Below are 111930 nucleotides of genomic sequence, written 5' to 3'. Positions count from 1 at the left end.
GCAGCTGCTCGTTGCTCTGCTGCACGAACTCCATCTGCTTGGCCAGCTCCGCCCGCGCCGCCCGCTGCCCGGCCTCGGTGTCGCGAAGCTGCGACTCGACCCGCGCGAGCGCGTCCTTCAGCGGCTCGACCAGGTGCTCGACGGCCTGTCTGCGCTGGTCGAGATCGCCGGCGGCCTCCGCGCGGCTGGCCGACAGCCGGGTCTCGGCCAGTTCGAGGAAACGCACGTTGTTGACGTCGAGGGCGCGCGTGGACAGGGCCTGGAACCGTTCGGCGAGCTGCTCCTCGACGTAGACCAGTTTCTCGGCGGCCGACCTGGCCCGCGCGTCGGCCTCGGCCACCCGCACCGCCGCGCGGGTCCTGGCGACCAGGAAGCCGACGAGGAGTCCGAGGGCGAGTCCGATGAGCAGCGAGACGACATCCACTCCAACGATGATTGCAGCACATCGCGTCTGGATCTTCCCGACACGCTTGCGGAATCCGCTTGTGCGCCGACTGATCCGTCACGCACAGTATTGGGATGGCTACCGGTACGAGGCTCGCCGTCGCCGTGTCCGCGGTGTCGGTCGCACTGATCGCCCTGGCCGGAGCCGTGATCACCGGTCCAGGGGCCGAGGAGCCGGCGGCCACCCGCCCGACCCTGCGCTGGACGCCCGGCGCCTGCGTCACCGACCGCTACGCGCTGATCCCCTGCAACGGCGGCGACTTCGAGGTGCTGGCCATCGCCCACGACCCGCCGCGGCCCGCCGACTGCCCCGACGACACCGACGACGTGCTGCGCATCGGCCTGGGCCGCACGGCCTGCGTGCGGTCCTTCCTGGCCCCGCACGCCGGCGCGCCCGGCGGTGGCGGCGGCGTGCTCAGGCCCGGCGACTGCGTGGCCCTCGACGGCCGCGAACGCCCGTGCGCGGGCACCGGCTGGTACGGCAGGTCCGTCGCGATCGCCTCGACCGCCGACGAATGCCCCTCGACCACCCTCGACACGCTCGAAAGCGGAGCGAACGTCGTCTGCCTGGGCCCCGGCGGTCAGGTGCTCGCCGAGGGCGCGTGCGTGGCCAGACCGGCCGCCGACGTCGTCGCCAGGTCGGCCGTGACCAGGGCCGCCTGCGACTCGTCCGCGGCCTGGGCCCGCGTCGTCTCCCTCGAGACCACGCCCGCGGCCTGCCCGGCCGGAGTGCAGCGCTACCTGCGCGCGGCGCCCGGGACCTACCGTCCGGTGACCTGCCTGCACCTGCTCAGCAAGTAAACTCGCTGTCCGTGAGCCTTTCCATCGGCATCGTCGGCCTGCCCAACGTCGGTAAGTCCACGCTCTTCAACGCGCTGACCAAGACCGGCAACGCACTCGCCGCGAACTACCCGTTCGCCACCATCGAGCCCAACGTGGGGATCGTGGGCGTGCCCGACGACCGCCTGCCCAAGCTGGCCGAGATCTTCGGCTCGGCCCGCATCCTGCCCGCCAAGGTGGAGTTCGTCGACATCGCGGGCCTGGTCAAGGGCGCCTCGGAGGGGCAGGGCAGGGGCAACCAGTTCCTCGCCAACATCCGCGACACCGACGCGATCTGCCAGGTCATCCGCGTCTTCGGCGACCCCGACGTCACGCACGTCGACGGCGAGATCTCCCCCAAGCGGGACATCGAGACCATCAACACCGAGCTGATCATGGCCGACCTGCAGACGGTCGAGAAGGCCGTGCCGCGCCTGCAGAAGGAGGCGCGCAACAACAAGGACAAGAAGGCGGCGCTGGAGGCCGCCGAGGCCGCGCTGGCCGTCCTGGAGACCGGCAGGACCATCTTCGAGAGCGGCCTCGACCGGGAGGAGCTGCGCGAGCTCCACCTGCTCACCGCCAAGCCCTTCCTCTACGTCTTCAACCTCGACGCCGACGAGCTGACCGACACCGCGCTCAAGGAGCAGCTGTCGGCCATCGTCGCGCCCGCCGAGGCCGTCTTCCTCGACGCCAAGATCGAGTCCGAGCTGGTCGAGCTCGACGAGGAGGAGGCCCTGGAGCTGCTCCAGTCGGTCGGCCAGGAGGAGTCGGGCCTGCGCCAGCTCGCCCGGGTCGGCTTCGAGACGCTGGGCCTGCAGACCTACCTGACCGCCGGCCCGAAGGAGACCAGGGCCTGGACGATCCGCAAGGGCGCCACGGCGCCCGAGGCGGCCGGCGTGATCCACACCGACTTCCAGCGCGGCTTCATCAAGGCCGAGGTGGTCTCCTTCGACGACCTGGTCGAAGTGGGCTCCATCGCCAGCGCCCGGTCCGCGGGCAAGGCCCGCATCGAGGGCAAGGACTACGTCATGCGCGACGGCGACGTGGTGGAGTTCCGCTTCAACGTCTGATCCGCCGGCCCGAGCTATCCGAGCAGCCCGCCGAGCAGGGCCGCGGGGCCGCCGCTGAGCGGGCCGCCGGCCCCGCTGAGCGGCCCCCCGCCGCCGTTGCCGGCGGGCTTCTTGTCGAAGTGGATCATCTCGTTCGCGTACGTGCCGCCCTGGCACACGGCCTTGCCGCGGCCGACGGGGGAGACCTTGCCGCCCGCCTCGGTGCACTCGCTGTCGGTGACCCAGGAGGGCGCGGCGGCGGCGGGGGAGGGCGCGCAGAGGGCGAACGCGGCGAGCGCGGCGGCGGGCAGGAGGGCGGCGGCGAGGCGACGCATCACATCAGTCCAATCACGGTGGGCTAACTTTCGCTACGCTAGGTTACCGGCGGATCGCCGTCGAAAGCCCATCGTCCGGATGACGAACGCGCAGGCCCCTCCGGGATTATGTGATTCCGGGACAACTGACGCGTCAACCACTTTGGGTCCCTACGCGTCGAATCGTCACGGCGTTCACGCTGACTCGGGAGGCCCTCATGATCCGACGCATCATCCGGAAACGACGTCCGGCGCCCACCCTCGCGGGCATCAGCCTGGAGGAGGAGCTGGCCCTGATCAGGGTCGAGCTCATGTACGGGCTGCGCGTCAACCGTGAGGCGTACCTGCGCAGGAAGGTCGACGAGCGCAACGAGCTGGCCAGCCGCATGCGGGAGCGGGACGCCGCCTCGATGCTCGCCGACCTGCGGGGGTCGCTGGAGCGCGCGGTGTCGCCCACGGTGGTCGACCTGCACAGCCGTCGCCGGGCACGCACGAGCCAGGACCCCGAGCCCGCCTGAGCCGAGACTGTCGTACCCCCAGAAGTGGGGCATAACACCCTCTGTCCTCCTCTCATGCCAAATGCGCAGGTCGTGAGCATCTATGCCTGTTTTGGACAGGAATCCATGTCTGCCGCGCTAGGCGGAAACGGGCGTCTGGCCTGGTCAAATGGTGATTCCGCCAGTTAGTGACGGGAAGCGGCACTGACGTCTGCCATACGGATCCGGTTTGCCGTCAGGGCGGTCATGCCTGCAGCATGGGCGTGGCTTTCCTGGAAGAATGGCGGGACCGGATAGGGTGACTACTTCACCGCGGATGATGGGGATCGGCAACGGACGACACCGCGCCAACCGGGGGGATCGGCGCGAGCGGAGGCGTGATGGCTCGTAGGTCTACCGTCCAGCACGATCCTCGGATCGCTGGCGAGCCCGAGCTTTCCGCGCGCCCGGACATGGCTGACTTCGACGCGCCGCCCTCGCGCAGGCCGCGTCGGGGCGGCTGGTCCGGTGGCGGCGGACGGTGGCTGGTCTGGGCCGGCCGCATCATTCTCTGGGCGCTTATTGTGGTTATCGTGGTGAATGGGATTCGTGCCCCATTTGAGCGGTTTACCCAGCAAGAGCCCACGACGACGAATAGCGCCGCCGTGGCGCACAAGGGATTCCCCGCCGACCAGGGCATGGCTTTCGCCGCCCAGTTCGCGGGGGTCTATCTGAATTTCAGCCCGGAAGACGCGGCCAGCCGCACCAGGAAGCTCGCCGCGTTCCTGGCCGAGGGCATGGACGCGCAGATGTGGTGGGACGGCTTCGGCAAGATGGCCGCCGTCGCGATCCAGCCGTACGACATCGAGGCGACCGACGCCCAGAACGCCGTGGTCAGCGTGGCCTTCCAGTCCGGGCCGCGCCGGCTCATGCTGTCGGTCCCGATCTACTACTCCGGCGACGACAACGGCAGGCGGTTCGTCATCGCGGGCCGTCCGGCGATCCTTCCCGCGCCGGCCCCTGCCGACCTGCCGCAGCTCGCGAAGCCGGAGACCGACGACGCGGCGGCGGCCGAGCTCAAGCCGCAACTGGAGGGCTTCTTCAAGGACTACGCCTCCGGCGACACCGCCGGGCTGCAGCGCTACGTGGCCGCCGGGAAGACCCTGCCGAGCTTCGGCAGCGCCTTCACCTTCGCGGAGCTGAAGGACATCGTGGTGCCTGTGGGGGGTGCCACCCGAGAGATCCAGGCGGTCGTGGTGTGGATCGTGCCCAACGGCGACGCTCCGGCCACGCCGAGCGCCACCGACCCGGCCGCCGTCGGCGGGCGGCTGGAGCAGGCCTACCGCCTCACCGTGGAGAAGCAGGGCGACAAGTGGTACGTCGCCGACATCCGCGGCGCTGGTCGGGCCGTTGGATAGACGCACGACCGCGCTGTTGTTCGGTACCCCCCGGGAGGACAAGAAGTGACGTTGAAGACCGTAGTGCTCACCTTGATCGAAATGTCGCCGTCGCCGTCGCCGACCGGCATTGACACCGGAGGGCTCGCCAACTTCCTGCGTGCCTTCTTTGCCCCGTTGTTCCTGGTAGTCGTCTCCGTGGTCGCGCTGTTCTTCCTCTTCACCCGCGAGATCACGCGTTTCGTTCAGTTCCTCATCCTGGCTGTGGCCATCGGAGTGATCTTCTACGTGCCCAACATCATCGAGGTGACGGCGAAGGCGATCGCGGGCGCTCTCGGCATCAAGTAAAGGGTTGAGACCGCTCCAGGGCGGTCATGTACGAGCGGGTGGAGAGGAGGACTGCGTGGACCTGCCCACGTATACGAACATCTGGCGCATCGAGAAGCGGCTCTACAAGCTCTACGACCTTCGCCTCCCGATGCCGCTCCCCATCGTCTGGATCGGCGTGTTCGTCGGGGTGTTCGTGCCGTGGTCGCTCCTGCTGATCCTGGTGGGCGTGCCGGTGGCCATGCCGTGGCACGTGTTGTTCCTGGTCCCGCCGGGGATCGTGACGTGGTTGTCCACGCGTCCCGTCATCGAGGGGAAGCGGCTCACCGAGCTTCTGGAGTCCCAGCTGCGCTACCTGGGCCAGCCCAAGGCCTGGTACCGGCTCGCGCCCTCCTCCGAGCCCGAGGGGGTCACGTTCTCGGGGCGCATCTGGCGTACCACTCCGGTGCGGGTCAAGGCCAAGGCGGCGCGCAAGTCCCGCCAGCCACAGCGCAAGCGTGAGGGCCAGCGGATCACGGGTCCGCGCCAGGTCCGTCCGGCCGTGGCCGCCGCGGCGGCGGCCGCCCAGCAGGCGCCGGTGGCGGAGGCGCGTACCGGGTGGGGGTCGCGTACCAGGCGGGGCATCGCGCCCGCGCTGGCGCCGCAGGCCCGCCGTCCCGCCCCCGCCTTCGGCCGGGACGTGCCGTTGGTCCTGGTCCCAGGGGATGAGAACGGACCGGCGCTGCCGCCGGTCGAGAACGACGTCGCCGCCGGAGAGCTGGCCAGCCGCGAGCTCACCGGCGGCGCCCTCCCGGCCCGCCCCCGCCGCGCCGCCCCCGACCGCGAGGTCGTGAGGTCCGAAGCCGCTGCTCCCGAGGAGCGGGACGCCGCGGAGGCGGCGCAGCCGAGCGCGCGCAGGGGCTCCACGAGCAGGGCGTCGGGCGAGCGTGCGGACGCCGCTGTGGGCGAGGTGCAGGGTGGTCGTGGGGCCGTCGTGCCGATCCGGTCGGCGGAGGGGCTCAAGCCCGTGGCCGGCAAGCCGATCGACACCGAGGCCCTGCGGCGGCTGCGCCGGCTCGCCGCCACCGCCGACGCGCCCGGTGAGGCCGCGGGCCGCGCGGAAGGCGAGCGCGGCGTCGCGGAGCGCCGCGACGACGTCACCGGACGTCGTGAGAGCACGGACGAGCGCCGCCAGGGCGTCACCGGCCGTCCCGAAGGCGTGGGCCGCGAGGACGAGCACACGATCGCCCGCGACCAGCACAGGAAGGGGCAGCCGCCGCGCGTCGCGCCCGGGACGGTGATCCTGGGCGCCCAGCGTTCCTGGCCCCCGGTCGACCCCGACGCCAAGCCCCTCTCCGGCCCGCCCCTCCGCCTTGAGGACCAGATCCCCACCCCCCAGCCCCCCACCGCCACCCCACCCACAGCCGAAGCCACGCATGTGGGCGAAGCCGGGCATGCGGTCGAGGGCGCGCACGCGGGAGAAAGCGTGCCCCTGGAAGAAGGCGCGCATGTGGCAGAAAGTGCGCATCCAGGCAAGGGAGTGCGGACCGGCGCAGATGTCCCGACGGGCGAGAGCGAGCCGGAAGGCGAAGGCGCTCCCGTCGGGGAGACCGCTCCCGCCGCTGGCACGGACGCTCCGAGCCCCGACGCGCCCGACGCCGAACGGTCCTTCGAGACCACGCACGAGGCTGCCACCGAAGCCTCCAGCAAAGTCCCCGCCCCGGCCGCAGCCTCCACCAGCAGCGAAGCCGCCGTTGGTGGCGAGGATGTTGCCGAGCGGCCGGTCTCCGGCGAAGGGCACGTGTCGTCCGGGCAGGCTGTCATCGGACAGGAGGACGGCCCCGCTGAGCAGGACGCTTCCGACGGGAGGGCCGGTGCCGGGAGGCGGGGCGGTTCCGCGGGTGAGGATGCCGCCATCGAGCAGGAAGCTGCCGTAGAGGTGTCCGCCGACGCGGGCGTGGCCGTCGAACGGTCTTGGGGCGGACGTGCGGAGGCGGCGGCCGATCGGTTCGAGGACGATGGGGTCGTACCGGACGAGCAGTCCAAGCCTTCCGAGGCGTACGGCGAGCCCGGGCGGGACGTGGCGGCGCGGCTGCGGCCCGCCGCCGGCCGGCCGGGGGACAGGGCCGGCGGCCGGCCGGGGGACAGGGCGGGTGGGTTCGTGGCGCCCGTGCCGGTTCCCAGGCCCGGGGAAGGCGGCAGGCCCGCCGAGGGACGGGTGCGCAGGGTCGAGTCCGTGGTGGGCCGGGACTCCGGCGGATGGCGCCGGATCGCCCAGGTCGTGGTGGGCGGAGGCGGCGTACGCACCGACGGGTCCGAGATCGACGAGGCCAGGGCCAGGGCCGTGTTCGGCGGCAGCCGGCGGATCGTGGTGCTCGGCTGCACCGGCGGCGCGGGCCAGTCCACGACGGCGCTCATGCTCGGCCACACCTTCGCCACCTACCGCGACGACCGGATCGTCGCCGTCGACGCCAACACCGGCGGCACCACGCTGACCAGCAGGATCGAGCCCGAGACGCCGGAGACCCTCACGTCGCTGCTGACCGGCCTCGACCAGGTCAGCGGCTACCTGACGATGCGGGGCTTCACCACCCGTACCGCCTCCGGCCTTGAGGTGATCTCGGCCGACACCGACGCGGGCGCCGAGCAGCGGCTCGCCGACCGCAGCTTCTTCTCCGACCACCGGCTGGGCGAGTCGATGCGCCTGCTCGACCGCCACTACAAGCTGTCGGTCATCGACCCGGCCGCCGCGCTCGCGGCCCGCATCCTGCCGTACGCCGACCAGCTCGTGCTGGTGGTCCCGGCGAGCGAGGAGGCGGCCGAGGCGGTGGCGATGACGTACGAATGGCTCGACGGGCACGGCTGCGGCGAGCTGCGCAGGCGTGCGGTGATGGTCGTCAACGGCGTGAGCAGGCGGTCGATGGCCGACGTCGAGCAGGCGGAGGCGGTGGCCAGAGGCAGGTGCCGGGCCATCGTCAGGGTCCCGTGGGAGGACGGCCTGGCGCCCGGCGGCGCGGAGATCGTCGACCCCGGTCAGTTGCGCGCGGCCGGACGGCGGGCCTACCTCGCCCTCGCCGGCGTCGTGGTTGCAGGCTTCGCGGTACAGGCACACGGACAGGCCGTCCGACCGAGCGAAGAGGAGTTGGCGAGTGACCCCCCGGGCACGAGAATCGGTGAGCGTTAAGTGAACATGCGAGCAGGTCTGGCCCGTTCATGCGCCGAGGGGGCGGCATGAGCAGGGCGTCCCGAGCGCACCAGCGCCTGGCGGTCCGCTACTTCGACGACCGCATCCTGCTCACGGACACCTGCGCGTGGGCGTACTTCCGGCTTCCGACGGTCAGCTACGAGTTCGTCACGCCGGAGGAGCGCGAGGCGCTGGCCACCAACGTCACGATCGCGCTGGCCGCGATCAGGATGCCCGACGCCGAGGTCCACCTGCGGGTCGCGCACCGCACCTACCCGGCGGCCGAGTGGGCGATGGCGCTCAACGCCACCTCCGACGAGGGGCCGGGCTGGCGCGACTACCTGGAGGAGATGTACCGGCACGTCTGGGCGAAGGACTTCTGGTCGAAGGAGGTCTACCTGGGCGTCCGCCTCGGGCCGCGCGGCAAGCAGCTCGGCAGCGGCGTGCTCGCCCAGCTCCTCGGCTTCTACCAGAAGACCGAGAAGGCGCTCGGCATGGAGGACGACCACGTCCCGGACAGCGAGATCGGCCGCTGGACGGAGTCGGCCGAACGGCTGGGCCGGGCCCTGGCCTCCAGCGCTCTGTACGCCAGGCACGCCACGTCCGTCGAGGTGGCCTGGCTGTTCCAGCACGCCGCCGCCGGGGCGGTCGGCGACCCACCGCCCTCGGCCAGCCCGAAGCGGCGCTGGGGCAAGGGAGAGATCGAGTCGCTGGTCGAGGGCGAGATCCACAACGGCAGGTCGCTGCTGCGGATCGTGCAGCCGCAGGGCGACTCGTACGTGGCCCACCTGTCGTTCGCCCGCTTCCCCGACCTCATGCCGTTCCCCGACGGGGAGCCGTGGATGCACTTCGCCGACCAGCTGCCCTTCCCGGTGGAGGTCTCGTCCAGGATGCGGCTGATCCCGCCGGTCAAGGCGTCGAAGGACGTAGCGCGCAAGCTGGCCCACGCCCGCGACATGGACCACCACATCCGCGAGGCGGGCGCCGAGGCGCCGATCGCGCTGGCCGAGCAGATCGACGCGGCCCGCATGCTCGAACACGGCATCACCAAGGAACGACTGCCCTTCGTGTACGGCTGGCACCGCCTGATCGTCTCGGCCCCCACGGAGGACATCTGCGTGCAGCGGGTCGAGGCGGTCGTCGAGCACTACCGCGACATGGGCATCGACGTGGTGAACTCGACCGGCGACCAGTTCTCGCTGTTCTGCGAGGCGCTGCCGGGCGAGAAGGTGCGCGTCAACGCCTACGCCCAGCGCCAGCCGCTGCGGACGATCGCGGGCGGCATGGCCACGGCCACCGTCGACCTCGGCGACCGGCTCGACGACGGCAGCGAGGGCTGGCTCGGGCCGTACATCGGGGAGACCGTCGGCAGGGCGCGCAGCATCGTGCACTTCGACCCGCTGCTGGCCGCGAGCCGCAACCGGCCGACCGCCATCGCGATCACCGGCGAGCCGGGCGGCGGCAAGACCACGCTCGCGCTGCTGATGATCTACCAGATGGCGCTGCGCGGGGTCACGGTCGCGGTGATCGACCCCAAGGGCGACGCCGAGTCGCTGGTCCAGCTCCTGGAGAAGCGCGGGCGCAAGGCCAGGGTGATCCCGCTGGGCTCGGCCGCGCCGGGGCTGCTCGACCCGTTCTCCTTCGGCGACGACATCGCGGCGAAGAAGACCATGGCGACCGAGACGCTGCGGCTGCTGCTGCCCCGCATGTCGGAGGAGCGCGAGTCGGCCATGATCCAGGCCGTGGCCGCGGTCTCCAACGGCCCCGACCCGTCGCTGGGCAAGGTGGTCGACTACCTGGAGCAGGCCGACGACCCGGCCTCCAAGAACCTGGGCGCGGTGCTGCGTTCGATGTCGGAGATGCACCTGGCCAGGCTCTGCTTCGACCCCTCGGGCGGCGACCAGATCGACAGCGAGGGCTGGACCACCGTGTTCACCCTGGGCGGCCTGACGCTGCCCGACGTCGCCACGACCAGGGACGACTACTCCTACGAGCAGCGGCTGTCGGTGGCCCTGCTCTACCTGGTCTCGCAGTTCGCCCGCAGGCTGATGAACGGCCTCGACCGGCGGGCCCCCAAGGCGATCTTCCTGGACGAGGCGTGGGCGATCACCTCCACGCCGGAGGGCGCCAAGCTGGTCCCCGAGGTCAGCCGCATGGGCCGGTCGAGGAACACCGCGCTCGTCCTGGTCTCCCAGAACGCCGGAGACCTGCTGAACGAGCAGGTGACCAACTGTCTGTCCTCGGTGTTCGCGTTCCGTTCCACCGAAAGGGTGGAGGTGGACCACGTCATGTCGCTGCTCGGCGTGGAGCCGTCGGAGGAGCACAAGGCCGTGCTCCGCTCGCTCGGCAACGGCGAATGCGTATTCCGTGATCTGGATGGCAGAGCCGGGCGCATCGGAGTAGACCTGATCTCCGAAGAACTGCTCCGCTGGCTCGACACGAACCCGACACACGACAAACCAGACGGTGGCGGGCATGATGATCTTCGAGGGGGCATCGGCAGGGCGCAGGAGGTACGGTCATGAAGATCCGACTATCCCGACGACTGGCGCTGGTGCTCGCGCTCGTGAGCGCCGTCCTCGTGGTTCCGCTGGTGGTGGGCGGTCTCTCCACGCCCGTCGCCGCGGCGCCCTGTGACCTGTCGGGGCCGCTCAACCCCGAGATGATCGGCGGCGGCACCGACGGCATGATCCAGCCGCCGCCTCCCGCGGGCGGCGTCCAGGCCCCGACGACGAACTACGGCCAGTTCGGCATGGCCGGCCAGTTCTGGCAGACCCACGGGCTCGGCTGCTCCGACTACGTCGCCGTGCTCGGCAACATGTGGGCCAACGGCGTCTTCACCGCGGCCAAGGCCATCGACCGGCTGACGATCACGACGTACCAGGCGGCCGCGACGGAAGGACCGCTCCAGTCCATCAAGGACGTCGTCGACGACATCGTCCAGAACCTGTCCGAGGCCATGTACTGGCCGTTCCTGCGGCCGATCGTGATCCTCGGCGCGATCTGGCTCGCCTGGTACGGCCTGATCCGCAAGCGGGCCACCACCACCGCCGAAGGCGTGATCTGGATGGTCCTCGCGGTCACCGTGGCCGTGTGGTTCTTCAGCAGGCCCGGCGACTTCACCGGGCTCGGCAAGGTCGTGACCGACAAGACGGGCGAGGTGGTCAACTCCGCCTTCTCCGGCCTGCCGGGCGCCGGCGGCGCGTCCTGCCTGCCGCCACCCGGCCAGACGAACCCGCAGGTCAAACCGGGCGGTTACGGTCAGGTCGGCACGGCCGGCGTAGACCAGAACGCCGACGCCCTGTGGTCCACGCTGGTCTGCAAGCCGTGGCTGGTGGGCATGTTCGGCACCGCCGACCCGCAGCAGCCGATCGTGCGCGACTTCGGGCGCAAGATGCTGGAGACCCAGTCGATCGCCCCCGCCGTGGCCGGCCAGCCCGCCCCCGACATCGCCGCCCACCAGGCCGAGTACGCCAAGGTCGCCGAGCTGCTCAAGAACGACTCCCGCTACACCGTCTTCTCCGGCCGCGACTGGTCGAGCAGGCTCGGCGTGGCCGTCGGCGCGCTCATCGCGGCGGTGGTGGCCGGGTTGCTGATCTTCCTGGTGGCGGTCTCGCTGCTGGTGCTCAAGGTGGGCTTCCTGCTGCTGCTGATACTCGGGCCGGTGTTCCTGCTGGTCGGCGTGCATCCGGGCAGCGGGCGCATCATCGCCATGCGGTGGGTGGAGATGCTCGTCGGCACGCTGCTCAGGCAGGCGGTGCTGACGCTCGTGCTCAGCGTCCTGGTCTACGGGTACGCGCTGATCATCTCCACGGCCATGCCCTGGGGGCTCCAGGTGCTGTTCATGGCTCTGCTGACGATCGCGGTGTTCTTCTACCGGCGTCCGTTCCAGCACCTGTTCGCGTCCTTGAGCGGCCACACGGTCACCACCCGCATGCTCGGCGACGCGGCGAGCTCGCCCGTCCTGGAGCGGGCCGCGAACGTGCTGCCGCCGGTCGCCGGGGCCAAGCTCGGCCGGTGGGGCCTGCGCAAGGCCGAGCCGCTCATCAGGGCGGCGGCGGCCGGCAGCGGCGCGGGCGCGGCGGCCGGCGCCGCGGTCGCCCAGGCGCGGATGCGCGGCGAGGAGGGCGAGGGCGTCTCGGCCGGCACCCGGATGCCGGTGGCGGCCGCGCCGCTCGACACCGACCAGCACGGCGGCAAGGCCGGGGCCCGGCCCCCGCTCGAACCCCGCAGGGGCACCGCGCCCCCGCTCAACCTCGGCGGCCAGGCCGGCCGGACGCGTCCCGCGTCGGCCGGCGGCGCCCGCGGCGGCTCCGGTGGCGCGGCGGCGGGCGGCACCGCGTCCGGGGGCATGGCCGCCGGAGCCACGACCTCCGGCGGCGGTTCCGGCGGCGGCTCCAGCAGTGGCGGCGGTGGTGGTGGCTGGTTCGGCGGCCGGTCGGGCGGCGGATGGGCCTCGCGCGGTGGTGGTTCGGGCGGCTCGCGCAACGGGTCGTCGGGCGGCTCGCGGGGCTCCCGGTTCGGCGGGTCCGGCGGGTCGGGTGGCTCGCCGTCCTCGGGGTCGCGTGGCTCCGGTGGCGGGCTGTTCGGCGGCGGTGGCGGGTCCTCCAGGAACGGTGGCGGGTCCAGGTCCGGTGGCGGGTCCAGGTCCGGTGGCGGGTCCAGGGCCGGAGGGGGCGCGTCGCGGCCGTCCGGCGCGTCGTCGGGGTCCAGGATCTTCGGTTCGGACGAGCCGTCGTCCCGCTCGTCCGAGGCGCCGCCGCTGTGGCTGCGCGGCAGCGGCAACGGCGGCTCGGGTGACGATCCGTCGGTGCCCTTCTGGCTCAAGCCCAACCGCGGCAAGGACTGACCATGGCTCAGTCCGGTGACAAGCGCGGGCTGGCCTTCGCCGCCATCGTCGTGGTCATCGCCGCGGTCGGCGTCTACCTCACGATGTGGCCGAGCTCGGACGATCCGCCCGAGCAGGCCCCGGCCACGGGCACGACGTCCGCGTCCGCGCCCACGGCGGCGAGCAAGCCGCTGGCCACGGCCAGCGCCGCGCCGTTCGACGTCTACTCGTACCTGCCGATGAAGAAGGAGCAGCTCGCCGCGGCGGCGGACCTCGCCGAGCGCTTCACCGCCGTCTACGGCACCTTCAGGTACGACGAGGACCCGGCGGCGTACGCCACGAGGGTCAAGACGTTCACCACCGCCGAGCTGGGCAACATCCTCGCCCGGACGCTCACCTCGGCGGGCACCGTCCAGCAGAACCGCGACGACCAGATCGTCTCCCAGGCCACGGCCAGGCTGAAGGAGATCAGGCAGATCGAGAAGACCTCCATCGTGTTCGTCGTGACCGAGACCAGGCAGGTCACCGCGAAGAGCGGCAACCGGCAGGACGTCGAGGACCTGGCGGTCACGGTGAGCCAGCTCGGCGCCGACTGGCGGATCTTCGACGTGCTGCCCGCCACCGAGGGCCAGGACGGGGACAGCTAGCGGTGAAGTCCTCCCGAACCCGCCTGGCGCTGCTGCTCGGTCTCGCCGGGGTCCTGCTGCTGGCCGCGATCATCATCTCGCCGATGCTGCTGGTCACGATGCCGTCCTTCCTGAACGGCGGCGGCGAGGGCTCGGTCGACTGCGAGGGCGGCACCCAGGTGCAGGAGGTGTCCGACTCGGGCGCCGCCGACATCCCGGGCGACTACCTCGACCTGTACAAGAAGTGGGGCAAGAAGATCGGCGTCCAGTGGACCATCCTGGCCGCCGTGGGCAAGCGCGAGACCGACCACGGCCGTTCCGACCTGCCCGGCGTCAAGAGCGGCACCAACTACGCGGGCGCGGCCGGTCCGATGCAGTTCCTGATCTCGACCTGGGGCGGCAAGGCGCAGATCCCGATCTCCTCGACGTTCAACGGGTACGCCTCCGACGGCGACGGCGACGGCGTGGGCGACGTCTACAACCCGGCCGACGCCATCCTCGGGGCCGCCAAGATGCTCAAGCGCAACGGCGCTCCCGAGAACGTCCGGCGGGCCCTGTTCACCTACAACCGCGCCTGGTGGTACGTCGACCAGGTCGAGGAGATCGCCAGGAAGTACGCCAAGTCGGGTGAGGTGGAGGTGCCGCCGCAGGCCGCCGAGGAGTGCGACGACCCCTTGGTGGCGGCCGCGCCCAGCGACGTCGTGGCCAAGATCCTGCAGTTCGCGCTGGCGCAGCGCGGAAAGCCGTACCTGTGGGGCGGCACCGGGCCGGACGCGTTCGACTGCTCGGGCATCATCTACGCGGCCTACCGGGCCGCCGGGCTGAGCATCCCGCGCACCACGTTCACGCAGTGGCCGTTCGGGGTGAAGGTGTCAGCGGGCCAGGAGGAGCCCGGTGACCTGGTGTTCTTCAACGCCGGGCCGGGCACGTCGGCCGACAGTCCCGGTCATGTCGGGCTGGTGGTGTCGAAGGGCAAGATGCTGGAGGCCCGGTGCACGCTCTGCGGGCCGATCAAGGTCACGAGCTACCAGGCGCGCGACAACAAGGTGGGCTTCACCCGTCCCCTGCAGAACCCCGATGTGCTCGACCAGCTGAAGAAGCTGCAGAATCCCGCACTATGAGGATGACGAACGCATGAGCACGATCGTGGTCGCGGCGGTGATCGTCGCCCCCGGCGGCAGGGTGCTGGCCGCGCAGCGCGCCGCGCCCGCCGCGCTGGCCGGGGGCTGGGAGTTCCCCGGCGGCAAGGTGGACCCGGGGGAGAGCGAGGTGGCCGCGCTGGTCCGGGAGTGCCGCGAGGAGCTCGGCGTGGAGATCGCGGTGGGCGCGCGCGTGGGCGAGGACTGGGCGCTGTCGGAGGGGTACGTCCTGCGCGTCTGGCTGGCCACGCTCACCTCCGGCACGCCCGAGGCCCGTGAGCACCTGGCTCTTCGCTGGCTGGGGCCGGGCGAGTACTACGACGTGGAGTGGCTGGGCGCCGACCTGCCGATCATGAAGACCGTGGAGAGTCTGCTTCAGCAGGATTAGACCGTCTCTCTCTGTGACATAACGATTACTACACGTGATTTGTCGCAGTGGGGGAGTGGAGTGATGCGGCGTGGCTGGATCCTTTCTGGAGCGCTGATCCTGGTGGCGTTGCCCTCCGTGCCCGTGGCGGCGGCGGGGGTGACGCTCGTGCTCGAACGTGTGAGCGGGCCCGAGGGTGTGGGCCAGTGGATCAGGACGGGTGACGTCCAGCGTTTCAGGGTCCGGCTCAACGGCATGGGCAAGGGGGCCAGGGTCGCGGTGGCGACCAGTCCGGCGGCGGCGTTGTCGGGGTTGGCGTGCCCGTCGCCCTCCGGTGCTTCCCGGCTGTCGGCCGGTGGCGCGGAGGATTCTGAGGCTTCCGAGGCTTTTGGTGGGGTTCCGGCGTCCGGAGGGGATCCCGTATCGGGGCCGTGGAGCGCCGGCAGTGCGGCGGATCCGGAGTCCGGGGCGTTCCCGGAGGAACCGGAGGCGTGGCGGCCGGCGCCGGGCCGGCGCCTGACCCGAGCGGAGGCCGGTCGCGGCGCGCCACGGGCCGAGTCCGGCCGGCGAGCGCCGCAGGTGGGGGCCGACCGGGAGGCGGCACAGTTCGGCCCGGGCGCGCCGGGCGCGCAGGACGCCCCGCCCGGCGGGGCCGGTCAGTGGATGCCGCCGGGTGGCGCGGCTCAGGAGATGCCGCGCGCGGAGGCCGGTCACAGGAGGCCGGGCGCGGAGGCTGGTCAGAGGGTGTCGCGCGCGGAGGCAGGACAGGGCGCGCCGTGGGCTGAAGCCGGTCAGGGCGCGCCGTGGGCTGCGGGCGGTCGGGGGGTGTCTCGGGCCGAGGACGGTCGGGGCGTGTCTCGGGCCGAGGGTGGTCAGGGGATGTCTCAGGCTGAGGGTGGTCGAGGGGTGTTTCCGGCTGAGGGTGGTCCGGGTGGGGGGCAGGTCGGTGGGGGGCGGCAGGCGGCCGGGGTGCTGGCGGCGCGGGCGCTGGCCGGTGCGGAGGGCGCGGCTTCCGATGGCGGTACGCTGCCCGGCGCGCGGGTCTGCGCCCTTGGGCCGATCTTCGGTGAGCGGGCGCTGGACGTGACCTTCCAGGCGCCCGAGGGGGCCAAGGAGGTGGTGCTCGCGGCGGTGGCCAGGATGCGGACGCCCTCCGGTGGGCTGACCACCGTCAACAGGAGCACGTCCATGCAGGTCGCCGAGGAGATGCCGCGCGAGGCCGCCACGATCAGCGGCCAGGCGGTGCCCGTTCCGGCCACGGCCCCCCACAAGCGGAGGCGGCCGGGCCGGCAGGTGGCAGGCGGACAGGGACAGCGGCCGGGGGCCGCCGGGCTCCTCGCGGGTACGGGCGGAGGCGTCGCCGGGCTGGTGCCGGGGGCGGGCGGAAAGACGCGAGGCGGCCTCCCCGGCCTGACCGGTACGACGGTGGGAAGGGGCGTCCTCCCCGGAGGGGCCGCGGGCTCGCCGATCAAAGGTGGAGCCCGAGGGGCGCTCCCGCGTGTCGGCGGCGGCGGCGTGGCGCGGGCGCCGCGACAGGGAGGCACGGGCGGAACCCTGGGGGCGTTCCCGCGTGCGGGAGGCGTGGGCCAGCGGGTCGCCCCTGGAACGACCGGCCGGGCGCCCGCCGGCGCTGGGGGAACGGCACGAAACGGCCTCCCCGGCGGCCTGACGCCGGGCAGCGTGCCCGGTGGCGCGACGGGCGGCCTGTCGAGCGGCCAGACGGGCAGCGTGCCCGGTGGCGCGGCGGGCGGCCTGTCGAGCGGACTGACAGGGCCTCTGCCTGGCGGTGTCGCGGGCGGCTTGCCGGGTGGACTGGCGGGGAGCCTGCCGGGCGGTGCGGCAGGGGGTGTGCCGGGCGGCGTGAGCGGGAGCCTGCCTGGTGGCGTGACGGGAAGCCTGCCCGGTGGTGCCGTCCAGAAGGGACTGCCCGGTGGCGCGGCGCACGGAGGGCTGTCCGGTGCGGCGGGGCTGGCACAGGGCGGGGTGCCGGGGATGACCCATCAGAGCCTGCCCGGCGGCACGCCACCGGGGAGTGTGGCCGGAGGTGTGGCGCCGGGGGGCGTCGGTGGCGGAGTGCAAGGCGGAGTGGTTCCCGGCGGCGGGGTGGTGAGTCTGGCGCCGGAGTCGGGGGCCGGGGCGCCGTGGCCGGTGCAGGTCGTGGAGGCGCGGAAACCGGTTCGTCCGGTCGCGTACACCAGCCCGCTGGACGGGCCGCGCGGCTTCTCGCTGGTCATCGGGGCGATCGGCGTCCTGCTGGGGGCGTTGTGGCTGGTTACGCGAGCAAAACGGCGCCATAAGCCGCGAAACGTATGGTAATTCCGTCTTTACTGTTGCTTTGACCCGACTAGTATTCCCTTGACCATGGTTCCGGGACTATGCGGAGGGCTCCGGTGGCACGCACGCGAGCGACGGCCGTGTCCGCGATCGTCCTAGCGCTCGGGCTCACGGGCGTCGGCGTGGCCCCCTTCGTCGGTCAGAGCGCGAGCGCATCGGTCAGCCGCGCGGCGTTCGACCCGGCGGTGGAGCCGTGCGACGCGGGCCAGACCTGCGATCCGCAGACCACGGTCACGGTCACGACGACGTTAGGCACGCCCACGCCGGAGGAGGCTCCGGAGACGACGATCACCCACACCGTCACCGCGAGCCCGACGAGGACCACGAAGGCCCCGAAGCCGCCCAAGACCACTACGGCCCCCACGCCCCCGCCCGTCCAGGAGACGACGCAGCAGCCGCTGGCGCCCCTGCCCACCGCGCAGACCACGGCCGGGCCGCTGCCCACGGAGCAGACGACGGAGCCGTCCGTCGAGATGCCGTCCGTCGCGGCGACGGACCCGCCCGCCACGACCGCCCCGCTGACCGCCGACACCGCCCCGAGCACGGACTCGGTCCAGCTTGAGGTGCGCGCGGCCGCGCCGGAGTTCGACCAGAAGTCGCTGACGCAGAAGCTCAGCATTCCGGCGCTGGTGCTGGTCCTGCTCGCGCTGTTCGCGGTGCTCATCTTCGAGGGACGGCTGCGCCGCATGGCCCACGCGGCGGCCGTGCGCAAGGCGGGCCCGCCGATGGCCGCCCCGATGGGCCGTCCGGACGGGCCGCCGCCCGGCTACCCCGCCGGACCCGGTTACGCCACGGCGTCCTTCCCCGCGCCCGGCTACCCGGGAGGCACGGCGTACGCGCCGATCATCAGCTTCGTCCCGATCCAGACCTACCCGGCCGGCCAGCCCGGCTACGGCCCGGCCCACCACGACCCGGCCTACCACGACCCGGCCTACCACGACCCGTACGGGCCTCAGGGCGGCTACCCGCCCGAGCCGGCGCCCACCGTACCCGCGACCATGCCCGCCAACATGCCCGCCACCATGCCGGCTACCGCGCCCGAGCCCGTCGTGCTGCACCCGGACGAGTTCGACTCCTACAACGAGCCGCCGCAGCCCGCCCAGGACTACCGTGACCCGTTCGAGCCGCTGATCCCGGCCGAGCAGCCGCCGGCCGAGATCCCGCCGGGCGGCGGGAAGCCGTACGAGGACGAGCGCGAGTTCCCGCTCGCCCCGGCGGCGGCGGCCGAGAGCGGCGACTCCGAGCCCTGGCAGCAGGGCCCGTCCCTGTTCGAGCCGAAGCAGCCGGTGCAGCCCCGCCCGCCGGCGCGACCGCAGGCCGAGCAGCCGGAGCCACCGGAGGGCTACCAGCCGTCGCCGTACCTGCCGCCGGAGGGGGACGCCGCGACGGTCGTCCAGCCGTTGCCGCCGCAGCCCCCTGAGGACGCCACCAAGGAGCTGCAGGACCCCAAGCACCGGAAGAAGCGCTGGGGCCGCAAGTAGCGCAAAGCGGAAGCGGGGGCCGGATCCGTCCGGCCCCCGCTTCCGCTTTCCTGGCGCCTACTTGGCGCGCTTGAAGATCTTGTTGCCCAGCCAGACCAGCGGGTCGTACTTGCGGTCGGCCACGCGCTCCTTCATCGGGATCAGCGCGTTGTCAGTGATCTTGATGTGCTCGGGGCAGACCTCGGTGCAGCACTTGGTGATGTTGCAGTAGCCGAGCCCGTGCTCCTCCTGGGCGGACTCCTGGCGGTCGGCCACGTCGTAGGGGTGCATGTCCAGCTCGGCGATCCGCATGAGGAAACGCGGGCCGGCGAAGGCCGGCTTGTTCTCCTCGTGGTCGCGGATCACGTGGCAGACGTTGTTGCACATGAAGCACTCGATGCACTTGCGGAACTCCTGCGAGCGCTCGACGTCGACCTGCTGCATGCGGTACTCGCCGGGCCGGACGCCCGCCGGCGGGGTGAACGAGGGGATCTCGCGGGCCTTCTGGTAGTTGAAGGACACGTCGGTGACCAGGTCTTTGATGACGGGGAAGGTCCGCATCGGGGTGACCGTGATGGTCTCGTCCTCGGAGAAGGTGGACATCCGGGTCATGCAGCCCAGGCGCGGCTTGCCGTTGATCTCCATGCTGCACGAGCCGCACTTGCCGGCCTTGCAGTTCCAGCGCACCGCCAGGTCGGGGGCCTGCGTCGCCTGCAGCCGGTGGATGATGTCGAGGACGACCTCGCCCTCGTTCACCTCGACCGTGAAGTCCTCGAGCTTGCCCTCGCCGCCCTCACCACGCCAGACCTTGAACTTCGCCTTGTAACTCATTTGGCAATCCCGTCGAACTCGGCCATCTCTTCGTCGGTGAGGTACTTCTTCAGCTCGTCCCGGTCGAACAGGGTGATCAGGTCGCCGCGCATGGACGGCTGGACCTTCTCCACGACCTGGACGTCGTTGCCGTCCGCGGTGGAGCAGACGAGCAGCTTGCGGCGCCATTCCGGGTTCATCCCGGGGAAGTCGTCGCGGGTGTGGCCGCCGCGGCTCTCCTCGCGCAGGAGGGCGGCGCGGGCCACGCACTCGGAGACCAGGACCATGTTCCGCAGGTCGATGGCCAGGTGCCAGCCGGGGTTGTAGATCCGCGAGCCGGCCGCGCCGACCTGGCGCACGCGCTCCTTGAGCTTCTCCACGACCTCCATGGCCTCGGAGACCTCCTCGGCCTTGCGGATGATGCCGACCAGCTCGTTCATCGTCCGCTGGAGCTCGTGGTGCACCTCGTACGGGTTCTCGCCGTCGCGCTGGAGGGGCGCCAGGGCCTCCTCGCGGGCCGCGTCCACGAGCTCCTGGACGACCTTGGGGCGGGCCTTGAGCCCGTCGATGTAGGCCGCCGCGCCCGCGCCCGCGCGCCGCCCGAACACCAGCAGGTCGGACAGCGAGTTGCCGCCCAGCCGGTTGGACCCGTGCATGCCGCCGGACACCTCGCCCGCCGCGAACAGGCCGGGCACGGCCGCCGCGCCGGTGTCGGCGTCGACCTCGACGCCGCCCATGATGTAGTGGCAGGTCGGGCCCACCTGCATGGGCTCGGCGGTGATGTCGACGTCGGCCAGCTCCTTGAACTGGTGGTGCATCGACGGCAGCCGCTTCTTGATCTCCTCGGCCGGCAGGCGGGTGGAGACGTCGAGGAAGACGCCGCCCTGGGGCGATCCGCGGCCCGCCTTCACCTCGGCGTTGATCGCGCGGGCCACCTCGTCACGCGGCAGCAGCTCCGGCGGGCGCCGGTTGTTGGCCTGGTCGGTGTACCAGCGGTCGCCCTCCTCCTCGGTGGTGGCGTACTTGTCCTTGAACACCTCGGGGATGTAGTCGAACATGAAGCGCTTGCCCTCGGAGTTGCGCAGCACGCCGCCGTCGCCCCGGACGGACTCGGTGACGAGGATGCCGCGCACGGACGGCGGCCAGACCATCCCGGTGGGGTGGAACTGGATGAACTCCATGTTGATCAGGTTGGCGCCGGCCAGCAGGGCCAGGGCGTGGCCGTCGCCGGTGTACTCCCAGGAGTTGGAGGTGACGACGTACGACTTGCCGATGCCGCCGGTGGCCAGGACCACGGCGGGGGCGTCGAACAGCAGGAAGTTGCCGGTCTCGCGCCAGTAGCCGAACGCGCCGGAGATGCGGTCGCCGTCCTTCAGCAGGCGGGTGATCGTGCACTCGGCGAAGACCTTGATGTAGGCCTCGTGGTCGCCGTGCGTCTCGAAGTCCTCCTGCTGCAGCGCGACGACCCGCTGCTGGAGGGTGCGGATCAGCTCCAGGCCGGTACGGTCGCCCACGTGTGCGAGCCGCGGGTACTCGTGACCGCCGAAGTTCCGCTGGCTGATCTTGCCGTCTTTGGTGCGGTCGAACAGCGCGCCCCACGCCTCCAGCTCCCAGACGCGGTCGGGGGCCTCCTTGGCGTGCAGCTCGGCCATGCGCCAGTTGTTGAGGAACTTGCCGCCCCGCATGGTGTCACGGAAGTGCACCATCCAGTTGTCGTCGGAGTTGACGTTCCCCATCGCGGCGGCCGCGCCGCCCTCGGCCATGACGGTGTGGGCCTTGCCGAACAGCGACTTGCAGACGATCGCCGTGCGCTTGCCCTGCTGACGGGCCTCGATGGCGGCCCGCAGCCCGGCGCCGCCCGCACCGATGACGACGACGTCGTATTCGTGACGCTCGATTTCCACTGGAAGAAGTCCTTTATGCGAACGGGAAGGCGATGACGCCCTTGGCGACCATGCGGACGTAGAAGTCGGCGATCATGACCGAGAACATCGAGGCCCAGGCGAGCTGCTGGTGCTTGGCGTTGAGCTTGGAGACGAACGTCCAGGCCTTGTAGCGCAGCGGGTGACGGGAGAAGTGGTTGAGCCTGCCCGCGGTGATGTGCCTGCAGGAGTGGCACGACAACGTGTACGTGTTGATCAGCACGGCGTTGACGACCAGGATCCAGGTGCCGAGGCCCTGCGGCTTGTGCACCAGCGCCAGGACGGCGTCGTAGGCCAGCACGAGGCCGATCACGATGGCCGCGTAGAAGAAGTACCGGTGGATGTTCTGCAGGATCAGCGGGAACCGGGTCTCACCGGTGTACTTGCCGTGCGGCTCCTGGACGGCGCACGCGGCCGGCGACAGCCAGAACGAGCGGTAGTACGACTTGCGATAGTAGTAACACGTGAGCCGGAACCCGCCCGGCAGGCCGAGGATGAGCAGCCCCGGCGGCAGGGTGAACCAGTCGCCGATCGGCGCCCACCCGAACAGCCGCGCGCCCTCGGGGCACGCCGTGGTCAGGCAGGGCGAGGCGAACGGGGCGATGTACGGATCGACGAAATAACTGCCGTCGATGATCGCCCACACGCCGTAGACGAGGAACGAGCTGAGCCCGAGGAACGTCAGCAGCGGGACCAGCCACCACCTGTCGGTGCGCAGCGTGCGCACCCTCACCTGGGCACGTTGCCTTCTGACCGGGGCTTCGGGCGTCGTCTGGGTCATCGCGGACCTCTCCACCTCCCGCGGACCCTGCACACAGGGGGGTCCGGGTCGTTTCACTGGGCGCGCGTACGGCGGGTGCGGTACCGCTCTGGGCGCGCATTGGTGGGGGATACGTTACGACGACCGCATACGATTTTGTGAGCGGGGTCACTCACTTTTTCGATGACCCACTGTGATTCCTGTCACGTATACGCGTCAGGGCCGCGGGCCGGGCGCCGGCAGCTTCACTACGGTCACGAAAAAATCATCTATTTGCCGGACAACACGGATAAATTGCTCGAAATCCACCGGCTTCGCGACATAGGCGTTGGCGTGCAGCCGGTAGCTGTGCAGGATGTCCTCCTCCGCCTCGGAGGTCGTCAGAATCACCACGGGGATCGTCCGCAGGGCGGCGTCGGCCTTGACCTCGCTCAGCACCTCCAGGCCGTTCATCCGGGGCAGGTTGAGGTCGAGCAGGATCAGGTCGGGCCGGGGCGCGCCGGCGTAGGCGCCCTCCCGCCGCAGGTACGCCATCGCCTGCTCGCCGTCGTTGACCACGTTGAGCCGGTTGCGCACCTTGTTGAGGTCGAACGCCTCTCTGGTGAGCAGGATGTCCCCCTGGTCGTCCTCCACGAGGAGCACGTCTATCGGGCGCCAGTCCGTCATGCGTCGCCTCCCGCCGCCGGCAGCGTCCAGCGGAACGTCGTGCCGTGACCGGCCGGTTCGGCGTCCAGCCAGAGCTGCCCGCCGTGGTACTCGACGATCTTCCGGCAGAGCGCCAGGCCGATGCCGGTGCCGGGGTACACGTCCCGGGGGTGGAGCCGCTGGAAGATCAGGAAGATGCGGTCGGCGTATTTGGGGTCGACGCCGATGCCGTTGTCGGAGCAGCTGAACTCCCACATGTCGCCCTTCCGCTCGGCCGTCAGGCGCACGCGCGGCGGGTCCTCGGAGCGGAACTTGACCGCGTTCTCGACGAGGTTCTGGAAGAGCTGCGTGAGCTGCATCCGGTTGCCCTCGACCACGGGCAGGTCGTCGCGGGTGATGGTGGCGCCGGTGTCCTCGATCGTGGCCGACAGGTTCTCCAGGGCCCGGTCCAGGGCCTCGCCGGAGTCGGTGGGCACCCGCTCGCCGCTCACCCGGCCCACCCGGGAGAAGTCGAGCAGGTCGTTGATCAGGAGCTGCATGCGCTTGGCGCCGTCGACCGCGTAGTGGATGTACTGGCGGGCGCGGTCGTCGAGCTGCGGGCCGTACCGCTGCTCCAGCATCTGGGTGAAGCTGGCCACCTTGCGCAGCGGCTCCTGCAGGTCGTGGCTGGCGACGTAGGCGAACTGCTCCAGCTCGCCGTTGGAGCGGCGCAGCTCGTCGGCCTGGTCGGCGGCCCCGCGCCAGGCCGAGACGATGCGGCGGCGCATGGAGTCGACGTGGCTGGACAGCTCGCTCAGCTCGGCCGGCCGGTCGACGCCGAGCCGGTGGTCGAAGTCGCCGGCGGCGACCGTGCGGACCTGCTCGGTGAGCTGGTCGATGGGCTTGAGGACGGCGTACCTGATCACGAACGCCAGGCCCGCCCCGCCCGCCAGCAGCACCCCGAACAGCACGATCAGCGCCACGTTGAGCCGGTCGAGCTGGGCGGCGATCTCCGGCCTCGGCCCCAGGGCCCGCGCGTGCGCGATCATCGACATGGTGACCACCACACCGGTCGCGAACGCGAACCCCGCCAGCACGCCGATGACCAGGAACCAGCGGGCCACCGGCAGCCGGCCGAGCCCGGTCGGCGCCTTCGGCGGTGGCAGCGGATGGATGCTCATGCCTTCCTCCTCGACACCAGGACCACCGCGAGATCGTCGCTGAGCCGGCCGGCGTGCCTGATCAGCCGGTCGAGGTCGATCACGCCGTGCTCGCGCACCAGGCCGACCAGGCCCTCGACGCCGAGCAGCTGCTGCCGCTCACCGACGGCCGCCTCGATCAGGCCGTCGGTGTAGAGCATGATCGACCAGTCCTCGCCCAGGGGCACGTCGATGACCGTCCACCGGGCGTCGGGGAAGATGCCGAGCGGCGGCCCCGAGGGCGTGCCGGCCAGCACCGACGGCACGCCGTCGCGGACCAGCACCGGCGGCGGGTGCCCGACCACGCGCATCCGGGCCTGGCGCAGGTCGGGCGTGAAGGTGGCCATGCAGAGCGTGGTGAAGATCTCGGGTGCCTTGCGCTCGGCGCGCAGGAGGGCGTCCATCGTGCGCAGCAGCGTGTCGTCGGTCTGCCCGGCCAGCACCAGCGTGCGCCAGGCGATGCGCAGCGCCACGCCGAGCGCGGCCTCGTCCGGCCCGTGGCCGCAGACGTCGCCCACCACGACGTGCACCGCGCCGTCGGGGGTCTGGACCATGTCGAGGAAGTCGCCGCCCAGCAGGGTTCCCTGGTTGCCGGGCAGGTAGCGGATCTGGTACGTGATCGCCTCGGTGCGCAGCAGGGGCACGGGCAGCAGGCCGCTCTCCAGGCGGGCGTTCTCCTTGGCGGTCAGCTCGGCCTCGAACAGCCTGAGCTGGGCCAGGTCGGCGCGCTTGCGTTCCATGGCGTACCTGATCGACCTGGCCAGCAGGCGGGCGTCGATGTCCTGCTTGACCAGGTAGTCCTGGGCGCCCGCCTGCACGGCGGCCACGCCGACGTGCACGTCCCTGAGGCCGGTCAGGACCAGCACGGCCGTGTGCGGCGCCAGCGCCAGCACCCCCTCCAGCGCCTCCAGCCTGCTGGCGTCGGGCAGGGTGAGGTCGACGAGGACGCACTGGATCGTCGGGTCGAGCTTGGCCTTGGCCTCCTGGAGGCTGCGCGCCCAGAAGATCGTCGGTGGCGCCTCGGCCTGGTTGAGCAGTTCTTCGACGAGGAAGGCGTCGCCGTCGTCGTCCTCGATGAGGAGCAGTGTCAGCGGCTCGTTGAGGTTTGCCGTCACACACGCCTTTCCCGGGGGAGTCGGGCTGTTGCTGCTCATTCTGCGATGAGTTCGACCCCTTGCGGAAGCGTGCCTTCCTGCCCGGCCTCGACCACGAAGGCGAGCAGGGTCTCCCGGAACGCCTGCGCGGCCCTGGTGGGCTCGACGTCCTTGCGGTGGGCCAGGGCGATCGTCCGGCTCAGGCCGGGCGGGGCCAGCGGCGTGCCGGACAGGCCCGGCCGCCCGTCGAGCACCATCGAGGGCACCACGGCCACGCCGAGCCCCGCCTCCACGAACCGCAGCACCGCGTCCATCTCGCCGCCCTGCACCGAGAACCGGGGCTCGAACCCGGCCTGGCGGCAGGCGGTGAGAGTGGCCTCGCGCAGGTCGTAACCGCGCCGGAACATCACCATCTGCCGGCCGCGCAGGTCCTCGATCCGCAGGTACGGCCCCCGCGTCCGCTCGTGCGAGGGCGCGACCACGACCAGGTTCTCCCGCAGGATCTCCTCGGTCACCAGGGAGGGGTCGTCGCTCTGCAGCGGCATGATGATCAGCGACAGGTCGAGCTGCCCCCTGGCCAGCGCCCTGACCAGGTCGCGCGAGCCGCCCTCCTCCACCAGCAGCTCCACCCCCGGGTAGGCCCGGTGGAAGCGCGCCAGCGCGTCGGCCAGCAGGCCCGCGCACAACGACGGCGTGGCGCCCAGCCGCACCCGGCCCCGGCGCAGCCCGGCCAGCTCGGCCACCTCCTGCCGGGCGGTGTCGGCGTCGGCCAGCATGCGGCGGGCCAGCGGCAGCAGCGCCTCGCCCGCGGCCGTCAGCGTGACGTTGCCGCGCGCGCGGGAGAACAGCGGGGCGCCGAGGTCGTTCTCCAGAGCCTTGATCTGCTTGCTGAGCGAGGGCTGGGCGACCCGCATGCGCTCGGCCGCCTGGGTGAAGTGCCTGGTCTCCGCGACCGCGACGAAGTAGGCGAGCTGCTGCAACTGCATGTGATTTTCCTCGCACCGGCCGAGCATTTTTCCTTATGCCGACCGTATAAACCAAGCATCATAGCCGGAAGCTATGGAAACCAGATCCGTGATGACTTGGACGGATCATTGCTGGATACCTAGCGTTCAAACGTGACTGCCACGATAGAGCGCGGCGCCGCCACCGCGCCTGTTAACGCCCCCAAGGGTGCCTCGCCCGCACCGACGTCCAAGAAGCCGAGCCGGTTCCTGAGCTCGTCCAACGGCAAGAAAGTCGTCATGGCCGTCACGGGCGCCGTGATGGTGTCCTTCCTCGTCCTGCACATGCTGGGCAACCTGAAGATCTTCCTCGGCAAGGACTCGTTCAACGAGTACGCCGTCGCCCTGCGCACGCTCCTTGAGCCCATCGCGCCGTACCGGACGGTGCTGACGATCCTGGAGATCGGGCTCGTCGTCTCGGTCGTGCTGCACATGTGGGCCGCGATCTCGCTGGCGCGCAAGGCGGCCAAGGCCCGTCCGGTCAAGTACGTGGCCAAGAAGTCGCAGGCCAACGGCTACGCCACGCACATCATGCGGTTCGGCGGCCTGACGATCCTGCTGTTCGTGATCTGGCACCTGCTCGACCTGACCTTCGGCGTCGTCAACCCCAAGGGCTTCGACTCCGAGCCCGCCGACCGCATGGTCGCCGGCTTCGACCCGTCCCGCTGGTGGGTGACCCTCATCTACCTCGTGGCCGTCGTCATGGTCGGCCTGCACCTGCGGCACGGCATCTGGAGCGCCTTCCAGACGCTGGGCTGGGCCAACCGCAGCCGCTACCGCGGCCTGCGCCTGACGGCCGCCCTCGTCTCGGCGGTCCTGGTCGTCGGCTTCCTGGCCCCGCCCCTCGCCATCACGTTCGGAGTTGTGAAGTGAAGTACACCGAAGGCTCGGAGATCCGGGACACCAAGGCGCCCGCCGGTCCCATCGAGGAGCGGTGGGAGAAGCGGAAGTTCAGCGCCAAGCTGGTCAACCCGGCCAACAAGCGCAAGCTCAACGTGATCGTGGTCGGCACCGGCCTGGCGGGCGGCTCGGCCGCGGCGACCCTGGGCGAGCTGGGCTACAACGTCAAGTCGTTCTGCTACCAGGACACGCCCCGGCGCGCCCACTCCATCGCCGCCCAGGGCGGCATCAACGCCGCCAAGAACTACCGCGGCGACGGCGACTCGATCTACCGGCTCTTCTACGACACCGTCAAGGGCGGCGACTTCCGCGCCCGCGAGTCGAACGTCTACCGCCTGGCCCAGGTGTCGGTGAACATCATCGACCAGGCCGTGGCCCAGGGCGTGCCGTTCGCCCGCGAGTACGGCGGCCTGCTGGACACCCGCTCGTTCGGCGGCGCCCAGGTCTCCCGCACCTTCTACGCCCGCGGCCAGACGGGCCAGCAGCTCCTGCTGGGCGCCTACCAGGCGCTGGAGCGGCAGATCGCGGCCGGGACCGTGGAGATGCACACCCGCCACGAGATGCTCGACCTGATCGTCTCCGACGGCCGGGCGCGCGGCGTCATCGTGCGCGACATGGTGACCGGCGAGATCGAGCGGCACCTGGCCGACGCCGTGGTGCTGGCCACCGGCGGCTACGGCAACGTGTTCTTCCTGTCCACGAACGCCAAGGGCTGCAACACGACGGCCATCTGGCGGGCGCACGAGCGCGGGGCGTACTTCGCGAACCCGTGCTACACGCAGATCCACCCGACCTGTATCCCGGTCTCCGGCGAGTACCAGTCGAAGCTGACGCTGATGTCGGAGTCGCTGCGCAACGACGGCCGCGTGTGGGTGCCGCTGCGCAAGGACGACGACCGGGCCCCCGGCGACATCCCGGAGGAGGAGCGCGACTACTACCTGGAGCGCATCTACCCGGCCTTCGGCAACCTCGTCCCGCGTGACATCGCCTCCCGCGCCGCCAAGAACGTCTGCGACGAGGGCCGCGGCGTCGGCCCCGGCGGGCTCGGCGTCTACCTCGACTTCCGCGACGCCATCGGCCGGCTCGGCCGCGACGCCGTGGAGAAGAAGTACGGCAACCTCTTCGAGATGTACGAGCGCATCACCGGCGAGAACCCCTACGACGTGCCGATGCGCATCTACCCCGCCGTCCACTACACGATGGGCGGCCTGTGGGTGGACTACGACCTGCAGTCCACGATCCCCGGCCTGTTCGTGATCGGCGAGGCCAACTTCTCCGACCACGGCGCGAACCGGCTCGGCGCCTCGGCGCTGATGCAGGGCCTGGCCGACGGGTACTTCGTGCTGCCCACCACGATCGGCGACTACCTGGCCAACGGCCCGTACGGCGAGGTGGACGAGGAGGCCGTGGCCGAGGCGGAGATCAAGGTCCGGACCCGGATCGACCGCCTGATGTCGGTGAACGGCACCCGCACCCCCGACTCCTTCCACCGCGAGCTCGGCAAGCTCATGTGGGACTACTGCGGCATGGAGCGCACCGAGGAGTCGCTGCGCAAGGCCCTGGAGCGCATCCCCGAGCTGCGCGAGGAGTTCTGGAAGAACGTCAAGGTGTCCGGCACCGCCGAGGAGCTGAACCAGGTACTGGAGAAGGCCGGCCGCGTCGCCGACTTCTTCGACCTGGCCGAGCTCATGTGCCTGGACGCCCTCGTCCGCACCGAGTCCTGCGGCGGCCACTTCCGCGCCGAGTCGCAGGACCCCGACGGCGAGGCCCTGCGCGACGACGAGCACTTCGCGCACGTCTCGGCCTGGGAGCGCACGCCCTCCGGCGAGACGGTGCTGCACAAGGAACCGCTCGAGTACGAGTACGTCAAGATGACCCAGCGGAGCTACAAGTGAACCTGACCCTCAAGGTCTGGCGTCAGAGCGCCCCCTCGGACGCCGGACGCATGGTGACGTACCGGGTGGAGGACGTGTCCCCGGACATGTCGTTCCTGGAGATGCTGGACGTGCTGAACGAACGGCTGATCCTGGAGGGCGACGACCCGATCGCCTTCGACCACGACTGCCGCGAGGGCATCTGCGGCATGTGCGGCATGGTCATCAACGGCGTGGCGCACGGCGAGCAGCGCGCCACCACGACCTGCCAGCTGCACATGCGCCACTTCGAGGACGGCGCCGAGATCACCATCGAGCCGTGGCGCGCCGCGCCGTTCCCGGTGGTCAAGGACCTGGTCGTGGACCGCAGCGCGTTCGACCGCATCATCCAGGCGGGCGGATTCGTCTCGGTCCCGGCCGGCTCGGCCCCGGACGCGCACAGCGTCCCGGTGCGCAAGGAGGACGCCGACGCCGCATTCGACGCCGCGACCTGCATCGGCTGCGGCGCCTGCGTGGCCGCCTGCCCGAACGGCTCGGCCTCCCTGTTCACCGCCGCCAAGATCACCCACCTCAGCCTGCTGCCCCAGGGCCAGCCCGAGCGCCTGACCCGCGCGAAGGCCATGGTGGACCAGATGGACGCCGAGGGCTTCGGCGGCTGCACGAACACCGGCGAGTGCACGGCGGTGTGCCCCAAGGGCATCCCGCTGGACACGATCGCCCAGATGAACAGCGACTACCTCAAGGCCAACGCCAAGTAGGCCAGGTCGAGCAGGCCCCGTCCCGGAACGCCACCGGAGGCGGGGCTTCTGCTTTTTCCGGCGAGCTGTAACAACACGGACGTTCCCACCACTTCCCGGTGTCAGCAGAACGCATCAGGGACGAAGGGGCTGCGCGGTGACGGATGATTCCCACCGTTTCACCGGCATGTACGACGAATGCCGACAACGGGTGTGGGCCTACGCGGTCAGTCGTGCGGGCCGGCAGGTGGCCGACGAGGTGGTGAGCGAGACGTTCGCCATCGCGTGGCGGCGGCTGGACGACGTGCCGGAGCCGCCGCTGCCGTGGCTGCTCGGCGTGGCGCGCAACCTCCTGCGCGACGACGCCCGCTCACAGGCGCGCAGGGACGCGCTGGCCGCCGAGCTGAGCTCGTGGACCGAGGACGGCCGCCCGGACGTGGCCGAGCAGGTGACCGAGCGCATGGGCGTGCTGCGGGCCCTGGCCGAGCTGCACGAGGACGACCGGGAGGTGCTCATGCTGGTCGCCTGGCACGGGCTGTCGCCCAAGGAGGGCGCCCGGGTCGTCGGCTGCTCGTCGGCGGCCTTCCGCGTCCGGCTGCACCGGGCCCGCAAGCGGCTCACGCGAGCCATGGAGTCCGCCGAACCGTCCCGTCCCTACGTGCGCAACCTCAGCGAGGAGTGGTCATGAACCCGATGGACGAACTCCGGGCCGCGCGGCCCGCGCACCTCGGCGACCGGCCGGTGGACGAGCACACCAGGGCCGCCGAGCTCGCGCACGCCATGTCCGGGCCGCGCGGGTCCCGGCGCCGGCGCGCGGCCGTACGGCCGGTGTGGGGGCTCGCGGCCCTGGCGGCGGGGGCGACCGCGGTGGCCGTCGTGGTGGCGGGGAACGCGGCTCCGGCGCCCAGGAAGCAGGCTCCGCAGGCCGGGCAGAGCGCGTCGGCGACGCCGCGCAAGGTCACGCTGTCGGCCAGGGAGGTGCTGCTGGCCGCCGCGGAGAAGGCCGACCGGCAGCCCGACCGTACCGGCGACTGGTGGTACACCGTGACGGTGAGCAGGCACGCCTACCCCGCCGTCAAGGGCGGGTACCTGGTGCTGGACCGGCAGCGCGACGAGGAGTGGACGCCGCGCGCGACCGGCGGCGAGCAGTGGAGCCGCACCCGCCGGCTCGGCGCGCTGCCCGCGACCGAGGCCGACCGGCTGGCCTGGGAGCAGGCGGGCTCGCCCGCCGGGATCGAGGTCGTCGTGCCGATGAAGAAGGTGGCCCCGCTGACCCTGCGGACCACCCCGGACAAGGCCACGACCTCGCACAGCCCCCTGGTCGACGGCGACAAGGTGTTCTGGCTCGGCCGCAACGTCACGATGAAGGACCTGCGCGGCCTGCCGGACGAGCCGGCGAAGCTGAAGAAGTGGCTGCTCGACTCCTACGACGGGCATTCGACCGAGTCGTCCAGCGTGGAGATGTCCGCCGACACCTGGCTGTTCACGGTCAGCGTCGGGCTGATCGTCTCCATGCCGGTGACGCCGCAGGTGCGCGGCGCCGCCTTCCGCATGCTGGCCGGGCTCGACTCCGTCAAGGTCATCGAGAACGTCACCGACGCCGAGGGGCGTACCGGCACGGCCGCCGCCATCCGGCAGAGCGACGAGCGCACCGGCGTGCGGGAGAGCCGCCTGCTCTTCGACGAGGCCACCGGGCGGGCGCTGGGCACCGAGAGCGTCGTGGTCGAGCCGCGCGGCCTGTGGAAGAGCTTCGAGCCGGGCACGGTGTCGAGCTCCGAGGCCGTGCTGGAGGCCGGCTGGACGGACGCCGGCCCCAAGCGCTGAGCCCCGCGGCGGCCCGCGCCGTCAGTCGCGCAGCAGGTGCAGGCGGAAGCGCGTCCCGGCCGGCTCCGAGCGCACCTGGAGCAGGTCGCAGAGCTGGCGCACCACCCACAGGCCGTGCCCGCGCAGGGCGGTCGGGGCGGGCGGCAGGTAGCCGGGCAGGACGGCCGTCAGCTTGCCCGGGTCGGTCACGTCGCACACGACGGCGTTCCCGTCGGTCCAGATCGCGAGGTCGCCGTGCCCGCCGCCGTGCTCGACGGCGTTGGCGGCGACCTCGTTGACGGTCAGCAGCAGGCGGTCGGTCAGGGCGCGGGACAGGCCGAGCCGTTCGGCGGTCGCCCGCACGTGCCGGCGCACGCGGTGCAGGTCGCCGTCGAAGCGCAGCCCGGCGGCCCCGGGCGGCGGAGGCGGCAGCGGGTCGTGGTCGGAGGCGTGGCTGAAGGACTCGGGCTCGACGTAATCGGTGCTGGCACGGGGGCCGTCACCGGTCAGCAGCCCCGGATGGGTGCGGCGGGCGCCGCCGACGACCCGGTCCGGCAATGCGCGCGCGTCGAAGGCGCAGACCATCCAGGCCGCGCGGGCGGCGAAGGCGGCGTTGAGCGCCGACTCGTACCGGGTCCACTCGGCCTCCTCGACCGGGGTGCGGCCGTGCCAGACGGGCTCGCCGATCACCCTGACGCGGGGATGGGCGTCGAGGTAGCGGCCGTAGGCGGCCAGGGTGCGGCCCGGGGCGTCGTACCAGCCGCCGGCCTCGGCGAACTCCACCTCGCCCGCGTCGCCGCCGAGGGCCCGCGTGAGCAGGTCGATGTTGGCGGCCGTGGTCACCACGAGCACGCTGTCCCGCGCGGCCAGCCCGTCGCGGCAGAAGGGCACGGCCGCGGCCAGGAAGCCGGCGTCGGTGGAGTAGACGAGCGCCTGGTGGACCAGCGGAGGCTCGTCCGGCTGGCCGGCGACGGCGATCATGTGCGCCCCGCTTTCTCCGCGACGGCGAGCTGCTGCCCGGCCACGATCTGTTGGAGGGGTCGGGCCGTTCTCAACGGTATATCTCCCGGGTGCGCGCATACAGGGCGTATGTCGGCACACCACGGTCACCATAGCCAATGGAGCACGGACCCGGACCGGGCTCGCCAAGATCTCCGGGGCCGTACTAATTCGGTTGCAGGGGGTATGTCATGTCTGGCCAGATAGATCGTGTTCATGAAGGCGGCAGGGAGGAGGCGACATGGCGTACAACGAGGTGAGCGGGACCAAGCATCCGCTGCGGATGTGGGCGGAGCCGGAGACGGTCGAACCGCAGGCGATGCAGCAGTTGCGGAACGTGGCCAACCTGCCGTGGGTCCATGGCGTCGCCGTCATGCCCGACGTGCACCACGGCAAGGGGGCGACGGTCGGGTCGGTCATCGCGATGAAGGACGCGGTGTCGCCGGCGGCCGTCGGGGTGGACATCGGCTGCGGGATGACCGCCGTGAAGACGTCGTACAGGGCCTCGCAGCTTCCCGACAACCTGGCCTACCTGCGGGGGAAGCTGGAGCAGGCGATCCCCGTCGGCTTCCAGCACCACAAGCGGCCCGTCGATCCCGGCAAGGTGCACGGGATGCGGACGGCCGGGTGGGCGGAGTTCTGGCGCGAGTTCGACGACCTGGCCCCGGCCGTCCGCGCCCGCCGCGAGCGGGCCGAGGCGCAGATGGGCACGCTCGGCGGCGGCAACCACTTCCTGGAGGTGTGCGCCGACGACGAGGGCTGGGTGTGGGTGGTCCTGCACTCGGGGTCGCGCAACATCGGCAAGGAACTGGCCGAGCACCACATCGGGGTGGCCCGCGGCCTGTCCCACAACCAGGGCCTGGTGGACCGGGACCTGGCGGTGTTCCTCGGCCACACCCCGGAGATGGACGCCTACCGCCGCGACCTGTACTGGGCCCAGGACTACGCGCGCCGCAACCGGGCGCTGATGATGGGCCTGGTCTGCGACGTCCTGCGCCGCCACCTGCCGGGCATCGGCTTCGACCAGCCCATCTCCTGCCATCACAACTACGTGGCCGAGGAGCGCTACGACGGGGTGGACGTGCTCGTCACCCGTAAGGGGGCGATCCGGGCGGGCAGCGGAGACCTGGGGATCATCCCCGGCTCGATGGCCACCGGCACGTACATCGTGAAGGGGCTGGGGAACCCGCGGGCGTTCAACTCGGCCTCGCACGGGGCCGGGCGGAAGATGAGCAGGACCAAGGCCAAGAAGACGTTCACGGTCAAGGACCTGGAGGAGCAGACGTTCGGGGTCGAGTGCCGCAAGGATCCCGGGGTGATCGACGAGATCCCGGGGGCGTACAAGGACCTGGAGTCGGTGATGGCCGCGCAGCGGGACCTGGTGGAGGTCGTGGCGCACCTGCGGCAGCTCATCTCCATCAAGGGCTGATCGCCCGCCCGGCCCCGGAGACGGGGCCGGGCGGGTGCGCGGTCACGCGGGACGGCTCAGGGGTGCGGCGGGGCCGTCCCGGCGCGCTCCGCGGCGCTGCGCAGGACGCAGAACTCGTTGCCCTCGGGGTCGGCGAGCACCGCCCAGCCGGTGCCGTCCGGCTCGCGCAGGTCGGCGATCAGGGTGGCGCCCCGGCGCACCAGGCGCTCGACCTCCTCGTCGCGCGTGGAGTCGGGACGCAGGCACAGGTGCAGCCGGTTCTTGCCCGCCTTCGGCTCCGGCACCTTGTTGAAGTGCAGGATCGGGCCCTCCTTCAGCATCACCCGCGTCTCCTCGTCACCCGGGCGGTCCTCCGGGTGAACGGGACAGCCGGTCACCTCGCTCCAGAACCGGGCGAGCTCGTACGGATCCGCGCAGTCGATCGCGACGTTCTGCAATACCGACACCATGGATGGGATCCTGCCCCAAAGCAGGGCGCATGTCGCCGGAGACCCGCCCGGTCTTCGGCGCCGCTGTGGCGGAGATCACGCGGCTCGCCGCGGCGCCGAGACGACCCCGCCGCACCTGCGCGGTCGCCCTCCGGACGAGCCGGAAGGTCGTGGATTACGGGGGAGCCGAAATCGCATTTGTGTGTTGTTCGCCTGCCGTTCGCTTTCTTGATCACTCGCTGCGCGAAGCTGACGGGCGTTCAGAGCGACAGTAAGGATGAACATGCGCACCATCACCAAGACGCTCTTCGCCGCGGGCGTGCTCGCCTGCGGTCTGGCGAGCGCCCTGCCCGCACAGGCCGCCGTCGCCGCCGTGGACCCGGCCGGCGTGTGCGGGTCCGGGTTCCGCGTCATCGACTCGCACCCGTTCAAGTCCGGCAGCACGGCGCTGGGCACGATCTACCTGTCCTACAACTCCGGCACCGGCAAGAACTGCGTGGTGACGGTCAACAAGACGCCGTACACGCGGTGGATGCGGGCGACGCTGAGCGTGCAGGGCGGCGCGACCAGGACCGACGCCGGTGAGTTCAAGTCGTACGCGGGGCCGGTGATCCTGTCGGCCGTGGACACCTGCGTCAAGTGGGGCGGCGCCTGGGACGAGTCGCCGTACGTGTGGACCAGCGGCTGGAGCCACTGCGGCTGATCCCCGTCAGGACGTCCGGGCCTCGCCCCCGGGGCTCGGGCACCGCGGGACGCGTCAGGCGCTCCAGGCGGCGGTGCGGTCGAGGCGTTCGCGCCACAACTTCTCGCCGCCCCCGCCCGGCTCCCACCTGCCGCAGAACTCCAGCAGGTCGCGGCAGCGCGCCACCATCGACGCCTGCCGCTCGGCCCAGGACGGCACCGGGCCGCCGTAGGCGTCGAAGAAGCGCGGCAGCAGGGAGACGTGCTCGGGGTGGTGGCTGCGGACGATCCACTCGCACCAGGCGAGGTCCTCCACCGGCCGGCCCGGATGGGCCCACTCCCAGTCGAGGATCGCGGTGGTCTCGAACGTGGCGGGGTCGAACAGCAGGTTCTGGGGCCCGTAGTCGCCGTGCACGATGCCGAGGCGGTGGATGCGGGCCAGGACCCGGCCGCACTCGGCCAGCACCTCGGCGGCGCGGCCCTCGTCCAGCAGGTCCTGGCCGTGGGCGCCGGCCACGAAGCGGGTGGTCAGGCTCGTGGCGGTGATCTGGTGCACGCGCGGCACCGGCAGCCGGCCGCGCAGCCGGCGCAGGTATCTGCTCTCCGTGCCCAGCCTGAAGGCGGCCTCCGGGCCCTGGTAACACTTGACGACCAGAGCGCCGTCGCCGACCGTGCTGTTGGTGTACCCGTGCTCCACAGCCAACGATTCTGACGCACCGGCCCCCGTTCCGGGCGGCGCGGCGCGCTATCGGGACCGGGCCCGATACACGATGTAAGGGCGGAACAAATAGGTGATCGGCGCCGAAAGGGCGTGCACGAGGCGGCTGAACGGGAAAAGCACGAACAACGCCATCCCGATCACGGTGTGCACCTTGTAAAGGATGCTCGCCTGCCCCATCGCGGTGGCGTCCGGGGCGAGCACGAAGATGCCGCGGAACCAGGGGGCGACCGTCGTCCGGTAGCTCACCTCGCTCGGCACGAAGCCCGCCACCGTCGTCACCACGCCCGCGACGATCGCCGCGGCGAGCACCACGTACATGGTCTTGTCGTTCTTCGTCGTGGCCAGGAAGACGGGCCCGTTCGTGCGGCGGCGGTAGACCAGCAGGGCCAGCGCCACCAGCGTGGCCAGCCCGGCCAGGCCGCCCCAGATCAGGGCGTTGGCGTGGTACGCCTCGTTCGACACGCCGATCGCGTCCGTCCAGGAGAGCGGGACGAGCAGGCCGGTCACGTGCCCGATGATCACGAAGATCAGGCCGTAGTGGAACACCGGGCTGGCCACGCGCAGCAGCGGGCTCTCGTAGAGCTGCGACGAGCGTGTGGTCCAGCCGAACTTGTCGTACCGGTACCGCCAGATCAGGCCGCCGATGAAGATCACCAGGGTGACGTACGGCGCGACCACCCACAAGATGCTCTCGCCCCAGCTCACCGGTACCCTCCCACGGTCTCGGCGGGCGGCCCCCCGGCGGCCAGGCGGTGCGCCGCGGCGCGTTCGGCGGCCGTGGGCGGCGGCAGGGCCGCGCACACCACCCCGATCACCTCCGCGTACGGCGAGCCCAGCTCGGTCAGGGCGGACAGCAGCAGATCGAGCCCGATGCGATGCTCCCGCAGCAGCGCCGCCCCGGACGGGTCGAGCGCCGCGAACTCCAGCACGACCGGCAGGAAGTCGGGCAGCTCGTCGTCCATCAGCTCCCAGCCGGCCACGCGGTAACGCTGCTTGAGCGCGGCCAGGGACGCCCCGCGGCGGCGGGTGTCGCCGTCGGTGTAGTAGGTCAGGTAGAGGCAGCAGCGCCGGTGCAGGTCGAACGTGTCGACGTAGTGCGCGGCCAGGTCGCCCGCGTCCATGTCCGCGATCCGTGCCAGGAACGCCGCGAAATGCGGCTCGGCGGCCTCCTTGATCAGCGGCAGGCGGCGGTGGAAACGTTCGTCGGGGTAGGCGAGCAGGTGCGCGGCGGCCTGCCAGATCACGGCCTTGTTCATGATTTTCCCTTTTTTGGTGGGAAGAGTCCTGCTGGAATGCCCCGGCCGTCCCAGTTGAGGAGGTTCACCCGGTCGTGGGTGATCTCGTCGCTGGTCTGGCGGTCCTTGAGGCCGTGGAAGGACTCGACGGAGACCGGCAGCGGCTTGCCCGACGCCTCTCCGAAGGGGGCCTGCATGCCGGGGCCGCCGTAGTAGTCGAGGCTGCAGCCGGCCTCCTCGACCACGCCGGGCACGTTGCCGTACGCGGTCGGGATCACGTACCGGTCCTCGTACTTGGCCAGGGCCAGCAGGCGGTACATGGCCCTGATGTCGTCCTCGGTCAGGCCGGTGTCCGGCAGGACCGGCTCCTGCCCCAGGTTGACCCCCCGCATGTACGAGCGCATCGCGGCCAGACGGCGCAGCGCGGCCGTCACCGGGACGGGATCGCCCGCGGTGAACAGCTCGGCCAGGTACTCCACGGGGATGCGCAGCGACTCGATGGCGGCGAACAGGTTGTCGGCGTCCTCGCCGTCGTGCCCGGTGTTCGCCAGGGCGTCCACGACGGGGGAGAGCGGCGGGACGTACCAGACCATCGGCAACGTCCGGTACTCCGGGTGCAGGGGGAGCGCGATGCGATATTTCATGATCAGGTCGTAGACCGGGGATCTGCGGGCCGCCTCGATCCAGTCGGCGGGCAGCCCCGACGCGGCCACGGCCGGGTCGTCGGGATCGACGAAGACGCCGAGCTGGGCCTCGTACAGGTCCCGCTCGTCGGCCACCGAGGCGGCCTGGCTCACCCGGTCGGCGTCGTAGAGCAGCACCCCGAGATAGCGCAGGCGGCCCACGCAGGTCTCCGAGCACACCGTCGGCAGCCCCACCTCGACCCGCGGGTAGCAGAACGTGCACTTCTCGGCCTTGCCGGTCCGGTGGTTGAAGTACACCTTCTTGTACGGGCACCCCGTCACGCACATCCGCCAGCCCCGGCAGCTGTCCTGGTCCACCAGGACGATCCCGTCCTCGGCCCGCTTGTACATGGCCCCCGACGGGCACGAGGCCACGCAGGACGGGTTCAGGCAGTGCTCGCAGATGCGCGGCAGGTAGAACATGTACGCCTGCTCGAACTCCAGCCTGACCTGCTCCGACAGCTTCCCCAGCACCGGGTCGGGGGACGGGTCGCCGCCCAGGTTGTCGTCCCAGTTCGCGCTCCAGCGGATCTTCATGGGCTCGTTGCTGATCAGCGACCTCGGCGGCGCCACCGGGACGTCGTCGGACAGCGGGGCGCGGGTCAGGTTCTCGTAGTCGTAGGTCCAGGGCTCGTAGTAGTCCTGGATGGAGGGCATGAGCGGGTTGGCGAAGATGTTGGCCAGCTTGCGGAACCGTCCTCCGGCGCGCAGTGTCAGCCGGCCCCTGCGGTCGAGCTTCCAGCCGCCCCGCCAGCGTTCCTGGTCCTCGTACCGGCGGGGGTAGCCCTGGCCGGGGCGGGTCTCGACGTTGTTGAACCAGACGTACTCGACGCCGGGACGGTTGGTCCAGGTCTGTTTGCAGGTGACGGAACAGGTGTGACAGCCGATGCACTTGTCCAGGTTCATCACCATGGCGATCTGAGCCATGATCTTCATCAGTAGCGCACCTCCTGCGACCTGCGGCGAATGGTGGTGACCTCGTCCCGCTGGTTGCCCGTGGGGCCGAGGTAGTTGAAGGCGTACGAGAGCTGGGCGTAGCCGCCGATCATGTGCGTGGGCTTGATCAGCACCCTGGTCAGCGCGTTGTGGATGCCGCCGCGGCGGCCGGTCTCCTCCGACTTCGGCACGTCGATCAGGCGGTCCTGGGCGTGGAACATGTAGACCGTGCCCTGCGGCATGCGGTGGGACACGATGGCCCTGGCCACCACGACGCCGTTGCGGTTGACCGCCTCGATCCAGTCGTTGTCGGCGATGCCGAGCCGGGTGGCGTCCTCGGTGGACATCCAGATGGTCGGGCCGCCGCGCGACAGCGACAACATGAGCAGGTTGTCCTGGTACTCGGAGTGGATCGACCACTTGGAGTGCGGGGTCAGGTAGCGCAGGGTGGCGCTCTCGCCGAAGAGCTCGGCCATGTCCAGCGGCGGGCGGTAGACCGGCAGGGCCTCGCCGTACTCGTGCATCCAGTCGTGGTCGAGGAAGAAGTGCATGCGGCCGGTGAGCGTGTGCCAGGGCTTGCCGTTCTCGACGTTGATCGTGAACGGCGAGTAGCGGCGGTCGTGCGCCTCCTTGCCCGACCACTCCGGGCTGGCCGCGACGTGCGTGGGCCGGGCCTGGGTGTCGGCGAAGACGATGCGGTGGCCCTCGTCGATCAGGTCGTCGAAGCTCCGGCCGGTGCGCCGGGCGAGCTGGCGGAAGCCCTGGGCGGCCAGCCTGCCGTTGCTCACCCCGGACAGCGCGAGGATCGTCTCGCACGCCTTGGCGTCGGTGTCCAGCTCGGGGCGGCCCTTGGCCACGCCGCGCGGCACCAGGCCGCAGCGCTGGCCGAGCCAGGCGACCTCCTCGTCCGGCATGAAGGTCACGCCCTTGACCTGGAGGCCGAGCCGCTCGGTGAGCGGGCCGAGCGCGGCCAGCTGCTCCGCGACCGCGCCGTAGTCGCGCTCGACCACCTTCAGCGTCGGCTCCGGCGCGCCGGACGCGCGCCCGCCGGGCTGCCCGGTCTCGCCCGGCGTGTCGTGCTGGTACGGGACCACCACGACGTCCTTGCGCACCCCCAGCCGCTCCTTGGCCAGCGCGCTGAAGGCCCGGGCGATGGCGTGGAAGGCGGCGAAGTCCGTCCTGGTCTCCCAGGGCGGCGAGATGGCCGGGTTGAACGCGTGCACGAACGGGTGCATGTCCGTCGAGGACAGGTCGTACTTCTCGTACCAGGTGGCAGCGGGCAGCACGATGTCGGAGTAGACCGTCGAGGACGTCATCCGGAAGTCGAGCGTGAGCAGCAGGTCCAGCTTGCCCTTCGGCGCCTCGGGGTCGGGGTGCTCCAGGTTGGACGTGGCGCCGAGCAGGTGGTGCAGGAAGTACTCGTTGCCCTTGGCCGACGAGCCGAGCAGGTTGGACCGCCACAGGGTCAGCACCCGCGGCCAGTTGGCCGGGTCGTCGGGGTCCTCGGCGGCGTGCCGGAGCCTGCCCCGCCGCAGCTCCTCCAGCGTGTACGCCACGGGGTCTTCCTGCTCGCCCAGCTCCAGCGGGTTGCGGTCGAAGGCGGGCGACATGGGCATCCAGCCGTTGCGCACGGCCTCGGCCACCAGGTCGGCCGTGTGCCGGCCGCGGAACGCGCCGGGCCCGAGCGGCGAGGCCAGCGCGCCCGCGTCGAACCGGTCGTAACGCCACTGGTCGGTGTGCAGGTACCAGTACGGCGTGCCGGGCGCCTGCCGCGGCGGGCGCGACCAGTCGAGCGCGCCGGCCAGCACCGCCCAGCCGCTCTGCGGACGGCACTTCTCCTGGCCGACGTAATGGGCCCAGCCGCCGCCGTTGCGCCCCTGGCAGCCGGTCAGCAGCAGCAGCGACAGGAACGCCCGGTAGATGGTGTCGCCGTGGAACCACTGGGTGGCGCCCGCGCCCATGATGATCATGCATCGGCCGCGGGTGGTCTCGGCCGTCCTGGCGAACTCACGGGTGATCTTGACCACCCGCTCGGCCGGGACGCCGGTGACCGGCTCCTGCCAGCCCGGCGTGTACGGCTCGGCCGCGTCGTCGTACCCGCCCGGCCAGACGCCCGGCAGGCCCGGCCTGGGGACGCCGTACTGGGCGAGCAGCAGGTCGAACACCGTGGTCACCAGCCGTCCGCCGACGCGGGCGACCGGCACGCCGCGGCGCAGGGAGCCCTCGCCGTCGAAGCGCGGCAGCAGGAGCTGGGCCGACTCGCCGCCGTACAGGGTGAGCTTCGGGTCGACGTCCAGGTCGAGGTTCCAGCGGCCCTCGCCCGAGTCGGTCCAGCGGAAGCCGACCGAGCCGTTCGGCACCACCGGCTCGCCGGACCCGGCCATGAGCACGGTCTTCCACTCGGCCGCCTCCTCCGCCGAGCCCAGGTCCTTGGCCGTGAGGAACTTGTCCGGCACGTACGCGTCCTCGTGCTCGCGCAGCGTGACCAGGAAGGGCAGGTCGGTGCAGCGCTTGACGTAGCCGGTGAAGTAGGGCACCTCCCGGTCGACGAAGAACTCCTTCAGCAGCACGTGGCCCATGGCCATGGCCAGGGCGCCGTCCGTGCCGGGACGCACGCTCAGGAACTCGTCGGCGAACTTGGCCGCGTCGTTGTAGTCCGGCGAGACCACCACGACCTTCTGGCCCCGGTAGCGCGCCTCGGCCATCCAGTGGGCGTCCGGCGTGCGGGTGACCGGGACGTTGGAGCCCCACATCACCAGGTACGCGGCGTCCCACCAGTCGGCCGACTCCGGGACGTCGGTCTGGTCGCCGAACACCTGCGGCGAGGCCACCGGCAGGTCGGCGTACCAGTCGTAGAAGGAGAGCATCGTGCCGCCGATCAGCGACACGAACCGGGAGCCGACGGCGTGCGAGACCATCGACATCGCCGGGATGGGCGAGAACCCCGCGACCCGGTCGGGCCCGTACGCCTGGATGGTGTGCACGTGCGCCGCGGCGATCATCTCGACGGCCAGGTCCCAGGTCACCCGGACGAGCCCGCCCCGGCCGCGCGCGCCCTGGTAGCTCGCCCGCTTCTCCGGATCGGTGGTGACCTCCGCCCAGGCGGCCACCGGGTCGCCCAGCCGCTCCCGTGCCTCCAGGTAGAGCTGGACCAGCACGCCCCGCGCGTACGGGTAGCGGATCCGGGTCGGCGAGTAGGTGTACCAGGAGAAGGCCGCCCCGCGCGGGCAGCCGCGCGGCTCGTACTCCGGCCGGTCGGGGCCCACGCCCGGATAGTCGGTCTCCTGCGTCTCCCAGGTGATGATGCCGTCCTTGACGAACACCTTCCACGAGCACGAACCCGTGCAGTTCACGCCGTGCGTCGAGCGCACCACCTTGTCGTGACTCCACCGGTCGCGGTAGAACGCGTCGCCTTCCGTGCCGCCTTTCAGGTAGAGAGTCCGCAGGTCACCACTGGTGGCCGATCTGCGGAGGAACCGACCGGTCTTCAGCAGGAGATCCTCGGCGCTCATACCCCCACTTCATCACAGAAGGTAACCCTCTGTTACACAGGGTGTATGTCTGTGCTCCGTAAAGGTCAGGTGCGGAACCTGGCGCTGGCCACGGCGGCCTTCGCCGTGACGTTCTGGGCCTGGAACCTCATCGGCCCCCTGTCGGGCAGTTACAGCAGGCAGCTGCACCTGTCCGCGACACAGACCTCGCTGCTGGTCGCGATCCCGGTGCTGGTCGGCTCGCTCGGCCGCATCCCGGTGGGCGTGCTGGCCGACCGGCTCGGCGGGCGGCGCATGTTCGCGGTCATCTGTTTCGTGTCGATCGTGCCCGTCCTGTTCGTGGGCTGGTCCGAGTCGTACGGGTGGCTGCTGTTCTGGGGGTTCCTGCTGGGCATCCCCGGCACGTCGTTCGCCATCGGCATCCCGTTCGTCAACGCCTGGTACGAGCCCGCCCGCAGAGGGTTCGCCACCGGCGTGTTCGGCGCCGGCATGGGCGGGACCGCGCTGTCGGCGTTCTTCACCCCCCGCCTGGTGGAGGACTTCGGCCGGTTCCCGACCCACCTGCTCATGGCCGCGGTGCTCGCCCTGATGGGCGTGATCATGATCGGCGGCAGCCGCGACTCGCCCGCCTGGTCGCCCGCCACCGCCCCGGCCCTGCCCAGGATGCGCGAGGCCACGAAGCTCAGGGCCACCTGGCAGTGCGCCTTCCTGTACGCCGTCACCTTCGGCGGCTTCGTGGCGTTCTCGACGTACCTGCCGACCCTGCTCCAGAACGTCTACCACTTCGCCCAGACGGGCGCCGGGCTGCGCGCGGCCGGGTTCTCGATCGCCGCCGTCGCCGCCCGGCCGATCGGCGGCACGTTGTCCGACCGGATCGGGCCGGTCAGGGTGCTGCTCATCTCGCTGGCCGGGACGGTCGTGATGGCGGTCGCGCTGTCGTTCCGGCCGCCCGCCGAGGTGCCCGCCGGGGCCTGCTTCGTGCTCATCGCCTTCTTCCTCGGGCTCGGCACGGGCGGCGTCTTCGCCCTGGTGGCCCAGCTCGTCGAGGCGTCGAAGGTGGGGACGGTGACGGGGCTCGTGGGCGCGGCCGGCGGGCTCGGCGGGTACTTCCCGCCGCTGGTGATGGGGGCCGTCTACGGCGCGTCCGGGTCGTACACCGTGGGCTACCTGCTGCTCGCGCTGACCGCCCTGGTCACGTTGGCCTACACCGTGCGCACGTTCAGGCACGTGCCCGATCGTTAGCCAGGCGAAAAACCGTTTGCCGGGCCGGGCGCCGGCTTGTCAACCTTGTCAGGTCATGCGCTCCCTTCCTGAGGCCGATCCCGGCCTGCCCGACATCCGCAGCCCGCTCCGCTACCTGTGGTGGAACGCGCGGCGTCAGGGGCGTGCCCTGCTCGCCGGCATCGGCTTCGCCACCCTGTGGTGGCTGGTGCAGGCGCTCGTGCCCGCGGTGCTCGGCAAGGGCATCGACGCGGTCACCGCCAAGGACACCCGGGCGCTGCTGACCTGGGCGGCGATCCTGCTCGGGCTGGGGCTGCTGCAGGCGTTCACCGGGATCATGCGGCACCGGATGGCGGTGTTCAACTGGTTGTCGGCCGCCTACCGCACCGTCCAGGTGACCGCGCGGCAGGCCGCCAGGCTCGGGGCGACGCTGCCCAAGAAGGTCTCGACCGGCGAGGTCGTCAGCGTCGGCAACTCCGACATCGCCCACATCGGCAGCTCCATGGACATCCTGCTGCGCGGCACCGGGTCCGTCGTGGCCATCGTCGCGGTCACCGTGATCCTGCTGACCACCTCCGTCCCGCTCGGGCTGCTTGTGCTGTTCGGCGTGCCGCTCATGGCGCTCGCCGTCTCGCCGCTGCTCAAGCCGCTGCACCGGCGGCAGAAGCGGCAGCGCGAGCTGACCGGCGACCTGTCCACCAGGGCCGCCGACATCGTGGCCGGCCTGCGGGTGCTCCGCGGCATCGGCGGCGAGCAGGTGTTCGCCGGCCGCTACGGCGAGGAGTCCCAGCGCGTGCGGCACGCCGGGGTGGGCGTGGCCCGGGTCGAGTCGCTGCTCGAAGGCGCCCAGATCCTGCTGCCCGGCCTGCTCATCGCGGTCGTCACCGGCATCGGCGCCACGTTCGCGGTCGGCGGCGAGATCAGCACCGGCGACCTCGTCGCGCTCTACGGCTACGCCGCCTTCCTCATCGGCCCGCTGCGCACCTTGACCGAGGCCGCTGACAAGCTCACCAAGGGCCACGTCGCGGCCCGCCGCGTCATCCGCATCCTGGCCATCGAGCCCGAGGTCGCCGGCGGCACCGAGACCAGCGGCGGCGGCGTGCTGCGCGACTGCTACAGCGGCGTCACCCTCCAGCCCGGCATGCTCACCGCCGTCGCCGCCGACGCGCCCGAGGAGGCCGCCGCCATCGCCGACCGCCTCGGCCGGTACGCGCCCGGCGACGTCACCTTCGGCGCCGTCGAGCTGGCCTCGCTGCCCATTGCCGAGATCCGCGCGCGCATCCTGGTCGCCGGCAACGACGCCCGCCTGTTCACCGGCAGGCTCAGGGACGAGCTCGACGTCCGCGACGCGGCCACCGACGAAGACGTGCGCGCCGCCCTGCACGCCGCCTGCGCCGAGGACATCGTCGAGGCGCTGCCCGACGGCCTCGACGCCCAGGTGTCCGAGGCCGGGCGCGAGTTCTCCGGCGGCCAGCAGCAGCGCCTGCGCCTGGCGCGGGCCCTGGTCGCCGACCCCGAGGTGCTCATCCTGGTCGAGCCCACCAGCGCCGTCGACGCCCACAGCGAGGCGCGCATCGCCGAGCGGCTGGCCAAGGCGCGCGCGGGCCGCACCACCATGATCTGCACGACCAGCCCGCTGGTGCTCGACCGGGCCGACCACGTGGTCTACGTGGCCGGCGGCCGGGTGCTGGCCGAGGGGACACACCGGCACCTGCTGGACGCGTCCCCCGAGTACGCCGCGACCGTGACCCGAGGGGAGGGCTGACCGTGGCCCGCGAGATCCTGCCGGTCGCCGACCGGAGACAGGTGCGCGCCTACGCGCGCAGGCTGACGCTGAAGTACCCGCGGCAGCTCACCGTCGCCCTGGCCCTGCACGGCCTGGCCGCCGTCGCCGGGCTCGTCGTGCCGTGGCAGCTCGGCAGCCTGGTCCAGACCGTCCAGGACGGCGGCGAGGTCGACGGGCTGCTGGTGGCCGTCGTCATCGGCGCGTTCCTGTTCCTCCAGGGCCTGCTGGTCCGCTTCGCCGTGCTGGCCTCGGCCAGGTTGGGCGAGAAGGTGCTGGCCGAGCTGCGGGAGGAGTTCGTCGACCGGGTGCTCGGCCTGCCGCTGTCCACGGTCGAGCGGGCGGGCGCCGGCGACCTGATCACCCGTACCTCCCGCGACGTCGACTCGTTGTCCAGGACCGTCCGGCACGCCGTGCCCGAGACGCTCATCGCGCTGGTCACCTTCGTGATCACCATGGGCGCGCTGGTGCTGGTCAGCCCGCTGCTCATGTTGCCGATGCTGGTCGCCGGCCCGCTGATCTGGTTCGCCACCCGCTGGTACCTCAAGCGGGCGCGCGACGGCTACCTGCGCGAGAACGCCGCGTACGCCGACATGACCGAGGGCCTGGCCGAGACCGTCGAGGGCGCGCGGGCCGTGGAGGCGCTCGGCCTCCAGGAACGCCGGCGCGCGCGCACCGACGGCGACATCCGCCGCTCCTACGCCGCCGAGCGCTACACCCTGGGCCTGCGGACGCTCTGGTTCCCCGCGGTCGAGCTCGGCTACGTGATCCCGGTGGTCTCCACGCTGCTGGTCGGCGGCCTGTTCTACACCAACGACTGGGTGACGGTCCAGCAGGTCACCGCCGCCCTGGTCTACGCCCAGCAGCTCATCGACCCGCTCGACCGGTTCCTCATGTGGATCGACGAGCTCCAGGTGGGCGGCGCGGCCATGGCCCGGCTGCTCGGCGTGGCCAACGTGCCCGACGACCGCGCGCCCTCCGCGGCCCGCCCGGCCGGCGAGCTGCTGCGGGCCGACGACGTCAGGTACGCCTACCGCGAGGGCCGCGACGTGCTGCACGGCGTGTCGCTGACCGTCGAGCCGGGTGAGCGGCTGGCCATGGTCGGCCCGTCGGGGGCCGGCAAGTCGACGCTCGGGCGGCTGCTGGCCGGCATCCACGGGCCGCGCACCGGCGAGGTCAGCGTGGGCGGCGTGCCGCTGGTCGAGCTGCCGCTCGACGACCTGCGCGGGCACGTCGCGCTGGTCACCCAGGAGCACCACGTGTTCAAGGGCACCGTCCGCGACAACCTGCTGATCGCCCGCCCCGGCGCGGACGACGCGGCGGTACGCGCGGCGCTGGCCGCCGTCGACGCGCTCGACTGGGTGCGGACGCTGCCCGAGGGCCTGGAGACCGAGGTCGGGTCCGGCGGCACCGCCGTGCCGCCCGCGCAGGCCCAGCAGCTCGCGCTGGCCCGGCTGGTCCTGGCCGACCCGCACACGCTGGTGCTCGACGAGGCCACCTCGCTGATCGACCCGCGGGCCGCGCGCCACCTGGAACGTTCGCTGGCCGCCGTCCTGGAGGGCCGTACGGTGATCGCCATCGCCCACCGGCTCTACACCGCGCACGACGCCGACCGGGTGGCCGTCGTGGAGGACGGCCGGATCACCGAGCTGGGCCCGCACGAGGAGCTGGTCGCCGAGGGCGGCTCGTACGCGGCCCTGTGGGCGAGCTGGCACGGCACCCCCGCCGCCACTCCCTAGGCCACGGGCTCCCAGACCGGTCCTTCGGCCGTGTTCCGCGCGCGGCCGAAGACCACGTCGGCGAAGTGGATGCCGAAGCCGATCGTGTCCGGCCGCAGCAGCTCCTCGACCAGCCGCCGCCGGTGCACGGTCGACGCCACGCTGTCCAGGTCGGAGCCGGCCGGCCACTCGGGACGGCGCACCTGCACGGGGGAGTGCAGGGCGTCGCCGAAGGCCAGCAGCCGCTGTCCGCCCGAGGTGATCGTGTAGGCGGTGTGCCCGGCGGTGTGGCCGGGCGCGAACGTGGCCCGCACGCCGGGGAAGATCTCCTCGCCGTCGCCGAACGTCCTGACCCGGGGGGCCATGGTCGTCAGGGCCTCCGCCGGCGTGCCGAAGTCGAGGGTCCGGTGGCGCTCGGTCCATTCGGGCTCGGCGAACAGGAACGCGGCGGACGGGAACGCGGGCCCGCCGGCGGCCGGGCGCCAGGCCCAGCCGATGTGGTCGATGTGCAGGTGGGTGAAGGCCACCGCCTCGACGTCCTCGGGACGGCGGCCCAGCCGGGCGAGGTTGTCCAGCAGGTCGCCGCCGCGCAGTTCGCCGATCAGCGGGTCGGCCGGGTCGTCCGGCTGGTGCACCGGGCCCACCCCCGCGTCGATCAGCAGGGCCCGCTCGCCCGCCTCCACCAGCAGGCCGCCGATGCCGGCCACGAGGTTGCCGGTCTCGTCCAGGTGGTCGGCGTTCTCGGCCCAGTCGCGCTCGGTGGTGCCCGGCAGCCAGCCGTACGGCTTGAGCCGCACGCTCCCGTCGGGCACGAACGTGACCTTGAGGTCGCCGACCCGCAGCGACCGGAGGGTGGACGGGCGGCGCAGACGAAGGCTCTCAGAAGTGCTCATGGCGGAAACTTATAGCTAGAACCTTTCAAGTTGCAAACATCCAAGCTTGAGGTAGTTTTGGGGTATGACAACGTCCGAAGCCGAAGCGCGGGCCGCGGCCGAGCGGAACCTCTGCGGCCTGGTGGGCACGCTCGCCAGGCACATCGAGGGGCACGTCAGGGAACGCGCGGCCGCGCTCGACCTCACCACCGCCCAGGCGGTGGCGCTGCGCGAGCTGACCGGCCCGATGACCATGAGCGACCTGGCGGGGCGCATGGGATGCGAGCCCTCCAACGCCACGTTCGTCATCGACCGGCTGGAGCAGCAGGGGGTCGTGGAGCGCCGCCCCCATCCGAGCGACCGCCGGGCCAAGCTGCTGGTGCTCACCCAGGAGGGCGCCGGCCTGCGGGAGCGCCTGCTGGGCCTGCTGACCGAGGGCTCGCCGCTGGCCGCCCTCACGCCCGACGAGCAGTCCGTGCTCCAGGAGCTGCTGGAGCGGGCGGCGCCGCGGTAGCGCCCGCCGGGGGTTGCGATGATCGTCCGGCGCTGTCAGCATCGTCGGAGTGAGCACCTGGCAGCGCGCCTGGGAAGGCGTGCTCGGACTCCTCGCCCTGCTGGGCCTGGCACTCGTCCTGATCACTACGGTCAGTGACCGCCTGCTCGACATCCTCGCCCACGCCGGGCAGCTCGGCCTGATCGTCATGGGGTTCGGCCTGTCGCTGCGCACCGGCACGCCCAATCTCGCCGTGGGCGCGGTCGCCGCCGCGAGCGCCGCCTTCGTGGCGTCCACGGCGGGCGCCGGGGTGCCGCTGCCGCTGGCTATGCTGCTCGCGCTCGTGCTCGCCGGGCTCCTGGGGGCCGCCATGAGCGCGTTCACGATGCTGCTGACGGCCCCGGCCTGGGCCGTCACGCTCGGGGCCGCCGTCGTGTGCGAGGCGGTGGCCGTCGCGCTGCTCGGCGACGGGACGATCCCGCTGGAGAGCGCCGCGCTCTATCCCGGCCCGCTCGGGTTCGCCGTGTTCGCGGTCGTCTCGATCGCCGGCGGCCTGCTGTGGAACCGGCAGGAAGTGCGCAAGGAGCTCGGCGCCGGATGGCCCGGCGCGGTGCTCGGCCTCGCCGGGTCGAGCATGCTCGCCGCCGCGGGCGGCATCGCGCTGCTGCTGCGCCTCGGCGCGGCGCCGCCGGGCGACCAGGGGCTCTACAGCACCGTGTTCGCGCTCGCCGCCGTCCTGCTGGGCGGCACCAGCCCGTACGGCGAGCGCGCCGGCGTGGCGGGCACCGTGCTCGCCGTGCTGATCCTGGCCGTGGCGCAGGGCCTGCTCGCCTACCTCGGCGCCCCCTTGTGGGTGTTCCTGCTGGTCATGGGGCTGGTCGTGTTGATCGGCCTGGGGGCGTCGAGGCTGCTCGACGCCCTGCGGGCCGCCTAGTACTCCAGGACGCCTTCGTCGGAACCGGCCCGCTGAGCGTGGAGACCCAACGATCTCACCAGCTGGGTGAGTTCGGCGTGGAAGAGCTTGTCCGGCGAGAGCGTCTGGGCGCGCAGGTGGCCGTAGATCTCCAGCGTGACCAGGCCGTGCAGGTGTCCCCAGATCCGCAGCGCCAGGGCCACCCCGGCCGGCGGTAGCGCGGGGAACGCCGGGCGGACCTTGTCGAGCAGGCCCGGGTCGAAGTCGTCCCAGCCGAAGTCGCCGTCCCCGTGCGACCGTTCGGCGCCTCCCCAGGCCGTGTCCGCCAGCGCGGCGATGCCGACGCAGACCCGCCGGGCCGCGTCCGGTGCGGCGCCGCCGGCCGGGGCCCGGTAGCCGGGAACGGGGTCGCCGTAGATCAGCCGGAAGCCCTCGGGGTTGGCCAGCGCCCAGTCGCGGAAGGCGTGCGCCCAGGCTTGGATCCGCTCCGCCGGCCCGCCCTGCGCCGTGGCGGCCCAGGCGGCGTCGACGGCGTCCGCGAGCGCGGTGTACACGTCCGCGATGAGGACGGTGACCAGGTCGTCGCGGGTGGCGAAGTAGCCGTAGATGGCGTTGGCGGTCATGCCCATCTCACGGGCGATCGCCCGCAGGGTGATCGCGTCGGGACCGCCCGAGCCCATCAACCCCAGCGCTGTGCGCTTGATCTCCGCGGTCGTCTCGGCCCGCAGTCGCTCGCGTCGTTCAGTGCTCCGGGTGCCTGCCATGGGCCCACTTTACAGCGTCACCCGGCTGATTGCCGTACATAAACTTCACGCCGTATAGTCGAGTGCACGGCGTGAGGTCGTCCGGCCTCATACGTCCATCCGGCATGACCACGGCACGAATCAAGGGGAGAACCATGCACATCGGCGTCATCGGAGCCACCGGCACCATCGGCAGCCGGGTCGTCAGCGAGGCCCTTCGACGCGGACACCGCGTCACGGCGTTCAGCCGGGACGCCTCCGCGATCACCGACCAGCGGGAGAACCTCAGCTGGGCGAGCATCGACGTGCTGAACGCGGCCAGCATCGCCGCCGTCCTGCCCGGCCTGGACGTCCTGATCAGCGGCTTCCAGCCCGGGAACGCGGCGAAGAACTTCGCCGACACCGTCCAACGCTCGATCGCGGACCCGACCGTCTATGCGGCTGCCGCCCAGGCCCTGCTCAAGGCGTTGGAGAGCCACCCCCGCACCCGGCTGATCGTCATCGGCGGCGCCGGCAGCCTGGAGATCGAGCCGGGCGTCGTCCGAGCCGACCACGAGGAACTCATCCACGCCTCGCTCGACGAACTCGGCCTGCCCCGCCAGTACGCCGCCGCCGTACGCGGCCACCGGGAGGCGCTGAACGTCCTGCGCGCCTCGAACCGGCTCTGGACCTACTTCAGCCCCGCCGAGCAGATCGCCCCCGGCGAGCGCACCGGCCGCTTCCGCATCGGCGGCGACCAGCCCGTGCTGGACGCCGACGGCCTGAGCCGGATCTCGGCGGAGGACGCCGCGGTCGCCCTGGTGGACGAGGCGGAGCTGCCGCACTTCGTCCAGCGCCGGTTCACCGTCGGCTACTGAGCCTGCTGCTGACCCGGCATCCGCCTGCCGGCGTCCGTACGCCGGATCAGCCGCACTCTGCCGATCCCATCGATCACGCCCCCGCGCGGGCTGCTGACACTAGCCGAGCGCCTTCTTCAGGAAGTCGACCTGGAGCAGGAGCAGGTTCTCGGCCACGACCTCCTGGGGCGTCATGTGCGTCACGCCCGACAGCGGCAGCACGCTGTGCTGGCGGCCGGCCGCCAGCAGTGCCGAGGACAGGCGCAGCGTGTGGGCGGCCACCACGTTGTCGTCGGCCAGGCCGTGGACGAGGAGCAGCGGGCGTTCGAGCTTGGGCGCGTCGGCGAACAGCGAGGAGTTGTCGTAGACCTCGGGCTGCTCGTCGGGGTGACCCAGGTAGCGCTCGGTGTAGCAGGTGTCGTACAGCCGCCAGTCGGTGACCGGCGCGCCGGCCACCGCCGCGTGGAAGACGTCGGGACGCCGCAGCACGGCGAGCGCGGCCAGGAAGCCGCCGAACGACCAGCCGCGGATGGCCACCCTCGACAGGTCGAGGTCGTCGGGGTACTGCTCGGCCACGCCCTGCAGGGCGTCGATCTGGTCCTCCAGCGCCGGGGTCGCCAGGTCGCCCAGCACCGCCCGCTCGAACGCCGGACCGCGGCCCGGCGTGCCGCGTCCGTCGGCCACGATCACGGCGAAGCCCTGCTCGGCGAACCACTGGCTCTCCAGGAACGCGCCGCGCCGGTTGAGCACCCGCTGCGCGTGCGGGCCGCCGTACGGGTCCATCAGGACCGGCAGCCGGCCCGAGCCCTGCTCGTACCAGGACGGCAGCACGACGGCCGTGGCCAGCTCCCGCCGGCCCGAACGCCCCAGCGACACCCGCAGGTCGAGCCCCGGACGCTCGGCGTACGACGGGATCGGGACCGCCATGCCGTCGCGCCGCACCACCGTGGTCGAGACGCCCTCGGCGTCGAGACTCTGCTCCGACAACACGCCGACGCCGCCGGACATCCGCCCCGAGAACACCCCGGACCGGGTCGAGACCGGCAGCAGCGAGTGGCCGTCCCAGGTCCACAGGTGGATGTCGGTCGGGTCGCCGCCGCTGGCGCTGAACAGCACGCTGTCGTGGTCGACGTCGAGCACCGACCGGACCTGGAGGGTCGGCGGCGTGACCGCGCGGTCGCCGACGAACAGCCGGTGGCCGCCCTCCGACGTGGCCACCCAGACCAGCGAGCCGTCGTCGAGGTGCGCCGGCACGCCGGTCACGATGTCCACCCAGGCCGGGTCGGTGTCCTCGCGGACCAGCGTGGACACGCCGGTCGCCGGATCGACGGAGAACAGCCGCAGCGTCTTCTGGTCGCGCGTCATCGTCACGATCGACAGCGCGTGGTCGTCCCAGGCGGCCGTCGTGAGGTACTCCTCCTCGAACGGCACCGCCACCCGCGAGCCGTCGAGCCCGAGCACGAACAGCTCGGTGCGGGCGTTGGGCGTGCCGGCCGCCGGGTAACGCTGGGCGACGGCCGGACGCGAGGGGTTGGCCGGGTCGGCGATGTACCAGGTGTCGACCGGCTCCTCGTCGGCCCGCTCGACCAGCAGCGCGTCGCCCGACGGCGACCACCAGTAGCCGCGCATCCGGTCCATCTCCTCTGCGGCGATGAACTCGGCCAGGCCGTAGGTGACGGTCGGCGACTCCGGCGTGGCGAGCACCTCGCCGCGCCCCGAGTCGAGGTCCTGGACGTGCAGGGCGCCGCCGGTGACGTAGGCGACCTGCCGCCCGTCGGGGGACAGCCGGGGGTCGATGACCGCGCCCGGCGTCTCCAGCCTGCGGGTCTCGCCGCTGGCCAGCTCGACGACGTAGAGCCCGCCGGACAGGGCGAAGGCCGCCCTGGTCAGCGCGGCGTCGGCGCCGTAGGCCACCACGCCGCCGGCCGCCTCACGGCTGCGCTCGCGCCGCGCGCGCTCCTCCGGCGGCAGGTTCTCGTCGTCGGCGTGGAGGGTGCGGGGATCGACCACCAGGCGTTCGACGTGGGTTTCGGTGTCGAGCTCCCACAGGCAGGTGACCGGGTCGGTGCCGGACCTCGTCCGCAGGAAGACCACTCGTCCGCCGTCGGGGGAGATCGTGAACCCCCTGGGCACTCCCAGGGTGAACCGGCGGGTCCGTGCCGACAGTCGCGGGAAGCTCTCACTCATGGGCTCAATCCTGCCAGTATCCAGCCATTGTTACGCTCATGACTATGACTGATCGCCGCCTCCTGCTCGTGCACGCTCATCCGGACGACGAGTCGATCGGCACCGGCGCGACCATGGCCAAATACGTCGCGGAAGGCGCCCACGTCACGCTGGTGACCTGCACGCTGGGGGAGGAGGGGGAGGTCATCCCCGCCGACCTCGCCCACCTGGCGGCCGACCGCGACGACCTGCTCGGGCCGTACCGGATCGGGGAGCTGGCGGCGGCCTGCCAGGCGCTCGGCGTCGAGGACCACCGCTTCCTCGGCTCGCCCGGACGCTGGCGCGACTCCGGCATGATGGGCGTCGCCACCAACGACCGTCCCAACGCCTTCTGGCAGGCCGACCTCGACGAGGCGGCCGGCGAGCTGGTCAAGGTCATCCGCGAGGTGCGCCCGCAGGTGCTGGTGACCTACGACGCCAACGGCTTCTACGGCCATCCCGACCACATCCAGGCCCACCGGGTGGCCCGCCGCGCCTTCGAGCTGGCCGCCAAGCCCGACTACGTCCCGGGCGGCCGGCCCGCCCCCCGCCAGGACGAGCCGTGGCAGATCGCGAAGTTCTACCACACGGCCGTGCCCAGGTCCGTCATGCGGCGCACGGCCGAGGCGCTGCCCGGCTCCGGCACCGGCTTCCTCGTCGAGGACGTCGACGACATCCCCTTCGGCAGCCCCGACGAGGACATCACCACCGAGATCGACGCCCGTCCCTGGGTCGGCAACAAGCGGGAGGCCATGCGCGCCCACGCCACCCAGATCACCGTCGACGGCCCCTGGTACGCCCTGTCCAACAACATCGGGCAGGAGGTGCTCGGCGTGGAGCACTTCGTCCTGGCCATCGGCGTGCCCGGCCGGCCGGTGCCCGGGCCGCCGGTCGACGCCGGCGGGCTCGGCGAGCCGCACAACCGCGAGAACGATCTCTTCGCGGGCATCCACTAACCTCGTTCCCCATGGAGCATCGCAGCCAGGCGGAGTCGGCGCTGGGCGGGGCGGCGTACGGCATGCTGTTCGTGCTGGGTGTCGTGCTCGGCGTCGTCGGCGGGTTCACGCACGCGCTCGACCATCTGGGCGCGGTGCCGTGGGTGGCGATCGGGTGGGTGCTCGCGCTGTTCCTCCTCCCGCTGGGGGCGGCCAAACTCATGCGGACGAAGCTCGCCGCGTTCGCGGTCGGGCTCGGCTGGCTGCTGGTGACGATGCCGTTCACGCTCGAACTCAGTGCCGGAGATCTGGTGATCTCTCAGGGGGCGGCGGGGTACGTCTACCTGTATGGCGGATTGCTGGCTCTTGTGGTGGCGTTCCTGTGCTCGCCCTCATCCGGTGGGGGTTCGTGGTTGTTGCGGGGATACCCACCTCCAAAGAATCCGACGTAGAGGCATAAAGTAACGTCGTGCATTCCATAGAGCGGCATGTGGACCCGGGAAACTACCGTAAGGTCGTCGGCCGCTTCGCCACGGGAGTCGCGATCGTCACGACCCGGCTCGGCGGCGTGGACCACGCGATGACCGTCAACTCCTTCACGTCGGTGTCGCTCGACCCCCTGCTCGTGCTCTTCTGCGCCGAGAAGGTGGCCCGTTTCCACGACGCCGTGATCGAGGCCGGGGTGTGGGGCGTGTCGGTGCTGCACGCCTCGATGGAGGACGCCTCCCGCTTCTTCGCCCATCGCGGCCGTCCGCTGAACGGGCAACTGGCCCGGTGGGAGCACCATCGCGGGGAGTCGGGGGTGGCGCTGTTCACGGGCGCCCTGGCCACGGTCGAGGTCGCCACGACGGCGGTGTACGACGGCGGCGACCACTCGATCGTGCTCGGCCAGGTGACGGCCCTCGGCACCCCCGCGGACGGCTCGCCGCTGCTCTACCACGACGGCCGCTACAAGAACCTCTGACTCCCCGGCTACACCTGGCCGGTGCCATCGGGGACACCGAGTCGCACGCGAACTTCGTCGCGCTCAAGGAAGGGGCGGGCGGCGTCCCGGCCGGGGCGCCGCTCGGTCCCGCTCTGCGAGGTGACCGGCCGGGATCGGAACGCGCGGAAGCCCGGGGTGTGTGCCGATCAGCCTTCCTCGTGCCGCTGCCGGCCGTGCCGCTGCCGGCTGTGCCGCAGGCGGCTGTGCCGCAGGCGGGCGTCCTGGCGGGCGTCCTGGTGGGCGTCTTGGTGGGCGCGAAGACCTTCGGGCGCCCGTCGTGGTCGCGGGCCGCGGTCAGGGCTCAGGAGGTCTCGGCCGGACGAGGGTCGTTCTGACGTTCCTCGTCCGGGTCCGCCGTGGCGGGGGCGGGCCGCTAGCGCGGGGGCAGCGGCTGCGTGGTGTAGAAGCGGATCTCGTGGCCGTCCGGGTCGTGCAGGCCGGGCAGGATCCAGCCGATGGTCGCCTCGTGCACGCCGGCGTGGCTGTCGCCCAGCGTGGTCAGGTGGGCGGCCAGATCCTCGATGGCCTGCTTGTCCGGGACGCCGATGGCGAAGTAGTCGAAACCCGCGGCGGCCCTGGCCCGGTCCGGGTCCAGCCGCAGCGCCAGTACCGGGCCGCCGCTCGGATGGGCGAGCGCGTAGCCCATCGGCACGCCCCGCTCGACGAACTCGATGTCGATCTCGTAGCCGAACCGGGAGCGGTACCAGGCCAGAGAACGGTCCAGGTCGGTGACCGGGAGCTTGAGGTGGTGCACGCCGTCCAGGCGCGGGAGGTACGACACGGCAATCCCCTCTCTGCAGTTGCACTGCATCGATGCAGTTATGCTGCATTGTATGTCGGACCCCGTCAAGCGTGATCTGCGCGCCGCCCGCATCGCCGCCACCGAGGAGAAGATCCTGGCCGCCGCCACCGAGCTGTTCCTCCGCAACGGCTACGCGGCCACCACCCTGACCGCCGTCGCGCAGGCCGCCCAGGTCGGCGACCGTACCGTCTACCTGCGCTTCGGCACCAAGGCCGCGCTGCTCAAACGCTGCGTCGACGTCGCCTTCGCCGGTGACGGGGCCGCCGTCGACATCACCGGCCGCGACTGGTACGTCCGCGCCGGCACCGCCCCCACCGCCGGGGAGCGCATCGCCGCCCTGGCCGGGGGCAGCCGCCAGATGGCCGAACGCGCCGGCGACCTGCTGGCCGTCGCCCTGCAGGCCGCTCCCACCGAGCCGGACCTGGCCGCCGCCACCCGGGCCGGGCGCGAGGCCACCCGCGCGAACATGCGCGCCTTCTGGGACAAGATGGCCGCCGACGGGCTCCTGGGGGGTGGGCGCGACCTTGACTGGCTGACCGACACCACCGCCGTCCTGGTGCACACGGAGACGTACCTGCTGGGGCGGGAGATGTTGGGCTGGGACGCCGACGCCTACGAACGCTGGCTCACCGACACCCTCACCCGCCTGCTCCCCACCACCCCACCGCCCCACCCCACCACCGCTCTCCAGTGACCTGCCCGCGCCCGGGGCGTACTGGGCCACGAGTTCGGGGAACGGTGGGGCGGTAGCGCGGCGCTACCCCACCACCGCCCCACAGTGACCTGCCCGCGCCCGGGGCGTACCGGGCCACGAGTTCGGGGAACGGTGGGGCGATAGCGCGGCGCGGATCCGAGAGGGGGACGCGGCAGGCGATGGGGACATGACTCGGGCCAGGCGTTGAGGCCTGGCCCGGGGTCATGCGTTGTGTCGGTCAGAGGTTACTGGGTGGGGGGCTCCGGCGGGGTGGGGGTGTCGGTGGGGGCGCCGGTGTCCGTGGAGGTCACGGTCGGGGTCGGGGTCGGGGTCTCGGAGGGGAGATCCGTGGGTGGCGCGCACGTCGGGATGTCCGTCGGGACGTCCGTGGGGACGTCGGTCGGGGTGCCGGTGGGGTTGTCGGTCGGGACGTCCGTCGCGGTCGGCGTCGGCGTCGGCGTCGGGGTGTCGCTCGCCGGTGGGGCGGGGGCCTGGGCCGGGGCGTCCGGGACGTCCGGGGATTCCGAGACCGAGGTCGACGGCGTGGCGGTCGGCGGTTCGGACGGCGGAAGCGGGGTCGTCGGCGGGGCGGGCTGACAGGTGAACGTCACCGTCGGCCCCGGCATGGTCACCGTCGGGCCGGGCACGGTCACGGTCGGGCCGGGCTGGGTCACCGTGGCGGTCACCGTGGCCTGCTCGGTCACCGTGGACGTCACGGTCGCCGTCGCGCTCGGCGCGGCCGTGGCGGTCGGCGAGACCGTCACGGTGCGGGTCGGCCAGGGGAGCGGCTTGACCTTGACGGCCGGCTTGCCCCTCGCCTTGTACGTGCCCTTGCCCAGCTTCTTCGTGGTCTGCCCGGCCCCGGTGGTGACGGGGAACTGGGCGGTGGCGCTCCTGCAGGACTTGCTCCTGCACACCTTCTGCTTAACGGTGAAGCGGGCCGCTCCGTCGTACTTGACGGACACATTCAAGTACGAGACGCCCTTCTTCTTGACCACCTTCGTCGTGGCGGTGTAATCCCCGACCGAGGGCGTCGCCGTGGGCGTCGCTGTCGGGGTCGCCGTCGGGGTCGCCGTCGGGGTCGCGGCGACGGGTAACGCCACCTGCGCGCCGGAAGGAGAATCGGTGGAACGTAGGGGATCGGTGGCTGATGTCTGGGTGATCGCGACTCCGCCGGCTCCGGCCAGTGCAACAGCGCCGAGCAGCGCGCCCAGGATGGAGAATCTCATAATCCTGCTCTTGTGGGAGATTTCAGGACGCAGATCATTATTCCGACTTGTCAAGATTGGTCAAGACTGAGACGCATGAACAGACGCCATCGGTTCCGGCGGGCGGTGAACTATGTGAACCTCGCCACCCCGCTCGGACTCCTCATCTCGATCGTCGGCGGCGCGGCCCGCCGGCCCGGCCCCGACGGGCTCATCCTCGCCTTCGGCTACCGCTACCGCTTTCCCGTCGCGGGCGCGTTCACGGTGGGGAACGTCGTCCTGACCAGGCAGGACGAGCTGGACGACCGGCTCATCCGGCACGAAGCACGGCACGCCACCCAGTGGGCCTGCTGCGCCGGGCTGCCGATGCTCCCGCTCTACCTGCTGGCCATGCTCGTGTCGGTGGTCGTGTGCGGGCATCAGGCGTCGTACAACGTGTTCGAGCGGCTGGCCGACCTGGACGACGGTGGCTATCCGCGCGCGCCCGTGCGGTGGCGGCGGCGACGGCATAACGGCTGACCCATTACCCCGTCCTCAATGTTTCGCCTGGCCGAGGCGGGGGCTGAACCGGCCCAGCGCGACCGCCGCGATGGCCAGGGCCGAGATCGTCCCGGCTGACAACACCGATGCTGTGGACGGCCCCACGACCGCAACCCCCGCCACGGCCAGGCCGGAGACCAGCGCGGCCACCGCGACGTACGCCCAGGTGGCCAGGCGTACGGCCCGCAGCCGCGCGCCCTCGGACGGGAGCGTGCGGGACAGGAGCCAGGACAGGGCAGGCAGGAGGAGCACCCCGTGCATGAGCACGGCGTGGGCCGGTTTGAGCGCGGTGGCCACCGTGTAGGCGAGCTGCTGGTCGCCCGTCATCACCGCCACGACGCCACGGGCGATCATCACGCCGCCGAAGACCATGGACGCCAGCAGCGTCGCGAAGCCCGCCCGCACCGCCAGACGGGTGCTCGGGGCGATCTCCGGCGCCGGGCGGAAGGCGGCGACCGTCATGGTGATCGCGATGACGATGAGCGTGATGCCGAACGCGGCCAGCGTGCGGGCGATGGCCGTGTCGAGGGGGGTCTCCATGTTGAAGTGGGACGGCACCCCGCGCCACGCCTGAAGCGTGATCAGCGCCACCTCGACCGTGGAGGCCACCGCGAACGCCCCGAGGACGAACGCACGGGCACGCAGCCGTAACCACTGGGACACCCAGGTCAGGGTCAGCACGCTCAACCCGAACGACACCCCGAACGTGAACGGCTTGCGCCACGACACGGCCCCCTCCCACGGGCCGCCGGCCACGAGGAGCACGCCCAGGTGCGCCAGGCCCACGAGCAGGAGGAAGACCCCGACGGAGTACCAGAGGCGATCGGAGTACCGGAGGCGAGTCATGCGGCCATGCTGACAGCGGCCGGGGGCCCGGCGCGTCGGACCGCGGTCTGGCCTTCGACTACGACCACGGTCGTACACCGGACGGACCGCCCTACCCCCGCCGGCCCGTCCTCCAAGAAGGACGGGCCTCAGAGAGGGAGGACGCCCTCAGAGAGGGGCGGAGGGGAAGGTCAGGGCGTCAGGGTGAGGGTGTGGACGGCGGCGTTCTTGACCGACTCGGGCTTGGAGTACATCGGGAGCAGATCACCCCGAGCCCACGCCTCGGCCTGGTCCCAGTAGTTGTCGTGGAAGGCGTGCCCCGAGGCGCCCGTCAGGTTGATCCAGCGGGACTTGTCCAGGTCCGCCAGGTCGACGACCATGCGCATCGACGGCACCGCCGTGACCCCGTACCCCTTCTGCACGTTCCACCCGGTGGCGTTCACCGCGTCCTTGTTGCCGGGCACGGCGAACGGGCCGCGGTTGAACAGCGCCTCCACGGGGGCGAGGCCCGACGTGCCGAGCGTGCCGTTGACCAGTTCGAGCTGGTGCAGGTCGCCCCACTTCCAGGACCTGACGTCGGTGCCGAACAGCTCCGACAGCTCGTGGTAGGCCGAGGCCATCGCCTGCCGCAGCATGTCGTCGCGGGTCTCGGTGAGGTTCTTGGTGGTCACGTCGTCCCAGAAGGGGTCGTCGGGGGTGGTGAGCAGGTTGGCGACCACGTCGTACCAGCGGTCGCCGCCCCCGGGCCACACCTGCTCGGGCAGGTCGTCGTCGAACGTGAGCATGAGCAGGTGCCGCCACACCGCGTTGTAGTAGGCGGCGGGGGCGGAGTCGAGCCCCTGGGAGTGGTCCCACGTGCGCAGCAGCTCGCGGGCCTGGCGGGCGGGCCCGGCCAGGTCCACCCGCAGCAGCGCGGGCACCAGCGTCCCGGCGAACTCGTTGGAGGTGTCCTGCTGGATGTCCGACATCGTCCCGGCGTCGATCTTGCCCTTGCCGATCGCGGACTCGATGAGCTCGCGGATGCGCTGGGAGCGGTAGCCGTAGGACCAGTCCTTGGTCAGCAGCGGCTGGTAGCGGCGGGGGTCGATGACGGCGTTGTTGGCCGTGACGACGAACCCCTCGGCCGGGTCCTCCACCGTGGGCAGCTGGTCGTAGGGGATGGGCGCGGCCTTCCAGTCGTACTCGCCGGTCCAGCCGGGCACCGGCCAGGCGCCGTCGCCCTTCTCCCGTACGGGGATGCGTCCGGGGGCCTGGTAGCCGATCTTGCCGCTGGTGTCGGCGTAGATCAGGTTCTGGGACGGCACCTCGAACAGCGCCGCCGCCGAGCGGAACTCGGGCCAGTCGCCCGCCTTGTTGAGCGCGAAGATCGCGTCCACGGTCCTGCCGGGGGTGAGGGCGGTCCATTGCAGGGCCACGGCGTTCGCCTCGCCGCTCGGCCGGGCGTCCGTCATCACCTCGTTGATCAGCGGGCCGTGCCGGGTGCTCTTCACGGTGATCGTGACGGGGTCGCCGCCGGCGACCTTGATCTGCTCCTGCCGCGTCTCCAGCTTGACCTGCTCGCCCTTGTACAGGTACGTGTCGCCGTCCACCTTCTCCAGGAAGAGGTCGGCCACGTCCGGCCCGAGGTTCGTGAACCCCCACGCGATCTTGTCGTTGTGCCCGATGATCACGCCGGGCACGCCGGAGAAGGTGAACCCGGTGACGTCGTACGGGCACTGCTCGGACAGCTTCCTGCAGTGCAGCCCGGCCTGGTACCAGACGGACGGCATCTGCGGGGACAGGTGCGGGTCGTTGGCCAGCAGCGGCTTGCCGCTGGTGGTGTGCGCGCCGGAGACCACCCACGAGTTGGAGCCGATGCCCTCGCGCTCCTCGCTGCTCATCGTGCTCGGCACGGCGTCGAGCGTCGCGGCGGCCTGGGAGAGCGCGCGCACGCCGCCGATCCGCGGCTCGGCCTGCTGGTCGTAGCGGCCGTGGGAGAGCGCGCCCTCGCCGACGATCGGGGAGTGGCGGTCGTACGGGTAGCCGGGGTAGAGCTGTTCGACGCGCTCCTTGGGCAGCTTGGTCAGCGCCAGGGCGCGGTCGATCTCGTCCTCCATGTTGGAGCGCAGGTCCCACGCCATGGCCTTGAGCCAGGCGACGGAGTCGACCGCGGTCCACGGCTCCGGCCGGTAGTCGCCGTTCTGCAGCTTGAGCACCGAGTATTCGAGGCTGCGGTCGGAGGCGTTGGGGTTGGCGTCCAGCCAGGCGTTCACCCCTTTGGCGTACGCGGCCAGGAAGTCCTGGGTCTGCCGGTCGAGGCCGGGCAGCTCCTGCTCGGCCACCCGGCGCCAGCCCATGGTCCGCAGCGCCTTGTCGTTGCCGAGCGTGGCCTTGCCGAACAGCTCGGAGAGCCGTCCGGCGGTGGTGTGGCGGCGGAAGTCCATCTCGAAGAACCGGTCCTGGGCGTGGACGAAGCCCTGCGCCATGAACAGGTCGGCCGCAGTGTCGGCATAGATATGCGGAATCCCCGATCTATCGCGATAAATCTCGACCTTCTCGGTGAGTCCGGGCAGCCGCAGCGTCCCGTCCACCTGCGGGAACGACTTCCGTACCGTGTACACCAGGACCCCGGCCAGCACGAGCGCCAGCACGAGAAGCACGGTCAACACCCGGGCGAACCACCGGAAAGGCCACGGCATCCACGCAAAGGGTCTCACCGATACCTCCATCTTGCCGAACTGGAACAAGTCTGGCAGTACCGGCTCACTGCTCCGGCCGTTTCAGGTGGTCGGAGCGGCCTCGCGCGGGGAGCTTCCGGTCAGAGGGCCCAGCTCTGTCCCTCTGGGGTGTCGGTGACGCGAACCCCCAGGTCGGACAGCTCGTCCCGCAGCCGGTCGGCCGCCGCCCAGTCGTTGGCCGCCACCGCCCGCTCCCGCTGCGCCAGCAGCTCGCCGGCCCCGGCGGGCGGCACCCGCGGCTTGCCGATCTCCGTGGACAGGTCGAGCGCCAGCACCTGGTCCAGGTGCAGGAACGTCTCGAACTTCGAGCCGGGCGCGACCGACTCGTCCAGCTCCAGCTCCCGCAGGACGGCCAGCGCCCCCGGGGTGTCCAGGTCGTCGTCGAGGGCCGCCCCGACGCGCTCGGCGTACGACGAGGCCATGGGCGCGCTGGGCGACTCCGACCACTCGGCCACCCGCGCCCGCCACCGCCGCACCGTGCGGTCGGCGGCCCGCAGGACGTCCCAGGACAGGTCGAGCCGCTCCCGGTAGCGGTGCCCGAGGAAGGCCAGGCGCGCCGCCAGCGGGTCGAGCCCGGCCGCCACCACGTCGGACAGCAGCACCGCGTCGCCCGCGGATTCGGCCATCTCGCGCCCGTCGAACAGCGGGCGCTCGCCGTGCACCCAGTGGCGCACCACCTCGTGGCCGGTCGCCGCGTCCGACTGGGCACGCTCGGCCTCGTGGTGCGGGAAGCACCGGGCGGCGTCGCCGACGTGCAGGTCGATCCGTTCGCCGAGGAAACGCAGCGACAGCGCCGAGCACGCCACGTGCGGGCCGGGCAGGCCCCGGCCCCAGGGCGCGTCCCGGCCCTGGTCGCCGTCGGCGGGCCGCCACAGGGCCCAGTCGGCGTGGAAACGTCTGTGCGGATCGGCGGCGTCGGTAGGGTCGGTGGGGTCGGCGGGCTTGAGGTCGTCCAGGCGGGTGCCGGAGATGTCGCCGTACGCCGGGAACGTCCGTACGTCGAAGTACACCGAGCCGTCCGGCGCCGGGTAGGCGTGCCCGCGCTCGACGAGCCCGGCGATCAGCTCGATCATCAGGTCGACCGTCTCCCCGGCGCGCGGCGCGTGCTCCGGCGGACGCAGGTTGAGCGCGGCCGCGTCGTCGACGAACGCCTCCTCGTGGGCGCGGGCATGCCCCCCGGGACCTCCGAGGTCGGCGACGTGCCGGCAGGCCACGACCCGGGTACGCCGCCCCTCCAGGACCCTCCTGACCAGGTCGGACAGCACGTACGCGCGCAGGTCGCCCAGATGGACGCGGCGGTGCAGCGCCGGCCCGCACGTGTACACGCGCACCGCCCGCCCGCCCGAGATCTCCTCGACCTGCCTGGCCCGGGTGTCGTGGATCCGCAACATCACCCGAGCCTAGCCCTCACCCGCCGAGGAAGCCGAGGATGTCCCTGTCCCCTCGCTCGCGCAGCCTGGCCAGCACCTCCTCGCGGGTGGCCGTGTCGGGCAGCCCGATGCGGGCCCCGATCAGCCGCAGCCCCTCCATCTCGGAGTGCACCGGGGCGGTGTAGCCGATGAGGTAGAGCGCCCGGTTCAGCGGCGGCATCGCCACGGCGGCCGCGGGCAGGTAGCGGGTCAGCAGCTCGCCGCCGTCGGAGACGGTCAGGAACACGTGGTCGCCCTCGCTCGCCTTGAAGTCGGCCAGCACGTTGCGGATCGACCCCATGGTCGGCTGGTTGTGCCAGCTGATCACCACGTCGCCCGAGGGCGTCGAGGCGGTCAGCGACCCGCCGGGAGCCATGCCCAGGTAGGCGGCGAACCCGGTCGGCAGGGGCGAGCCCGACCCGCGCAGGTGCTCGGCGTTGACGTCCACGCGGTGCCACCACCGTCCGTCGCGGGAGCGGAAGCTGCGCCGCGTCTCCGAGACGTCCTTGCGCGGCTGGTACGGCTCCGACTCCCCGGTCGGGGACGTTCCGGCCACCCTGATCCAGCCCCGCTGCGTGCGTTCGAACCCGGGACCGCCCGAGTAGGCGCGCACCGAGCTCTCGCTCACGTCGTAGCGGGAGGTCAGGTTCGTCACGATCGTGCTCACCGAGGCCTCGCCGCCGGCCCGCTCGATCTCCCTGGAGATCATCTCCCTGATGCCCAGGTACTCGTCGCCGCCCCACCTGGTCAGCCCGTACTTGTTCCGGTCCACCCGGCGGAAGCGCTCGTCGGCGGTGAGCTGGTTGCGGATGCCGACCAGGCTGTAGTCCTCGCCGATGCGTTCCTGGATCTCCTCGGGCGACAGCGGCGTGCCCGCCACCGCCAGCACCGCCTCTGCCTTCTCGTTGATGCTGCGCGGCCAGGGCACCACGTGCCGGCCGAGCACCCGGAGCTGCGGCACGGCGAGGATCCACCGCTCGGCGACGTCCTCGCGGACGCCGAGCTGGGCCACCATGGACACCGCCTCGTCGAGCGGCCGCGGCCCGTCGGTGAACAGCTGCCGCGTCTTCTCCCGCAGCTCGTCGGCCCCGCCGGAGACCAGCCACCCGTCGGCCTGCTCGTAGCCGGTCAGCAGCGTGCGGACGAACCGCCACGCGGGGATGCCCAGCGTGCGCAGGTCGCCGCGGTGCCACGGCACGGCGGCGGCGAGGTCGTCGGCCGGGACCGCCGACCCCAGCCTGCCCCTCAGCCACGTCACGTGCGCCACCAGCCCCGCCGCCTCCGGCGAGCCCAGCCAGGCCTCCACGTGGTCGCGCAGGTCCCGCTCGATCTGCCTGATCCGCTCGCGGGTGACCGAGAAACGCTGCGCCAGCTCGTCGAGCGTGGCGCGCTGCGCCGCGTAGAGCCGGTCGCGGGCGATGGCGCGCTGACGGTCGTCGAGCGCGGCGAACACCGCGTCGATCAGCTCGGGAAGGGGCTTGTCGGGCCGGGCCGGGACGGGCAGGGCGGCGGGCGCGGGTTCGAGCAGCCGCTCGAACACACCGGTGAACAGCTTCTGCACCACGTCCTTGCCCAGCGACTCCGGCGTGCGCTCGGCCTCGGCGGGGTCGGAGAAACGCAGCAGCGGCAGGATGTCGCCGAGCAGCAGGTGCCCCCAGCAGGCCACGGCCAGATCGGCCAGGTGACCCGCCACGGTCTGCGTCCCGACGATCGCGCACGCGCGGTCGAGGGGGATCGCCTGCCACCAGGCCTCGGGCAGCTGGGGCTCCTCCACGATCGGCGCGATCTGACCAGGGGAGGTCCAGCGCAGGGGTGGCGCGAGGTCGCTCAGGCTGAGGTTCATTGAGGTCCAACCGGCAAAGGGAAGATATCCGCAGTTCAGACTATGTGATCAGGGGGACAGAAATGGGCTCCCCCTTCCGGAATGCGAGATATAGAGCATCGTTCGGGCCCGTGTGCAGGCGACGAACAGTATGCTCCGCTCGCGTTGCAGCGCCCGAGCCCGCGCGGCCGGGTCCTCGGGCAGCGGTCCGGGCACCACGCCCTCCGCCACGCCGACGAGCGCCACCCGTTCGAACTCCAGGCCCTTCAGCTGCTGGAAGGTCGCCACGCGCACGTCCAGCCCGTCCAGCGCCTCCCGGGCGGCCCGGACCAGCGTGGGGGTGCGCGCCCCGACGGCGATCTCGCCCTCCGGCACGCCGTCCGCCAGCCAGCCGCCGACCGTGGCCCGCAGCCCGGCCAGTTCGGACTCGGGCGTGTCGTACGCCCGGACCACCGGCCGCCGGCCGTTGTGCGTGGCGCGGTAGCCGAACAGCTCGGCCACGCCCTTGACCAGGCCGTTCGCCGGGCCGCCGCCGCGCAGCCGGACCACGTAGGACAGGATCTCCTGCGGCAGCCGGTAGGAGATGCGCAGGTCGTGCTGGACGGCCGGGATGCCCACCGCGCCGAGCGCCACCCGCGTGTCGGTCACCCGCTGGTGCGGGTCGCCCACCACGAACAGGTCGTCGTGCGCGTGCGGCGCCGCCGCCCGCAGCAGCCGCCACTGCGCCGGGCTGATGTCCTGCGCCTCGTCCACCACGATGTGCCGGTACGGCTTGCGCCCCGGCTCCACGTCGTCAAGCAGGTCGCCGGTCGTGATCGACAGCAGCCTGATCGCCTCGTCGGTGAGCTGGGCCAGCGACCGGGCCCCCGGGCCGACCAGGGCGGGACGGCGTCCCTCCGCGCCGGCGACGATCCGCACGGCCAGGCGCTCGGCGTTGTCCACCTCGACGCGCTTGCGCACGGTCTCGTCATCGATCAGCACGTCCAGCCGGCCGGTCAGCTCCTCGGCCAGGCTCTGCGAGAACGTCACCAGCAGCACCGGGCCGCTGCCCCGCGCCGCCAGGTGGGCCGCCCGGTGCAGGGCGATGATCGTCTTGCCGGTGCCCGCGCCGCCCACGACCAGCACCGGCTGCTCGTACCGTCCGGCCCTGGCCAGCCGGTGCTGCGTCGGGTGCAGGAACGTGCACCAGTCCGGGGCCCCGAGCACCCGGTCGAGCTCCACCTTGTCGGCGGCGAACACCGCGCGGTCCGGGCTGCGCAGCAGCGCCGCGTGCAGGTCGTCGGGGTCGATCGCGCCCGTCTCCTCGTCGCGGGCGCGCCAGTCGTCCAGCTCCCGCCACGCCTCCGACAGCGTGCCGCCCCTGGCCAGGACGGCCAGCGGCGCGTACTGGGTGGGCGGCAGCAGCGGTTCCAGCGCGGCCACGTCGGCCTCGGTGGAGATCAGCCGGACCAGGGGCAGCGCGTGCACGTCGATGCCGAGCGCCAGCAGGTCACCGTCGCAGATCTGCTCGAACAGCCGCGAGGGGCGGGCCGACCTGCGTAAGGCGGGCTCGACCCGGTCCAGGGTCTCGGCGTCCCACTCCTCGACGACGCCGATCACCGGGTTGACGCCGTACCGGTGACGCTGGGCGTACGACCACGCCTCCGGATCGGGCCGCACGGTGAGCAGCCAGTAGACGTCGCGCTGCCGGACCACCACGCCGCGATGCCCGTCGGCCAGGCGCAGCGTGGCGACCTTGGCGTCCCGGCAGCCCCGCACCCGCTCGGGGTGCGGGGCTCCGGACACGTTCAGCAGGAACCGGCGCAGCGCGACCACGGCGTCCCTGCGCACCGGCTGAGCCAGTGCGCCGAGCTCCCCTGGAAAGTCGGGGCCGATCGCGAGCCGCGGCACGGGCGGTCAGTCCAAGAGGGCGAGCAGGTCGCGGTCGCCGCGTTCGCGGAGCCTGGTGAGCAGGTCGGGCAGCCCGACGGGGCCAGTGAGCCCGATCCTCGTCGCGATCACCCTGGCCGCCTGGTCCCGGGTGCCGCCCGGCGCCGTGTAGCCGACCAGGCGCAGCGCCTTGGTGATGCTCTCGGCGTTCTGGGCGGCGACCGGCAGGTGACGGGCGCGCAGGACGCCCTCGTCCGACAGCGTGAGGAACAGGTGGCCGCCCTCCTTGGCGCCGACGTCCACGAGCAGGCGCTCGATGGACTCCAGCACCGGCCTGCCGTGCCAGGTCATGGTCAGCTCGCCCGCCGCGCTCCTGACCGCCCGGCTCTCACCGGGGGACAGGCCCAAATAGGCCGCGAAGCCCGTCGGGAGGGCGCACTCGCCGCCGGCCAGCTGCTCGGCGGTCACGTCGATCCGCAGCCACCAGCGGCCGTCCGGCTGGCGGAAGCAGCGCCTGGTCTGGGAGACGTCCTTGAGCGGCTGGTACGGCTTGTTCTGCTCCGCCCCGCCGTTGCCCTCCGCGGGCGGCGGCGGGACCGGCGTGAACGCCTGGAACTGCGGCGGACCAGGCAAACCGGCCGGACCCGACGGACCCGACGGACCGGGCGGACTGGCCGGGGGCGGCGGCGGTGGCATGGGTGGCGGCGGCATGGGAGGCGGCGGCTGCATCGCGGCGAACGCCGAGTGTGGCTGCTGGAACTCCGCCGGCGGGTTCGGCTGCGCGGGCAGCGTGGCCAGCACGAACTGCCAGGCCGGCACCTCCAGCGCGCGGATCTCCCTGGCGTGCCAGTCGGCCGCGCCGATCAGCTGCTCCTTGGGCGCGGCCGGGCCCAGCGTCCTGCGCAGCTCGTCCAGGTGGGCGCGGTACGGCGCGGCCTCCTCGCTGGCCAGCCACTGGTCGAGACGGACGCGCAGCTCCTGCTCGGTGGCGGAGATGTCGGCCGGGGGGACGGCGAACAGCTTGGCCAGCTGGTCGACCGCCGAGGGCTCGTCGGTGAAGACGCGGTTCTGCGCCACGGCCCAGCTCTTGTCGTCGAGCCCGGCGAACGCGGCCTCGATCAGCTCGGACAACTCCGCGCCGCCCTCGGCGGGCTCGGCGTCCGCCTCGTCGGGTTCGGCGTGTCCGGCGTCGGCCTCGGGCTCGGCGTCGGCCTCGGGCTCGGCGTCGGCCTCGGGCTCCGCGTCGGCCTCGGAGTGCTCGAAGTCGGCCTCGGGCTCAGCCTCGGGTTCGGGTTCGGTGTCGTGCTCGGGGTGCTCGGCGTGTGCCTCGGGCTCGGCATGCTCGGGGTGCTCGGCGGGCGCCTCGGGCTGGGCGGCCTCGGCCGGCTCCTCCTCCCGCCCCTCAAGGACCTCAGGGACGTCGGCGGGGCTGCCGAGGTCGGCGGGTTCGCGCCGTTCAGCCTCCTCGTCGTGGCCGTCCGTGGCGAAGGGCTCCGGCTCGCCGCCGATCCCCTCCGCCTCCAGCGCGGCCGCCTCAGCGGCGGCGGGCTCGGGCGCGGGCTCCTCGGCGGCGTCGAGCACGGGCTCGGCCTCGGGCCGCGGCACCTCCTCGACGACCGGCTCGGAGTCGGCGTCGAGCACCCGCTCGCCGCCACGGTCGGCCGCCTCCTCGACGTCCTCCGCGGCGGCCCCGCCCTCAGGGAACGCGGGCTCGTGGGCGGGCTCCGCCGCCACGACGGCCTCCGCCGGGGCCGCGAGAGCCGCCGGTACGTGCGCCTCGCCCTGCCGCCCACCCGCGTACGGATGCGCCAGCCGGACGAGCACCGCCCCGAACAACGTGTTGAGCACCGGCCGGGCCTGGATGAACGGCTGGTCCACCAGCTCCCGCCCGGTCAGCGAGAGCAGCCCCGTCCACGACCCGGCACGGTCGAGCGCGATGGCGACGGCGGGCTCGTCGGCCTCGTCCGGGTCCAGGACGTGCAGAGCCGGCAGGACGTCGCCGACGGCGGCGGCCGGCCAGTGCTCCAGCGCGATCTCGGTCAGCAGCTCGCCCAGCGACTCCGGGCCGATGGCTGCGAGCACCAGCGGCATGGGCAGGCTTCGCCACCACGCGTCCGGCAGATCCGGCTGCCCGGTCAGTAGCGTGATCGTCGACGCGTCGCTCCACCTCAACGGTGGCACGAGGTCGCTCAGGCAGAAGTTCATCCCGTTCCGTTCACCAGCCCCTCACGCCGCCGGAGCGGCGCAGCCAACATCTCGCCGCCCACGGAACAGACCATAGTCCGGCAAAACAGCCCTACGCATCATGCACTACGCATCAGCGCCGAACAGCGGCAAAGCGTAGACGCACGTAGTCGGCCATCCAGCCCGTCTCCCTCCGCAGGGCGGGCGCGGCCAGTTCGTTGACCCGTCCGAGCAGGGGGTCCACGATCTCCGGCGGCAGTCCTTCGAGCACGGACGAGGCGAACATGCGCACCCAGTCGGCGGCCCCGCCGGGGCACTCGTCGAGCGGCGTCGGCCGGTCGAAGTACTCCAGCAGCCGGACCACGAAGCCCTCCTGCTCCAGCCGGCGCGCGTACTCGGCGGGCGTGGGGAAATACCATGGCAAATCGGGCTCGCGCAGGCCGTACTCGCGCCAGGCGGTCAGCATCGCGGCGGTCAGCTCCGCGCAGTTGCCCGCGCCGCCCATCTCAGCGACGAACCGGCCGCCCGGCTTCAGCGCCTCGCGGACGTTGGCGATCACGGTGGCGGGGTCGCGGCTCATCCAGTGGAGCGCCGCGTTGGAGAAGACGGCGTCGTACGGGTCCACCACGGTGAAGTCGTGGCCGTCGCCGATGATGAAGTCGATCCCCGGGTACTGGGCCAGCGCCTTCTCGATCATCGCGGCGGAACCGTCGATGCCCAGGACGTCCGCGCCCCTGAAGGCGATCTGCGCGGTCAGCACCCCGGTGCCGCACCCGAGGTCGAGCACGCGCTCCCCGGGCTGCGGGTCGAGGAGGTCGACCAGCGGCGCGCCCTGGGTGGAGACGTACCCGAAACTGCTGTCGTAGGCGCGACTGTTCCACCGCTCCAAGCTCGGTGCGTCGTATCGCAAGACGATCAGCTCACATTCGTCAGACATCGGGCCCCCGTGGCCGTGCTGTCCGTTCACTTTAGAGCCTGATCGTCTCTACGACATATCAAGTCACAACGGACTCATCCCACGCTCTTGCTCCATTCCCGCTTGAGGTACGCCTTCGCCGCGTCCGTCTGCGGGATCGTCATGAGCACGGGCGGGCCGGCGGCCTTGGGCAGCCGGGCGGCCTGCTCGGTGTCGAGCTTGCCCTTCATGAGCATGGCCTCGCCGCGCGCCGGACGGGCGTAGCCCTTCTGCAGCAGGTTCTGGCCCTCGTCGGAGAACAGGAACTCCTGCCACAGCCGGGCGGCGGCCGGATGCGGGGCGGTCTTGCTGATCGCCTGGACGTGATACCCGCCGAACGGCGCGTCGCGCGGGATCGTCACCTCCCAGGAGTCGGCGTGGTCGGCGCTGCGGGCCGCGTTGAGGTGGTCCCAGTCGATGATCACGTTCGCCTTGGCCGGCTCGACGAGCTGCCCGGCCTGCTTGAGCTTGGCGAAAAGGTCCACCCCCTGCCTGGCGTCCGGTTTGGCCCCGGCCTTCATGGACGCGGCCATCACGCCGCCGAACGCCGCCGCCGAGCGCAGCGGGTCGCCGTCGAGGGCGACGCGGTAGCCGGGCTTGAGCAGGTCGGCGAAGGAGGCAGGGGCTTTGACCTCGCGCGGGTCGTAGCCGATCGACATGTAGCCGCCGTACGCGCCGTACCAGGCCCCCTTGGGGTCCTTGACGAAGTCGGGCAGGTCCTGCCAGCCCGTCACCTTGTACGGCGCGAACTTGTCGGCCCCGTAGACGGCCATGTCCAGGGTGAGATCGAACACGTCCGGCTTGAGCTGGTCGGCGGCGTCGAGCTCACGCTTGCTGCTGGCGCCCGGTTCCAGCTCGTTGACCTTGATGCCGTACTTGTCGGCGAAGGTGTCGATGATCTCGCCGTAGTTCACCCAGTCGTGCGGCAGGCCGATCACGGTGAGCTGGCCCTCGCGCTTGGCGGCCTCGGCCAGGCGCTCCATCGTGCCGAAGCCCTGCTTCAGCGAGGCGGCCCGGACATTGAGCACCGGAAGGTCCTTGGACCCCTCGGACGCGGACGGCGATGTGGACGCGCCGCATCCGGCGCTGGCGAGAACGGCTGCTACGGCGGCGCAGATACGTACGGTCACACGATGAATACTTACCGTTACTTCGCCCGAGGTCGAGGAGGCGCGACCGGAACGACCTTGGCCGCGACCAGCGATTCCTCGTCGATCTCCACCAGAGTGCCGTCCCGCTTGCGAACCCGCAACACGCCGTCCGTCCAGGATTCGAGCACGCCGACGGCGTCCCGAAAGCCCTCTGGGACGCGTCTTCGAGTGGTGATCCGTGCGCCTATGTCCTGAGTTGTGATGGCGACGACGAGGCGTGCGGCCATGAGTTTGCCACCCTCCGTTTCGGCCAGCTGGCAAGCACGGCAATACTAGGGCGTAGCAAACCGCGGTCAGAGTCATGCCATGGTGCGGAGAAAAAGGAGCTCGAGGTGACCTACGTCATCGCGCAGCCTTGCGTGGACGTCCTGGACAAGGCGTGCATCGAGGAGTGCCCCGTCGATTGCATCTACGAGGGCGAGCGCATGCTTTACATCCACCCCGACGAGTGCGTGGACTGCGGCGCGTGCGAGCCTGTGTGCCCCGTCGAGGCCATCTTCTACGAGGACGACCTTCCCGAGCAGTGGAAGGACTTCTACAAGGCGAACGTGGACTTCTTCGAGGACCTCGGCTCGCCCGGAGGCGCCTCGAAGGTGGGCAAGATCGAGAAGGACCACCCGGTGGTGGCCGCGCTGCCGCCGCAGGGCGAGGACCACTAGCGAGTCGCGTGCGCCGGGGCCGTCCACGTCGGGCGGGCCCCGCGCGCCCGCGTCCGCGGCAGGCGTGTACGGCCCCGAACGACCCTGGAGAACCGTGAACAAGCTGCCCGACTTCCCCTGGGACCGGCTCGAACCGTACAAGGAACGCGCCCTGGCGCACCCCGACGGCATCGTCGACCTCTCGGTCGGCACCCCCGTCGACCCGGTGCCCGAGGCCGTCCAGCAGGCGCTGCGCGATTCGGCGGACAGCCCCGGCTACCCGCTGACGCACGGCACGAAGGCGCTGCGCGAGGCCGCCGCCGGCTGGCTGCGGCGCCGCCACGGCGTCACCGTCGACCAGCAGGACGTCCTGCCGCTGATCGGCTCCAAGGAGTTCGTCGCCTGGCTGCCCACCTATCTCGGCGCCCGGCGGGTGGTCTTCCCCGAGCTGGCCTACCCCACCTACGACGTGGGCGCCCGGCTCGCCGGCGCGACCGCCACCGCCTCCGACAGCACGCTGTCGGTCGGCCCCGAGCACGTCGACCTGCTCTGGATCAACTCCCCGGGCAACCCGACCGGGCGCGTGCTGCCCGCCGAGCACCTGCGCAAGGTGGTCTCCTGGGCGCGCGAGCGCGGCACGGTCGTGGCCTCCGACGAGTGCTACATCGAGCTCGGCTGGGAAGAGCAGCCGGTCTCCGTCCTCCATCCCGACGTCTGCGGGGGCTCCCACGAGGGGCTGCTCGCCGTCCACTCGCTCTCCAAGCGCTCCAACCTGGCCGGCTACCGGGCCGGGTTCGTGACGGGCGATCCCGTCCTGGTCAAGCGGCTGCTGGAGACGCGCAAGCACGCCGGCATGCTCATGCCGAAGCCGGTCCAGGACGCGATGACGGTCGCGCTCGGCGACGACGCGCACGCCGAACGCCAGCGCGAGCTGTACTCCGCGCGGCGCGCCGTGCTACGTCCCGCGCTGGAGCGGGCGGGGTGGACGATCGACCATTCGACCGCCGGTCTGTACCTATGGGCGTCTAATGGGCAGAACGCGTGGGATCAAGTGAGTAAGCTTTCCGAAATCGGGATTTTGGTCGCGCCGGGAGACTTCTACGGATCGGCTGGTGGACGGCACATCCGCGTCGCGATGACCGCCACCGACGAACGCATCAGTGCGGCCGTGCGCCGCCTCCAGTAGGATCGCCCGTCGTAACGCACGGACAAATTGAAAAAAAGGCGTCTGCCGAGACAGACCGCGAGTGGAGCGAGCTGACGGATGAGCATGACCTCCATGGTCGTACTCGGGCTGAGCATCGCCACCGTCCTGTTGTTGCTGGGGGCGTTCCTGGCCACCATGCGGCAGGACAGGAGGGGCCGGTCGAGCGCGCCGCCGCCACCGGCCGAGGTCGCCCCGGTCGAGGCCCCGCTGCCGGCGCCGGTCGAGGCCCCCGGGCATGCCGGCACCGACTACGCCGACCCTCGCACGATCCAGGTCGCCGACCGGATCGAGGTGCACGGCTCCCCCTACCGGGTGCTCGGCGCGATGCACGTCTCCTGGCAGGGCCGGCAGTGGATCGAATACCTGCTGCGCGACGTCGCCCGCCGCCGCCTGTGGCTCTCGGTCGAGGTGCGCGAGGGCAAGGCCGCGGGCGAGGCGTCCCATCTTGAGGTGCTGCTGTGGACCGAGGTGCCGACGCAGGGCATGGTCCCGGCCAAGAGCATGCTGATCATGGAGGGCGTGGAGTTCTTCCCGATCCAGCGCGGCACCGCGGCCTTCAGGAGCGAGGGCGAGACCGGCAACCCCGAACGCGGCCTGCTCGACTTCGCCGACTACCACGCCTCCGACGGCCGCCTGCTCTCCTTCGACCGCATCCAGGGCCACGCCTGGAGCGCCAGCTACGCCCAGCCGTTGCCGCCGGGCTCGATCACCATCGTCACCCGCGCCACCTGAGGTCCGTCCGGCAGGGGGCGCGGCCGGCGGTCAGGACAGCTCGACCTCGCGGTCGCCGGCCTGGCCGCCCTTCTTCCAGCCGTCCGCCTCGACGTCGTTGACCCAGGTCGCGCCGCTGTAGCCGACGCGCCGCAGCTGGTACTTCTCCGCGTACGCCACCGACCAGGACGCCACCAGCCAGCCCCGCTTCTTCGTCGTGATCGCCGGGTCGCCGAGCGCCCTGGCCAGCTGCTTGCGCGCCTCGGCGGTCCTGGCCTGCGGCGCGGGCGTCTGCTTGGGCGGCGGATACCAGCAGTGGACGGACTTGGGCACCCGGCCGGTGAAGGCGGCGGCCAGGATCTTGGCGTCCTGCTCGTGCTGCGCGTACGCGTAGCCGCCCGCCGACCGCTGCACCTCCTGAGCCGCCTCGGCCAGCGGCAGCTTGCGGTAGTTCTTGACCTTCACCAGGGCGGCGAAGAACTTGTTGCTGGCGTAGACCGGGTCCATCAGCTGCTTCTTGCGCCCCCAGCCCTGCGACTCGCGCTGCTGGAACACGCCCACCGAGTCGCGGTCGCCCCAGGACAGGTTGCGCAGCTTCGACTCCTGCAACGCGGTGCCGTACGCGATGACGACGGCCCGCTCGGGCAGGCGGCGGCGGGCCGCGACCGCGGCGATGGTCGCGGAGACCTGGGCCTGCTCCGGATCGAGGGTCAGGACGCCCTCGGGGGTGCGCACCATGCAGTAGGCCTCCGGCAGGACCAGCGGCGTCGCCCGCTTGAGCAGGAGGTAGAGCCCTACGGAGACGCCGACGGCGAGCACCACGACGATGATCGCGATGGTGATGACTCCACGGGAGAAGCGCAGGCGCACCCTGAAGAACCTACCCGGCCGGATAAGCTCCGTGGCCATGAGTCACGTGATGTCCCCGGTGGTGGACGAGCTGTGGGAACGACGCGCGGAGCTGTCCCCGGCCGACGTGGAGGCGCGCATCCAGGTGGTCGGCGCCGTCGACCTGCTGGACAGGGGCGAGGCGCGGGTCGCCCGCCTGGTCGGCGGCGAGGTCGTGGTGGACGAGCGGGCCAAGCGCGCGATCCTGCTCGCCTTCCGGCTGCTGGGCATGGCACGTTCCCAGGTGGGCGACTTCCAGCACCACGACAGGGTGCCGCTCAAGACCTCCTTCGAGGGGGTGCGGGTGGTGCCGGGCGCCATCGCGCGCTGGGGCTCGTACCTGGCGCCGGGGGTGGTGCTGATGCCGTCGTTCACGAACATCGGCGCGTACGTGGACTCGGGCACCATGGTCGACACCTGGGCCACGGTGGGCTCATGCGCCCAGATCGGGAAGAACGTGCACCTGTCCGGCGGAGTGGGCATCGGCGGCGTCCTGGAGCCGCCGGGCGCGGTGCCGGTCGTCGTGGAGGACGACGCGTTCATCGGCAGCCGCTCGATGATCGTCGAGGGCGCGCGGGTGGGCCGGGGCGCGGTGATCGGGGCGGGCACGATCCTGTCCGGCACGATCCCCGTGATCGACGTCCAGACGGGTGAGGAACTGGCCAGGGGCAGGGTGCCCGACTGGTGCGTGGCGGTCGGCGGCACGCGGCAGAAGGAGTTCCCCGGCGGCACGTTCGGGCTGCCGTGCGTGCTGGTGATCAAGCGTCTGGAGCCGGAGCAGCGGCACGACAAGGCGGCACTCAACGAGGTGCTGCGCGAACATGGAGTGAACACCTGATGCTGGACCTGACACAGGACGTACGCGCGCTGACCGCCGCGATCGTGGACATCGAGTCGGTGAGCGGCGACGAGAAGCGCCTGGCCGACGCGGTCGAGCAGGCGCTGTCCGCGCTGCCGCACCTGAAGGTCGACCGCTCCGGCGAGACGATCGTGGCCCGCACCGACCTCGGCCGGGCCGAGCGGGTGCTGATCGCGGGCCACCTCGACACGGTCCCGGTCGCGGCCAACCTGCCCAGCCGGGTGGAGGGCGACCTGCTCTACGGCTGTGGCACCTCCGACATGAAGGCGGGCGTCGCGGTCGCGCTGAAGCTGGCGGCGACCGTCCCGGCCCCCAACCGCGACGTGACGTACGTCTTCTACGACTGCGAGGAGATCGAGGCCGAGCGCAACGGCCTGACCAGGGTCGCCAGGGACCACCCCGAGTGGCTGGCGGCCGACTTCGCGGTGCTGATGGAGCCGACCGACGGCGTGATCGAGGGCGGCTGCCAGGGCACCCTGCGCGCCGACGTCACCGTGACCGGCAAGCGGGCCCACAGCGCGAGGTCGTGGTTCGGGATCAACGCCGTCCACGGCATCGAGCCGGTGCTGGCCAGGCTCAACGCCTACGAGGCGCGGCTGCCGGTGGTCGACGGGCTGGAGTACCACGAGGGGCTCAACGCGGTCGCGGTGCGCGGCGGCGTGGCCGGCAACGTCATTCCCGACGAGTGCGTCGTCACCGTCAACTACCGCTTCGCCCCCGACCTGACGGTCGAGCAGGCCGAGCAGCACGTGCGCGAGGTGTTCGAGGGCTACGAGGTGAGCTTCCTCGACGCGGCGTCCGGGGCGCGGCCCGGCCTGACGCATCCCGTGGCCGCCGCCTTCGCCGCCGCGGTCGGCGGCACCCCGCGCGCCAAGCTGGGCTGGACGGACGTCTCCCGCTTCTCCGCGCTCGGCGTCCCGGCCGTGAACTACGGTCCTGGCGACCCCAACCTGGCGCACCAGCAGGGCGAGTACGTGTCGCTGCCGAAAATCACGGAGAGCGAGCGGGCCCTGGTCGACTGGCTGACAAAATGAAAGTGGCTTTCCTCGCCGGCCATTTGGCGGGGAAAGCCACTTTCAGTCCCGAGCAGCACCCTCGGCAGTTAGACGCAGGGGGGTCGAAATTCGGTTCCCTGCTTTTCCCAAGATTTTTTCGGCGCCTTCATCTGGCCTTCGACCTGGGCGTTCATCCTCGAAGTGCCCGCTTCGGCGGGCGCGGCCGGGGGCCGGAACGGCGCCGCGGGCCGGTACGGAGAGGACTAGCGTGACCACCATGGAACAGAAGCAACGAGCCGAACGCCGTCAGGGGCAGGCGGTCGTGCGCGGGAGTCTCGTCCCCAGCTCCACCCACGACCAGCGGCTGCTCGACCGGCAGGGTCCCTCCGACTGGGTGCACATGGACCCGTGGCGGGTGCTGCGCATCCAGGCCGAGTTCGTGGAGGGGTTCGGTCAGCTCGCCGAGCTGCCCGCGGCGATCACGGTCTTCGGCTCGGCCCGCACCCCCGAGGGCACCCCCGAATACCAGATGGGCCGGCGGCTCGGCCGGGCGCTGGCCGAGTCCGGCTACGCGGTGATCACGGGCGGCGGCCCCGGCGTCATGGAGGCGGCCAACCGGGGCGCCTCCGAGGTCGAGGGCGCGGTCTCGGTCGGGCTCGGCATCGAGCTGCCGTTCGAGCAGCGCATGAACGACTACGTCGACCTCGGCATCGAGTTCCGCTACTTCTTCGTGCGCAAGACGATGTTCGTCAAGTACTCGCGCGGCTTCATCGCCCTTCCCGGCGGCTTCGGCACGCTCGACGAGCTCTTCGAGGCGCTGACGCTGGTCCAGACCCACAAGGTCACCTCGTTCCCGGTCGTGCTGATGGGCTCGGAGTTCTGGGGCGGCCTGCTCGACTGGATCAAGAACACCCTGCTCGGCACCGGCAAGATCGCCGCCCAGGACCTCGACCTGATCTCCGTCACCGACGACCCCGACGAGGCCGTGCGGATCATCGCCGACTCCGACCGGGCCCGCTCCCGTCAGCGGGAGGAGGAGCTGGAGGCCGCCGCCGCCCAGACCGCGGAGCCCCAATAGGCTGTCGGCCCGTGAACATCTGCGTCTTCTGCGCCTCCAGCCTCCGCATCGACAGGAAGTACGTCGACCTGGCCCGGGAGGTGGGCGCCGAGCTCGCCAGGCGTGGTCACACGCTGGTGAGCGGCGGCGCCACGGTCTCGTGCATGGGCGCGGTCACCTCCGCCGCCCGCGCCGCCGGCGGGTTCACGGTCGGCGTGATCCCGCAGGTGCTGGTGGACATCGAGGTGGCCGACACCGGCTCCGACGAGCTGATCGTCACCGACGGCATGCGCGAGCGCAAGGCCGTCATGGACGCCCGCTCCGACGCCTTCCTCGTGCTGCCCGGCGGCATCGGCACCCTGGAGGAGCTGTTCGAGATCTGGACGGCGCGGGTGCTCGGCATCCACGACCGCCCGCTGGTGATCCTCGACCCCTGGGGCCTGTACGAGCCGCTGCGGCAGCTCGTCTCCGGCATGCACGCCGAGGGCTTCACCCGGGCCGACGTCTTCGACGCGATCTCCTGGACGACCACGGTCGAAGAGGCGTTCGCCCACCTCGAAGCGCGCGCGCAGCCGGTCCGTCCGAGCGTCGCCGAGCTGGGCGAGGCCACCGGCTGAGCAGCCTGCCCCGATTGCCCGCACTTGTGGTGGATCGCTGAACGTGCTCGTCCATATGAGTACGATGCCAATGTGCTGGTCATACTCGCCATCGCCGCGATCGCCATCCTGGCCTGCGTGGTCCTGGTCTCCCTCGGCAGAGGCGGGGAGCTGACCGAGTTCCCGCCGGACGTCCCGCCGCTCGACCTGCCCGAGGCCGGACAGCTCACGGCGGTCGACTTCATGGCGCTGCAACTGCCGGTCAACCTGGTCGGCTACCACACGCAGAGCGTCGACGAGACTCTGCGCCGGGCCGCCCAGGCCATCAGCGCCCGCGACACCAGGATCGCCGTCCTGGAGCAGCGGGTGTCGGAGCTGCTGTCCAGCCGGCTGCACGCGCGCCAGGAGATCTACGCCGCGCCCGGGGCCCGCCTGCGCACCGACCACGCGCCCGAGGCGCCCGCCGCGCCCAGGGAGCTGCCGGAGTCCGGCGACCCGGTCACGTCGAGCGGCGCGACGGTGGAGTGGGCGGGCGAGCCGGAGCTGCGCGACCCGTCGGAGGAGCCGGACTGGCACGTCCCGGAGCAGGACGAGCCCAAGACCGACGAGCCCAAGACCGACGAGCCCGAGAAGGACGACGACGACTCCGTGCGCACGACCCCGGGCAAAGAGGACAAGGACGAGCGCCCGTGACCGAACTCATCCGGTGCACCTGGCCGGGCATGGGCGACCCGCTCTACATCACCTACCACGACGAGGAGTGGGGCCGCCCGGTCAAGGGCGACGACGAGGTCTTCGAACGCGTGGCGCTGGAGGCGTTCCAGTCGGGCCTGTCGTGGCTGACGATCCTGCGCAAGCGGGAGAACTTCCGCGCCGCCTTCGACGGCTTCTCGACCGTCAAGGTGGCCGCCTACACCGAGCGCGACGTCGAACGGCTGCTCGGCGACGCCGGGATCGTCCGCAACCGGGCCAAGATCGAAGCCGTGATCGGCAACGCCAGGGCCGCGCTCGACCTGCCCGAGGGCCTGTCGGAGCTGGTGTGGCGGTTCGCCGACCCCGACGCGCCGGTGCCCCGGACGATGGCCGACGTGCCCGCCATCACCCCCGGCTCCAAGGCCCTGGCCAAGGAGCTGCGCAAGCACGGGTTCAAATTCGTCGGCCCGACCACCGCGTACGCGCTGATGCAGGCGATCGGGCTGGTCAACGACCACATCGAGGGCTGCCTGGCCCGCTGAGTGCCCCCTGAGCGCCGCCGCTCAGCGGCCCCTGAACACCGGCCGCTCCTTGGCCAGGAAGGCGCGGGTGGCGTCCTGGTGGTCCTCGGTGGCCACGCAGGCGTCCTGCAGGTCGGCCTCCAGCGCGAGCGAGTCGGCCAGCGAGTGCGTGGCGGAGTGGGCCAGCGCGCGCTTGGTGGCGGCGTAGGCCGTGGTCGGCCCGGCGGCCAGGCGTACGGCCAGCTCGTGAGCGGTCTTCGGCAGGTCGTCGGCGGGCACCACCCGCGTGACCAGCCCCAGGTCGAGCGCGGCGGACGCGTCGAGCGGCTCGCCGAGCAGCAGCAGCTCGGTCGCGCGGCCCCGGCCGACCAGGCGCTGCAACGTCCAGGACGCGCCGGAGTCGGGGGCCAGCCCGATGCCCGCGAACGCCAGCGCGAACTTGGCCTTGTCGGAGGCGACGCGCAGGTCGCAGGCGAAGGCCAGGGCCGCACCCGCGCCCGCGGCGACGCCGTTGACCGCCGCCACGACCGGCTTGGGCATGGTCGCGATCAGCTCCACGATCGGGTTGTAGTGCTCGCGCACGGTGTCGGCCAGCCCGCGGCCCGCGGCCAGGTTGGCGGCGTGCTCGCGCAGGTCCTGGCCCGCGCAGAAGGCCCGGCCGGAGCCGGTGAGCAGCACCGCCCTGACCTCGGGGTCGGCCGCCGCCCTGCCCACCGCCGCCAGCAGCGCGGCCTTGACCTCGGCCGTGAGCGAGTTCATCGACTCCGGCCGGTCGAGGGTGACGGTGGCGACGGCGTCGGCCATGTCGTAACGGATCACATGAGCTCCCTGTCGACGAACGCGGCGGCTGCGGGCAGCAGCCTGGTGGCCTCCTGCTCGAAGAACGTGCGGGCCTTCTCGCCCGGCCAGCCCGCGGGCAGCAGTTCAGCCGGCAGCCCGGGGTCGCGGAACAGGAAGTTGCGCCAACCGTGCACCAGTCTGCTCCTGGTGGCGAACACCCGGTCGGGCGGGGCGTCCTCGGGCAGAGTGCTGATCAGCGTGACAGCTTCGGCGTGCCAGTGCTCGTACGCCTCGCCGATGGCCGCCAGATCCCAGGCCCGCGCCACCAGCTCGCGCGGGTCGCCCTCCAGCGCCGCGTCGAACCGGTCGGCCCGCACGCCCTCGCCGTCCAGCAGGTTGTCCAGCTCGACGGACGAGCGCGGCCCGATCCACGTCGTCTCCGACAGGCAGGCGTAGCCGAGGAAGGTCAGGTCGGCCCTGATCCGCTCGCGGCGCTGGCGCTCCCTGACCGGCTCGATGACGATCACGTGCCAGCGGCCGTGCCAGGCGAGTGTCCCTGATCGGTAAATTCTCAGCGCTGCCTCATCCAGGCGCCTGACACACTTCGGCGTGAGCCCGTAGCCGGCTCCCTGGGGCAGCCGCAGCGGGCGCAACCAGCCCTGCCGGACCATCCGCGAGACCGCCGTGCGGACGGCCGGAGCGGCGATTTCCAGGGGGTTCATGAGCCGTACGAGCGCGGCCACGGTCGCCTGCCCACCGCGTGAACGCAGGTGGTCTCCGTACAGGTCGAAGAGAGCGGCGCGAGCGTGCACGAAGTCCAGTTTGGACGCCATCGCCTGGCTCGACAACGCATTCTGGGAGGAGATCGTTACCCATGAGGGCTCTCGATGCGGGAGAATAGGACATCACAGAAGACGTGAATGCGCCGACCACCCCCTCGGGCGGTCGGAAATCGCGGGCCGCGGGAGCCCAAGGCAGGAAGGGATGCACGCATGGCGGCGATGAAGCCGCGGACCGGCGATGGTCCGCTCGAGGTCACCAAGGAAGGGCGCGGCATAGTCATGCGGGTCCCTCTCGAAGGTGGCGGCCGGCTCGTCGTGGAGATCTCCGCCGACGAGGCAAAGGCGCTCGGCGAGGCGTTGAAGAACGTCGTCGGCTGAGCGCTCCCGAGACAACCTGATCCTCCGACCCTGGCGTAAGTCCGGCGCCAGGGTCGCTGACGTTTGGAGGGTTCCGTGCCCATCGAGACCACCGTCTCCGCGGTCGCCGAGGTTCCCGAGGGTGCCGAGCTGCTGGCCGTGCCCTACGCCGCCGACCTGCGCCCCGCTGTCGAGCCGTACGTCGAGCTGCACCTTCCGGTCGCCGACCTGCTGGCCCACTACGAGGCCAAGGGGGAGGCCGGCGAGATCGTCGAGGTCCCGGTGGCGCGGGCGGGCGGGGTCGGGCGCGTGCTCCTGTACGGGGTGGGCGACGGCTCACCGCGGGCGTTGCGCAGGGCCGGCGCGACGCTGGCGCGCAAGGTCAAGGGCCGCGACACGCTGACCGTCGTGCCGCCCGAGGGCGACGTCGCGGCGTTCGCCGAGGCCGCGCTGCTGGCCGGATACACCTTCAAGATCGGCAAAGAGGGCCGGAAGGGCGTGCGGGCGATCGAGCTCGCCGGCGCCGACGCGGAGCCGGTGCGCCGGGCCGAGGTCGTGGCGGAGGCCGTCGCGCTGGCCCGCGACCTGGCCAACATGCCGTCCTCGGTCAAGCATCCCGCCTGGCTCGCCGAGCGCGCCGCCGAGCAGGGCCTGCCGGTGCGGGTGTGGGACGAGGAGCAGCTCCAGGCCGAGGGGTTCGGCGGCATCCTGGCCGTCGGGCGCGGCTCGGTCCGGCCGCCCCGGCTGATCCAGCTCTCCTACGTCCCCGAGCAGCCGGCCGAGCGGCACGTCGTGCTGGTGGGCAAGGGCATCACGTTCGACTCGGGCGGCCTGTCGCTCAAGCCGACCGAGAACATGAAGACCCAGAAGACCGACATGGCCGGCGGCGCGGTGGTGATCGCCGTGCTGGCCGCGCTGGCTCGGCTGGGCGCCCCCGTACGCGTGACGGGCCTGATCGCCGCCGCCGAGAACATGCCGTCCGGCACCGCCCAGCGTCCCAGCGACGTCATCAGGCACTACGGCGGCCGCACGGTCGAGGTGCTGAACACCGACGCCGAGGGCCGGCTCGTGCTGGCCGACGCGCTGGCCTACGCCGACGCCGAGCTCGATCCCGACGCGGTCGTGGACATCGCCACCCTCACCGGGGCCATCTCCGTGGCGCTCGGCCGCAACGTCGGCGCCGTCTACGCCTCCGACGAAGACCTGGCCGCCCAGCTGCTGGCCGCCGGCCAGGCCAGCGACGACCGGCTCTGGCGCATGCCGCTGATCGACGACTACGCCCCGGCCCTGGAGTCGTCGATCGCCGACCTGGCCAACGTCGAGAGCGGCTCCCGCTACGGCGCCGGGTCCATCACGGCGGCGCTGTTCCTGCGGGAGTTCGCGGGCAAGCGCCCGTGGGCGCACCTCGACATCGCCGGGGTCGGCCGCAGCACGGTCGACGAGGGCACCCTTACCAAGGGCGCGACCGGTTTCGGCGTGCGGGTGCTGCTGGAGTGGCTGACCCGGGGCTGACCCGGGCCGGCCCGAGATCGACGGGCTAGTCGGCCTAGTCGGCGATCTTCACGGCGGCCAGCAGGCCGTCGCCCAGGGGCATGAGCACCGACCGCAGCCGGTCGTCGCCCTGCACCAGCTTGCCCAGCTCGCGCAGCGAGACCGTGTCGGGGTCGCGCTGCGCGAGGTCGGCCACCCGGTCGTGCCACAGGGCGTTGTCGAAGGCCACCACGCCGCCGACGCGCAGCAGGCGCACCGCCTCGGCCAGGTAGTCGACGTACTCCTGCTTGGCGCCGTCGGCGAAGACCATGTCGTAGCCGCCGTCGGAGAGCCGGGGCAGCACGTCGAGCGCGCGGCCCGAGATCAGCCGCACCCGCCCGCCGGAGAAGCCCGCCTCCGCGAACGCCTGCCGGGCCAGCCGCTGGTGCTCGGGCTCGACGTCGACGCTGGTCAGCGTGCCGTCGCCGCGCATGCCGCGCAGCAGCCACAACCCCGAGACGCCGCAGCCGGTGCCGATCTCGACGACCGACTTGGCGTTGACGACGGTGGCGAGGAAGCAGAGCGCGGCCCCGCCCCCGGGAAGGATGGGCACCGCACCCATCTCCAGCCCGCGCTGACGCGCCGCGTGCAGGATCTCATCCTCGTGATGGAACTGCTCCGCATAGGCCAGAGTGGCCTCCACCGGACTGGTCATCGGCCTCCTCCCCCCACTTTCGTGCGATTGGTCACCGATCGCAGCCTAGGGGAGTCACGCCTGCACGGGAACTCAGGACGGTCCGAAGGCGTTGCAGGTTTAAACGGGCTTTGCCGGTCCGGAAGGCAGGCAGTGCGCACGAAGGGACGAAACCAGGCACTATGACGGTAGCGGTGGTCCCAGAGAGAGGAGTGCTGGTGGACGAAAGCGACCACCAGGCGGATACTCCCGTGTCGTCTGATTGGACGCCTCCCACATGGGAGGAAGTGGTGCGGACTCACTCCGCACGCGTGTACCGGCTGGCGTACCGGCTTACCGGCAATGTCCACGATGCCGAGGACCTCACGCAGGAGGTCTTCGTCAGGGTCTTCAGGTCGCTGTCGAGCTACACCCCCGGCACGTTCGAGGGCTGGCTGCACCGGATCACGACGAACCTGTTCCTCGACATGGCGCGGCGCAAGCAGCGCATCCGGTTCGAGGGGCTGGCCGACGACGCCGCCGAGCGGCTGCGCGGCCGTGAGCCGTCGCCGGCGCAGGCGTTCGACGACGCCCACCTGGAGCCCGACATCCAAGCCGCCCTCGACGCGCTCGCCCCCGAGTTCCGGGCCGCGATCGTGCTGTGTGACATCGAGGGCCTGTCCTACGAGGAGATCGCGGCCACGCTCGGCGTCAAGCTGGGGACGGTCCGAAGCCGTATTCACCGTGGCCGGGCGCAGTTGCGGGAGGCGCTCGACCATCGGGCCCCCCGTACTACCCAACTCCCCCCGACCGTGATCAGTGGGGAGGAAGTCTGATATGGCTCATCTAGGAGAACGCGTTTCGGCGCTCGTCGACGGAGAGCTGAACCACACCGAGCGCGATCGCGCGCTCGCCCACCTGACCTTCTGTGCTGACTGCCGGCGGGAGGTCGAGTCGATGCGGGCGCTGAAGTCGCGCCTGCGCTCGCTCGACGGCCCGGCGATGCCGGCCGATCTGACCATGTCGCTGCTGCGCATGGCGGAGCCGGGTGGGCCGCTGCCGCCGAGGGAGCGCCCTTTCCCTACCCGTACGTTCGGGGGGGTGCCCATTCCTGGGCCCCACAGCATCGCGCCCCTGGACAACCGCCCGCGCAGGGACGCCACCGCTGGGGCCTCGGGCCCTGGGCGGGGCGGTAGGCGACGCGGGGCCTACGTCGCGGTGGGCGTGGTGTCCGCCGCGGTCGCACTCGGCACCTTCTTCGCGGTCTCGGGCACCGGGCCCCAGACCTCGCCGCCGCCGGTCGAGCTCTGGCGGGTCCAGCACTCACCGGCCACCAGCGCGCCGCCCACCGCCACGCCCTGAACCGGGGGCTCGCCTGGGATACTCGGGTGGCGTAGTCGACGATGCCAGGGGCATACGATCTGGGTTCGGGATTTGTCGCAAACAAAGCCTTTTATGACCCTCGTATGCCGCCAGAGCAAAGATTGCGGTGGCCGAGCAAGGAGTGGTGAGACGTAGATGACCGACGAGACGCGCCCGGGCGAAGGACGCACGACGTCGGACTTCCCCGAGCCACAGGGGCGGCCGGAGTTCCTGCCCGCCGACGAGCCGGGCGAGCAGGCGGACCGCCGGTCCGACCCGCCCGCCTCCTTCGGCGCGTCCTGGGGCGACCCGTCGGGCCGCTCCGACGGTCCGGGCGTGTCACCGTACGACCCGCCGGGCCGCTCCGACGGTCCGGGCGTGTCGCCGTACGAACCGCCGGGCCGTTCCGAGAGCCCGGCGTCGCCGTACGAGCCGCCGGGCCGTGCCGACGGCGTGCCGCCGCAGGACGGGGGCACGCGGGTGTACGAGGGCCCGTCGTTCGAGAGCCCCGCCGGGCCGCGGGGGTTCGAGAGCCCGTTCGAGAGCCCTGGCGGCACGCGGGCCTACGACACCCCGTCCTTCGGGCCGGCGGACACTGGGCCGCGGCCCATGCAGCCGCCGCCCTTCATGGGCGCGTACGGCGGCAACCACCCGCCGCCGCCGCGGCAGGCCCTGGGCATGGGCCCGGGGTGGGCGCCGCCGCCCCAGGGCGGGCCCGGCGCGGGCGCGCTGCCCAGGCGCGGGCTCGGCGTCGGCGCGCTGATCGCGATCGCCGTGGCCATCGCGCTGGTGGCCTCCGTGCTCGGCAGCCTCGGCACGTACCTGCTAACCAGGTCGGGCAGCAGCGGCACCGACCCGTCCTACAGCCTCGGCCCGGCCCCGACGGGCGCGACCAACAGGGCGCCCGACTCCGTGGCCGGCGTGGCCGCGCGGGTCCTGCCCAGCGTGGTCTCGCTGGAGGTCGGCAACGGCACCAACACCGAGGGCGCGTCCGGCTCCGGATTCCTGATCAAGAACGGCTACGTGGTGACCAACAACCACGTGGTCGCCATGGCCGCCAAGGGCGGCGAGATCAAGATCATGTTCAACAACCGCAAGACCACCGCGGGCCGCATCGTCGGCCGCGACCCGGGCTCCGACCTGGCCGTGGTCAAGCCCGAGGAGACCTTCGGCACGCCGGAGATCACCCTCGGCAACTCCGACCAGGTCGTGGTGGGCGACCCGGTGATCGCCATCGGCTCGCCGCTCGGCCTCAGCGGCACGGTCACCACGGGCATCGTCAGCTCGCTCAACCGTCCGGTCATCGCCGGCGACGAGACGGGCGCCGCCACCGAGGAGCCCGCCTACATCAGCGCCATCCAGACCGACGCCGCCATCAACCCCGGCAACTCCGGCGGCCCGCTGGTCAACGGCCGGGGCGAGGTGGTCGGGGTGAACTCGGCCATCGCCACGCTCAGCCGTTCGGTGAACAGCCAGAGCGGCAGCATCGGCCTGGGCTTCGCGATCCCGGTGAACCAGACGCGGCGGGTGGCCGAGGAGCTGATCACCACGGGCAAGGCCAAGCGTCCCAAGATCGGCATCGTGCTGGACAAGGACTACAAGGGCCAGGGCGTGCGCATCGCCTCCGAGCCCGCCGAGGGCCGCCAGCCGGTCGACGCCAACGGCCCCGCCGACAAGGCCGGGCTGAAGGCGGGCGACGTCATCCTGGAGGTCGACGGGCTGGCGCTGCAGGACGGCAACGAGCTGATCGCCCTGATCCGCAGCAAGGCGCCGGGCGCCAAGATCACCATCAAGTACCAGCGCGCCGGAGCGGAACGCACCGCCACCCTCACCGTCGTCGCCGACGATCAGCCGGCTCCCACCCCGTCCTGAGTGATATGACCCATGGGGGACGGTTCAGCCACGGGCTGGAGCCTTTAGTCTGTGGAGAGGATTGTGGACTGCGGGTAGGAGCGTACGGTGTTCGGACTCGGGTGGATGGAGGTCGGAGCGCTGATCGTCATCGCGCTCCTGGTCTTCGGTCCTGACAAGTTGCCGCAGGCCGCCTCGCAGGCGGGCAAGACACTGCGCAACCTGCGGCGCATGGCCAACAACGCGCGCGACGACCTGCGGGCGGGCCTCGGGCCGGAGTTCCAGAACTTCGACCCCGCCGACCTCAACCCGAAGAACTTCGTCCGCAAGCACCTCCTCGACGATCTGGAGGACGACTGGAACGGCCGTCCCAAGGATCTGGAGCCGGCCGCCGTCGCGTCCTACGACGCCGCTGAGCCGCCCTCGGAGCTCGCCTATGGCGAGCTGCCCCCCTACGACTCCGAGGCCACCTGACACACCCTGCAGACGCGCGACGGGCCCGCCCAGCTTCGGCTGGGCGGGCCCGTCTTCGCGTGAGCGGGTCAGGAACGGTTGGGCGAGAGGCCGAGCTGCATGCCCTTGATGCTGGAGGCGCGCTTGCTCAGACCGGCGGCGATCTTCCGCAGCTCCGCGGCGGCGGGCGAGTCGGGGTCGGTCAGCACCAGCGGCTTGCCCTCGTCGCCGCCCTCGCGCAGGCGCAGGTCGATCGGCACCTGGCCGAGCAGCGGGACGCGGGCGCCCAGCGTGCGGGTCAGGGCGTCGGCGACGGTCTGGCCGCCGCCCTCGCCGAACACGGCCACGCGCTCGTCGCAGTGGGGGCAGGGCAGCCAGGACATGTTCTCGATGACGCCGGCGATCTGCTGGTGGGTCTGGGCGGCGATCGAGCCGGCCCGCTCGGCCACCTCGGCGGCGGCCTGCTGGGGCGTGGTCACGACCAGGATCTCCGCCGACGGGAGCCGCTGCGCCACCGAGATGGCGATGTCGCCGGTGCCCGGCGGCAGGTCGAGCAGCAGAACGTCGAGGTCGCCCCAGTAGACGTCGGCCAGGAACTGGTGGAGCGCCCGGTCGAGCATCGGGCCGCGCCACACGACCGGCGAGTTGCCCTCGGGCTTGAACATGCCGACGGAGATGACCTTGATGTCGTGCGCCGACGGCGGCATGATCATGTCCTCGACCTTGGTGGGACGCTCGGCGGCGCCCAGCATGCGAGGAATGCTGTGACCGTAGATGTCGGCGTCGACGATGCCGACCTTGAGGCCATTGGACGCCATCGCGGCGGCCAGGTTGACCGTGACCGACGACTTGCCCACGCCGCCCTTGCCGCTCGCGACGGCGAAGACGCGGGTCAGCGAGCCGGGCTGGTTGAACGGGATCTCCTTCTCCGGGCCCCGGTCGCCCCGCAGCTTGGTCTGCAGGACCTTGCGCTGCTCGGCGCTCATGACGTCGAGCTCGATCTGGACGTCCGTCACGCCGCCGACCTTGCCGACCGCCGTCTTCACGTCGCGGGTGATGGTGTCCTTCATCGGACAGCCTGACACGGTGAGGTAGACGCCCACCCGGACCGCGCCGTCGGGGGCGATCTCGATGTTCTTGACCATGTCGAGGTCCGTGATCGGGCGACGGATCTCGGGGTCGATGACGGTGGCGAGGGCGGCCGTCACCTGTTCCTGGGTTGGTGCCATCGAAGTCTCGGCACGAGGGAGTGCCGTCCCTCCTTAGTCGGTCTATGTGTGACAGGCGCTGAAGCCAGTGAGAAATGCCCCTCCATGGTATGAACCAGGGGCGCCGCTCAGTTAATCCGCGCTGTTAGGTGTCTGTGCAACAACGTCTAAGGTTACTGCGTGACTCTGCTGCGCGACGAGGGGCTCACCGCCGAGGAACTGGCGGTCTGGCGGATGTTGCAGCGGGCCCAGGTGCGCATCGCCCGCCGCCTGGAGGCCGAGCTGCTGGTGGCCCACGATCTGCCGCTGGCCTCGTACGAGGTGCTGGCGCAGCTCGCCGAGGCGCCGGGGCGGCGGCTGCGCATGAACGACCTGGCCGACCGCGTGCTGCTCTCGCGCAGCGGGCTGACCAGGCTGATCGACCGGTTGCAGCGCCACGGGCTGGTCGGGCGGGAGGCGTGCTCCGACGACGCCCGCGGGCTGTTCGCGGTGCTGACCGAGCCGGGCGCCGCGCGGCTGGCCGAGGCCACGCCCACCTACCTGCGCGGGGTCAAGGACCAGTTCCTCGACCTGCTGGGCGCGGGCGACCTCGGCGAGGTGCGGGCGCTGCTGGCCAGGCTCGACGTCACTGCCGCTTGTTGAGCTCCTCCAGCAGCCGGCCGAGCTCGGCGCGCAGGTAGTCGCGGGTGGCGACCTCGTTGAGGGCCAGGCGCAGCCCGGCGATCTCGCGGGTGAGGTACTCGATCTCGGCCTGGTTGCGGTCGGCGGCCTCGCGGTCCTGCTCGTACTGGATGCGGTCGCGGTCGTCCTGGCGGTTCTGGGCGAGCAGGATGAGCGGCGCGGCGTAGCTGGCCTGGAGCGACAACATCAGCGTGAGGAAGATGAACGGGTACGGGTCCCACTTGAGCGACGGGGGAGCGGCGACGTTCCAGATCACCCAGATCGCCACGAACACCGTCATGTAGACGATGAACCGGGCCGTGCCGAGGAAACGGGCGATCTGCTCGGACAGGCGGCCGAACGCCTCGGGGTCGTAGTGCGGGCGCAGCGATCGGCGCAGCGCCCGAGGCTGGTCGAGCCGGTCAGTGGTCACGGTGGTCCCCCTCGCGCCAGTCGTCGGGAAGCAGGTGGTCGAGGACGTCGTCGACGGTCACCGCGCCTACCAGTCTGCCCAGCTCGTCCACGACCGGGGCGGCGACCAGGTTGTAGTTGGCCAGGAAGGCGTGGACCTGGCGCAGGGTGAAGTCGGGCCTGATCGGGTCGAGCGAGGGGTCGAGCACGCGGCCGAGCAGCGTCGAGGGCGGCTCGCGCAGCAGCCGCTGGAAGTGCGAGACCCCCAGGTACGTGCCGGTCGGCGTCTCGGTGGGCGGCCTGGTCACGTAGACCTGGGCGGCGACGGCGGGCGGCAGGTCCTGCTGGCGGATGTGGGCCAGCGCCTCGGCCACCGTCGCGTTGGGCGGCAGGACGACCGGCTCGCTGGTCATCACGCCGCCCGCGGTGTCGTCGGCGTAGGTCAGCAGCCGCCGCACCGGGGCCGCCTCGCCGGGCTCCATGAGCGCCAGCAGCCTGGCCGCCTGGTCCTCGGGCAGGTCGTGCAGCAGGTCGGCGGCGTCGTCGGGGCCCATCTCCTCCAGGACGTCGGCGGCCCGTTCGGGTTCGAGGGTGCCGAGGATGCCGATCTGGTCGTCGGGCGGCAGCTCCTCCAGCACGTCGGCCAGGCGGTCGTCGGCGAGCTGGCGGGCGATCTCGATGCGCCGCTTGCTGGGCAGCTCGTGCAGGGCACTGGCCATGTCGGCCGCGCGCAGCGACTCGAACGCGGCGATCAGCCCGGCCGCGCCCTGGTCCTTCTGCAGGGTGTCGAAGCCGGACACCTCGGTCCAGTCGACCGTCCTGGGCTCGCGCCGGCGGCCCTTGAAGAGCGCGACCATGGTGATCTCCCACCGGGACGGCAGGGTCTCCTCCATGGCGACGTCGTATACGGTCATGGGCTCGTCGCCGACGCGTACGGACAGGTCGAGCATCTCGCCGATGACCAAAGTCTCCGAGGCGCGCTGCTCGAACCTGCGCATGTTCAGCCGCCCGGTGAAGACGACCGCGCCCGCCTCGATGCGGCGCACGCGGGTGATCGGGAGGAACACCCGGCGGCGCGGCTGCACCTCGACGACCATGCCGTGCACCTGGGGGTTGCCGGTGATGCGCAGGCCCACGACCACGTCGCGGACCCGGCCGATCTGATCGCCCGTGGGGTCGAAGACGGGGGTCCCCGCCAGCCGGGCCACGAAGATCTTCACGTGGGCCAGGCTAACAGTGAGACGCCGTTGCGCCCCGGTTGCCTGGCATGTCAGTATCAAACGCATTTAACGCTGATTACTGGGCACTAGGGGTACACCATGAGGCTGGCGGGGCTCGCACTGGCATTCGTGTCGTCGTGTTGTTTCGCGTTCTCCGGGCCGATGGCCAAGTACCTCATCACCGCCGGGCTGGCGCCCGTCGAGGCCGTCTGGACCCGGATGGCGGGCGCCGGGCTGCTGCTGGTCGCGGTGCTGGCGGTGGTCAAGCCGCGGGCCCTGCGCATCCCGCGGGCCCGGCTGCCGTTCCTCGGGCTCTACACCGTGATGGCCGTCGCGGGCGTGCAGTCGCTCTACTTCGTCGCCATCACCCGGCTGCCGGTGGGGATCGCGCTGCTGCTGGAGTTCATGGCGCCGGTGATGGTGGTGGCCTGGGTCAGGCTCGTCCGCAAGGTACGCCTGTCCGGGGCCGCGTACGTCGGCGCGGTGATCGCGTTCGTCGGCCTGGCGATCGTCGTCGAGGCGTGGCAGGGCATGCGGCTGGACGCGCTCGGCCTGCTCCTCGGCCTGCTGGCCGGGGCGTGCTGCGCCGGCTACTTCCTGATGGGCGACAGCATGGGCCCCGACATCGACCTGCTGGGCCTGGTCGCCTGGGGCATGGTCGGCTCGGCCGTCGTGCTCGTCCCCTTCGCGCGGCCCTGGGACATCCCCTGGGAGGCCTTCACGCTCTCCGTCGCGCCGCAGGGCGGCACGACGCTGCCGGTGCTGGGGGCGTACCTGTGGCTGGTGCTGGTGGCGACCGCGCTGGCGTACATCCTCAGCATGAACATGGTGCGGCGGCTGTCGGCGGCGGTGGGGGCGACGGTCGCCTCGCTGGAGGTCATCGGCGGCGCGGTGGTCGCGTGGGCGCTGGTCGGCGAGACGCTGGGGGTGTTCCAGATCGTCGGCGGGCTGATCGTGCTCGGCGGCGCGCTGCTCGCCCAGACCGCCACCTCGGGCGGCGGACCGGCCCCCGCCCCCGACCGGCCGGCCGAGATCACCGCCCAGGTGTGAGCCCGGCCGCCGCGTGCCGGGCGCGGCTGAGCGTCAGCGTTCGGGTGTGAGGCGCAGGACGGTCGAGTCGCGGGCCCAGCGCTCGGTCAGGTGCTCGCTGTCGGGGGCGTTGAGCCGCTCCTTGGCCAGCACCGCCACGGCGTCGGCCGCCGCGGACTGGTCGACGACCGAGACCGCCGCGTCGAACTCCACCAGCCGCGCGCCGTTGTCCTTGCTGCGCAGCGTCACGCGCACCCGGTCGAGCGCGCCGAGCCCCGGCAGGTCCTGCTCGCCGCCGCCGGTCACGAGGTAGATGGCGCCGTCGTGCCAGGCGTGCCAGGCCAGGCGCGGGCGGTCGAGGGCCAGCCAGAGGATGCCGGACTTCTTGGCGCCCTCCTCGATGGCCGCGATGTCGTCGCTCACGATCAGACTGTAACCCCCGAACCGCTCGGGGCCCGCGCGCGTTTCACCGGTATGCGGTCGTTCATCCTCGTGCTCCTCCTCGTCGCGGGCTGCGGCGCCGCCGGTCCTGAGCCGCCGTCCGCGTGCGGGTCCTCCGCCCGTACGGGTCCGCTGGACACGCGCGTCCTGCGGCAGACCGTGTACGACTACCCGGCGTCCGCGACGCCCGAGGCGCTCGCCGGGAAGGTGGAGACCGTCGTCACCGGCCACGTGACGGGCTGGGTCGCCGGGCCCGTGGTCGAGGAGGGCATCCCGGGGGACCGCACCCATTACGTCCTCATGCGCACCCGGGTCGGCGAGCGGCTCAAGGGCGCCGCCACGGACGTCGCGGACCTCGCCTTCTACCAAGGGGCGGCGGTGGACGACGCGGGCACGCCGGTCCACGGCGTGGCCGACTTCGCCCGCGCGGTGCCCCCGGGCACCCGGGTGCTGCTGTTCATGAACCGCGCCAGGCCGACCGGCAAGGTCGTCGAGGGACGCCCGCTCGCCTGGTCGACGCCCCCGCAGGGCGTGATCCTGCACGAGGTGACCGACGACCCCGGCGGCCGGGCCGTCGGCGGCAGGGACGAGATCTTCTCCTCGACCGGCTGGAACCAGCCGTGCGGCATTGACGGCCTGATCGCCCGCCTGCGCGTCCACGGATTCACCGGCTGAACACTTTGCCCTTTTCTGGTGTCCGCCGGGTGCTCTGTCGGGGAGAACCGCATTCATGGGGATCGTCTCTCGCGGCTTCGCCGGAAAACACTTCCGGCGGCCGCGGCCGGAGCTGGCCGGGCGGGTGCCGCCGGGGCAGTACCTGGCCGAGGGCTTCCCGGTGCTCACCGCGGGGGCGACGCAGCACATCCGGACCGAGCGGTGGTCGTTCACCGTCCGGGGCGGCGCGGGCGAGCCCACCTGGACGTGGACGGACCTGCTGTCGCTGCCCGCCGAGCAGATCACCGTGGACATCCACTGCGTCACCCACTGGAGCAAGCTCGACACCACCTGGACGGGCGTGTCCCTCGACCGGCTGCTGACCGGCGCCGACCGGGCGGCCGGGTACGCCCTGGCCGTCAGCTACGGCGGCTACGCCACCAACCTGCCGGTCGAGGAGATCGTGGACGGCAAGGCGTGGCTGGTCTACGCCTACGAGGGCGCGCCGATCCCGCCCGAGCACGGCGGCCCGGTGCGGATGCTGGTGCCCGCCCACTACCTGTGGAAGAGCGCCAAGTGGATCCACGAGCTGTGGCTCATGGACGAGGACCGCCCAGGCTTCTGGGAACGGTCCGGCTATCACAACTTCGGGGACCCATGGCGGGAACAGCGGTACTACGACGACTGACCTGGCAGCCGGCCACGATCGCCGAGGTCGTCCCGGAGACCGACCAGACGCGCACGTTGCTGCTCGACGTGCCCGGCTGGCCGGGACACCGCGCCGGTCAGCACGTGGACGTGCGGCTGACAGCCGACGACGGCTACCAGGCGACCCGGGCGTACTCGCTGGCCGGCGCGCCCGGCGAGCGGCCCTCGATCACCGTGGTCAGGGTGGCGGGCGGCGAGGTGTCGCCGTACCTGGTGGAGGTGGCCGAGGCCGGCGACCAGGTGGAGGTGCGCGGCCCGATCGGCGGCTACTTCGTGTGGGAGCCCATGCCGGAGCGGCGGCCGCTGCTGCTGGTCGCGGGCGGGTCCGGCGTGGTGCCGCTGCGCTCGATGCTGCGCCACCGCGCCCGGCTGGGCGACGGCACCCCGGTCCGGCTCGTCTACTCCGTGCGCGACCCCGGCCAGGTGATCTACCGCGACGAGCTGGAGTCCGCCGGCGCCGAGGTGACCTTCGTCTACACCCGCTCGGCCCCCACCGACTGGCCCGAGCCCGTGGGCCGGGTGGACCGCTCGCAACTGGTCCGGCTGGCCTGGCCGCCCGCCCACGAGCCGCTGGCCTACGTCTGCGGCCCGACCGCGTTCGTCGAGCACGTCGCCGCGATCCTCACCGCCCTGGGCTACCCGCCCACCGACATCCGCACCGAGCGGTACGGCTAGGAGAGACACCATGCAACAACCCGTGGACGGCAACGCCGCGGCAGGCCCGCTGGCCCAGTTCTTCGGCCGGGACATGACGGCCGCCCAGGGCGTCTGCGCGCAATGCGGCATGAACGGCCCGCTGGGGGAGGCCACCGTGTACGGCCCCGCCCCCGGCACCGTGCTGCGCTGCCCGAACTGCGACAACGTGCTCATGACCCTCGTCGAGGCGCCGGGCCGGATGATGGCCGCGATGCCGGGCCTGGGCCTGCTGGAGACGCCCGTGCAGGGAGGTGGCTGACCGTGGCCGTCGTCTCGAAGGGCTTCAAGGGACGCGGCGGGCACGACGACCGCCTGCCGCCCGGCCAGTACCTCACGCCCGGCTTCCCCGTCCTGTCCGCGGGCCCGACGCCCCGGGTGGACACCGCCGGCTGGACGTTCACCCTGGTCACCGAGGCCGGCCGGGAACGCGTCTGGACCTGGGACGAGCTGCTCGACCTGCCCCAGAGCGCCCCGCACACCGACCTCCACTGCGTCACCGGCTGGTCGAAGTTCGACACCGACTGGCAGGGCGTGTCGATCGACGTCCTGCTCGACGACGTGGACACGCGGGCGGAGTTCGCGGAGGCGTACTGCCACGGCGGCTACACGACCAACCTGCCGCTGGCCGACCTGCGCGGCGGCAAGGCGTGGATCGTCCACACCTTCGACGGCGACCCGCTGCCCGCCGAGCACGGCGGCCCGGCCCGGCTGCTGGTCCCGCACCTGTACCTGTGGAAGTCCGCCAAATGGGTCAAGGGCCTGCGCCTGCTCGACCGTGACCGGCCCGGCTTCTGGGAACGGGCCGGGTACCACAACTACGGCGACCCCTGGCGCGAGCAGCGCTACTGGAACAGCTGATCGTGCCCATAGACGGGGGACGCCTGCCGCGGGCGGCCCGGCAGCCGTTAGCGTGGGCGCATGCGCTCACGTCGTTCCGTGCTCTCCGTGCCGGGCAGCAACCCCCGCTTCCTGGAGAAGGCCCAGACCCTGCCCGCCGACGAGGTCTTCCTCGACCTTGAGGACTCCGTCGCGCCGCTGGCCAAGGACGAGGCCCGCAAGAACGTCGTGACCGCGCTGCGCGAGGGCGACTGGACCGGCAGGACCCGCGCGGTCAGGGTCAACGACCTGACCACGATGTGGACGTACCGGGACGTGATCGAGGTCGTGGAGGGCGCCGGGGAGTTCCTCGACTGCCTGATCCTGCCCAAGGTCCAGGACCCGACCGAGGTCGTCTGGCTCGACACGCTGCTGACCCAGATCGAGCGGTCGATGGGCTACGAGGTGGGCCGCATCGGCATCGAGGCCCAGATCGAGAACGCCCGCGGCCTGGTCAACGTCGACGCCATCGCCGGGTCGTCCAGGAGGCTGGAGGCCCTGGTGTTCGGGCCGGCCGACTTCATGGCCTCGATCAACATGCGCACCCTCGTGGTCGGCGAGCAGCCGCCCGGCTACGAGGAGGGCGACGCCTACCACTACATCCTCATGCGCCTGCTGATGGCCGCCAGGATGCACGACCTCCAGGTGATCGACGGCCCCTACCTGCAGATCAAGGACGTCGAGGGCTACCGCCGGATCGCCCGCCGGGCCGCCGCGCTCGGCTTCGACGGCAAGTGGGTGCTGCACCCCCTGCAGGTGGAGGCGGCCAACGAGGTGTTCTCGCCGAGCCAGGACGACTACGACCACGCCGAGCTGATCCTGGAGGCGTACGAGCACTACACCACCGTGGAGCGGCGCGGCGCGGTCATGCTGGGCGACGAGATGATCGACGAGGCGTCCCGCAAGATGGCGCTCGTCGTGGCCGCCAAGGGCAGGGCGGCCGGTCTGGCGAGGACGAAGTCGTTCACACCTTGACGCCCACCACGGTGAAGAACCACAACGACGAGGTCAGCCAGAGCCCCACCAGAGCCGTGAACGCCAGCCCGCCGAGCAGCGGCAGCGTCCAGCCCGGCGCGTCGCGCCTGGGCAGCGCCAGCATCTTCGCCGTGAACACGCCGTAGAAGAAGCAGCCGAGCAGCGAGTGGGCCAGCACGCGCGGCACGTCGAACTGCAGGCCCAGGGCGTACAGGCAGTGGAAGGCGACGGGGATCGTGAGGAGGAACGCCAGCCGCCCCGACCAGCGGTGGACGCCGTCCGGCAGCTCGATTCCCAGCCTTCCCCACATCGACAGCGCCGAGACCACCTGGACGATCGCCAACGCGAACGCCCCGGTCGTCAGCCACGCCTTCATCGGCAGGGCGCCGGAGAACCCGGCCGGGCCGATCGCGAACCCCGTGGGCGTGTGCGCCCGGCCGTACACGCCGAGGCCCAGCGCCACCAGGCCGCCGGCCAGCAGCGGGAGCAGGAGCACGGCGGCCGTGCGGTGCGGGGGCCGGTGCGCGGGCCGGTGGACGGCGGTCATTGCATCTCCTCGATGAAGCCGTCCACGTCCTGCGGAAGGACCGTGGTGCCGGCGACGGTCACGGGGGTGGTGGGCCGTCCGGCGTCCAGCCGGGGGATCTGCACCTGGTCCTGGCCCAGGAACGCGGCGCCGACCTGGTCGTAGCCGCCGCCGGGGCGCGGGACGCGGATCCAGCCCGCTCGCAGCCTCGCGCCTCTGACCTGCGCGGTCGCCCGATACAGCCCGGACGGCCGGACCACGGCGGGCGCGGTGAACGTCCACCTCCCGCCGCCGACGGTCAGGCTGCCCCTGGCGCGTCCGCCGCCGAGCGTGGCGGTCAGCCGGGCCGTGCCCGGACCCTTCAGCACGGCCTTCCCGCCGGCCTCGCCGCCCTTGAACCAGGCTTCGGACCTGCCGTCGCAGAAGTAGCCGACGGCCTTGCCGTCGCGGACGGAGATCGCTATCAGGCCGCCGTTGCCCTTGACGTACCCGCCGTAGTCGGCCTTGGGGATCTTCGCGGCCTCGGTGGGCGCGGGCGACGCGGACGGCGACGCGGACGATGACACGGATGGCGGCGGCGCGGCGGCGGCCTCGGTGGGGGATCCCGCCGCCGCCGTGTCGGTGGGGGGCGCGGTGTCGGCCGCCGGTGCCGCGGTGACGCTGGCGACGCCCAGCCCCGCGGCCAGGACCGCGCCCGCCGTCAGGGTGATGAATGGTCCCAGCCTTGACATGGACTGCTCCCGAAGTCGGAAGGGCGAAATGCCGTACGACTCTGAGCATCCGCCCAAAGGGGCGGGTCGTCTGTGAACTAATGCTCACCCGGCAGACAGAATGTATGGATGCAGGAGAACCCTGGACCGAATCCGCCATATGGCAGTCAGCCGCCTGGGCCGCCCGTCTATCCTTATGGGCCGCCGCCCGTGCCGCAGCCGCGGTCCTGGTTCCTGCCGACGCCGCGGGGGGCGCGTTACGACCATCTCGCCCGCACTGCGGCGAACGAGCCGTGGCGGGCCGTCGTCGGCACGATCCTCGTGGGCGTCGGGTTCTTCGTCGTCGGCACCGGCGTGCTGCTGGTGGGCAAGGCCGCCGAGCTGATCCTCGGCCTGCCCGCGCCGACCGACCCCGGGCAGATCTTCGGTGATCCGGTGTTCGGGCTGGTCATGGTGCTGCTGTCGATCGCGGCCGTGCTGCCGCTCGTCTTCGGCACCGCCGCGCTCGTCCAGCGCCGCAGGCCCGGCACGCTGTCGTCGGTCGCCGGACGGCTGCGCTGGTCGTGGTTGCTGCGCTGTCTCGGCCTGGCCGTGCTGGCGCTGGTGCTGGGCCAGATCGCGCAGGTCATGGCCCTGTCGTTGTCGGGGGAGGAATACTCCGACCTGTTCGGCTGGGTCGGCTGGGGACGGTTCCTGCCCGCCCTCGTGGTGATCGTGCTGCTGGTGCCGTTCCAGGCGGCGACCGAGGAGTACATCTTCCGCGGCTGGTTCGTCCAGGCGGTCGGCGTGCACGTGCGCAATCCGGTGTGGGCGATCCTCATCGGGTCCCTGCTGTTCGCGTCGCTGCACGGCTACTCGTGGGTGGGGCTGCTCGACGTGTTCGCCTTCGGCGCGGTCATGGGCTGGCTGGCCGTACGGACCGGGGGGCTGGAGGCGCCGATCGCGCTGCACGTGATGAACAACATGCTGGCCTTCGGGCTCAGCGCGGCCTCGGGCAGCCTGGAGGACGCACTGGACCAGGGCAAGACGCCCATCCCGTGGCAGGCGTTGTCGGGAACGGTGGTGCAGCTCGCGGTGTATGCGATTGGTGTGTTCTATATATCCAAAAAGCGGGCAGTTAGTGCCATTTCTGGATAAATCAGGCGAGTGGTGCGGGAAATCTCGCTAGAGAGGTCTCGCCAATCCGGCTCAGGCATGCTGGTCTGGTTCCTGTGGGACAGGCGAGGGCGTCACGGAGGTGATCGTTTTGGTGGGGACGGGGTAGAAATAGGCGCATAAGGTGGGACGGGATTTGTGGAACGGTCCGTAAAGAAACGGCCCGTTCGCTCACCGTTTCCCCGCGCAACCCGGTTGACCAGGTCCGATTCGACGGGTTCCACCTGTACGACGAGTTCGACTAGGAGGTGCGGCGCGTGGCCTCCGGCCCCAGCGATCCGCCACGGCGACCGCCGGACGACGACCCGCGTCCTGAGGACGCCGCGGAACCCCCCTCTCCCGAGGAGCCCGGAACCTCTCCCGGGCAGCCCAGGGCCTCCTCCGAGCAGGCCAGGGACTCTTCCGGGCAGGCCGGGGCCTCTTCCGGGGAGCCCAGGATCCGCCACTCCCCGCCCGGGCCCACCGACGACCGGGCCCGGGGCTTACCCTTGACCTCCCCTTGGGGCATGCCGCCGTTCGCGTCCCCGATCCCGGAGGAGACGCCGCAGGAGCCGCCCAAGGGGCGCAGACCGTACAGCTCGCCGACGGCCGAGCCCGAGGTCGAGCCGCGCCGCCGCCCCCGGCGCATCGTCAACCGCCCGGACAAGCTCGTCGCCGGCGGCCCGCCCCGCCAGGAACCGCCCGCCGCGCCCCCGCCCACTGCGCCCCCATCCGCCGCGTCCCCGTCCGGGCCCCCGGCCCCGCCCGCCGACGGCCCCCAGGAGGGCACGGCCCCCGCGGGCCCCCACCGCGAGCCGCCCTACCACCTGCCGCTCCCCGCCGACGAGGCCCCCGCCCCCGCCACAGAGCCCCCGCCCGCGCAGCCCGAAACCCCCGGCCCCCAGACCCCGCACGACCCCGACCCCCATGCCCACGGGCCGCACGACCGCGAGCCCCGCGCCTCCGAGTCCCGCACCCCCGAGCCCCGTGACCCCGAGCCCCGCGACCCCGGGGTCCGGGACGGCGAGCTCGCGGCGGCCGGTGAGGAGGAGGCCGAGGTCAGGCGGGTGGGCCGGCCGCCCGGCGGGCGTCCCACGAGACCGGATCTGCTGGTCGCCACCGGCCCGCCGCGCCCCGGCGGCGCCGGCGGCAGGCACCACAGAGGCCCGGCCCCGGCCGCCGTACGCAGGTCCAGCCCCGTGCACCGGGGCAGCAGGGCCGCCCCCATAGCCCTCACCATGGCCCTGGCGCTCCTGGTGGCCGCAGGGGTGCTCGTCTGGCGCTGGAGCGACACCGACGCCCCCGGACTGCGTCTGGAGGCCGGCACCGGCCGTTCGGGGGACGACCTCTTCACCGTCCCGGCCGCCGGCGTCGGCACCAACCAGAAGCTCAACGACATCGTCTCCGTCGGCCGCGCGGTGGTCGCGGTGGGCAGCGACACCACCAGCCCGACCCCGCGCCCGCTCTTCCTGTTCTCGCCCGACGCCGGCAAGCACTGGCAGCTCGGCCAGGTGAGCGGCGCCTCCACGCCCGTCGTCCAGCGCGTGGTCGGCGGCGACGGCCGCTGGCTGGCCAGCGGCGGCGACGGCCCGTCCGGCGAGCGCGGCCTGTGGACCAGCGTCGACGGCTTCAGCTGGACGACGGTCAACGCCACCGGCATGGCCGCGTTCCGCCCCGGCGACCAGATCTACGACATCGCCAGGACGGCCTCCGGCTTCGTCGCCGTCGGCGCCACGCAGGGGGACGGCGGCCCCGGCCCGGCGGCCTGGCGCTCGTCCGACGGCCGGGTCTGGGAACGCGTGGAGACCAGGGGACTGGACGTCCAGGAGATCAGGGCGGTCGTCGCCCAGGGCGACACGGTCGTGGCCGTCGGCCGCCCGGCCGACGGGAGCGGCTCGCGCGTGCTGCGCTCGTCCGACGGTGGACGCGGCTGGCAGGCGACCGGCTTCCAGCTGCCCGAGGCCGAGCCGCGTACGGGCACGGTGGCCGTGCTGCCCAAACGGTTCGTCCTGGTGCCGACCAGGCAGCGCACGGTTGACGGCGGCGTGCGCGTCTACTGCTCGCCCACCGGCGCCCAGTGGTCGCAGTGCGGTTCCATCGGCGGCCTGAGCGGCGAGAGCCCAGGCGTGGAGTCGCTGGTCTCCTACCGGTCCGGCGTGGCCGCGATCAGCCAGGCCACCTTGGGCAAGTACTCGGTCCTGACCAGCGCCGACGGGCGCGGCTGGACCAAGCGGGCCGACCTCGGCGACCTGGCGGGCGCGACGCTGCGCGGGTTCACGATCTCCGACGGCGGCACCCTGTTCGCCGGCGGTGACCAGGCCGCCTCCGACGTCGACAACCAGCTCGTGCTGATGACCGCGCCGCCGCGCGGCGCCGCCGCCCGCGTCCAGCTCGGCCAGGTCGAGGGCCTGACCAGGGTCTCGCGCGAGACCACCCGCCTGGCGGCCGCCGGCGGCCGGTACGTCGCGGTCGGCGCCGCCTCCGGCGACGCCGGCCTGTGGACGATCAGCAACTGGCAGCGCTGGAAGTCGATGAGCCTCGGCGGCCCCGGCCGGCAGATCCTGGAGGACGTCGCCCACGGCGCCCGCGGCTGGCTGGCGGCCGGCAGCACCCAGACGAACCTGGCCGTCACCGACCCCCTGCTCGTCACCTCCGTCGACGGCGAGAACTGGCGGCGCGTGCCGGTCTCCGGCGACCTGGCCCGCGACCGTGACCGGCCCTACCTGGACACCCACGCCGTGGCGGCGGGCAAGAAGGGGTACGTGCTGGCCGGCGAGTCCCATGACCAGGCGGGCTCGGTGGCCGCCGCCATGTGGTTCACGCCCGACCTGCGCAAGTACACCCGGTCCAGGAAGCTGCCCCAGGGCGGCTCGGGCGTACGCGTCCACGACGTGATCGCGACCCAGGGCGGCTACGTCGCGGTCGGCGGGTCGGGGACCGGCGACCGGGAGAACAGCGTGGTCTGGTTCTCCGACGACGGCGTGAACTGGAGCGCCCGCAAGCGGGTCACCCCGCCGGACGCCACGTCGGCCGGGCTGCGGCAGGTCACGACGTACCACGACAAGCTCGTCGCGATCGGCACGGCCGTGACGGACGGCGCACGCCGCGCCTTCTCCGCCGTCTCCGACGACGACGGCGAGAGCTGGACGACGGCCTGGCTGCCCGCGGACCAGGCGGCCGCCGTGCACGACCTGGCCGCGGGCGACCAGGGCCTGGTGGCGGTCGGCTGGCACGGCGTCCCCGGCGAGGGCGACAGCGCGGCCTGGGTCTCCCAGGACGGCCTGTCGTGGAACCGCATGGCCCTGACCAAGGACCGGCTCTCCGGCCTCGGCATGCAGGCCCTGACGGCCGTGGCGATCAGCGGCACGGAGGTGGTGGCGCTCGGCAGGTCCACGACGTACGACACCGACCACCTGATCCTGTGGACCTCCAGCCTCACCGCCGGCCGGTGAGCACGCCCCACTCGGTCAGGCAGCCGAGCAGCCCCTCGGTGAGCGGCAGGAGCGCCAGCTCACCGGGGCCGCACCAGCGCACGTCGGCGGCGTCGTCACCGGCCACGGGCACGCCGCCGGCGCAGGTCGCCAGGTAGTCGCGGATCACGTACGTGACGCCGCCCGGCCCGGGACGCTCCACCGTGCCGGCCAGGCGGCCGACCTCGACGCGCAGCCCGGTCTCCTCCATGACCTCGCGGCGCACGCCGGCCGCGTCGCTCTCGCCGGGCTCCAGCCGGCCGCCCGGGAGCGACCACAGGCCCTTGCCCGGCGGGCGGCCGCGCCGGATGAGAAGAAGCTGGTCAGAGGCGTCGAAAATGATCGCGCCGACACAATTTACGCGCACATGACCAAGATTACGACGGGATAACGGGTCCCGGTCTTGACGTGACCGTGCCGGAGGAAGCACCGTGGGTAGCTGTGAGAGCGGCTCCTACCTGCCCAAGGTGCTTCGGCCCGCTTCACGGGTCGAGCGCCCCGTCCAGTGCGTTCCATTGCGACACGCACGGCGACGTCCTGCCGTACCAGCCTCCGCGACCGCCCACGGGCGAATCGCTGGAGGCCCTGCGGAAACGCTCGGTGGTGCCCGTGTGGCTGCCCTGGCCATTGCCGCCCGGCTGGACGGTGACCGGGTTCGGCGAGGTCGGCGACGACCGTACCGGTTCGCGGGCCAGCGTGGTCGCGCTGAGCGGGCCCTCGCCGATCGAAGGGCCGGCCGACCTGCTGGTCATCGCCGAGGAACCGGGCGTCGGGCTCGGCGCGACGTTCGCGGGGCTCGACGGTCCCGACCCCGGTGAGGGGTTCGACTCCGGTCCGCCCAACGCGAAGATCGAGGTGCTGGGCCATCCCACGGCGATGTGGTGCCTGGCCGGCATCGACGACCGGGCCGTCTACGCCGGCGAGGCGCTCGGCAACTGGTTGTGGACCATCGCCTGGCCCGCCGAGGCCGGCTGCATGATCGCACTGGCCGAGCTGTCCCTCCAGGACGCCCGCGACCGCGAGTTCGAGGTGCCGTTCGGCGGGTTCTCGCCGCTGCTGGAGGACTGAGGGCCGGAGATCGAGCGCGCCTGACGGGTCGGGCGCGGGGCTGAGCACAGGATCGCCTCCCCCGGGCGGCCGGTTGGGGGAGCGGTGTCCGGGGTCAGGTTCTTCGTCGAGGCGTTCGTGACGATGTTCGTGATCATGGACCCGCCGGGCGTCATCCCGCTCTTCCTCGCCTACACCTTCGGCCGCACCCCGGCCGAGCGCAGGCGCATCGCCTGGCAGGCCGCGGTGACGGCGTTCTGCCTGGTGGTGGTGTTCGCGGTGTTCGGGCGGGCCATCCTGTCGTACCTGCACGTCGAGGTGCCCGCCATGCAGATCGCGGGCGGCCTGCTGCTCCTGCTGGTGGCCCTGGAGCTGCTGCGCGGCACGGCCGAGCCGCGCACCGACACCGTGCGCTCGAACGTCAACGTCGCCCTGGTGCCGCTCGGCACGCCGCTGCTGGCCGGGCCCGGCGCGATTGTGGCGACCATCGTCTTCGCCCAGCAGGCCGAGGGACGCGCCGACGGGCTGGCCGCGCTGATGCTGGCCATCGCGGCCGTGCACATCCTGCTGTGGCTGTTCATGCGCTTCTCGGTCAGCATCATCCGCGTCATCAAGGAGAACGGCGTGGAGCTGGTCACCAGGATCGCCGGCCTGCTGCTCTCGGCGCTCGCCGTGCAACTCATCATCAACGCGATTCGCGCTCTCATGCAGACGGGCTAAAGTTCGGAAGCGTGACAGCGCGTATCGAGCGAGTGGTGACCGAGGGCGTCGTCGACATCGACGGCACCGAGCACAAGGTCGAGAACAACACCTGGATCATCGGTGACGACGACGAAGTCATCGTCATCGACGCGGCGCGGGACGCCGAGAAGATCCTTGAGCAGGTCGGCGAGCGTGAGGTGCTGGCCGTCATCTGCACCGCGGGCCTGCCCGACCACGTCGGCGCGGCCATCGAGGTGGCCAGCAGAGACGAGGCGGTCGTCGCCCTGCACCCCAAGGACAAACCGCTGTGGCGGGAGACCTGGCGGGAGACCTGGCCCGACATCGACATGGAGGACGACGGCGTCTTCGGCGTCGCCGACGTCCAGCTCGACGTCATGGAGACGCCCGGCGTCACGCCCGGCGGGATCTCGCTCTACTGCGAGGCGCTGGGCGCGGTCTTCACCGGCAAGGCCCTGCAGGCCGACGGGCCGGGCAAGCTCGGCGGCGAGTACCCGGCGCTGGCCGACCAGCTCACCTCGATCGGCGGCCGGCTGTTCACGCTGCCGGCCGACACGCGGGTGCTGGCCAACCACGGTGACGAGGTCACCGTCGGCGACCTGGAGCCGCACTTCGACGACTGGGTGTCGGGCTCGCTGACCCGCGACCCGGCCGCCGCCCGCGACGACGAGGGCCCGCTGACCGACGGCACCAGGGTCTCCGGTATCAAGCTCGGCCCCGGCGACGAGTAGGTGTACGACCAGCTTCCGCTGGACGGGATGCCGCGGCGGCTCTACGCGTGCACGCCGTCGCGGTTGAACACCTGGCTCGACTGCCGCCGCCGCTACCGGTTCACCTACCTGGACCGGCCGCAGCCCTCCAAGGGGCCCGCCTGGGCGCACAACAGCGTCGGCGCCAGCGTGCACAACGCGCTGGCGGCCTGGTGGCGTGAGCCGTACGAGCGGCGCACGCCGCTGACGGCCGCCGTCCTGCTCACGAACGGGTGGATCACCGAGGGGTTCAGGGACGCCGAGCAGTCGGCCGAGTGGCTGGGCCGGGCCCGCGACCTCGTGTCCGGATATGTCACGACCTTAGATCCCGCGGACGAACCGGTCGGCGTCGAGCGCACGGTGGCCACGCGTACCAAGGTGGTCGCGCTGTCCGGGCGCATCGACCGGCTCGACCGGCGCGGCGACGAGCTGGTCGTGGTCGACTACAAGACCGGCCGCCGCCCGCTGACCCAGGACGACGCCCGCTCGTCCCTCGCCCTGGCCACGTACGCCATCGCGGCCTCCACGATGATGCGCACGCCGTGCCGCGCGGTCGAGCTGCACCACCTGCCCACCGGCGAGATCGTCGAGTGGCGCCACACCGACGAGTCGCTGGGCCGGCACCTGCGCCGCGCCGAGGAGATCGCCGTCGAGGCCGCCACCGCCGACGAGCGCTACCGCGCCGTGATGGGCGCCCCCACCTCGACCAAGCGCCCGGCCCAGGCGGCGGGCCGGGGGGCGGGCGAGCGTCCCGTCGTCGGCCCGGCCCAGGTCCCCGCCGAGCTCGACACGGTGTTCGCCGCCAGCCCCGGCCCGCTCTGCTCGTGGTGCGACTTCCGCCGCCACTGCCCGGAGGGCCAGGCCGCCGGCTCCGACCGCAACCCCTGGGACGGCCTGGCCGACTGATCCCCGGCGAAGCGTCAGGCGGCCCGTGCTGCCGGCCAGCGACGGGGGTCGGTCAGGCCCTTCAGCCCCTTGCTCACGTCGTAGCCGGCCGCGCCGAGCCGGGCCCGCGCGCCCGCCAGCATCGCCCGCGTCGAGGGCATGAACGCCCGGTCGTGCACCGGCTCCGGCAGCGCGTTCATGCCCAGCCGGAACGCCCTCAGCGCCGCGGTGACCGTCGCCGGGGGCACCTCGGGCAGCACGCCGTACATGCGGCGGGCCCACTCCGGAAGCGTGTAGTAGCAGAGCGCGCCGAAGGGGAAGTAGGCCGGCTTGCCCGGCGACAACCTGCGCAGCTCGCGCGGCAGCCGGGGCCACAGCAGGAACCGCACGGTCGCCGCCGCCTCCTCGGTCACCCGCAGGGCGGGCCGGGCCTGCTTGAAGTAGGCGTCCATCTCGGCGCACGAGCCCGGCACGTCTTCAGGGTGCAGCCCGACGTAGGAGGCGCTCCTGCGCTGCTCGCGCAGGTAGCGGTCGGCCTGCCGCTCGTTCAGCCCGAGCCCGCCGCGCCTGGCCACCTCCAGGTACGACGACACCTCCGCGCAGTGGACCCACAGCAGCAGCTCCGGATCGTCCACCCGGTGCGTGCGCCCGGTACGCGGATCGGTGATGCGCAGCGCCTTGTGGATGCCGCGCACCCGCCTGCCGATCTCGTCGGCCTCGGCCGGGCTGCCGAACGTCACCCGGCCCACGAAGTCGGCGGTGCGGCGCAGGCGGCCGAAGGGGTCGTCCTGGAAGGTGGAGTTCTGCCAGACGCCGAGCATGGCCAGCGGGTGCAGCGCCTGCAACATGAGGCCGCGTACGCCGCCCACCCACATCGAACGGTCGAGATGCACCTGCCAGGTCGCGCTCCGCGGCGCCTGGACGACGAGTTCGTCCGTCATAGTAAGTGAATGATTACATGGCATTGGACCTTGTGTCCAAATAGTGCTTCTCGGCCGCGTTCCAGAACCTGACCAGCGCGGCGGCCGTCGTCTCCGGCGCCTCGACGGCGGGGGAGTGGACCGCGCCGGGCACGACCACGCAGTCGGCGCCGAGCCGGGCGGCCGTCTCCGACTGGGTCTCGGGCGACCAGCCGTCGTCGTGCTCGCCGTAGAGGACCAGGGTGGGGATCTCGATCTCGCGCAGTTCGTCGGTGCGGTCGTGGGCGTGCAGGACCTGCTCGGCCATCCGGGCCAGGCCGGTGGGGGAGTTGGTCAGCAGCCGCTTGCGCAGGAACGCCAGGATCTCGTCGGAGACGTCGGCGGCCAGCGCCTCGGGCTCCATCCGGCGGTGCCAGAGGTGTTCGAGCCCCAGGGCCGGGATCTCCTCCATGATCTCCCGGCCGTTGCGCGCCCGCCTGCCCTCGATGGCCGCCGGGCCTGAGCTCATCAGCGTGAACGAGGCGAACCGGGTGCGCCCGTCGATCACGGCCTCCCGCCCGACCAGGCCGCCGAAGGAGTGGCCCACCAGGTGGACGGGGTCGCCGCCGCCGATGGCCTGGGCCATCAGGTCGACGTCGGCGCCGAGGGCCGCGCAGGTGTAGGCGGCGGGGTCGTCGGGGCCCGGCGTCTCGTACTGGCCGCGCAGGTCGACGGCCACCACCCGGCGGCCGGACTGGGCCAGGGTCATCAGGACCGCGATGAAGTCCTCCTTGCTGCCGGTCAGGCCGGGGACCAGGAGGGCGGGCCAGCGCTCGACCACGCCGCTGACCGGAAGCGCCTCCAGAGCCGCGAACGCGCCATGGGGCGTTTCGAGCTTCTGCGGCGTCACACCGGGTGGCAGGTCGAGGAATCGCGGCGTACTCACGTGGGGCAACAATACCCAGAGGTCAGCGCCTCGACACCGGCAAAGCTCCGACGCTGGTGCGAGTTGTGGCGAGTTGTGAGCTTTGCGGCTTTCACGCTCCGGGAGCGGGTGGGCGACGTCCTCGTCCCCAGTGGGGCGTGGCGGGCCCTGAGGCGGCCTCTCGGGCCCTGCGATGCCTGGAGGGCGCACATGTCGGGCGACGGGGCCTTGAGGCCGTGAGGGGCGCGTAGGGCTCCCTCCCGGCGCCGGTGCCGTACGGACGAAAAAGGCGCGCACCCCGCGAACGGGATGCGCGCCTCCTTCTCGTCGTCGCTAGCCTGCGCGGCGGCGGTTGCCGCCACCGCCACCGCCACGGGCCTGGCGGCGCTGCTGCTTGCGCTCGGTCGCCGCGGACGGCGCGATGTCGTCGTCGTCCGTGGCCAGGTCGGGCGACTGGAAGATCACCGCGAACGGGCTCGGCGGGATGATCCGCTCCGGCTCCTTGCGGACCGGCGGCGGAGGCGTGGCCAGGAAGCTCGGCTCCGGCACGGACTCCACGACCGGCTCGGGCGCGACCTCGGCCGCCCGGCTCCGGACCGGCTCCTCCACAGGAGCGGCCTCGGCCGCACGGTTCCGCACGGGCGCCTCGGCGGCCTCCTCGCGCGGACGCGGGTCGGGGGCCTGGGGCTGGTCGGCCTTGCGGGAGCGGGCCGGCTTCACCGGGGTCTCCGGTGCCTCGGCCAGCGCCTGCTCGATGGCCGACGACGCGGCCCCCCTGCTGCGGACGCGCGTGCGCTTCGGCTCGGCGGCCGTCGTCTGGACCTCGTCGGGCGTGAAGATGGCGGGAGTCTCCTCCGTCTTGGCGGCCACGATCTCGACCTCCGGCGTCTCGGCGGGTGCGGTTTCGGCCAGTTCCCTGCCGCCGCGGGTGCGGCGACGCTGGCGCTGGGCGCGGGCCGGGCGCTCGCGCTCTTCGCGCTCCTCGCGCCGGCCCTTGCCGCCGCGGGTGCGGCTCCGGCCGGTCTCACCGAGGTCCTCGATGCGCTCCGCGGCCAGCCCGGCGCGCGAACGGCTCGCGTGCGGCAGGACGCCCTTGGTGCCCGCGGGGATGTTCAGCTCGGTGTAGACGTGCGGCGAGGTGGAGTAGGTCTCCTCCGGCTCGGCGAAGTCGAGCCCGAGCATCTGGTTGATCATCTTCCAGCGGGTCAGCTCCTCCCACTCCACGAAGGTGACCGAGATGCCCGTGCGCCCGGCCCGGCCGGTACGGCCGATGCGGTGCACGTACGTCTTGTCGTCCGAGGGGCAGTCGTAGTTGACCACGTGGGTGACGTCGTCGATGTCGATGCCGCGGGCCGCCACGTCGGTGGCGACCAGCACGTCGATCTTGCCCGCCCGGAAGGCCCGCAGAGCCTGCTCGCGCTGGCCCTGACCGAGGTCGCCGTGGACGGCCGCGACCGCGAAACCACGCGTGTCGAGCTGTTCGGCGACCATGTCGCAGGCCCGCTTGGTCTCGCAGAAGACCATGGTGAGCCCGCGGCCCTCGGCCTGGAGCAGCCGGGCGACGATCTCGATCTTGTCCATCCGGTGGGCGCGCCAGACGATCTGACGCACCTGCGGGGTGGTCTCGCCCTCGCCGCTCTCCATCTCCGCGCGTACGTGGGTGGGACGGTTGAGGTATTTGCGGGACAGCGTGACGATCTCGCCCGGCATGGTGGCCGAGAACAACATCGTCTGCCGCTCCGCGGGGATCAGCTTGAAGATCCGCTCGATGTCGGGCAGGAAGCCCAGGTCCATCATCCGGTCGGCCTCGTCGAGCACGAGGGAGGTGACCTGGCTCAGGTCGAGGTGCTTCTGCTTGACCAGGTCGAGCAGACGGCCCGGGGTGCCGACGATGACGTCGACCCCGGCCTTGAGCGCCTCGATCTGCGGCTCGTACGCCCGGCCGCCGTAGACGGTCAGGACTCGGGAGCCGAGCTTGCCGGCCGCGGTGACCAGGTCTTCACTGACCTGGACGGCCAGCTCGCGGGTCGGCACGACGACCAGCCCGCGGGGCTTCTTGCGGTTCTTGCGCGGCTTGCCGATGCTCTGGAGCATCGCGATGCCGAACGCGTAGGTCTTGCCCGTGCCCGTGCGCGCCTGGCCGATGAGGTCCTGGCCGCTCAGGGCGAGCGGGAGCGCCATCTCCTGGATGGGGAACGGTGTGACGATACCCTCGGTCTCGAGGGCATCGGCGATCTCTGGTGTGACTCCGAGGTCTCGGAAAGTCGTCAGCGTGGCCTGCCTCAGTCTCAAATGAAGGCGGGCCTGCCGGGACCGACGGGCGGAAAACAGCCCCCGTTACGTGGGTCCTCGCGGTAGAGCCAGCCCTCTCGCGTCATCAGCGACCGCGCACCCGGGGAATCGGGGGTTATCGGGGGATTCCCCCGAACTAACACAGTGCGGTCGCACTTTCACAGAGCAGTGTACTCGATACCACAACGTTGGCCGAGCTCGCTTATGTTCCCGCATATTTCGGGAAGTACGCTGCCTCCATGAAGGAGTCTCCTGGAGTCGTCGACCTGCTCGGGGTTCTAGCTTACGCCGAGCTCAGCGCCTACGCCCGGATGACCGAGGACGCCGCCACCCTGGCGCCCTCGCTCGCCGACCGCGCCGCGCTCAGCGAGCTGGCCGTGGCCGAGTACGCCCACTTCCGCCTGCTGCGCGACCGCCTGGCCGAGTTGGGGGCCGATCCGGAGGAGGCGATGGCGCCGTTCGTGGCGGCCCTCGACGCCTGGCACGCCCAGACGCGGCCGGCCGACTGGTTGCAGGCCCTGGTCAAGACGTACGTGGGCGACGGGATCGCGCTCGACTTCTACCGGGAGGCCGCCCGGCACCTGGAGCCGTCGATCGTCAAGCTGGTGGACGAGGTGCTGGTGGACGAGGCGCGCTCGCAGTTCGCCGTCGAGCGGGTCAGGGCCGGGATCGAGGCCGACCCGACGGCGGGCGGGCGGCTCGCGCTGTGGGCCCGGCGGCTCGTCGGCGAGGCGCTCAGCCAGGGGCAGCAGGTGGCGACGGCGCGGCCGGAGCTGGCGTTGCTGCTGGTGGAGTCGGCCAGGGCGGCGGGGGGCGAGACGCCTGACATCTCACGCCTGTTCGCGACCCTGACGGAGGCGCACAACAAGCGAATGGCCGCCCTCGGCATCTAGCCCTGGCCGGTGGACGGACGACCACGGACGGACGACCACGGACGGACGACCACGGACGGACGACCACGGACGGACGACCACGGACGGACGACCACGGACGGCCGGGCCCGCGAGCTCGGCCGCATCCTGCCGGATGGCGAAGCAGACCGGTCCGGTCGTGGGGCGGTGCGAGGGGACGAAACGGATGTACCGTCCCAGACATGAGGGCCTCGCGCCGCTACGGCAGTTCCTTGACGAGATGTGGGCCGAATCGCTGGACTTCGCGCGTCGTGCTGCGAAGGGGAAGCGCGGGATGCCCGACGAACGACCAGAGACGGGATCACGCCGACGAGAGACGGGATCACGCCGACCATGGGCGGGACCACGCCGACCTGAGACGGGACCACGCCGAGCGGCGCCGGCGCCACGTCCGGGGTTGCCGCCTCGGGCGGCCGGGCGACCGTGAGCCCTGTGGCCCGTGATGCCGGTGCGGCCTCTGGTGCGTTCCCGGCGTGACCTGGTGGAGGCGTCGGGCGGCGTGCGCGGCCGGTGAGGGTACGGCTGAGTGTGGCCGTACCCTCGTCGTGGGCCTTCAGGGTGGTTAGAGGGTGCCGCCGAAGCCGACCGGCCTGGACTCGTCCTCACCGATCTCGACGAAACCGAGCGAGGCCACCGGCACGACCACGCGCCGGCCCTTGACGTCGGTGATGGCGAAGACGCCGCGATCTACCGACAGCGCGTTCCTGATCTCCTCTTCGACCTGCTCGGCGGAGAGGTCGGTCTCGACAACGAGTTCGCGGTGTACCGAGCGTACGCCGATCTTGACTTCCATCGTGGCTCCCTAGTCGACTGGGTTAGCGCTCGGTTCCATCGTCGTCGCTCGGAGGCCCGGAGGCGGTGAATGATCGCGCCCAGCGAACGGGTTATGCCGTACGCGGAAAACCGCTGATCCCGCGCCAGGCGAGCCGCGCCATGAGCTGCTCGGCCGCGTCCTTGGGGATCGAGCCCTGCGCGGTGACCCAGTAGCGGGCGCTCACCTCGGCCATGCCGACCAGGCCGACCCCGAGTAGGTGGGCCTCGTCGCTGGTGCAGCCGGTGTCCTCCTGGATGACCGCGCTGACCATCTCGGCGCACTCCTGCAGGGACCGCTCCACGCGCTGGCGCACCGGCGCGACGTTGCGCAGGTCGGACTCGAAGACCAGCCGGAACGCCTCCCCCTGCGTGGAGACGAAGTCGAAGAACGCGCTGAACGTGGCCTGCACCCGCAGCTTGTTCTCGTGGGTGGAGGCCAGGGCCTCGCGGCAGCGGTTGACCATGTCGTCGACGTGCAGGTCGAGCAGCGCGAGGTAGAGCTCCAGCTTGCCGGGGAAGTGCTGGTAGAGCACCGGCTTGCTGACCCCGGCCCGATCGGCGATCTCGTCCATGGCGGCCGCGTGGTAGCCGTTCTCCACGAACACTTCCTGCGCGGCGCTCAGCAGTTGCCGGCGTCGGGCCAGTCGGGGCAGCCGGGTGCCCCGGGGCTTCGCGTCCGGGGTTGCGGTCACGCGGGTCTCCATTGGTCTCTCAGCGAACTGTGCCGACATCCTACGTGCGGGTAGCCGACACCTCGGCGGTCATCGTCATACACGCTCGATCTGGCGGGCGGCCCGTGCTCAGCGGTAGTCGTCGTCGTCGTAGTCCACGACGCGGTCCTGGTCGGCCGCGTCGGCGGGGTCGGCGTCGAGTGGAAGCTCGCGGCGCTCCTGGGCGGTCTCCTGGCGGATCTCGCGATGCTGCTCGGCGGCGTCGGCCTCGGGCGTCTCCGGCGACAACTCCTCTTCCTCCTCCTCGTCGTAGACGCTCTCGTCCCCGCGGGTGTCCATTTCCGACATCTTCGGCCCCCCTCTTGGTGCGGACGGGTCCAGACTACGCCCGGCTGAAAAGGTCGCCGTGCTTCTCCACTCTGGCGAGTACGTCAGGGGCGGTGAACACCAGGTC

Annotated in this window: 110 protein-coding genes (2 of these 110 running past the window's edge); 62 read left to right on the top strand and 48 right to left on the bottom strand. The window is 71.9% G+C overall.

The genetic code is table 11. The features are described 5' to 3' along the window. A protein-coding gene (locus ABT158_RS12920) for a DNA recombination protein RmuC (protein WP_502911522.1) crosses the window boundary here: on the bottom strand, window positions 1-424 show its start. The gene continues 833 nt to the left of window position 1, outside the view; only the first 424 of its 1257 coding nucleotides appear in the window; it begins with the start codon at window positions 422-424; its stop codon lies beyond the left edge, outside the window. A gap of 95 nt (window positions 425-519) precedes the next feature. On the opposite strand from ABT158_RS12920, the gene ABT158_RS12915 reads away from it, so the two are divergent. Beyond that, a complete protein-coding gene (locus tag ABT158_RS12915) occupies window positions 520-1245 on the top strand; it encodes a hypothetical protein (RefSeq protein WP_352352937.1) in 726 nt (241 codons plus the stop codon). An 11-nt stretch (window positions 1246-1256) separates the two neighbouring features. Further along, a complete protein-coding gene (gene ychF, locus ABT158_RS12910; RefSeq protein ID WP_352352936.1) occupies window positions 1257-2333 on the top strand; it encodes a redox-regulated ATPase YchF in 1077 nt (358 codons plus the stop codon). 14 nt (window positions 2334-2347) lie between these two features. Here ychF and ABT158_RS12905 read toward each other — a convergent pair whose 3' ends face one another. After that, entirely contained in the window at window positions 2348-2647 is a 300-nt protein-coding gene (locus tag ABT158_RS12905) for a hypothetical protein (RefSeq protein WP_352352935.1), read from the bottom strand. Window positions 2648-2844: 197 nt separating this feature from the next. Here ABT158_RS12905 and ABT158_RS12900 point away from each other — a divergent pair, with 197 nt between their 5' ends. The 11 genes from ABT158_RS12900 (at window position 2845) to ABT158_RS12850 (ending at window position 18764) form a co-directional block, all read left to right on the top strand. Next, the gene (locus ABT158_RS12900) at window positions 2845-3144 is read left to right on the top strand and encodes a hypothetical protein (RefSeq protein ID WP_352352934.1); all 300 of its coding nucleotides are present in this window, start codon (window positions 2845-2847) and stop codon (window positions 3142-3144) included. Window positions 3145-3767: 623 nt separating this feature from the next. Then, entirely contained in the window at window positions 3768-4520 is a 753-nt protein-coding gene (locus ABT158_RS12895; RefSeq protein WP_352352933.1) for a conjugal transfer protein, read from the top strand. An 81-nt stretch (window positions 4521-4601) separates the two neighbouring features. Then, window positions 4602-4847: a hypothetical protein gene (locus ABT158_RS12890; RefSeq protein WP_352325464.1), complete on the top strand. Its 246-nt coding sequence runs from the start codon at window positions 4602-4604 to the stop codon at window positions 4845-4847. Between the two features lie 55 nt (window positions 4848-4902). Further along, complete coding sequence (locus ABT158_RS12885; protein WP_352352932.1) at window positions 4903-7989, top strand: TcpE family conjugal transfer membrane protein; 3087 nt, start codon at window positions 4903-4905, stop codon at window positions 7987-7989. Between the two features lie 47 nt (window positions 7990-8036). Next, window positions 8037-10514, top strand: a complete 2478-nt coding sequence (locus ABT158_RS12880; RefSeq protein ID WP_352352931.1) for an ATP-binding protein — start codon at window positions 8037-8039, stop codon at window positions 10512-10514. Then, window positions 10511-12838: a type IV secretion system protein gene (locus tag ABT158_RS12875; RefSeq protein WP_352352930.1), complete on the top strand. Its 2328-nt coding sequence runs from the start codon at window positions 10511-10513 to the stop codon at window positions 12836-12838. Before ABT158_RS12880 ends, ABT158_RS12875 begins: the two co-directional genes overlap by 4 nt. A gap of 2 nt (window positions 12839-12840) precedes the next feature. Beyond that, entirely contained in the window at window positions 12841-13464 is a 624-nt protein-coding gene (locus ABT158_RS12870) for a hypothetical protein (RefSeq protein WP_352352929.1), read from the top strand. A 2-nt stretch (window positions 13465-13466) separates the two neighbouring features. Continuing rightward, entirely contained in the window at window positions 13467-14564 is a 1098-nt protein-coding gene (locus ABT158_RS12865) for a C40 family peptidase (RefSeq protein WP_352352928.1), read from the top strand. A gap of 13 nt (window positions 14565-14577) precedes the next feature. Continuing rightward, entirely contained in the window at window positions 14578-14970 is a 393-nt protein-coding gene (locus ABT158_RS12860) for a (deoxy)nucleoside triphosphate pyrophosphohydrolase (RefSeq protein WP_352352927.1), read from the top strand. A 948-nt stretch (window positions 14971-15918) separates the two neighbouring features. Further along, window positions 15919-17265, top strand: a complete 1347-nt coding sequence (locus tag ABT158_RS12855) for a hypothetical protein (protein WP_352352926.1) — start codon at window positions 15919-15921, stop codon at window positions 17263-17265. Between the two features lie 74 nt (window positions 17266-17339). Further along, window positions 17340-18764 (top strand): hypothetical protein, encoded by a 1425-nt coding sequence (locus ABT158_RS12850; protein ID WP_352352925.1) that lies wholly within the window; start codon window positions 17340-17342, stop codon window positions 18762-18764. Between the two features lie 57 nt (window positions 18765-18821). On the opposite strand, the gene ABT158_RS12845 is transcribed toward ABT158_RS12850, so the two are convergent. From ABT158_RS12845 to ABT158_RS12815, 7 genes are all read right to left on the bottom strand, one after another. After that, window positions 18822-19574 (bottom strand): succinate dehydrogenase/fumarate reductase iron-sulfur subunit, encoded by a 753-nt coding sequence (locus ABT158_RS12845; protein WP_352324162.1) that lies wholly within the window; start codon window positions 19572-19574, stop codon window positions 18822-18824. Further along, window positions 19571-21457 carry a fumarate reductase/succinate dehydrogenase flavoprotein subunit gene (locus ABT158_RS12840; RefSeq protein ID WP_352352924.1) on the bottom strand — a complete coding sequence of 629 codons (1887 nt, stop codon included), beginning with the start codon at window positions 21455-21457 and terminating at the stop codon, window positions 19571-19573. The genes ABT158_RS12845 and ABT158_RS12840 overlap by 4 nt, the downstream gene beginning before the upstream one ends. A gap of 13 nt (window positions 21458-21470) precedes the next feature. Beyond that, the gene (gene sdhC / locus ABT158_RS12835; RefSeq protein WP_352352923.1) at window positions 21471-22256 is read right to left on the bottom strand and encodes a succinate dehydrogenase subunit SdhC; all 786 of its coding nucleotides are present in this window, start codon (window positions 22254-22256) and stop codon (window positions 21471-21473) included. 195 nt (window positions 22257-22451) lie between these two features. Further along, complete coding sequence (locus tag ABT158_RS12830; RefSeq protein WP_352352922.1) at window positions 22452-22901, bottom strand: response regulator; 450 nt, start codon at window positions 22899-22901, stop codon at window positions 22452-22454. Beyond that, entirely contained in the window at window positions 22898-24040 is a 1143-nt protein-coding gene (locus ABT158_RS12825; protein WP_352352921.1) for a sensor histidine kinase, read from the bottom strand. The genes ABT158_RS12830 and ABT158_RS12825 overlap by 4 nt, the downstream gene beginning before the upstream one ends. Continuing rightward, the gene (locus ABT158_RS12820; protein WP_352352920.1) at window positions 24037-25173 is read right to left on the bottom strand and encodes a PP2C family protein-serine/threonine phosphatase; all 1137 of its coding nucleotides are present in this window, start codon (window positions 25171-25173) and stop codon (window positions 24037-24039) included. Before ABT158_RS12820 ends, ABT158_RS12825 begins: the two co-directional genes overlap by 4 nt. A 35-nt stretch (window positions 25174-25208) precedes the next feature. Then, on the bottom strand, window positions 25209-26138 hold the full coding sequence (locus ABT158_RS12815) for a LysR family transcriptional regulator (protein WP_352352919.1): 930 nt from the start codon (window positions 26136-26138) through the stop codon (window positions 25209-25211). A 132-nt stretch (window positions 26139-26270) separates the two neighbouring features. Here ABT158_RS12815 and ABT158_RS12810 point away from each other — a divergent pair, with 132 nt between their 5' ends. The 5 genes from ABT158_RS12810 (at window position 26271) to ABT158_RS12790 (ending at window position 31491) form a co-directional block, all read left to right on the top strand. After that, window positions 26271-27029: a succinate dehydrogenase cytochrome b subunit gene (locus ABT158_RS12810; RefSeq protein WP_352352918.1), complete on the top strand. Its 759-nt coding sequence runs from the start codon at window positions 26271-26273 to the stop codon at window positions 27027-27029. Beyond that, on the top strand, window positions 27026-28951 hold the full coding sequence (locus ABT158_RS12805) for a fumarate reductase/succinate dehydrogenase flavoprotein subunit (protein WP_352352917.1): 1926 nt from the start codon (window positions 27026-27028) through the stop codon (window positions 28949-28951). The genes ABT158_RS12810 and ABT158_RS12805 overlap by 4 nt, the downstream gene beginning before the upstream one ends. Continuing rightward, complete coding sequence (locus ABT158_RS12800; protein WP_352352916.1) at window positions 28948-29688, top strand: succinate dehydrogenase/fumarate reductase iron-sulfur subunit; 741 nt, start codon at window positions 28948-28950, stop codon at window positions 29686-29688. Before ABT158_RS12805 ends, ABT158_RS12800 begins: the two co-directional genes overlap by 4 nt. Before the next feature lie 136 nt (window positions 29689-29824). After that, complete coding sequence (locus ABT158_RS12795) at window positions 29825-30355, top strand: RNA polymerase sigma factor (protein ID WP_352352915.1); 531 nt, start codon at window positions 29825-29827, stop codon at window positions 30353-30355. Beyond that, window positions 30352-31491 carry a CU044_5270 family protein gene (locus tag ABT158_RS12790; RefSeq protein WP_352352914.1) on the top strand — a complete coding sequence of 380 codons (1140 nt, stop codon included), beginning with the start codon at window positions 30352-30354 and terminating at the stop codon, window positions 31489-31491. The genes ABT158_RS12795 and ABT158_RS12790 overlap by 4 nt, the downstream gene beginning before the upstream one ends. 21 nt (window positions 31492-31512) lie before the next feature. On the opposite strand, the gene ABT158_RS12785 is transcribed toward ABT158_RS12790, so the two are convergent. Further along, window positions 31513-32451: an anti-sigma factor RsbA family regulatory protein gene (locus ABT158_RS12785; RefSeq protein WP_352352913.1), complete on the bottom strand. Its 939-nt coding sequence runs from the start codon at window positions 32449-32451 to the stop codon at window positions 31513-31515. Between the two features lie 259 nt (window positions 32452-32710). On the opposite strand from ABT158_RS12785, the gene ABT158_RS12780 reads away from it, so the two are divergent. Beyond that, window positions 32711-33898, top strand: a complete 1188-nt coding sequence (locus tag ABT158_RS12780) for an RtcB family protein (protein WP_352352912.1) — start codon at window positions 32711-32713, stop codon at window positions 33896-33898. Between the two features lie 56 nt (window positions 33899-33954). Here ABT158_RS12780 and ABT158_RS12775 read toward each other — a convergent pair whose 3' ends face one another. Next, entirely contained in the window at window positions 33955-34347 is a 393-nt protein-coding gene (locus ABT158_RS12775; RefSeq protein WP_352352911.1) for a VOC family protein, read from the bottom strand. 262 nt (window positions 34348-34609) lie between these two features. On the opposite strand from ABT158_RS12775, the gene ABT158_RS12770 reads away from it, so the two are divergent. Then, window positions 34610-35029: a spore-associated protein A gene (locus ABT158_RS12770; protein WP_352352910.1), complete on the top strand. Its 420-nt coding sequence runs from the start codon at window positions 34610-34612 to the stop codon at window positions 35027-35029. A 54-nt stretch (window positions 35030-35083) separates the two neighbouring features. Here ABT158_RS12770 and ABT158_RS12765 read toward each other — a convergent pair whose 3' ends face one another. Genes ABT158_RS12765 through ABT158_RS12745 form a run of 5 tightly spaced genes read right to left on the bottom strand, consistent with a single transcriptional unit; the run spans window position 35084 to window position 42094 of the window. Further along, window positions 35084-35704 carry a phosphotransferase gene (locus ABT158_RS12765; RefSeq protein ID WP_352352909.1) on the bottom strand — a complete coding sequence of 207 codons (621 nt, stop codon included), beginning with the start codon at window positions 35702-35704 and terminating at the stop codon, window positions 35084-35086. 48 nt (window positions 35705-35752) lie between these two features. After that, window positions 35753-36433 carry a respiratory nitrate reductase subunit gamma gene (gene narI, locus ABT158_RS12760; RefSeq protein WP_352352908.1) on the bottom strand — a complete coding sequence of 227 codons (681 nt, stop codon included), beginning with the start codon at window positions 36431-36433 and terminating at the stop codon, window positions 35753-35755. Continuing rightward, a complete protein-coding gene (gene narJ / locus ABT158_RS12755; RefSeq protein ID WP_352352907.1) occupies window positions 36430-36984 on the bottom strand; it encodes a nitrate reductase molybdenum cofactor assembly chaperone in 555 nt (184 codons plus the stop codon). Before narJ ends, narI begins: the two co-directional genes overlap by 4 nt. Then, entirely contained in the window at window positions 36981-38582 is a 1602-nt protein-coding gene (gene narH, locus ABT158_RS12750; protein WP_352352906.1) for a nitrate reductase subunit beta, read from the bottom strand. The genes narJ and narH overlap by 4 nt, the downstream gene beginning before the upstream one ends. Continuing rightward, window positions 38582-42094 carry a nitrate reductase subunit alpha gene (locus tag ABT158_RS12745; protein ID WP_352352905.1) on the bottom strand — a complete coding sequence of 1171 codons (3513 nt, stop codon included), beginning with the start codon at window positions 42092-42094 and terminating at the stop codon, window positions 38582-38584. Before ABT158_RS12745 ends, narH begins: the two co-directional genes overlap by 1 nt. A 45-nt stretch (window positions 42095-42139) precedes the next feature. Here ABT158_RS12745 and ABT158_RS12740 point away from each other — a divergent pair, with 45 nt between their 5' ends. Genes ABT158_RS12740 through ABT158_RS12730 form a run of 3 tightly spaced genes read left to right on the top strand, consistent with a single transcriptional unit; the run spans window position 42140 to window position 46816 of the window. After that, window positions 42140-43315 (top strand): MFS transporter, encoded by a 1176-nt coding sequence (locus ABT158_RS12740; RefSeq protein ID WP_352352904.1) that lies wholly within the window; start codon window positions 42140-42142, stop codon window positions 43313-43315. Between the two features lie 55 nt (window positions 43316-43370). Further along, window positions 43371-45059: an ABC transporter ATP-binding protein gene (locus ABT158_RS12735; protein ID WP_352352903.1), complete on the top strand. Its 1689-nt coding sequence runs from the start codon at window positions 43371-43373 to the stop codon at window positions 45057-45059. 2 nt (window positions 45060-45061) lie between these two features. Beyond that, window positions 45062-46816, top strand: coding sequence for an ABC transporter ATP-binding protein (locus tag ABT158_RS12730; RefSeq protein ID WP_352352902.1), 1755 nt, complete (start codon window positions 45062-45064; stop codon window positions 46814-46816). Here the strand turns inward: ABT158_RS12730 and ABT158_RS12725 are convergent. Continuing rightward, the gene (locus ABT158_RS12725; RefSeq protein ID WP_352352901.1) at window positions 46813-47688 is read right to left on the bottom strand and encodes an MBL fold metallo-hydrolase; all 876 of its coding nucleotides are present in this window, start codon (window positions 47686-47688) and stop codon (window positions 46813-46815) included. The genes ABT158_RS12730 and ABT158_RS12725 overlap by 4 nt on opposite strands. Window positions 47689-47752: 64 nt before the next feature. On the opposite strand from ABT158_RS12725, the gene ABT158_RS12720 reads away from it, so the two are divergent. Further along, entirely contained in the window at window positions 47753-48181 is a 429-nt protein-coding gene (locus ABT158_RS12720; RefSeq protein WP_352352900.1) for a MarR family winged helix-turn-helix transcriptional regulator, read from the top strand. A gap of 49 nt (window positions 48182-48230) precedes the next feature. Then, window positions 48231-49094, top strand: coding sequence for an ABC transporter permease subunit (locus ABT158_RS12715; protein ID WP_352352899.1), 864 nt, complete (start codon window positions 48231-48233; stop codon window positions 49092-49094). On the opposite strand, the gene ABT158_RS12710 is transcribed toward ABT158_RS12715, so the two are convergent. Beyond that, window positions 49091-49837, bottom strand: coding sequence for a TetR/AcrR family transcriptional regulator (locus ABT158_RS12710; RefSeq protein WP_352352898.1), 747 nt, complete (start codon window positions 49835-49837; stop codon window positions 49091-49093). The genes ABT158_RS12715 and ABT158_RS12710 overlap by 4 nt on opposite strands. Window positions 49838-49971: 134 nt before the next feature. On the opposite strand from ABT158_RS12710, the gene ABT158_RS12705 reads away from it, so the two are divergent. Continuing rightward, window positions 49972-50673, top strand: coding sequence for an NAD(P)-dependent oxidoreductase (locus ABT158_RS12705; protein WP_352352897.1), 702 nt, complete (start codon window positions 49972-49974; stop codon window positions 50671-50673). A gap of 99 nt (window positions 50674-50772) precedes the next feature. Here the strand turns inward: ABT158_RS12705 and ABT158_RS12700 are convergent, their stop codons facing one another. Beyond that, window positions 50773-52839, bottom strand: a complete 2067-nt coding sequence (locus tag ABT158_RS12700; protein WP_352352896.1) for a S9 family peptidase — start codon at window positions 52837-52839, stop codon at window positions 50773-50775. A 44-nt stretch (window positions 52840-52883) separates the two neighbouring features. Here ABT158_RS12700 and mshB point away from each other — a divergent pair, with 44 nt between their 5' ends. The 4 genes from mshB to ABT158_RS12680 all read left to right on the top strand — a co-directional run bounded on the left by mshB (window position 52884) and on the right by ABT158_RS12680 (window position 55112). Then, window positions 52884-53813 carry an N-acetyl-1-D-myo-inositol-2-amino-2-deoxy-alpha-D-glucopyranoside deacetylase gene (gene mshB / locus ABT158_RS12695; RefSeq protein WP_352325601.1) on the top strand — a complete coding sequence of 310 codons (930 nt, stop codon included), beginning with the start codon at window positions 52884-52886 and terminating at the stop codon, window positions 53811-53813. An 11-nt stretch (window positions 53814-53824) separates the two neighbouring features. Beyond that, on the top strand, window positions 53825-54244 hold the full coding sequence (locus tag ABT158_RS12690) for a DUF6113 family protein (RefSeq protein ID WP_352352895.1): 420 nt from the start codon (window positions 53825-53827) through the stop codon (window positions 54242-54244). Window positions 54245-54261: 17 nt separating this feature from the next. Beyond that, a complete protein-coding gene (locus ABT158_RS12685; protein ID WP_352325598.1) occupies window positions 54262-54756 on the top strand; it encodes a flavin reductase family protein in 495 nt (164 codons plus the stop codon). Window positions 54757-54914: 158 nt separating this feature from the next. After that, on the top strand, window positions 54915-55112 hold the full coding sequence (locus tag ABT158_RS12680; protein ID WP_352352894.1) for a hypothetical protein: 198 nt from the start codon (window positions 54915-54917) through the stop codon (window positions 55110-55112). A gap of 38 nt (window positions 55113-55150) precedes the next feature. Here the strand turns inward: ABT158_RS12680 and ABT158_RS12675 are convergent, their stop codons facing one another. Then, entirely contained in the window at window positions 55151-55558 is a 408-nt protein-coding gene (locus tag ABT158_RS12675) for a VOC family protein (protein WP_352352893.1), read from the bottom strand. Between the two features lie 52 nt (window positions 55559-55610). On the opposite strand from ABT158_RS12675, the gene ABT158_RS12670 reads away from it, so the two are divergent. Further along, a complete protein-coding gene (locus ABT158_RS12670) occupies window positions 55611-56273 on the top strand; it encodes a TetR/AcrR family transcriptional regulator (RefSeq protein ID WP_352352892.1) in 663 nt (220 codons plus the stop codon). Between the two features lie 245 nt (window positions 56274-56518). On the opposite strand, the gene ABT158_RS12665 is transcribed toward ABT158_RS12670, so the two are convergent. Beyond that, complete coding sequence (locus ABT158_RS12665; RefSeq protein ID WP_352352891.1) at window positions 56519-57502, bottom strand: hypothetical protein; 984 nt, start codon at window positions 57500-57502, stop codon at window positions 56519-56521. Window positions 57503-57577: 75 nt separating this feature from the next. Here ABT158_RS12665 and ABT158_RS12660 point away from each other — a divergent pair, with 75 nt between their 5' ends. Then, the gene (locus tag ABT158_RS12660) at window positions 57578-58000 is read left to right on the top strand and encodes a hypothetical protein (RefSeq protein WP_352352890.1); all 423 of its coding nucleotides are present in this window, start codon (window positions 57578-57580) and stop codon (window positions 57998-58000) included. 15 nt (window positions 58001-58015) lie between these two features. On the opposite strand, the gene ABT158_RS12655 is transcribed toward ABT158_RS12660, so the two are convergent. The 9 genes from ABT158_RS12655 to ABT158_RS12615 all read right to left on the bottom strand — a co-directional run bounded on the left by ABT158_RS12655 (window position 58016) and on the right by ABT158_RS12615 (window position 71180). Then, complete coding sequence (locus tag ABT158_RS12655) at window positions 58016-58867, bottom strand: hypothetical protein (RefSeq protein ID WP_352352889.1); 852 nt, start codon at window positions 58865-58867, stop codon at window positions 58016-58018. A gap of 170 nt (window positions 58868-59037) precedes the next feature. After that, window positions 59038-61524, bottom strand: a complete 2487-nt coding sequence (locus ABT158_RS12650; RefSeq protein ID WP_352352888.1) for a penicillin acylase family protein — start codon at window positions 61522-61524, stop codon at window positions 59038-59040. 119 nt (window positions 61525-61643) lie between these two features. After that, complete coding sequence (locus ABT158_RS12645) at window positions 61644-62954, bottom strand: CysS/YqeB C-terminal domain-containing protein (protein ID WP_352352887.1); 1311 nt, start codon at window positions 62952-62954, stop codon at window positions 61644-61646. Window positions 62955-62970: 16 nt separating this feature from the next. Further along, complete coding sequence (locus ABT158_RS12640; protein ID WP_352352886.1) at window positions 62971-64815, bottom strand: sigma factor-like helix-turn-helix DNA-binding protein; 1845 nt, start codon at window positions 64813-64815, stop codon at window positions 62971-62973. A gap of 48 nt (window positions 64816-64863) precedes the next feature. Then, window positions 64864-66684, bottom strand: a complete 1821-nt coding sequence (locus ABT158_RS12635; protein ID WP_352352885.1) for a UvrD-helicase domain-containing protein — start codon at window positions 66682-66684, stop codon at window positions 64864-64866. Between the two features lie 6 nt (window positions 66685-66690). Further along, window positions 66691-68754, bottom strand: coding sequence for a hypothetical protein (locus tag ABT158_RS12630; RefSeq protein WP_352352884.1), 2064 nt, complete (start codon window positions 68752-68754; stop codon window positions 66691-66693). 226 nt (window positions 68755-68980) lie between these two features. Further along, window positions 68981-69757: a class I SAM-dependent methyltransferase gene (locus ABT158_RS12625; RefSeq protein WP_352352883.1), complete on the bottom strand. Its 777-nt coding sequence runs from the start codon at window positions 69755-69757 to the stop codon at window positions 68981-68983. 101 nt (window positions 69758-69858) lie between these two features. Then, window positions 69859-70830, bottom strand: coding sequence for an ABC transporter substrate-binding protein (locus ABT158_RS12620; RefSeq protein WP_352352882.1), 972 nt, complete (start codon window positions 70828-70830; stop codon window positions 69859-69861). Window positions 70831-70949: 119 nt separating this feature from the next. Beyond that, on the bottom strand, window positions 70950-71180 hold the full coding sequence (locus tag ABT158_RS12615; RefSeq protein ID WP_352325366.1) for a putative acetyltransferase: 231 nt from the start codon (window positions 71178-71180) through the stop codon (window positions 70950-70952). 105 nt (window positions 71181-71285) lie between these two features. On the opposite strand from ABT158_RS12615, the gene fdxA reads away from it, so the two are divergent. The 3 genes from fdxA (at window position 71286) to ABT158_RS12600 (ending at window position 73530) form a co-directional block, all read left to right on the top strand. Beyond that, window positions 71286-71612, top strand: a complete 327-nt coding sequence (gene fdxA, locus ABT158_RS12610) for a ferredoxin (protein WP_106240826.1) — start codon at window positions 71286-71288, stop codon at window positions 71610-71612. 94 nt (window positions 71613-71706) lie between these two features. Further along, window positions 71707-72777, top strand: a complete 1071-nt coding sequence (dapC, locus tag ABT158_RS12605; protein ID WP_352325367.1) for a succinyldiaminopimelate transaminase — start codon at window positions 71707-71709, stop codon at window positions 72775-72777. Window positions 72778-72855: 78 nt separating this feature from the next. Continuing rightward, a complete protein-coding gene (locus tag ABT158_RS12600; protein ID WP_352352881.1) occupies window positions 72856-73530 on the top strand; it encodes a DUF4178 domain-containing protein in 675 nt (224 codons plus the stop codon). Between the two features lie 30 nt (window positions 73531-73560). Here the strand turns inward: ABT158_RS12600 and ABT158_RS12595 are convergent, their stop codons facing one another. Further along, window positions 73561-74418, bottom strand: coding sequence for a hypothetical protein (locus tag ABT158_RS12595; RefSeq protein ID WP_352352880.1), 858 nt, complete (start codon window positions 74416-74418; stop codon window positions 73561-73563). Here ABT158_RS12595 and ABT158_RS12590 point away from each other — a divergent pair. From ABT158_RS12590 to ABT158_RS12565, 6 genes are all read left to right on the top strand, one after another. Next, complete coding sequence (locus ABT158_RS12590; protein WP_352352879.1) at window positions 74417-75235, top strand: 2,3,4,5-tetrahydropyridine-2,6-dicarboxylate N-succinyltransferase; 819 nt, start codon at window positions 74417-74419, stop codon at window positions 75233-75235. The genes ABT158_RS12595 and ABT158_RS12590 overlap by 2 nt on opposite strands. Continuing rightward, complete coding sequence (gene dapE / locus ABT158_RS12585) at window positions 75235-76290, top strand: succinyl-diaminopimelate desuccinylase (protein ID WP_352352878.1); 1056 nt, start codon at window positions 75235-75237, stop codon at window positions 76288-76290. Before ABT158_RS12590 ends, dapE begins: the two co-directional genes overlap by 1 nt. Window positions 76291-76528: 238 nt before the next feature. Then, complete coding sequence (locus ABT158_RS12580; RefSeq protein WP_352352877.1) at window positions 76529-77329, top strand: LOG family protein; 801 nt, start codon at window positions 76529-76531, stop codon at window positions 77327-77329. Between the two features lie 11 nt (window positions 77330-77340). Beyond that, entirely contained in the window at window positions 77341-77925 is a 585-nt protein-coding gene (locus tag ABT158_RS12575) for an LOG family protein (protein WP_352352876.1), read from the top strand. A gap of 72 nt (window positions 77926-77997) precedes the next feature. Further along, the gene (locus tag ABT158_RS12570; RefSeq protein WP_352352875.1) at window positions 77998-78597 is read left to right on the top strand and encodes a hypothetical protein; all 600 of its coding nucleotides are present in this window, start codon (window positions 77998-78000) and stop codon (window positions 78595-78597) included. After that, complete coding sequence (locus tag ABT158_RS12565; RefSeq protein WP_352352874.1) at window positions 78594-79139, top strand: DNA-3-methyladenine glycosylase I; 546 nt, start codon at window positions 78594-78596, stop codon at window positions 79137-79139. The genes ABT158_RS12570 and ABT158_RS12565 overlap by 4 nt, the downstream gene beginning before the upstream one ends. A 21-nt stretch (window positions 79140-79160) precedes the next feature. Here the strand turns inward: ABT158_RS12565 and ABT158_RS12560 are convergent, their stop codons facing one another. Then, a complete protein-coding gene (locus tag ABT158_RS12560) occupies window positions 79161-79922 on the bottom strand; it encodes an enoyl-CoA hydratase-related protein (protein ID WP_352353138.1) in 762 nt (253 codons plus the stop codon). An 11-nt stretch (window positions 79923-79933) separates the two neighbouring features. Further along, window positions 79934-80731, bottom strand: coding sequence for a PaaX family transcriptional regulator (locus ABT158_RS12555; protein ID WP_352352873.1), 798 nt, complete (start codon window positions 80729-80731; stop codon window positions 79934-79936). A gap of 159 nt (window positions 80732-80890) precedes the next feature. Between ABT158_RS12555 and ABT158_RS12550 the strand changes: the two genes are divergently transcribed. Then, window positions 80891-81058 carry a DUF3117 domain-containing protein gene (locus ABT158_RS12550; protein ID WP_020545024.1) on the top strand — a complete coding sequence of 56 codons (168 nt, stop codon included), beginning with the start codon at window positions 80891-80893 and terminating at the stop codon, window positions 81056-81058. Between the two features lie 75 nt (window positions 81059-81133). Then, a complete protein-coding gene (locus ABT158_RS12545; RefSeq protein ID WP_352352872.1) occupies window positions 81134-82549 on the top strand; it encodes a leucyl aminopeptidase in 1416 nt (471 codons plus the stop codon). 34 nt (window positions 82550-82583) lie between these two features. Here the strand turns inward: ABT158_RS12545 and ABT158_RS12540 are convergent, their stop codons facing one another. After that, window positions 82584-83222 (bottom strand): O-methyltransferase, encoded by a 639-nt coding sequence (locus ABT158_RS12540; protein ID WP_352352871.1) that lies wholly within the window; start codon window positions 83220-83222, stop codon window positions 82584-82586. A 161-nt stretch (window positions 83223-83383) separates the two neighbouring features. Here ABT158_RS12540 and sigE point away from each other — a divergent pair, with 161 nt between their 5' ends. The 4 genes from sigE (at window position 83384) to ABT158_RS12520 (ending at window position 86867) form a co-directional block, all read left to right on the top strand. Then, window positions 83384-84016 (top strand): RNA polymerase sigma factor SigE, encoded by a 633-nt coding sequence (gene sigE / locus ABT158_RS12535; protein ID WP_352325382.1) that lies wholly within the window; start codon window positions 83384-83386, stop codon window positions 84014-84016. A 1-nt stretch (window position 84017) separates the two neighbouring features. Beyond that, window positions 84018-84542: an anti-sigma factor family protein gene (locus tag ABT158_RS12530; RefSeq protein WP_352325383.1), complete on the top strand. Its 525-nt coding sequence runs from the start codon at window positions 84018-84020 to the stop codon at window positions 84540-84542. Between the two features lie 156 nt (window positions 84543-84698). Beyond that, entirely contained in the window at window positions 84699-86414 is a 1716-nt protein-coding gene (locus ABT158_RS12525; protein ID WP_352352870.1) for a trypsin-like peptidase domain-containing protein, read from the top strand. 87 nt (window positions 86415-86501) lie between these two features. Further along, a complete protein-coding gene (locus tag ABT158_RS12520) occupies window positions 86502-86867 on the top strand; it encodes a sec-independent translocase (RefSeq protein ID WP_352352869.1) in 366 nt (121 codons plus the stop codon). A gap of 68 nt (window positions 86868-86935) precedes the next feature. Here the strand turns inward: ABT158_RS12520 and ABT158_RS12515 are convergent, their stop codons facing one another. Beyond that, the gene (locus ABT158_RS12515) at window positions 86936-88075 is read right to left on the bottom strand and encodes an Mrp/NBP35 family ATP-binding protein (protein WP_352352868.1); all 1140 of its coding nucleotides are present in this window, start codon (window positions 88073-88075) and stop codon (window positions 86936-86938) included. Between the two features lie 159 nt (window positions 88076-88234). Between ABT158_RS12515 and ABT158_RS12510 the strand changes: the two genes are divergently transcribed. After that, entirely contained in the window at window positions 88235-88696 is a 462-nt protein-coding gene (locus tag ABT158_RS12510; RefSeq protein WP_352352867.1) for a MarR family winged helix-turn-helix transcriptional regulator, read from the top strand. Here ABT158_RS12510 and ABT158_RS12505 read toward each other — a convergent pair. Both ABT158_RS12505 and ABT158_RS12500 read right to left on the bottom strand, forming a co-directional pair. After that, a complete protein-coding gene (locus ABT158_RS12505; protein WP_352319215.1) occupies window positions 88680-89147 on the bottom strand; it encodes a DUF1003 domain-containing protein in 468 nt (155 codons plus the stop codon). The genes ABT158_RS12510 and ABT158_RS12505 overlap by 17 nt on opposite strands. Beyond that, complete coding sequence (locus ABT158_RS12500; RefSeq protein ID WP_502911517.1) at window positions 89137-90345, bottom strand: magnesium transporter MgtE N-terminal domain-containing protein; 1209 nt, start codon at window positions 90343-90345, stop codon at window positions 89137-89139. Before ABT158_RS12500 ends, ABT158_RS12505 begins: the two co-directional genes overlap by 11 nt. Before the next feature lie 99 nt (window positions 90346-90444). Here ABT158_RS12500 and ABT158_RS12495 point away from each other — a divergent pair, with 99 nt between their 5' ends. After that, window positions 90445-91395 carry an EamA family transporter gene (locus tag ABT158_RS12495; protein ID WP_352352866.1) on the top strand — a complete coding sequence of 317 codons (951 nt, stop codon included), beginning with the start codon at window positions 90445-90447 and terminating at the stop codon, window positions 91393-91395. Window positions 91396-91428: 33 nt separating this feature from the next. On the opposite strand, the gene ABT158_RS12490 is transcribed toward ABT158_RS12495, so the two are convergent. After that, window positions 91429-91797 carry a hypothetical protein gene (locus ABT158_RS12490; protein WP_352352865.1) on the bottom strand — a complete coding sequence of 123 codons (369 nt, stop codon included), beginning with the start codon at window positions 91795-91797 and terminating at the stop codon, window positions 91429-91431. A gap of 51 nt (window positions 91798-91848) precedes the next feature. Here ABT158_RS12490 and ABT158_RS12485 point away from each other — a divergent pair, with 51 nt between their 5' ends. The 6 genes from ABT158_RS12485 to ABT158_RS12460 are packed head-to-tail and all read left to right on the top strand — an operon-like array spanning window position 91849 to window position 95724. After that, window positions 91849-92490, top strand: coding sequence for a hypothetical protein (locus ABT158_RS12485; protein WP_352352864.1), 642 nt, complete (start codon window positions 91849-91851; stop codon window positions 92488-92490). A 55-nt stretch (window positions 92491-92545) separates the two neighbouring features. After that, complete coding sequence (locus tag ABT158_RS12480; protein ID WP_352319223.1) at window positions 92546-93157, top strand: molybdopterin-dependent oxidoreductase; 612 nt, start codon at window positions 92546-92548, stop codon at window positions 93155-93157. Further along, window positions 93127-93852: a ferredoxin reductase gene (locus ABT158_RS12475; protein WP_352352863.1), complete on the top strand. Its 726-nt coding sequence runs from the start codon at window positions 93127-93129 to the stop codon at window positions 93850-93852. Before ABT158_RS12480 ends, ABT158_RS12475 begins: the two co-directional genes overlap by 31 nt. Before the next feature lie 10 nt (window positions 93853-93862). Further along, window positions 93863-94132: a DUF6510 family protein gene (locus tag ABT158_RS12470; RefSeq protein ID WP_352319227.1), complete on the top strand. Its 270-nt coding sequence runs from the start codon at window positions 93863-93865 to the stop codon at window positions 94130-94132. A 2-nt stretch (window positions 94133-94134) separates the two neighbouring features. Beyond that, window positions 94135-94731, top strand: a complete 597-nt coding sequence (locus ABT158_RS12465) for a sulfite oxidase-like oxidoreductase (protein WP_352352862.1) — start codon at window positions 94135-94137, stop codon at window positions 94729-94731. A 60-nt stretch (window positions 94732-94791) separates the two neighbouring features. Further along, window positions 94792-95724: an HpcH/HpaI aldolase/citrate lyase family protein gene (locus ABT158_RS12460; RefSeq protein ID WP_352352861.1), complete on the top strand. Its 933-nt coding sequence runs from the start codon at window positions 94792-94794 to the stop codon at window positions 95722-95724. Here ABT158_RS12460 and ABT158_RS12455 read toward each other — a convergent pair. Next, window positions 95714-96271, bottom strand: a complete 558-nt coding sequence (locus ABT158_RS12455; protein WP_352352860.1) for a DUF6529 family protein — start codon at window positions 96269-96271, stop codon at window positions 95714-95716. The genes ABT158_RS12460 and ABT158_RS12455 overlap by 11 nt on opposite strands. Next, window positions 96268-96981: a hypothetical protein gene (locus tag ABT158_RS12450; protein ID WP_352352859.1), complete on the bottom strand. Its 714-nt coding sequence runs from the start codon at window positions 96979-96981 to the stop codon at window positions 96268-96270. The genes ABT158_RS12455 and ABT158_RS12450 overlap by 4 nt, the downstream gene beginning before the upstream one ends. A gap of 189 nt (window positions 96982-97170) precedes the next feature. Here ABT158_RS12450 and ABT158_RS12445 point away from each other — a divergent pair, with 189 nt between their 5' ends. Next, on the top strand, window positions 97171-98097 hold the full coding sequence (locus ABT158_RS12445; RefSeq protein WP_352352858.1) for a CPBP family intramembrane glutamic endopeptidase: 927 nt from the start codon (window positions 97171-97173) through the stop codon (window positions 98095-98097). A 524-nt stretch (window positions 98098-98621) separates the two neighbouring features. Beyond that, window positions 98622-101546 carry a hypothetical protein gene (locus tag ABT158_RS12440; RefSeq protein ID WP_352352857.1) on the top strand — a complete coding sequence of 975 codons (2925 nt, stop codon included), beginning with the start codon at window positions 98622-98624 and terminating at the stop codon, window positions 101544-101546. Here the strand turns inward: ABT158_RS12440 and ABT158_RS12435 are convergent. Then, the gene (locus tag ABT158_RS12435; protein WP_352352856.1) at window positions 101530-101931 is read right to left on the bottom strand and encodes an NUDIX hydrolase; all 402 of its coding nucleotides are present in this window, start codon (window positions 101929-101931) and stop codon (window positions 101530-101532) included. The genes ABT158_RS12440 and ABT158_RS12435 overlap by 17 nt on opposite strands. Before the next feature lie 41 nt (window positions 101932-101972). On the opposite strand from ABT158_RS12435, the gene ABT158_RS12430 reads away from it, so the two are divergent. The 4 genes from ABT158_RS12430 (at window position 101973) to ABT158_RS12415 (ending at window position 104986) form a co-directional block, all read left to right on the top strand. Further along, on the top strand, window positions 101973-102632 hold the full coding sequence (locus ABT158_RS12430) for a DUF6758 family protein (RefSeq protein ID WP_352352855.1): 660 nt from the start codon (window positions 101973-101975) through the stop codon (window positions 102630-102632). 84 nt (window positions 102633-102716) lie between these two features. Next, window positions 102717-103331 carry a MarC family protein gene (locus ABT158_RS12425; RefSeq protein WP_352319244.1) on the top strand — a complete coding sequence of 205 codons (615 nt, stop codon included), beginning with the start codon at window positions 102717-102719 and terminating at the stop codon, window positions 103329-103331. Between the two features lie 11 nt (window positions 103332-103342). Then, window positions 103343-104062, top strand: coding sequence for an MBL fold metallo-hydrolase (locus ABT158_RS12420; RefSeq protein ID WP_352352854.1), 720 nt, complete (start codon window positions 103343-103345; stop codon window positions 104060-104062). After that, a complete protein-coding gene (locus ABT158_RS12415; RefSeq protein ID WP_352352853.1) occupies window positions 104063-104986 on the top strand; it encodes a RecB family exonuclease in 924 nt (307 codons plus the stop codon). It abuts the gene before it with no gap. A 14-nt stretch (window positions 104987-105000) separates the two neighbouring features. Here ABT158_RS12415 and ABT158_RS12410 read toward each other — a convergent pair whose 3' ends face one another. The 3 genes from ABT158_RS12410 to ABT158_RS12400 form a co-directional block, all read right to left on the bottom strand. Continuing rightward, window positions 105001-105906: an oxygenase MpaB family protein gene (locus ABT158_RS12410; protein ID WP_352352852.1), complete on the bottom strand. Its 906-nt coding sequence runs from the start codon at window positions 105904-105906 to the stop codon at window positions 105001-105003. A 13-nt stretch (window positions 105907-105919) separates the two neighbouring features. Continuing rightward, entirely contained in the window at window positions 105920-106810 is an 891-nt protein-coding gene (locus tag ABT158_RS12405) for an alpha/beta fold hydrolase (RefSeq protein ID WP_352352851.1), read from the bottom strand. Between the two features lie 312 nt (window positions 106811-107122). Beyond that, window positions 107123-108970 (bottom strand): DEAD/DEAH box helicase, encoded by a 1848-nt coding sequence (locus ABT158_RS12400; RefSeq protein WP_352352850.1) that lies wholly within the window; start codon window positions 108968-108970, stop codon window positions 107123-107125. 350 nt (window positions 108971-109320) lie between these two features. Between ABT158_RS12400 and ABT158_RS12395 the strand changes: the two genes are divergently transcribed. After that, the gene (locus ABT158_RS12395; protein ID WP_352352849.1) at window positions 109321-109974 is read left to right on the top strand and encodes a ferritin-like fold-containing protein; all 654 of its coding nucleotides are present in this window, start codon (window positions 109321-109323) and stop codon (window positions 109972-109974) included. Window positions 109975-110554: 580 nt separating this feature from the next. On the opposite strand, the gene ABT158_RS12390 is transcribed toward ABT158_RS12395, so the two are convergent. From ABT158_RS12390 to ligD, 4 genes are all read right to left on the bottom strand, one after another. Continuing rightward, a complete protein-coding gene (locus ABT158_RS12390) occupies window positions 110555-110785 on the bottom strand; it encodes a DUF3107 domain-containing protein (RefSeq protein WP_352352848.1) in 231 nt (76 codons plus the stop codon). 91 nt (window positions 110786-110876) lie between these two features. Beyond that, window positions 110877-111497, bottom strand: a complete 621-nt coding sequence (locus tag ABT158_RS12385; RefSeq protein ID WP_352319259.1) for a TetR/AcrR family transcriptional regulator — start codon at window positions 111495-111497, stop codon at window positions 110877-110879. A 108-nt stretch (window positions 111498-111605) separates the two neighbouring features. Then, window positions 111606-111815 carry a hypothetical protein gene (locus ABT158_RS12380; RefSeq protein ID WP_352352847.1) on the bottom strand — a complete coding sequence of 70 codons (210 nt, stop codon included), beginning with the start codon at window positions 111813-111815 and terminating at the stop codon, window positions 111606-111608. Window positions 111816-111858: 43 nt separating this feature from the next. Further along, window positions 111859-111930, bottom strand: the 3' portion of a protein-coding gene (gene ligD, locus ABT158_RS12375) for a non-homologous end-joining DNA ligase (protein WP_352352846.1). It continues 804 nt past the right edge of the window; 72 of the gene's 876 nt are visible here — the last part of the coding sequence; the start codon falls outside the window, past its right edge; it ends in the stop codon at window positions 111859-111861.

This window comes from Nonomuraea sp. NPDC001636 (assembly GCF_040298265.1).
In the GTDB taxonomy this organism is placed as follows: Bacteria; Actinomycetota; Actinomycetes; order Streptosporangiales; family Streptosporangiaceae; genus Nonomuraea.
This window is presented reverse-complemented; position numbering and strand designations above follow the sequence as displayed.

Bases quoted from the DNA above. Each gene is read 5' to 3' on its own strand.
- ABT158_RS12915 (WP_352352937.1), top strand. From the start codon at position 520: ATGGCTACCGGTACGAGGCTCGCCGTCGCCGTGTCCGCGGTGTCGGTC.
- ABT158_RS12905 (WP_352352935.1), bottom strand. From the start codon at position 2,647: ATGCGTCGCCTCGCCGCCGCCCTCCTGCCCGCCGCCGCGCTCGCCGCG.
- ABT158_RS12900 (WP_352352934.1), top strand. From the start codon at position 2,845: ATGATCCGACGCATCATCCGGAAACGACGTCCGGCGCCCACCCTCGCG.
- ABT158_RS12890 (WP_352325464.1), top strand. From the start codon at position 4,602: ATGTCGCCGTCGCCGTCGCCGACCGGCATTGACACCGGAGGGCTCGCC.
- ABT158_RS12880 (WP_352352931.1), top strand. From the start codon at position 8,037: ATGAGCAGGGCGTCCCGAGCGCACCAGCGCCTGGCGGTCCGCTACTTC.
- ABT158_RS12875 (WP_352352930.1), top strand. From the start codon at position 10,511: ATGAAGATCCGACTATCCCGACGACTGGCGCTGGTGCTCGCGCTCGTG.
- ABT158_RS12870 (WP_352352929.1), top strand. From the start codon at position 12,841: ATGGCTCAGTCCGGTGACAAGCGCGGGCTGGCCTTCGCCGCCATCGTC.
- ABT158_RS12860 (WP_352352927.1), top strand. From the start codon at position 14,578: ATGAGCACGATCGTGGTCGCGGCGGTGATCGTCGCCCCCGGCGGCAGG.
- ABT158_RS12845 (WP_352324162.1), bottom strand. From the start codon at position 19,574: ATGAGTTACAAGGCGAAGTTCAAGGTCTGGCGTGGTGAGGGCGGCGAG.
- sdhC (WP_352352923.1), bottom strand. From the start codon at position 22,256: ATGACCCAGACGACGCCCGAAGCCCCGGTCAGAAGGCAACGTGCCCAG.
- ABT158_RS12830 (WP_352352922.1), bottom strand. From the start codon at position 22,901: ATGACGGACTGGCGCCCGATAGACGTGCTCCTCGTGGAGGACGACCAG.
- ABT158_RS12825 (WP_352352921.1), bottom strand. From the start codon at position 24,040: ATGAGCATCCATCCGCTGCCACCGCCGAAGGCGCCGACCGGGCTCGGC.
- ABT158_RS12815 (WP_352352919.1), bottom strand. From the start codon at position 26,138: ATGCAGTTGCAGCAGCTCGCCTACTTCGTCGCGGTCGCGGAGACCAGG.
- ABT158_RS12790 (WP_352352914.1), top strand. From the start codon at position 30,352: ATGAACCCGATGGACGAACTCCGGGCCGCGCGGCCCGCGCACCTCGGC.
- ABT158_RS12785 (WP_352352913.1), bottom strand. From the start codon at position 32,451: ATGATCGCCGTCGCCGGCCAGCCGGACGAGCCTCCGCTGGTCCACCAG.
- ABT158_RS12780 (WP_352352912.1), top strand. From the start codon at position 32,711: ATGGCGTACAACGAGGTGAGCGGGACCAAGCATCCGCTGCGGATGTGG.
- ABT158_RS12775 (WP_352352911.1), bottom strand. From the start codon at position 34,347: ATGGTGTCGGTATTGCAGAACGTCGCGATCGACTGCGCGGATCCGTAC.
- ABT158_RS12770 (WP_352352910.1), top strand. From the start codon at position 34,610: ATGCGCACCATCACCAAGACGCTCTTCGCCGCGGGCGTGCTCGCCTGC.
- narJ (WP_352352907.1), bottom strand. From the start codon at position 36,984: ATGAACAAGGCCGTGATCTGGCAGGCCGCCGCGCACCTGCTCGCCTAC.
- narH (WP_352352906.1), bottom strand. From the start codon at position 38,582: ATGAAGATCATGGCTCAGATCGCCATGGTGATGAACCTGGACAAGTGC.
- ABT158_RS12745 (WP_352352905.1), bottom strand. From the start codon at position 42,094: ATGAGCGCCGAGGATCTCCTGCTGAAGACCGGTCGGTTCCTCCGCAGA.
- ABT158_RS12740 (WP_352352904.1), top strand. From the start codon at position 42,140: ATGTCTGTGCTCCGTAAAGGTCAGGTGCGGAACCTGGCGCTGGCCACG.
- ABT158_RS12735 (WP_352352903.1), top strand. From the start codon at position 43,371: ATGCGCTCCCTTCCTGAGGCCGATCCCGGCCTGCCCGACATCCGCAGC.
- ABT158_RS12725 (WP_352352901.1), bottom strand. From the start codon at position 47,688: ATGAGCACTTCTGAGAGCCTTCGTCTGCGCCGCCCGTCCACCCTCCGG.
- ABT158_RS12720 (WP_352352900.1), top strand. From the start codon at position 47,753: ATGACAACGTCCGAAGCCGAAGCGCGGGCCGCGGCCGAGCGGAACCTC.
- ABT158_RS12710 (WP_352352898.1), bottom strand. From the start codon at position 49,837: ATGGCAGGCACCCGGAGCACTGAACGACGCGAGCGACTGCGGGCCGAG.
- ABT158_RS12705 (WP_352352897.1), top strand. From the start codon at position 49,972: ATGCACATCGGCGTCATCGGAGCCACCGGCACCATCGGCAGCCGGGTC.
- ABT158_RS12700 (WP_352352896.1), bottom strand. From the start codon at position 52,839: ATGAGTGAGAGCTTCCCGCGACTGTCGGCACGGACCCGCCGGTTCACC.
- mshB (WP_352325601.1), top strand. From the start codon at position 52,884: ATGACTGATCGCCGCCTCCTGCTCGTGCACGCTCATCCGGACGACGAG.
- ABT158_RS12690 (WP_352352895.1), top strand. From the start codon at position 53,825: ATGGAGCATCGCAGCCAGGCGGAGTCGGCGCTGGGCGGGGCGGCGTAC.
- ABT158_RS12670 (WP_352352892.1), top strand. From the start codon at position 55,611: ATGTCGGACCCCGTCAAGCGTGATCTGCGCGCCGCCCGCATCGCCGCC.
- ABT158_RS12665 (WP_352352891.1), bottom strand. From the start codon at position 57,502: ATGAGATTCTCCATCCTGGGCGCGCTGCTCGGCGCTGTTGCACTGGCC.
- ABT158_RS12660 (WP_352352890.1), top strand. From the start codon at position 57,578: ATGAACAGACGCCATCGGTTCCGGCGGGCGGTGAACTATGTGAACCTC.
- ABT158_RS12655 (WP_352352889.1), bottom strand. From the start codon at position 58,867: ATGACTCGCCTCCGGTACTCCGATCGCCTCTGGTACTCCGTCGGGGTC.
- ABT158_RS12650 (WP_352352888.1), bottom strand. From the start codon at position 61,524: ATGCCGTGGCCTTTCCGGTGGTTCGCCCGGGTGTTGACCGTGCTTCTC.
- ABT158_RS12645 (WP_352352887.1), bottom strand. From the start codon at position 62,954: ATGTTGCGGATCCACGACACCCGGGCCAGGCAGGTCGAGGAGATCTCG.
- ABT158_RS12640 (WP_352352886.1), bottom strand. From the start codon at position 64,815: ATGAACCTCAGCCTGAGCGACCTCGCGCCACCCCTGCGCTGGACCTCC.
- ABT158_RS12630 (WP_352352884.1), bottom strand. From the start codon at position 68,754: ATGCCGCTGGTGCTCGCAGCCATCGGCCCGGAGTCGCTGGGCGAGCTG.
- ABT158_RS12615 (WP_352325366.1), bottom strand. From the start codon at position 71,180: ATGGCCGCACGCCTCGTCGTCGCCATCACAACTCAGGACATAGGCGCA.
- ABT158_RS12600 (WP_352352881.1), top strand. From the start codon at position 72,856: ATGAGCATGACCTCCATGGTCGTACTCGGGCTGAGCATCGCCACCGTC.
- ABT158_RS12590 (WP_352352879.1), top strand. From the start codon at position 74,417: ATGAGTCACGTGATGTCCCCGGTGGTGGACGAGCTGTGGGAACGACGC.
- ABT158_RS12595 (WP_352352880.1), bottom strand. From the start codon at position 74,418: ATGGCCACGGAGCTTATCCGGCCGGGTAGGTTCTTCAGGGTGCGCCTG.
- dapE (WP_352352878.1), top strand. From the start codon at position 75,235: ATGCTGGACCTGACACAGGACGTACGCGCGCTGACCGCCGCGATCGTG.
- ABT158_RS12580 (WP_352352877.1), top strand. From the start codon at position 76,529: ATGGAACAGAAGCAACGAGCCGAACGCCGTCAGGGGCAGGCGGTCGTG.
- ABT158_RS12560 (WP_352353138.1), bottom strand. From the start codon at position 79,922: ATGGCCGACGCCGTCGCCACCGTCACCCTCGACCGGCCGGAGTCGATG.
- ABT158_RS12555 (WP_352352873.1), bottom strand. From the start codon at position 80,731: ATGGCGTCCAAACTGGACTTCGTGCACGCTCGCGCCGCTCTCTTCGAC.
- ABT158_RS12550 (WP_020545024.1), top strand. From the start codon at position 80,891: ATGGCGGCGATGAAGCCGCGGACCGGCGATGGTCCGCTCGAGGTCACC.
- ABT158_RS12540 (WP_352352871.1), bottom strand. From the start codon at position 83,222: ATGACCAGTCCGGTGGAGGCCACTCTGGCCTATGCGGAGCAGTTCCAT.
- sigE (WP_352325382.1), top strand. From the start codon at position 83,384: ATGACGGTAGCGGTGGTCCCAGAGAGAGGAGTGCTGGTGGACGAAAGC.
- ABT158_RS12530 (WP_352325383.1), top strand. From the start codon at position 84,018: ATGGCTCATCTAGGAGAACGCGTTTCGGCGCTCGTCGACGGAGAGCTG.
- ABT158_RS12525 (WP_352352870.1), top strand. From the start codon at position 84,699: ATGACCGACGAGACGCGCCCGGGCGAAGGACGCACGACGTCGGACTTC.
- ABT158_RS12515 (WP_352352868.1), bottom strand. From the start codon at position 88,075: ATGGCACCAACCCAGGAACAGGTGACGGCCGCCCTCGCCACCGTCATC.
- ABT158_RS12495 (WP_352352866.1), top strand. From the start codon at position 90,445: ATGAGGCTGGCGGGGCTCGCACTGGCATTCGTGTCGTCGTGTTGTTTC.
- ABT158_RS12485 (WP_352352864.1), top strand. From the start codon at position 91,849: ATGCGGTCGTTCATCCTCGTGCTCCTCCTCGTCGCGGGCTGCGGCGCC.
- ABT158_RS12480 (WP_352319223.1), top strand. From the start codon at position 92,546: ATGGGGATCGTCTCTCGCGGCTTCGCCGGAAAACACTTCCGGCGGCCG.
- ABT158_RS12475 (WP_352352863.1), top strand. From the start codon at position 93,127: ATGGCGGGAACAGCGGTACTACGACGACTGACCTGGCAGCCGGCCACG.
- ABT158_RS12470 (WP_352319227.1), top strand. From the start codon at position 93,863: ATGCAACAACCCGTGGACGGCAACGCCGCGGCAGGCCCGCTGGCCCAG.
- ABT158_RS12460 (WP_352352861.1), top strand. From the start codon at position 94,792: ATGCGCTCACGTCGTTCCGTGCTCTCCGTGCCGGGCAGCAACCCCCGC.
- ABT158_RS12455 (WP_352352860.1), bottom strand. From the start codon at position 96,271: ATGACCGCCGTCCACCGGCCCGCGCACCGGCCCCCGCACCGCACGGCC.
- ABT158_RS12450 (WP_352352859.1), bottom strand. From the start codon at position 96,981: ATGTCAAGGCTGGGACCATTCATCACCCTGACGGCGGGCGCGGTCCTG.
- ABT158_RS12440 (WP_352352857.1), top strand. From the start codon at position 98,622: ATGCCGCCGTTCGCGTCCCCGATCCCGGAGGAGACGCCGCAGGAGCCG.
- ABT158_RS12410 (WP_352352852.1), bottom strand. From the start codon at position 105,906: ATGACGGACGAACTCGTCGTCCAGGCGCCGCGGAGCGCGACCTGGCAG.
- ABT158_RS12400 (WP_352352850.1), bottom strand. From the start codon at position 108,970: ATGGCGCTCCCGCTCGCCCTGAGCGGCCAGGACCTCATCGGCCAGGCG.
- ABT158_RS12395 (WP_352352849.1), top strand. From the start codon at position 109,321: ATGAAGGAGTCTCCTGGAGTCGTCGACCTGCTCGGGGTTCTAGCTTAC.
- ABT158_RS12390 (WP_352352848.1), bottom strand. From the start codon at position 110,785: ATGGAAGTCAAGATCGGCGTACGCTCGGTACACCGCGAACTCGTTGTC.
- ABT158_RS12380 (WP_352352847.1), bottom strand. From the start codon at position 111,815: ATGGACACCCGCGGGGACGAGAGCGTCTACGACGAGGAGGAGGAAGAG.